Source organism: Nostoc sp. UHCC 0870 (assembly GCF_022063185.1).
Lineage (GTDB): Bacteria > Cyanobacteriota > Cyanobacteriia > Cyanobacteriales > Nostocaceae > Trichormus.
Map to the genome: position 1 here is coordinate 663,872 of NZ_CP091913.1, position 115,343 is coordinate 779,214.

General features: G+C 40.9%; 89 protein-coding genes and 2 pseudogenes (2 of these 91 running past the window's edge). 47 read left to right on the plus strand and 44 right to left on the minus strand.

The features are described 5' to 3' along the window. On the plus strand, positions 1-229 hold the end of the coding sequence (locus tag L6494_RS02895; protein ID WP_237991364.1) for a pentapeptide repeat-containing protein. The gene continues 518 nt to the left of window position 1, outside the view; only the last 229 of its 747 coding nucleotides appear in the window; its start codon lies off the left edge, out of view; its stop codon occupies positions 227-229. A 188-nt stretch (positions 230-417) separates the two neighbouring features. Further along, on the plus strand, positions 418-1,869 hold the full coding sequence (locus L6494_RS02900; RefSeq protein WP_237991365.1) for a pentapeptide repeat-containing protein: 1,452 nt from the start codon (positions 418-420) through the stop codon (positions 1,867-1,869). Here the strand turns inward: L6494_RS02900 and L6494_RS02905 are convergent. The 4 genes from L6494_RS02905 to L6494_RS02920 all read right to left on the minus strand — a co-directional run bounded on the left by L6494_RS02905 (position 1,866) and on the right by L6494_RS02920 (position 6,665). Next, a complete protein-coding gene (locus L6494_RS02905) occupies positions 1,866-2,315 on the minus strand; it encodes a hypothetical protein (protein WP_237991366.1) in 450 nt (149 codons plus the stop codon). The two genes, L6494_RS02900 and L6494_RS02905, sit on opposite strands and share 4 nt — an antisense overlap. A 532-nt stretch (positions 2,316-2,847) precedes the next feature. Continuing rightward, positions 2,848-4,416: a metallophosphoesterase family protein gene (locus L6494_RS02910; protein WP_237991367.1), complete on the minus strand. Its 1,569-nt coding sequence runs from the start codon at positions 4,414-4,416 to the stop codon at positions 2,848-2,850. A gap of 155 nt (positions 4,417-4,571) precedes the next feature. After that, complete coding sequence (locus L6494_RS02915; protein ID WP_237991368.1) at positions 4,572-4,778, minus strand: hypothetical protein; 207 nt, start codon at positions 4,776-4,778, stop codon at positions 4,572-4,574. Positions 4,779-4,844: 66 nt separating this feature from the next. Then, positions 4,845-6,665 (minus strand): ABC transporter ATP-binding protein, encoded by a 1,821-nt coding sequence (locus tag L6494_RS02920; protein ID WP_237991369.1) that lies wholly within the window; start codon positions 6,663-6,665, stop codon positions 4,845-4,847. A gap of 253 nt (positions 6,666-6,918) precedes the next feature. On the opposite strand from L6494_RS02920, the gene L6494_RS02925 reads away from it, so the two are divergent. The 3 genes from L6494_RS02925 to L6494_RS02935 all read left to right on the plus strand — a co-directional run bounded on the left by L6494_RS02925 (position 6,919) and on the right by L6494_RS02935 (position 10,812). Then, a complete protein-coding gene (locus L6494_RS02925; RefSeq protein WP_237991370.1) occupies positions 6,919-8,184 on the plus strand; it encodes an FAD-binding oxidoreductase in 1,266 nt (421 codons plus the stop codon). Between the two features lie 47 nt (positions 8,185-8,231). Further along, entirely contained in the window at positions 8,232-9,587 is a 1,356-nt protein-coding gene (locus L6494_RS02930) for a (Fe-S)-binding protein (RefSeq protein ID WP_237991371.1), read from the plus strand. 370 nt (positions 9,588-9,957) lie between these two features. Beyond that, a complete protein-coding gene (locus L6494_RS02935) occupies positions 9,958-10,812 on the plus strand; it encodes a hypothetical protein (protein ID WP_237991372.1) in 855 nt (284 codons plus the stop codon). 217 nt (positions 10,813-11,029) lie between these two features. On the opposite strand, the gene L6494_RS02940 is transcribed toward L6494_RS02935, so the two are convergent. Beyond that, positions 11,030-11,494 carry a hypothetical protein gene (locus L6494_RS02940; protein WP_237991373.1) on the minus strand — a complete coding sequence of 155 codons (465 nt, stop codon included), beginning with the start codon at positions 11,492-11,494 and terminating at the stop codon, positions 11,030-11,032. A gap of 154 nt (positions 11,495-11,648) precedes the next feature. Then, complete coding sequence (locus L6494_RS02945; protein WP_237991374.1) at positions 11,649-13,016, minus strand: cytochrome P450; 1,368 nt, start codon at positions 13,014-13,016, stop codon at positions 11,649-11,651. Positions 13,017-13,167: 151 nt separating this feature from the next. On the opposite strand from L6494_RS02945, the gene L6494_RS02950 reads away from it, so the two are divergent. After that, positions 13,168-14,478: a cation:proton antiporter gene (locus L6494_RS02950; RefSeq protein ID WP_237991375.1), complete on the plus strand. Its 1,311-nt coding sequence runs from the start codon at positions 13,168-13,170 to the stop codon at positions 14,476-14,478. 89 nt (positions 14,479-14,567) lie between these two features. Here L6494_RS02950 and L6494_RS02955 read toward each other — a convergent pair whose 3' ends face one another. Next, a complete protein-coding gene (locus tag L6494_RS02955; protein ID WP_237991376.1) occupies positions 14,568-15,971 on the minus strand; it encodes a collagen-like protein in 1,404 nt (467 codons plus the stop codon). A gap of 87 nt (positions 15,972-16,058) precedes the next feature. After that, the gene (gene acsF, locus L6494_RS02960; RefSeq protein WP_237991377.1) at positions 16,059-17,135 is read right to left on the minus strand and encodes a magnesium-protoporphyrin IX monomethyl ester (oxidative) cyclase; all 1,077 of its coding nucleotides are present in this window, start codon (positions 17,133-17,135) and stop codon (positions 16,059-16,061) included. Between the two features lie 399 nt (positions 17,136-17,534). On the opposite strand from acsF, the gene L6494_RS02965 reads away from it, so the two are divergent. Next, positions 17,535-18,032: a TM2 domain-containing protein gene (locus tag L6494_RS02965; protein ID WP_237991378.1), complete on the plus strand. Its 498-nt coding sequence runs from the start codon at positions 17,535-17,537 to the stop codon at positions 18,030-18,032. Here L6494_RS02965 and L6494_RS02970 read toward each other — a convergent pair. Both L6494_RS02970 and L6494_RS02975 read right to left on the minus strand, forming a co-directional pair. Next, a complete protein-coding gene (locus tag L6494_RS02970; protein WP_237991379.1) occupies positions 18,029-18,595 on the minus strand; it encodes a DUF2996 domain-containing protein in 567 nt (188 codons plus the stop codon). The genes L6494_RS02965 and L6494_RS02970 overlap by 4 nt on opposite strands. A 157-nt stretch (positions 18,596-18,752) precedes the next feature. Further along, positions 18,753-19,370 carry a TetR/AcrR family transcriptional regulator gene (locus tag L6494_RS02975; RefSeq protein ID WP_237991380.1) on the minus strand — a complete coding sequence of 206 codons (618 nt, stop codon included), beginning with the start codon at positions 19,368-19,370 and terminating at the stop codon, positions 18,753-18,755. 307 nt (positions 19,371-19,677) lie between these two features. Between L6494_RS02975 and L6494_RS02980 the strand changes: the two genes are divergently transcribed. The 3 genes from L6494_RS02980 (at position 19,678) to L6494_RS02990 (ending at position 23,012) form a co-directional block, all read left to right on the plus strand. Beyond that, positions 19,678-20,874, plus strand: a complete 1,197-nt coding sequence (locus tag L6494_RS02980) for an ABC exporter membrane fusion protein (RefSeq protein ID WP_237991381.1) — start codon at positions 19,678-19,680, stop codon at positions 20,872-20,874. Between the two features lie 210 nt (positions 20,875-21,084). Continuing rightward, a complete protein-coding gene (devC, locus tag L6494_RS02985) occupies positions 21,085-22,251 on the plus strand; it encodes an ABC transporter permease DevC (protein WP_237995768.1) in 1,167 nt (388 codons plus the stop codon). A gap of 65 nt (positions 22,252-22,316) precedes the next feature. After that, on the plus strand, positions 22,317-23,012 hold the full coding sequence (locus tag L6494_RS02990) for a DevA family ABC transporter ATP-binding protein (protein WP_237991382.1): 696 nt from the start codon (positions 22,317-22,319) through the stop codon (positions 23,010-23,012). Between the two features lie 137 nt (positions 23,013-23,149). On the opposite strand, the gene L6494_RS02995 is transcribed toward L6494_RS02990, so the two are convergent. Both L6494_RS02995 and L6494_RS03000 read right to left on the minus strand, forming a co-directional pair. After that, positions 23,150-23,341, minus strand: coding sequence for a hypothetical protein (locus L6494_RS02995; RefSeq protein WP_237991383.1), 192 nt, complete (start codon positions 23,339-23,341; stop codon positions 23,150-23,152). A 199-nt stretch (positions 23,342-23,540) separates the two neighbouring features. Continuing rightward, positions 23,541-24,245: a response regulator transcription factor gene (locus tag L6494_RS03000; RefSeq protein WP_237991384.1), complete on the minus strand. Its 705-nt coding sequence runs from the start codon at positions 24,243-24,245 to the stop codon at positions 23,541-23,543. 566 nt (positions 24,246-24,811) lie between these two features. Between L6494_RS03000 and L6494_RS03005 the strand changes: the two genes are divergently transcribed. Both L6494_RS03005 and L6494_RS03010 read left to right on the plus strand, forming a co-directional pair. Continuing rightward, complete coding sequence (locus tag L6494_RS03005) at positions 24,812-27,148, plus strand: NACHT domain-containing protein (protein WP_237991385.1); 2,337 nt, start codon at positions 24,812-24,814, stop codon at positions 27,146-27,148. Positions 27,149-27,274: 126 nt separating this feature from the next. Then, positions 27,275-27,730: a rhodanese-like domain-containing protein gene (locus tag L6494_RS03010; RefSeq protein ID WP_237991386.1), complete on the plus strand. Its 456-nt coding sequence runs from the start codon at positions 27,275-27,277 to the stop codon at positions 27,728-27,730. Positions 27,731-27,922: 192 nt separating this feature from the next. Here L6494_RS03010 and L6494_RS03015 read toward each other — a convergent pair whose 3' ends face one another. The 3 genes from L6494_RS03015 to L6494_RS03025 all read right to left on the minus strand — a co-directional run bounded on the left by L6494_RS03015 (position 27,923) and on the right by L6494_RS03025 (position 30,227). Then, entirely contained in the window at positions 27,923-28,552 is a 630-nt protein-coding gene (locus L6494_RS03015) for a ribonuclease H-like domain-containing protein (RefSeq protein WP_237991387.1), read from the minus strand. 65 nt (positions 28,553-28,617) lie between these two features. Further along, positions 28,618-29,163, minus strand: a complete 546-nt coding sequence (locus L6494_RS03020; protein ID WP_237991388.1) for a CAP domain-containing protein — start codon at positions 29,161-29,163, stop codon at positions 28,618-28,620. A gap of 356 nt (positions 29,164-29,519) precedes the next feature. Next, on the minus strand, positions 29,520-30,227 hold the full coding sequence (locus tag L6494_RS03025; RefSeq protein WP_237991389.1) for a CAP domain-containing protein: 708 nt from the start codon (positions 30,225-30,227) through the stop codon (positions 29,520-29,522). Positions 30,228-30,973: 746 nt separating this feature from the next. On the opposite strand from L6494_RS03025, the gene L6494_RS03030 reads away from it, so the two are divergent. Beyond that, positions 30,974-31,447 (plus strand): hypothetical protein, encoded by a 474-nt coding sequence (locus L6494_RS03030; RefSeq protein ID WP_237991390.1) that lies wholly within the window; start codon positions 30,974-30,976, stop codon positions 31,445-31,447. A 112-nt stretch (positions 31,448-31,559) separates the two neighbouring features. Here L6494_RS03030 and trpB read toward each other — a convergent pair whose 3' ends face one another. Beyond that, positions 31,560-32,801 carry a tryptophan synthase subunit beta gene (trpB, locus tag L6494_RS03035; protein WP_237991391.1) on the minus strand — a complete coding sequence of 414 codons (1,242 nt, stop codon included), beginning with the start codon at positions 32,799-32,801 and terminating at the stop codon, positions 31,560-31,562. A 165-nt stretch (positions 32,802-32,966) separates the two neighbouring features. On the opposite strand from trpB, the gene L6494_RS03040 reads away from it, so the two are divergent. Then, positions 32,967-33,314: a translation initiation factor gene (locus L6494_RS03040; protein WP_237991392.1), complete on the plus strand. Its 348-nt coding sequence runs from the start codon at positions 32,967-32,969 to the stop codon at positions 33,312-33,314. A gap of 97 nt (positions 33,315-33,411) precedes the next feature. Continuing rightward, on the plus strand, positions 33,412-33,570 hold the full coding sequence (locus tag L6494_RS03045; RefSeq protein WP_237991393.1) for a YqaE/Pmp3 family membrane protein: 159 nt from the start codon (positions 33,412-33,414) through the stop codon (positions 33,568-33,570). 294 nt (positions 33,571-33,864) lie between these two features. On the opposite strand, the gene L6494_RS03050 is transcribed toward L6494_RS03045, so the two are convergent. Next, complete coding sequence (locus L6494_RS03050; protein ID WP_237991394.1) at positions 33,865-34,650, minus strand: fasciclin domain-containing protein; 786 nt, start codon at positions 34,648-34,650, stop codon at positions 33,865-33,867. 457 nt (positions 34,651-35,107) lie between these two features. Between L6494_RS03050 and L6494_RS03055 the strand changes: the two genes are divergently transcribed. The 3 genes from L6494_RS03055 to L6494_RS03065 all read left to right on the plus strand — a co-directional run bounded on the left by L6494_RS03055 (position 35,108) and on the right by L6494_RS03065 (position 39,254). Continuing rightward, complete coding sequence (locus L6494_RS03055; protein ID WP_237991395.1) at positions 35,108-35,899, plus strand: glutathione S-transferase family protein; 792 nt, start codon at positions 35,108-35,110, stop codon at positions 35,897-35,899. A 71-nt stretch (positions 35,900-35,970) separates the two neighbouring features. Next, positions 35,971-37,710, plus strand: a complete 1,740-nt coding sequence (locus tag L6494_RS03060; protein WP_237991396.1) for a helicase HerA domain-containing protein — start codon at positions 35,971-35,973, stop codon at positions 37,708-37,710. Between the two features lie 560 nt (positions 37,711-38,270). Continuing rightward, on the plus strand, positions 38,271-39,254 hold the full coding sequence (locus L6494_RS03065) for an RNA polymerase sigma factor, RpoD/SigA family (protein WP_237991397.1): 984 nt from the start codon (positions 38,271-38,273) through the stop codon (positions 39,252-39,254). Between the two features lie 73 nt (positions 39,255-39,327). Here the strand turns inward: L6494_RS03065 and L6494_RS03070 are convergent, their stop codons facing one another. Next, positions 39,328-39,990: a GIN domain-containing protein gene (locus L6494_RS03070; RefSeq protein ID WP_237991398.1), complete on the minus strand. Its 663-nt coding sequence runs from the start codon at positions 39,988-39,990 to the stop codon at positions 39,328-39,330. A 461-nt stretch (positions 39,991-40,451) separates the two neighbouring features. After that, positions 40,452-40,988 carry a cytochrome b6-f complex iron-sulfur subunit gene (petC, locus tag L6494_RS03075; protein ID WP_237991399.1) on the minus strand — a complete coding sequence of 179 codons (537 nt, stop codon included), beginning with the start codon at positions 40,986-40,988 and terminating at the stop codon, positions 40,452-40,454. A 339-nt stretch (positions 40,989-41,327) separates the two neighbouring features. Between petC and L6494_RS03080 the strand changes: the two genes are divergently transcribed. Continuing rightward, positions 41,328-41,549, plus strand: a complete 222-nt coding sequence (locus L6494_RS03080) for a DUF4079 domain-containing protein (RefSeq protein ID WP_237991400.1) — start codon at positions 41,328-41,330, stop codon at positions 41,547-41,549. 74 nt (positions 41,550-41,623) lie between these two features. On the opposite strand, the gene L6494_RS03085 is transcribed toward L6494_RS03080, so the two are convergent. Next, complete coding sequence (locus L6494_RS03085; RefSeq protein ID WP_237991401.1) at positions 41,624-42,700, minus strand: RNA-guided endonuclease InsQ/TnpB family protein; 1,077 nt, start codon at positions 42,698-42,700, stop codon at positions 41,624-41,626. A 38-nt stretch (positions 42,701-42,738) separates the two neighbouring features. Between L6494_RS03085 and L6494_RS03090 the strand changes: the two genes are divergently transcribed. The 3 genes and pseudogenes from L6494_RS03090 (at position 42,739) to L6494_RS03095 (ending at position 44,391) form a co-directional block, all read left to right on the plus strand. Then, a complete protein-coding gene (locus L6494_RS03090) occupies positions 42,739-43,080 on the plus strand; it encodes a DUF4079 domain-containing protein (protein ID WP_237995770.1) in 342 nt (113 codons plus the stop codon). A 12-nt stretch (positions 43,081-43,092) separates the two neighbouring features. Then, positions 43,093-43,223: pseudogene (locus tag L6494_RS31110) on the plus strand (RNA-guided endonuclease TnpB family protein); the annotation flags it as partial. 427 nt (positions 43,224-43,650) lie between these two features. After that, complete coding sequence (locus tag L6494_RS03095; RefSeq protein WP_237991402.1) at positions 43,651-44,391, plus strand: hypothetical protein; 741 nt, start codon at positions 43,651-43,653, stop codon at positions 44,389-44,391. A gap of 32 nt (positions 44,392-44,423) precedes the next feature. Here the strand turns inward: L6494_RS03095 and cobO are convergent, their stop codons facing one another. Then, the gene (cobO, locus tag L6494_RS03100; protein ID WP_237995772.1) at positions 44,424-45,101 is read right to left on the minus strand and encodes a cob(I)yrinic acid a,c-diamide adenosyltransferase; all 678 of its coding nucleotides are present in this window, start codon (positions 45,099-45,101) and stop codon (positions 44,424-44,426) included. A gap of 356 nt (positions 45,102-45,457) precedes the next feature. Between cobO and L6494_RS03105 the strand changes: the two genes are divergently transcribed. After that, entirely contained in the window at positions 45,458-45,853 is a 396-nt protein-coding gene (locus L6494_RS03105; protein ID WP_237991403.1) for a DUF6508 domain-containing protein, read from the plus strand. Between the two features lie 67 nt (positions 45,854-45,920). Here the strand turns inward: L6494_RS03105 and L6494_RS03110 are convergent, their stop codons facing one another. Beyond that, complete coding sequence (locus tag L6494_RS03110) at positions 45,921-48,182, minus strand: FdhF/YdeP family oxidoreductase (RefSeq protein WP_237991404.1); 2,262 nt, start codon at positions 48,180-48,182, stop codon at positions 45,921-45,923. Positions 48,183-48,412: 230 nt separating this feature from the next. Between L6494_RS03110 and L6494_RS03115 the strand changes: the two genes are divergently transcribed. The 7 genes from L6494_RS03115 to L6494_RS03145 all read left to right on the plus strand — a co-directional run bounded on the left by L6494_RS03115 (position 48,413) and on the right by L6494_RS03145 (position 61,419). Continuing rightward, the gene (locus tag L6494_RS03115; RefSeq protein ID WP_237991405.1) at positions 48,413-49,081 is read left to right on the plus strand and encodes a sigma-70 family RNA polymerase sigma factor; all 669 of its coding nucleotides are present in this window, start codon (positions 48,413-48,415) and stop codon (positions 49,079-49,081) included. Positions 49,082-49,122: 41 nt separating this feature from the next. After that, a complete protein-coding gene (locus L6494_RS03120; RefSeq protein ID WP_237991406.1) occupies positions 49,123-50,052 on the plus strand; it encodes a DUF1822 family protein in 930 nt (309 codons plus the stop codon). Positions 50,053-50,137: 85 nt separating this feature from the next. Continuing rightward, positions 50,138-53,608, plus strand: a complete 3,471-nt coding sequence (locus L6494_RS03125) for a serine protease (RefSeq protein ID WP_237991407.1) — start codon at positions 50,138-50,140, stop codon at positions 53,606-53,608. Positions 53,609-53,692: 84 nt separating this feature from the next. Continuing rightward, positions 53,693-54,496, plus strand: coding sequence for an Rpn family recombination-promoting nuclease/putative transposase (locus tag L6494_RS03130; RefSeq protein WP_237991408.1), 804 nt, complete (start codon positions 53,693-53,695; stop codon positions 54,494-54,496). A 525-nt stretch (positions 54,497-55,021) separates the two neighbouring features. Further along, complete coding sequence (locus L6494_RS03135) at positions 55,022-55,450, plus strand: hypothetical protein (protein ID WP_237991409.1); 429 nt, start codon at positions 55,022-55,024, stop codon at positions 55,448-55,450. Positions 55,451-55,814: 364 nt separating this feature from the next. Then, a complete protein-coding gene (locus tag L6494_RS03140) occupies positions 55,815-60,374 on the plus strand; it encodes an nSTAND1 domain-containing NTPase (protein ID WP_237991410.1) in 4,560 nt (1,519 codons plus the stop codon). A 208-nt stretch (positions 60,375-60,582) separates the two neighbouring features. Further along, positions 60,583-61,419 carry a tetratricopeptide repeat protein gene (locus tag L6494_RS03145; RefSeq protein ID WP_237991411.1) on the plus strand — a complete coding sequence of 279 codons (837 nt, stop codon included), beginning with the start codon at positions 60,583-60,585 and terminating at the stop codon, positions 61,417-61,419. Between the two features lie 65 nt (positions 61,420-61,484). Here L6494_RS03145 and L6494_RS03150 read toward each other — a convergent pair whose 3' ends face one another. The 4 genes from L6494_RS03150 to L6494_RS03165 form a co-directional block, all read right to left on the minus strand. Then, the gene (locus L6494_RS03150) at positions 61,485-64,409 is read right to left on the minus strand and encodes a tetratricopeptide repeat protein (RefSeq protein WP_237991412.1); all 2,925 of its coding nucleotides are present in this window, start codon (positions 64,407-64,409) and stop codon (positions 61,485-61,487) included. Between the two features lie 355 nt (positions 64,410-64,764). Further along, positions 64,765-65,355, minus strand: coding sequence for a COP23 domain-containing protein (locus L6494_RS03155; RefSeq protein WP_237991413.1), 591 nt, complete (start codon positions 65,353-65,355; stop codon positions 64,765-64,767). A gap of 75 nt (positions 65,356-65,430) precedes the next feature. Continuing rightward, complete coding sequence (locus L6494_RS03160) at positions 65,431-66,555, minus strand: S1C family serine protease (RefSeq protein ID WP_237991414.1); 1,125 nt, start codon at positions 66,553-66,555, stop codon at positions 65,431-65,433. A 305-nt stretch (positions 66,556-66,860) separates the two neighbouring features. Next, positions 66,861-67,328: a hypothetical protein gene (locus L6494_RS03165; protein WP_237991415.1), complete on the minus strand. Its 468-nt coding sequence runs from the start codon at positions 67,326-67,328 to the stop codon at positions 66,861-66,863. Positions 67,329-67,488: 160 nt separating this feature from the next. Here L6494_RS03165 and L6494_RS03170 point away from each other — a divergent pair, with 160 nt between their 5' ends. Beyond that, complete coding sequence (locus L6494_RS03170; protein WP_237991416.1) at positions 67,489-68,640, plus strand: homospermidine biosynthesis protein; 1,152 nt, start codon at positions 67,489-67,491, stop codon at positions 68,638-68,640. A gap of 76 nt (positions 68,641-68,716) precedes the next feature. On the opposite strand, the gene sppA is transcribed toward L6494_RS03170, so the two are convergent. Then, positions 68,717-70,552 (minus strand): signal peptide peptidase SppA, encoded by a 1,836-nt coding sequence (gene sppA / locus L6494_RS03175; RefSeq protein WP_237991417.1) that lies wholly within the window; start codon positions 70,550-70,552, stop codon positions 68,717-68,719. A 252-nt stretch (positions 70,553-70,804) separates the two neighbouring features. On the opposite strand from sppA, the gene L6494_RS03180 reads away from it, so the two are divergent. The 3 genes from L6494_RS03180 to L6494_RS03190 all read left to right on the plus strand — a co-directional run bounded on the left by L6494_RS03180 (position 70,805) and on the right by L6494_RS03190 (position 73,701). Continuing rightward, complete coding sequence (locus L6494_RS03180) at positions 70,805-71,443, plus strand: hypothetical protein (protein WP_237991418.1); 639 nt, start codon at positions 70,805-70,807, stop codon at positions 71,441-71,443. A gap of 127 nt (positions 71,444-71,570) precedes the next feature. Further along, positions 71,571-72,011 (plus strand): YidH family protein, encoded by a 441-nt coding sequence (locus L6494_RS03185; protein ID WP_237991419.1) that lies wholly within the window; start codon positions 71,571-71,573, stop codon positions 72,009-72,011. Positions 72,012-72,150: 139 nt separating this feature from the next. Then, entirely contained in the window at positions 72,151-73,701 is a 1,551-nt protein-coding gene (locus L6494_RS03190) for a calcium-binding protein (protein ID WP_237991420.1), read from the plus strand. A 61-nt stretch (positions 73,702-73,762) separates the two neighbouring features. Here L6494_RS03190 and L6494_RS03195 read toward each other — a convergent pair whose 3' ends face one another. Continuing rightward, positions 73,763-74,287, minus strand: coding sequence for a DUF937 domain-containing protein (locus L6494_RS03195; protein ID WP_237995774.1), 525 nt, complete (start codon positions 74,285-74,287; stop codon positions 73,763-73,765). A 371-nt stretch (positions 74,288-74,658) separates the two neighbouring features. On the opposite strand from L6494_RS03195, the gene L6494_RS03200 reads away from it, so the two are divergent. The 3 genes from L6494_RS03200 to L6494_RS03210 are packed head-to-tail and all read left to right on the plus strand — an operon-like array spanning position 74,659 to position 78,183. After that, a complete protein-coding gene (locus L6494_RS03200; protein ID WP_237995775.1) occupies positions 74,659-76,206 on the plus strand; it encodes a YcjF family protein in 1,548 nt (515 codons plus the stop codon). A 2-nt stretch (positions 76,207-76,208) separates the two neighbouring features. Then, complete coding sequence (locus tag L6494_RS03205) at positions 76,209-76,436, plus strand: hypothetical protein (RefSeq protein WP_237991421.1); 228 nt, start codon at positions 76,209-76,211, stop codon at positions 76,434-76,436. Between the two features lie 7 nt (positions 76,437-76,443). After that, positions 76,444-78,183, plus strand: a complete 1,740-nt coding sequence (locus tag L6494_RS03210) for a serine/threonine-protein kinase (protein ID WP_237991422.1) — start codon at positions 76,444-76,446, stop codon at positions 78,181-78,183. Positions 78,184-78,252: 69 nt separating this feature from the next. Here L6494_RS03210 and L6494_RS03215 read toward each other — a convergent pair whose 3' ends face one another. Together L6494_RS03215 and L6494_RS03220 are read right to left on the minus strand one after the other, a co-directional pair. After that, on the minus strand, positions 78,253-78,894 hold the full coding sequence (locus L6494_RS03215) for a hypothetical protein (RefSeq protein WP_237991423.1): 642 nt from the start codon (positions 78,892-78,894) through the stop codon (positions 78,253-78,255). Positions 78,895-79,282: 388 nt separating this feature from the next. After that, positions 79,283-79,897, minus strand: coding sequence for a cytochrome c oxidase subunit 3 (locus tag L6494_RS03220; protein WP_237995777.1), 615 nt, complete (start codon positions 79,895-79,897; stop codon positions 79,283-79,285). A 156-nt stretch (positions 79,898-80,053) separates the two neighbouring features. Here L6494_RS03220 and L6494_RS03225 point away from each other — a divergent pair, with 156 nt between their 5' ends. Then, the gene (locus L6494_RS03225) at positions 80,054-80,407 is read left to right on the plus strand and encodes a four helix bundle protein (protein WP_237991424.1); all 354 of its coding nucleotides are present in this window, start codon (positions 80,054-80,056) and stop codon (positions 80,405-80,407) included. Between the two features lie 123 nt (positions 80,408-80,530). On the opposite strand, the gene ctaD is transcribed toward L6494_RS03225, so the two are convergent. The 11 genes from ctaD to L6494_RS03280 all read right to left on the minus strand — a co-directional run bounded on the left by ctaD (position 80,531) and on the right by L6494_RS03280 (position 94,160). Further along, on the minus strand, positions 80,531-82,198 hold the full coding sequence (ctaD, locus tag L6494_RS03230) for a cytochrome c oxidase subunit I (protein ID WP_237991425.1): 1,668 nt from the start codon (positions 82,196-82,198) through the stop codon (positions 80,531-80,533). A gap of 14 nt (positions 82,199-82,212) precedes the next feature. Beyond that, positions 82,213-83,139, minus strand: coding sequence for a cytochrome c oxidase subunit II (locus L6494_RS03235; protein ID WP_237991426.1), 927 nt, complete (start codon positions 83,137-83,139; stop codon positions 82,213-82,215). Positions 83,140-83,226: 87 nt separating this feature from the next. Further along, positions 83,227-83,832, minus strand: coding sequence for a DUF2231 domain-containing protein (locus L6494_RS03240; RefSeq protein WP_237991427.1), 606 nt, complete (start codon positions 83,830-83,832; stop codon positions 83,227-83,229). Beyond that, positions 83,829-84,329: a DUF2231 domain-containing protein gene (locus tag L6494_RS03245; RefSeq protein WP_237991428.1), complete on the minus strand. Its 501-nt coding sequence runs from the start codon at positions 84,327-84,329 to the stop codon at positions 83,829-83,831. The genes L6494_RS03240 and L6494_RS03245 overlap by 4 nt, the downstream gene beginning before the upstream one ends. A gap of 1,145 nt (positions 84,330-85,474) precedes the next feature. Then, entirely contained in the window at positions 85,475-88,087 is a 2,613-nt protein-coding gene (locus L6494_RS30945) for a formylglycine-generating enzyme family protein (RefSeq protein ID WP_330911064.1), read from the minus strand. Positions 88,088-88,095: 8 nt separating this feature from the next. Then, positions 88,096-89,124: an AAA family ATPase gene (locus L6494_RS03255; protein ID WP_237991429.1), complete on the minus strand. Its 1,029-nt coding sequence runs from the start codon at positions 89,122-89,124 to the stop codon at positions 88,096-88,098. Beyond that, the gene (locus tag L6494_RS03260) at positions 89,121-90,566 is read right to left on the minus strand and encodes a VMAP-C domain-containing protein (protein ID WP_237991430.1); all 1,446 of its coding nucleotides are present in this window, start codon (positions 90,564-90,566) and stop codon (positions 89,121-89,123) included. The genes L6494_RS03255 and L6494_RS03260 overlap by 4 nt, the downstream gene beginning before the upstream one ends. A 3-nt stretch (positions 90,567-90,569) precedes the next feature. Beyond that, positions 90,570-92,483 (minus strand): alpha/beta hydrolase, encoded by a 1,914-nt coding sequence (locus tag L6494_RS03265; RefSeq protein ID WP_237991431.1) that lies wholly within the window; start codon positions 92,481-92,483, stop codon positions 90,570-90,572. Between the two features lie 622 nt (positions 92,484-93,105). After that, complete coding sequence (locus tag L6494_RS03270; RefSeq protein ID WP_237991432.1) at positions 93,106-93,303, minus strand: hypothetical protein; 198 nt, start codon at positions 93,301-93,303, stop codon at positions 93,106-93,108. A 93-nt stretch (positions 93,304-93,396) separates the two neighbouring features. After that, positions 93,397-93,627 carry a hypothetical protein gene (locus L6494_RS03275; RefSeq protein ID WP_237991433.1) on the minus strand — a complete coding sequence of 77 codons (231 nt, stop codon included), beginning with the start codon at positions 93,625-93,627 and terminating at the stop codon, positions 93,397-93,399. Between the two features lie 317 nt (positions 93,628-93,944). Further along, positions 93,945-94,160 carry a toll/interleukin-1 receptor domain-containing protein gene (locus L6494_RS03280; protein WP_237991434.1) on the minus strand — a complete coding sequence of 72 codons (216 nt, stop codon included), beginning with the start codon at positions 94,158-94,160 and terminating at the stop codon, positions 93,945-93,947. A 552-nt stretch (positions 94,161-94,712) separates the two neighbouring features. On the opposite strand from L6494_RS03280, the gene L6494_RS03285 reads away from it, so the two are divergent. Further along, positions 94,713-96,914, plus strand: coding sequence for an HAD-IIB family hydrolase (locus tag L6494_RS03285; RefSeq protein ID WP_237991435.1), 2,202 nt, complete (start codon positions 94,713-94,715; stop codon positions 96,912-96,914). A gap of 434 nt (positions 96,915-97,348) precedes the next feature. After that, positions 97,349-98,851, plus strand: coding sequence for a ShlB/FhaC/HecB family hemolysin secretion/activation protein (locus L6494_RS03290; protein WP_237991436.1), 1,503 nt, complete (start codon positions 97,349-97,351; stop codon positions 98,849-98,851). 100 nt (positions 98,852-98,951) lie between these two features. Here L6494_RS03290 and L6494_RS03295 read toward each other — a convergent pair whose 3' ends face one another. Further along, a complete protein-coding gene (locus L6494_RS03295) occupies positions 98,952-99,875 on the minus strand; it encodes a transposase (protein ID WP_237988802.1) in 924 nt (307 codons plus the stop codon). 68 nt (positions 99,876-99,943) lie between these two features. On the opposite strand from L6494_RS03295, the pseudogene L6494_RS03300 reads away from it, so the two are divergent. After that, positions 99,944-100,297: pseudogene (locus tag L6494_RS03300) on the plus strand (BamA/TamA family outer membrane protein); the annotation flags it as partial. A gap of 68 nt (positions 100,298-100,365) precedes the next feature. Here the strand turns inward: L6494_RS03300 and L6494_RS03305 are convergent. Next, a complete protein-coding gene (locus tag L6494_RS03305; protein ID WP_237991437.1) occupies positions 100,366-106,446 on the minus strand; it encodes a translocation/assembly module TamB domain-containing protein in 6,081 nt (2,026 codons plus the stop codon). A 286-nt stretch (positions 106,447-106,732) separates the two neighbouring features. On the opposite strand from L6494_RS03305, the gene L6494_RS03310 reads away from it, so the two are divergent. Further along, positions 106,733-107,161 (plus strand): DUF3110 domain-containing protein, encoded by a 429-nt coding sequence (locus L6494_RS03310; RefSeq protein WP_237991438.1) that lies wholly within the window; start codon positions 106,733-106,735, stop codon positions 107,159-107,161. A 255-nt stretch (positions 107,162-107,416) separates the two neighbouring features. Then, positions 107,417-108,343: an N-acetylmuramic acid 6-phosphate etherase gene (gene murQ / locus L6494_RS03315; protein WP_237991439.1), complete on the plus strand. Its 927-nt coding sequence runs from the start codon at positions 107,417-107,419 to the stop codon at positions 108,341-108,343. Between the two features lie 804 nt (positions 108,344-109,147). Here murQ and purH read toward each other — a convergent pair. Next, the gene (gene purH, locus L6494_RS03320; protein WP_237991440.1) at positions 109,148-110,686 is read right to left on the minus strand and encodes a bifunctional phosphoribosylaminoimidazolecarboxamide formyltransferase/IMP cyclohydrolase; all 1,539 of its coding nucleotides are present in this window, start codon (positions 110,684-110,686) and stop codon (positions 109,148-109,150) included. A gap of 284 nt (positions 110,687-110,970) precedes the next feature. Here purH and L6494_RS03325 point away from each other — a divergent pair, with 284 nt between their 5' ends. The 4 genes from L6494_RS03325 to coaBC form a co-directional block, all read left to right on the plus strand. Then, positions 110,971-113,241, plus strand: coding sequence for an EAL domain-containing protein (locus L6494_RS03325; RefSeq protein ID WP_237991441.1), 2,271 nt, complete (start codon positions 110,971-110,973; stop codon positions 113,239-113,241). 88 nt (positions 113,242-113,329) lie between these two features. Further along, positions 113,330-113,941, plus strand: a complete 612-nt coding sequence (locus L6494_RS03330; RefSeq protein WP_237991442.1) for an alpha/beta hydrolase — start codon at positions 113,330-113,332, stop codon at positions 113,939-113,941. Between the two features lie 155 nt (positions 113,942-114,096). Beyond that, positions 114,097-114,309, plus strand: coding sequence for a protein IsiD (isiD, locus tag L6494_RS03335; protein WP_190706429.1), 213 nt, complete (start codon positions 114,097-114,099; stop codon positions 114,307-114,309). Between the two features lie 197 nt (positions 114,310-114,506). After that, on the plus strand, positions 114,507-115,343 hold the 5' portion of the coding sequence (gene coaBC / locus L6494_RS03340; protein WP_237991443.1) for a bifunctional phosphopantothenoylcysteine decarboxylase/phosphopantothenate--cysteine ligase CoaBC. 390 nt of this gene lie beyond the right edge of the window; only the first 837 of its 1,227 coding nucleotides appear in the window; its start codon is at positions 114,507-114,509; its stop codon lies beyond the right edge, outside the window.

Consider the following 115,343-nt stretch of genomic DNA (forward strand, 5'->3'; position numbering starts at 1 on the left):
AAATCTGTCTGGGGCAATTCTCAGTGCGGCTAATCTTTGTGGCGCAAACCTTTCTGGTGCTAATCTGTCTGGGGCAATTCTCAGTGCGGCTAACTTAAGCCAAGCTAATCTCACAGGTGCTAATTTATATCAGGCAAATCTTTATTTAGCGAACTTGCACCAAGCCAGTCTTGATGATGCCATATTGAATGGGGCTAATCTCCGACAAGCCAAATTTCTGGAAAAATAAAATTTCTTTATTTAGTTAAGTAAACGCAATTTATTTGGCAAATAATATAAAATATTCATAACTGGCGATTTTTCCGTAATCACCGCATCAGTAAATTCTTGTGTTAAAATGGTAAAACTACCTAAATAGTATATTAGTTTCTAAAAACTATAAAGTAATAATTCTGTGTTGTGAGGAATATTACTAATATGTCTGCTAATCAGACAGACAAACTGTGGCGTTGGTTGATTGCCATAACAGTTACATTTGCCTGCTGTGTAACTCTCATTGTATTAGTGTTTTCAACTCCTGAAGGATTGTCAATTGAGCAACAATTGCAATACAGAAATCAGGGATTAACTACTACTGCGATCGCCTTTTTGGGATTAGGGGTGGTAATTAACGCTTATTATACAGCTAAACGTGTAGATGCCATCCATAAAAGTGCGATCGCTAGTGAAAAAAATCTAGAAATTAATCTGCAAAATGCCAAACTATCCCAAGATAGATTAATTTCAGAACGCTTGATGGCAGCCATTGCCCAGTTAGGGCATGATAAAATTGAAACTCGCACCAGTTCCATTTACGTTTTAGAGAGAATTGCCCAGGATTTTCCCCAAGAACATTGGACAATCATGGAAATTCTCACAGCTTTTGTGCGGGAGAATGCTTATCTTCGGGACGCAGATAATAGAGAGGAAGATTCACCCCCATACCTGAGCCAATACAAAAACAATGAGCGTCGGATACAACCAGAAGAATCCCCAAAAATTCGCCGAGATATTCAAGCAGCCTTGACTGTGATTGGTAGGCGTAATTCCCAGCAAGACGATGAAAGTAAAAAACTAGACTTACGGTATACTGATCTTAGACGAGCCGATTTGTTGGGGACTGATTTACAACGGGCAGATTTGCGGGGGTCGGACTTACGAGGGGCTGATTTACGTAGTTGTCACCTCAGTGAAGCCAACCTAGAGAACATTAAATTGGCTGGTTGTGTTCTTTATGAAGCCAACTTGTCAAAAGCCAATCTCCAAGGCGCAAATCTCCAAGGCGCAAACCTGAATCGGGCTGATTTATATGGTGCAAATCTGCGGGGGGCTAACCTTGTGGGGGCGAGTTTGCGTGCGGCTAACTTACAGGGGGCTAATCTTTATAAAGCCAACTTACAACAAGCAACTTTGAAAGTGGCTAACCTCACTGGGGCGAAACTATTTCTGGCTAACCTGCAAGGGGCTAAGTTGGGTAAAGCCAACTTGTATCTTTGTGGATTAATTGGGGCGAACCTGAATGGGGCGAACCTGAATGGTGCTAACCTGTGTGGGGCTAACTTGAATGCGGCAAAATTAGAAAACACAGAAATTTTATTTGCTGACTTCACAGAAGCTAGTTTGACGGAAACAGATTTACGTAAAGCCAACCTGATGGGCGCAAATCTGCAAAGAGCAAATCTTTATCAAACTAACTTAACTTATGCCAACTTAGTGGGAGCGAACTTAGCTGATGCTGATTTCTATGATGTGAAGCTAGAAGGAGCAATTTTGACAGGAGCTAAAAATCTAGCATCTCAACAGATTTGTATGGCAATTGGCGATCGCACAACAAAGTTACCAGATAACATGGAAGTACCAATACACTGGCGACAGTCTAAGTCTAGTTAAAACGAAGCACTGTGTTCTTCATCCCAACACTTGTTATTACGCCAATTTCTCCCAGTGTCTTCACAGTCAATTTTACTTTTAATCCAAGGGATTGAAGTAGGGTAAGTAGATTTGTTGACAGGGCTAACAGGAAATAACAAAGATTTACCAACAAGAATGCTAGCCGTCAAAATAGCTGCCGAAAAAGTTGTATAAATGAAAATTGTAGTCAAAGTTTCCCCGTAAATTTCACGAGAAATATAAGGTTCAAAGTCGTAATTAGTACCGCTCCGCGAACACCTTTTGTGGGTGATACTTTCTTTACTCTCTTCGTTCTTTGGTTCTTCTGGTAGCGTCTCTGTCTCAGAGGAAAGCTCTAGCTCATCTGGTTGATTGTTCTCTTCTATGCCTTTGCTCTCCTGCTCCTCTGCTTGTTCAGTGTTATCCGGTTGCCAGCTATCTTTCATATTGTTTCTCACATTTTCAATAGGGATAGGTAACAGTATAAAATGCGAATAAATCGAGTAATAGGTGCTGTTTTAAAGTATTTTTATGAAAAGTATTGAGATTTTTTGTAAATTTATAACTATATATATATAATTAATAAACAAACAGGAATTATTAGTTACATTTTATAGACAAACTCACCTCAAAATCCTTAACCCAATAACTTTGTTTCAAACAATAATATTAAGAATTGTTGCTAATTTTGGCATTATTAAGTACAATTAACTATTTTGAGAGAAAACCATTATTTAACTATAAATAAGTTTAGTATTACTACTAAATAAAATTCTTATTTTTTTTGTGAAGAAAAGATAAAACCTCAATAATTTTAACACTAGGGACTTTACGTAGATTAAATGAAATAAATATCACCAATCTAGTAGGCGATCGCCTTTGTAATTTCTAGTAGACTATTAGTAGCACAGTCAGTTAGATTAGTGCTGATTTAACCCTTCTTCTAAATAATTGTGCTGCTATCTTGAGAGTTGAATGTTAAATCACAAACTTTTCTAACTCACGCTGAAACCACTCGCCCCCAACCCGTTCTGCTACCAAAGGTCTGATAATAAATTTAGGTAGATTCCCCTCTTGGACATCAACCCGCACGCAGGAGTATGATAGCCGCTTTTCTAACCCCTGGCCATGACGACCAACATAAAGTAATGAGTCGGCAACTTTCCGTAGGGTACTACCAGAAGTATCATGAAAAATTTCCATCAACTCATTCCCCTCTCGACGCTGACGACGGGGACGATGACCGCTACCACCAGAAATAAGACAGTTGAGGTGAGAATCAGCGTGTCCAGTGTCTACGGTGCGGAGATATTCTAAACAATGGGCGTGTCCGTTGAAAATTAAATCTACTAGGGGACGGTCTTGGACTAAAGTACCGAGAGTTTTTGCCACTTGATTAAACACCTCGCGTAGACGGTGACGCACCGCCAAGGTTTGGGCTTGATGCCATTTGCTGGCTTCGGTGACATAGGGGGGATGGTGGAAAAAGATAATTCTTCCCCGCACTTCGGAATTGTGCCAAGACTCGATTAGTCGGCTGCGTAACCAGTCTAATTGTTCCCAGTCGGTGGGAGGGTTATCGTGAGAGGCGAGTTGTTTTTCAATGTCGATTTTGATTTCGTTGATTTGGTCTAACTTCGCGCTGAAGTCATCCAGTTGTTCTGCGTCGGCGGGGTTATCTGGGTTGAGTTTGTCGCATTGTACTAAGATTAATTCTTCTTCTCTATCTATTTCTTGGCGACGCTGTTGTAATTCCCGGCGGTATACATCTCCGGCTTTGGTGCTAGGGAGGGGAGAGGGTGTATTAAAGGTATTGGAATCAAGGGCGAAAAAATCTATCCCACCGTAACGGAAACTGTAATAACGGTTGGGGACACGGGTAAACTCTCCCGGTACATAACGCAGACAGCGACCTGTGTCAGTTTTTGCGGTGTAGTGATTGTCTAAATGACGGTGTAATTCTTCTGGGGATGCGGTGGCGAGATAATCAAGGAAGGCTTTAGCATAGGCATCACCTTGATTAGAACCATGCCAACCAATCTCAAAATCTTTGTAACGCAGCATTCGCCGTAGTCGTAAGGTGCTACCTGTGATTAAGCGGTACAAAAAAGGGACATCGTAGTAATCATGATTGCCTAGCACTGGTAAAAAGGGTAGATTAAATATCATGCGATCGCAAGCAATATTTTGGGGTTGCTCACCACCCACCAAAAATTCCCGGTATGGTTCGATAAAATTCGCTGGGTAATATTCATGAGAACCGACCACATAAATCACATCGCCGGTATGTAAGACAAAACTGCATTCATCTTTGTGTTGAAGCATGAGTTCGGCGACTAATCTTTGGGGATGATTTCCGTAATGGGGTTTTGTACCGCTATCACCCATGACTAAAAAAGAAAATTCCGGGTTGTCGTCCCGGTTATCGTCTATCACCATGCTGGTTTGGTCAATTCCCCGTTGCTTAATGCTGGGATGTTCCCATCGCACTCGTTCTTTCATTTTTTGAATTTTGACGGGAATTGACGGTTCGGAAATCAATTTCATTGGTGATTATCTCCCAAGGTAGGGGTGTAGAGGTTTAAGGGTGTCGCGGTGTAGGGTGAGAACTTTTGACTGTTAACTGTTCCCTTTCTGGATTAATTCTGTTAAATAAATATAATTACTGTAGCGATCGCAAACGCTCCAGCGTTGATCAATGTTCATATTGTTTTTGTTAGGCTTTGAGGTTTAATGTTTAGGCTTTGAGGTTTAATGTTTAGGCTTTGAGGTTCAACATTCAGGCTTTGAGGTTCAACATTCAGGCTTTGAGGTTCAACATTTAGGCTTTGAGGTTCAACATTTAGGCTTTGAAGTTCAACATTTAGGCTTTGAGGTTCAACGTTCAGGCTTTGAGGTTCAAAAATCACAAATTTTTTCAACTACTTGACTTAAATATCGTTTATTCACCCCTTAACTTGCCCAATTTCTTCACTCTACTGATAACCAGCTGCCTGTAATAAAAATAATTTGGCATATAGTCCTTCACGGGCTAATAATTCTTCATGAGTTCCTTGTTCTCTTACTTCCCCATTTTCAATTACTAGGATTTTGTCTGCCATCCTGACTGTTGAAAAGCGGTGAGATATCAAAAATACCATTTGATTTTGGGTAAGGGTGCGAAAATGATTGAATATCTCATACTCGGCTTGGGCATCTATGGCTGAGGTGGGTTCGTCTAGAACTAAAATGTCTGCTTGAGTCCGCATGAATGCACGGGCTAGGGCGATTTTCTGCCATTGTCCGCCTGATAATTCTTGTCCGCTTTTGAACCATTTTCCTAGTTGGGTTTGGAATTGTTGGGGTAAGCGTTCGATAAAACTATGGGCGTTGCCTTTTTGGGCGGCTATTTGCCAACGGGTTGTATCATCAAGGCTGTCTACATCCCCGACACCAATATTTTCGCCGACGGTGAACTGATAACGGACAAAGTTCTGGAATATTACGCCGATGCGTTGACGCAGTGCGTCTACATTCCATGATTGCAAATCTACGCCATCTAATAAAATTCTGCCGGAGTCTGGGGTATAGAGTCGGGTGAGGAGTTTAATTAGGGTGGTCTTTCCAGAACCGTTTTCACCGACAATTGCTAATTTTTCGCCTGGTTTTAAATGTAGGGAAATGTTTCTTAAGGCGGGTTGAGAACTTCCTGGATAGGTGAAAGTGACGTTTTCAAAGCGGATACCGTCTTGGGTATCAATACCTTTAGTGATTTTACCCCAGGGTTGAGTGACTTTTTCTTCTAAGAAATCGTAAAGGTTGGAGAGATAGAGGTTATCTTCATACATACCACCAATGGAAGTCAGAGCATTAGCAAAGGTAGATTGTCCTTGGCGAAAGACTGTGAGATACATAGTCATATCACCTAAAGAAATTCTTCCGACTACTGCTTCTATGACAATCCAAGCGTAGGCGATGTAAAAGGCTACGGTACTAACTAAACCTAGAAGGTATCCCCACATTCCCCGACGGATGGTTAAATTGCGGTCTTCGTTGTAGAGTTGCCGAAATACGTTGCGGTAACGCCCTAAAAGCATATCTCCTAGTTGGTAGAGTTTGACTTCGGTGGCAAAGTCTTCTCTAGCTAAAAGATTTTCTATATAATGCTGTTGGCGAGTTTCTGGCGCACGCCAACTAAATAGACGGAAAGCTTCCCCAGCAAAGCGAGTTTCGGCTATGAAAGCTGGCATTGCTGCGACAATTAAGACAATTACTGCCCAAATCGAGAATTTGACTAACAAAAAGCCGAAGGTGATGAGAGAAAGGGCATTTTGGACTAAGCCAAAGGTACGGTTAACTAAAGAGAGGGGACGTACTGATGCTTCTCGTCGGGCGTTGGTTAATTTGTCGTAAAATTCTGAGTTTTCAAAGTGAGTCAAATCTAAAGTCAGGGCTTTTTTGAGGATTAACACATTGACTCGCTGACCGAGTAACACCCGCAATAGTGACTGACAGATGATTAGTCCCCGTTGAGAACCTGCCAACAAAGCTACTGCGATCGCCTCTAAGCCGACATACAATAAAGGTGCATAAATATTCCCTTCTGCATTCCCTTGAGATGCCAAAACTACGCCATCTACAATTAGTTTACCGAGATAGGCGATCGCAGCAGGAAACAGACCAGCACATAAAGTTAAACTAGCTAGAATAATTGTCAAAGTCTGGCTAGTAGTCCACACCAAATTTATCGCCCGTCCGCTATAACGGAAAACAGCCAGTGATTGACGCAGGGGGTGACGTTGCTTTTTACTCTTCATTATTCTTTTTATAGCGCGAGAGTAAGCAATCCTGCTGGGAATTAAGCCAATTCGTAATTCGTAATTCGTAATTCGTAATTACGAGTCTTGATGCGTAAAGCCCCCGGATTTATCCAGGGGGTAATTAATTTTGAATACTTCGACAAGCTCAGTACAAGTTTTGAATTTTGAATTTGGAGCGCAGCGACGCGTCCGTTGTCGATTTTGTGTCATCATCACAGAAAATGAGATGTAGGGAATTGTAAATAAACTGATGACAGCCATTGCTTCTACTCTTGCATCTATCGTTGGCGTAGAAAATACCGTTGACCCACAAGACAATCTTAATATCCCACATATCGCTGGCGGCAAATCCCCCAGTTGTATTGTCTATCCCCAAACCCCAGCACAGTTAGCTTCAGTTATCGCCACAGCTGACCGTAATAACTGGCGTATCCTACCTTGTGGTAGTGGGAGTAAACTCAATTGGGGTGGTTTAGCTGAAAATATTGATGTTGTCGTTAGTACGGAACGTCTTAACCAACTGATTGAACACGCCGTGGGTGATTTGACTGTCACCGTGGAAGCTGGGATGAAGTTTTCCCACCTCCAAAAGATTTTGGCAGATACGCGGCAATTTCTCGCCCTTGACCCTTCAAATCCAGAGTTAGCAACCATTGGCGGGATTGTGGCTACTGCTGATACAAATTCTCTGCGCCAACGTTATGGTAGTGTCCGCGACCAGCTTTTAGGTATGACATTTATCCGCGCTGATGGAGAAATCGCTAAAGCTGGCGGACGGGTAGTTAAGAATGTGGCTGGCTATGATTTGATGAAGTTGTTTACTGGATCATACGGTACATTGGGAATTATTAGCCAAGTAACTTTTCGCGTGTATCCCCTACAAGAAGCATCGGGAACGGTGGTGTTGACTGGTGATGCTGGGGCTATTTCTCAAGCTGCTAATACTTTACGCGGTTCGGCTTTGACACCAACTCAAGCAGATTTGTTATCTATGCAATTAGTTTCTAGCTTGGGTTTGGGCGCAGGAATGGGATTAATTGCCCGTTTTCAAAGTTTAGATGAGAGTGTGAAGGAACAGTCCCATCGCGTTTTAGAACTAGGGCAAACGTTAGGATTAGAAGGGGCAGTTTTTTCTGGTGCAGATGAAGACAGTCTATGGGAGAGATTGTCAAAACAAATACATCATCCTGCCACAGATGCGGCAATTACCTGCAAAATAGGAATATTACCGACTGCGGCTGTGGAGATGTTGACTGGAGTGGAAATTGGACTGGTTCATCTCAGTAGTGGTTTGGGTGTAGTGCAAGTTAAGGATCAAAATCAGGTTTTAAAAGTGCGATCGCTTTGTCAATCTTACAATGGCTTTTTAACAGTGATTCAAGCACCTGTGGCGGTGAAATCACAAATAGATGTGTGGGGATACACGGGTAATGCTTTGCCGTTGATGCGCGGCATTAAGGAACAGTTTGATAGGAAAAATATTTTAAGTCCTGGTCGGTTTGTTGGTGGGATTTAAGAAATTAACCACGGAGTCACAGAGACACAGAGAGGGGAAGGATAAATATGCAAGTTTCAGAGAATTCTACTAATAATATTGCTAGTTTGAAGAATTTAAACGGGTTTGATGAGAATCATCCACCTGACCCGAAGTTAATAGATAGTTGTGTGCATTGTGGATTTTGTCTGGCGACTTGTCCTAGTTATCGGGTGATTGGGAAGGAGATGGATTCCCCTAGGGGACGTATCTATTTAATGGATGCAATTAATGAGGGGGAAATTGCTTTAAATACGGCTACTGTTGAACATTTTGATTCTTGTTTAGGGTGTCTGGCTTGTGTGTCTACTTGTCCTTCTGGTGTGCAGTATGACAAGTTAATTTCTGCTACTCGTCACCAAGTGGAACGCAATTATTCCCGCAGTTTCTCTGATAAGTTAGTTCGTCAACTGATATTTTCTTTATTTCCTAACCCGGATATTCTACGCATTTTTCTAATTCCCCTGTTTATTTATCAAAAGTTGGGTTTTCCTAAGCTTGTGCGTGCTACGGGGTTACTTAAAAAGATATCCCCCCGGTTGGCAGCAATGGAGGCAATTTTACCAGAAATTACGGTCAAATCTTTTCAAGATAATTTACCTACTGTTATTCCTGCACAGGGAAAGAAACGCTATCGAGTCGGGGTGATTTTGGGATGTGTCCAACGCTTATTTTTCTCTCCTGTGAATGAAGCAACGGTGAGAGTTTTAACGGCGAATGGCTGTGAAGTTGTGATTCCTCAATCTCAAGGTTGTTGTGCTGCACTACCCGAACACCAAGGACAAACGGAACAGGCGCAAGCCTTAGCTAGACAAATGATTGATAGCTTTGCTGATACTGGTGTAGATTATGTCATCATCAATGCTGCTGGTTGTGGTCATACTTTAAAAGAATACGGTCATATCTTAGAAAATGACCCAGAATATCGGCAGAAAGCCCAAGATTTTGCCGCTAAAGTTAAAGATGCTCAAGAGTTTTTAGCAACTGTTGGCTTAACAACAAAACTTTCACCATTGACAGATAAACCGTTGAATTTGGTCTATCAGGATGCTTGTCATTTATTGCATGGACAGAAGATTAGTGTACAACCACGGCAGTTATTAAAACAAATTCCAGGGGTGAGTTTAAAAGAACCCTTAGATGCAGCTTTGTGCTGTGGAAGTGCTGGGGTTTATAATATGCTGCAACCCGAAATTGCGGAAGAATTGGGTAAGCAAAAGGTGCAGAATTTATTAAATACTGGTGCTGAGTTAATCGCTTCTGCTAATCCTGGTTGTTCATTACAAATTACCAAGCATTTACAGTCTCAAGAACAGGACATTTCTGTGATGCACCCAATGGAATTATTGGATTGTTCTATTCGAGGTGTAAAGTTGAAAATATAGCGATTTTCAACTATTAGGTAGAAATAATAACTCCGCTTTTGTAATGAAAGTGGAGTTATTATTTTTGTCTCAAATTTGAATTTAATAATAGCACAGAAGTTGAAAATGTTTTATATCATATTCCAAAAGTATAAGATATAATCTCAAATTTTTATCTTACATTTACTTCCTGAGACAGACGGTAAAAATATCGAGAATTTATATATTTAATGCGGCAAGTCTTAATGATTCTGCTTAACACCAAAGACATAAAAAATGAAGCCGTAAGCAAGCTATATTACCTGAGCAAAAAGAGGGTAACTTTAGAACCTTTATTAGACAGCGATTTTTGTCTCAGAAATTGATTTGGGCAAAATAGAAGGAGAAAAAAATGGTCATTACTCATAAAGATCAAAAAACCAGTTGGAATAAACGCATCAATTTAACAGCAATTGCATTAACAGCCTTAGTTGTAGCGGGTTGTCAAATTGATCAACCGCAAGTTACTGCTCCTGATACAACGACAGAAACACCAGGGGTTTCTACGCCTGTAGGAGCTCCAGATGTGACTCAAAGAACAGAAGACCTGATTGGTAAACTGGTGACTGTCAGAAGCCAAGATATTAATAGACTAAATGACAACGTATTTACAATTACTGACAGAGAAGCTTTCAGTGGAGAAAGAATTGTAGTTGTTAATGATACTGGCAAGCCTGTTGATTTACCTGCACCTCAAGATACAAGACTACAAGTTACAGGTACTGTTGCTAATTTTGATCCTAATGCTATTAAACAACAATATGGTGTAGATTTAGGTCAAGATGCTTTTCAAGAGTATGTCGGGAAACCAGCAATAATAGCTAAATCAATTGCTTTAGCACCAACACCAGGAGCAATCAATCAAAATCCTCAAACCTACTACAACAAAGTGATTTCCGTACCTGGGAATGTTTCGAGAATCTACGGACCTAATGCTTTTGTGGTGGAAGATAAAGAAGTTTTGGGAACTAATCCATTATTAGTTATAGTTACCAATCAATTGAAAGATAAAGCACCTATTAAAGAAGGTGAAAAGATTGTCACTACTGGTACACTACGTCCATTTGTTGTGAGTGAAATTGAGAAAGAATACAGTCCTGTTTGGGATACAAATTTGCGCGGACAACTAGAGAAAGAATATAGCCAAAGACCTGTGCTAATTGCTGAAGGTATATATCCCTCAGCCTTACCACAAAACGCTCGTTAGTTTTTATTTGGCTAGCTAAGTGATAGCCTTTCTCGGTTGAGTGAGGTAGAAGAACCCCACCCCCCCTCCCCGCCAGCGAGGAGGGGGCTATGATATATATTAGACCTCTTGCAAAAGTCATAATCGTAGCGTTTTTCTTTGCGTCTTTGCGCCTTTGCGCGAAACAAAAAAATATTTATGCAAGAGGTATATTATGTGAAGTGGTCGCCCTCCTCAACTAACTACCGGGGAATAAGTCGGGAGTATCTAGAATCTTGAGTTGGATTAATGCCAAAATCACTAGAGTATAAACAGTGGAAGAAGCCAAACCCATTAATAGCTCTTTTTTTAGGTTGCGTTCTTGGGGTTGATTTTGGAATACATCCACTACTCCCACCTGCATTAAGAGAATACCTACCACATTAGAAAGCCAATATCCTGCGATCGCACAGGGTATGAGCAAATCTTTATTTAGTAAACTACATATATACCCAAAGCCATAGGCTATTGGCAAATTGAAAAATAAGTCATTCCACCATGATAGAGGTGATAACATATACCCGAAAGCTAAGAAAAAGCCACCTCTGATTTTTTTTAAAACCCTGGCAAATTTAGTTTCTTCAGCCTTTTGACCTGCTAATTCCTCTGATAAATTTGTTGTATCTATATTTAATTTATTATCTAAGTTATCTGTGCTTGCCATTGCTGATATTTATATTCTGGTAGTTACTCAAAAGTACGAATAGCGATCGCAATCAATTATCCCATGCGATCGCCCTTCCAAAATATCCCTATTAAACTCTCCTCTGCGTCTGCGTAAGCTTCCTAAATCTTATTAACCACACCCAAAAGCTGAACTAAACCTCAACAGCAGACCTTTCCACCCTTTCTCTTTCTCCAGTTGCAATTAACCACTTACCACCAGAAGGTGCTAAAGTTACCCCTCGACGAATAGGTTTAACTGGATAATTCGCCACTAATTTTAAATCGATTTGAGATAATACTGTCGCCAACACTAACTTCATTTCAAACAGCGCAAAAGCCATACCCAAACAACGGCGATTACTCCCGCCAAAAGGTAGATATTCATACAGTGAATATTGCTTTTCTAAAAACCTTTCTGGCTGGAATTGTTCAGGTTGAGGATATAAATCTGGACGACGATGAATTAAATAAATACACCCAACTAACATTGTTCCCGGCTCAAATTGATGACCCATAATTTCTATAGGTGACTTGACAATGCGCGGGATAGTAATCATCCCAATGGGGTAAATGCGGAGTGTTTCTTGACATACAGCCGTCAAATAAGGAAGGCGAGTAATTTCATTCAAATCTGCATGATGAAAACTATCTAACTCAGCTAAAAGTTTTTCCCGCACTGGCGGTAGATGATGAATCCAGTATAATGCCCATGTTAAAGCTGAGGCTGTAGTTTCATGACCGGCGACGAGTAGAGTCATTAATTCATCACGTAACTCTGCATCAGTCATCGCTTCCCCATTTTCATCACGAGCTGACATCATTAAAGAGAGGATATCGCTACGGGATGAATCTGGATGATCTCTGCGTTCTTGAATCTCTGCGAAAAGTAGTCGGTCAATTTCTTTTCGTTGACGCAGGAAATTCCCCCAAGGACTCCAGCGACCTAAATCTATCTGCAATGCGGGAAAAAACGATAAAGAAGAACGCAAGGAAGAAGATGTTAACTCCAAGATAGAAAACAAGCCTTTTTGCAACTGTGTATAACGTTCGCCTTCATGTAGACCAAACACCGCTTGCAAAATTACCCGCAGCGTAATTTCCTGCATAGAATCACGTACAGAAAAAGGTGTATCAATTTGCCAATTACTGATTACATCTTTTGTGATGTTAGTAATAATATCACCGTAAGCTTTCATGCGATCGCCATGAAAAGGCGGCGTTAATAATTTTCTCTGGCGTTGATGCGTTTCACCCGATAGTAGTAATAAAGAATTATCGCCTAATAGTGGTTGTAAAAGTTGTGCTGTACCTCTAGAGTCTAACTTCTCTAAATGAGTGGTAAAAATCTCCTGAACTGCTTGGGGATGGCTGAGAAATACTATTGGCTGTTTTTTAGTTAGCCAGAGAGTAAAAAAATCACCATGAGCTTTGGTAGATGCTTCCATTAGCTGCAATGGTTTAGAAATCCACTGCAATAGCTGCATAAATTTTGGCATTTTGGGACTATCTGGAAGTTGCATGACCAATTTTCCTCTTTGCACTATTCATCCTAGGCTAGCAAAAGGAGGAAAAACTGGAAAATTTTCATAAAATCTATCTATAGATATTTTATACAAACAGGCGATCGCCACTAAACTGTCAGAGCCATGTTATTTTTTTATACATATTTATATGGTAGATATTTATATTCTTGACCTACTGATTATTGGTCTACTGTTACTAGTAGTAACACTAGGTTCAGGTTGGATTACACGCTTACCACTTTCTTTTGCACTTATATATCTATTGGTAGGTATGTTTTTAGGTTCTGAAGGCTTAGAAATGATCCAATTGAGAGAAAATAATGTATTTAATGCCAAAGTCCTGGAAAGATTAACAGAATTTGTCGTAATTATTTCTGTATTTAGCTGTGGCTTAAAAATCATTCATCCTATGCGCTTGCGAGTGTGGAATATTACAGCGCGGCTGATTGGGTTTTTAATGCCATTTTCTATCTTGGGACTGGCGATTGTTGGCAGATTATTTTTAGGAATGAATTGGGGAGAAGGGATTTTATTAGGAGCAATTCTTGCACCCACTGACCCGGTATTGGCTTCAGAAGTACAACTAACAGATACTAATGATAAAGATGAGCTACGCTTTGGTTTAACCTCTGAAGGAGGATTGAATGATGCTTTGGCTTTTCCCTTTGTTTATTTTGGAATTTATGCCATTCAAGATAATAATTGGCATAACTGGTTAAAAGACTGGTTAATAATTGATTTAATTTGGGCGATCGCAGCAGCTATTGTGATGGGTTTTTTAGTAGCTAAAGTCATAGTGTTAGTTGATGAAAAAATTCAAAAAAAGCGTGTTGTTGATGAATCAATGGAAGATTTTATTGCTATTAGTGCAATCTTAATAACCTATTCTTTAACAGAAACTATCAATGGCTATGGATTTTTAGCTGTCTTTGTGGCTGGCTTGATTATCCAAGACAGTTACAGAGATCCTCACAAGCCAATGGCACAATTAGAATTTATTGAACGACTCGAAAAATTATTGGAAGTAGGGACAATTTTATTATTGGGGTCAATATTATTATGGCAACCAATGCTTAATTATGCTTCTCAATCTGTAATAGTCATAGTCTTCTTATTCTTAGTTATTCGACCTGTAGGAGCTTGGCTTAGTACAATTGGTCAACGTCCTCTACATTCCCACCGCCGTAGTTTTCACCCTGCAACTCGGTTGCTATTTGGTTGGTTTGGTATTCGTGGTGTAGGCTCTTTATATTATCTAGCCTATGCGTTTAGTCATGGGCTAAAAGGAGAAGTTAGTGAACAAATTTCTTGGATAACTTACACCACTATTGTAGCTTCCGTAGTTGTACATGGCATTTCTGCTACGCCCTTAATGAATTGGTATGAACATCAAGTAGCCACAAAAATATCAGTTCCTCACATTACTGTGAATGAATTAGAAGATAATTCTGAAAATTAGATATTCCCCCTTCCCTTGTAGGGAAGGGGGTTAGGGGGTTAAGTTTACCGTTAGCTTTTCTACATAACCTGAAAAGTCAAATCAATGATTTATTTTTCAATTTTTATCGGCTTACGGATAGCACCTTGCCAATTAATTGTTTGCTTGACAGAACGTTCTCCCAAGGAACGAGTTGCGACAACTTCAATATCAACGTTGACACCAGGACGTAAATTTTCTCTGCCGATTTTCAATTTACCTAAAGCTAGGATAAAACGGTTGTAATCACGGGTGATAAGTTCGGCGGGAATGTCCCCTTCGTATTGAGTTTGATAATCTAAGAACCCAGAAATGTTATCCTTTACCCGAAATTTGACACGAAATTGAGTCTCAATCACATCAGACTTAGCGGCTAAATCAACTATTTTTAAATTTAGGTTTTCACCTGCATCAGCAAATTCTGATACTGCTAACCTGGCGACATCTTTTTTCAAAATGGCATGATTAATTGTAAACTTTGTTAAGTCAGCCTCGCTACTACTGCTACCCTCAACCCAAACATCTTCAGGAAAATTTACTTCTACTTGCTTACTATCATTTAAACTGACTTTCACCGCTTGATTACCAAAGCTAGTAATAGGTTGTCTTTCTCGCCAAACCAATTCAAAAGCGGTTTCTAAACGTTGCTCAAATTCTCGATACTCATCAGCAATTATAGAACCAGGAGCTAGTAGAGATGCTGCACCCTGGCGGAGATTCCACTTGTGTTTTGAGAGATTTAGCTGTTTACTTGCTAGTTCTGATATTGGTAGGGTAATACTGGGTGTTTCTTCTGGCAAGTTTTGCTGACTATTAACAATACTCAAAATTCCTAGATTTCCCCGTTTGCCATCGCTAGCATCATTACCATCTCGCCCGTCCCTGCCGTTATAACACCTATAGCGTTTCTTTGTACATTTATAATCAGGGCTACCAGGAGTTCCTGTACAGGTTTCTATCTCCCAACTGCGCCGCCGACACCGACAACCAGCTACGCCACGTCCACCCCGTCCCCCACGTCCACTGTCACCAGGGTTTGCACGCACGAAGATTTTTTGTAAATCTGCCAAATTTGTATAATAAACGGTGATATTACCGCCGTTTCCGCCGTTTCCTCCTCTTCCACCATTCCCACCATTCCCACCATGAGGTGCTGTAATATCTCGGTTGGAATTGCGTTCTGGTTGACGACAGCTAGACCGATAACCGTGTTCTCCATCTTCCCCATCTTCCCCAGGTGCGCCTGATAGGTCAAGATTGATGGGTGAACCATTAATTACAACAGTTTTACTTTCACCATCACGGCCATTTCTACCCTGTTGTCCATGAGTACCGTTGTTACCATTTCTGCCATAATCTTCGTATCGCTCATCAGCTACGGCGGGGCAGAAAACTGAGCCGGAAGCAGGTAACAAGCTGGTAAATAGGCAGAATGTTAATAGTAGCGGTAGCTTACGCCTCAAACCTTTGTACATTGGGGGAAATCTCAGGAATGTTACGTAGAAGAACCCCGACTTCTTGAAGAAGTCGGGGTTCTGGTTTTGTCGCTAAACTTTGATGAATTAACGAGCTGCGCCTTGAGCGGAAACTGCGTCAATGGGTTTCATCAAGTACAGTTTTAGTAACTGCCAACCACTAGAAACTAATAGTGGTAGCTTCTGGAAGAATTGCAGGAATTTAGGAGTGTTAGAGTTAGCGATCGCACTCAATTTTTCGCTATTCTCAACACATATATCCAAGCGTTTGTAAAATTCTGGGCTATCTACATCCAGAGTTACCGGGAAGACTCTACCTGCGGTTTCGTTGGTCTGCTTAATGACATAGATGTCATATTCCCGTGCATCTAAACCAAGGGTGGCGTAGAAGTCTTTACGTTGAATATCGTTGAGATACATTGTTGCAAACACAGACAACAGGAAGAAGCGACTCCACAGTTTCGCCTTCCAGTCGTTCAGCATTTGGGGCTGAGATTTCATGATCGCATCAAAGAAGTCTCCATGACGGTTTTCATCCTGACACCAGTTTTCAAAGAACCGGAAAATCGGATAAATTCTGTCTTCAGGATGTGCTTCTAAGTGGCGATAAATGGTGATATAACGCCAGTAACCAATCTTTTCTGAAAGATAGGTAGCGTAGAAGATAAATTTTGGTTTAAAGAAGGTGTAATTGCGGCTCTTTGTTAAAAACCCTAAGTCTAGAGACAGGTTAAAGTCAGACATTGCTTTGTTCAAAAAGCCTGCATGACGCGCTTCATCCCGTGACATCAGGTTAAAACACTCTGCTAAAACAGGGCTTTTATCCTTCAAACGGCGACCGAGTTCTTTGTAGAGCAAAAAGCCTGAAAATTCTGCCGTACAAGACCGTTCGAGAAATTCCACGAACAAGCGGCGAGTATCCCCGTCAATGTGATCCCAGGATTGTTCAAACTCGGCATTCCGAACGAAGTGATGGCGGTTATAGTCTACACGGAATTCTTCCAGTATGGCTAGTAACTCATCTTCGTTGACGGAGATGTCCATCCGCGCCATCTCATCAAAATCGGTTGTGTAAAACCGGGGTGTTAATAGAGTTTCTTTTGCCGGGACTTTAATCCCCGGACGGATTTCTTCAAAGCCTGGCTTTTTTAGGGAATCTACCATGTCCAAATTGCTCTTTTGTCTTGATTATCTTTGATTACACCCAACAAAAGCAAATTTTATGCTCTCATCAGGCATAGTAGCCGACAATAATTAATTTGTATAAATTTCAGTCTACCAAGGTGAAGCGGGAAACTGCTAGGGAAAACGTTAAGAGTTGCAACAATTGTTGATGAGAAACTGGGAATTGGGGACTGGGAAGGAGTAGGGAGTAGGGGGTAAGAGAGACAAGGGAGCGTAGACAAACAGAAGCTTTACCCAATGCTTATTTGCTGTGGTTGTTACTACAATTGAGTTAGTGAATGGCTTAATCACTAATAGTTGACCATGCTGTTGTGAAACAAAACAGTATGGAAATGCCATCTAAAAATACAAGCGTGAATCCAAGGGGTTGACCACAACATGACTGTTGAAAATAATCAGCATAAAGACCGTGTGCTTGTGTCTTATATTTTGAGTGCGGCGTGGTTTTTTGGTCTAGGAGGGCTGCATCGCCTATACAATGGCAAGATTGGCACGGGTTTGTTGTGGTTAGTTACTGGAGGAGTCTTTGGGATTGGGCAGTTTGTGGATTTGTTTCTGCTGCCTGGGATGATTGATGAATACGAACAGCAACTGCGCCTCAAAGCTGGTGTGTCTCCTTTGGGTGTACCCTTAAACCAACCTGTAACTACTTCTCAAGTTCAACGGCTGACTGAAAGTCAACTAATGGTGAAACTCATTGAAGTGGCAGAATCTAGAGGTGGGAGTGTGACTGTAACTCAAGGTGTGAAAGCTACAGGGGCTAGTTTTGCGGAAGTGGAAGCGGCGTTGACACAGATGTTTAAGTCGGGTTACGTGAAAATAGATAACGACCCCATTTCTGGGGCTGTCACCTACTATTTCCACGAACTTACCTAATTTCTACCTAGCCACTTTTGACCGTTTAACCGATACACTAAACGAGTTACCAACAGTTCCAGGGTAGTTTTACGCTCATCGATTAAGAATGATTCCAGGGTGCTGGGCTTTTTGCCCTCATGGCAAGAAAAGCCTTTTTTTCCTTGGATATTTTCATCGGGGAAGTACACGTTAAACTTACGCTGACCGTTTTGCCAACTACCAATAACTTGCCAGCATTCTTCGGCTGATTGAAAGCCAGCAATGGGGAGCTTTTGTTTGGCAAAAGATAATTGTATATCTTCTACTCCTTCTGCTGCGATCGCCTTTTGCAATGCCGGTAAGTAATCTTGCTCCATAAACTCGACAAAAGGCTTGTCTTCTACGGCTGGGGCTTTTTCTTTCTTGGCGGCGGCGGGTTTAGCGGCGGCGGGTTTTTCTGCCTGGGTGGCAGCGTTGGGGTTAGTTTTCGGATTCGCTGCTGTGGGGTCTGGCGCGTTAGCAGTAGGAATATTTGTCGCTACTGGTTCGCTAGTGCTGGGAGCTACATCTCCCGCTTGATTTTGATTGGTTTCGTCTGCCATTACTCAGGTCAATCCTTTATCTAGCTTTTTGAGCGTCGCTCACCTTGAAGTAGTAAGTTATCTTCATTTTGGCATAGTGGACTAATTCGTAATTCGTAATTCGTAATTCGTAATTGCAATGTCAGTAGGCTTAGTTATTACTTAATTTTCTCAAATCTTATTCGGCGCAATTGATAATTAAATGAGTTAAGGCATCAATCAGGCGATCGCTTTCCATTGGCATAATATCTTTACCGTGCATAATCTCTTGGGTAATGACAAAATGCACCAATGAGCCAATCAAAATCCTCGCAGTAGCTTCTGGGTCTGGGATTTTCAGTTCTGGACGAGATGCTAGGTATTTACTAATTGTTTCTATCGCTGGTTTGGCAATGCTACCAATAAACACCTGTGCTAACTCTGGAAACCGCGCTGACTCCCCCATCAACAGACGCTCAAATGATTGGTATTCTGGGTCATTTACCATCTGATTTAAGGCGGTTTTGGCTAACCCCCGCAGCACTATATAAGGTTCTCCCTGCAAAGGTTGTGTTCCCAAAATCAACTGAAACCTTTTTCTAGCTAATTTCTCGATTAAAGCTCTAAAAAGTCCTTCCTTATCTTGAAAGTGACTATAAACCGTAGCTTTGGAAACTCCCGCCGCCTCTGCTACTTTATCCATACTCGTAGCAGCATAACCATTAGCTAAAAATTGCTGCATCGCTCCTTGCAGAATCTTCTCGACTTTTTCGGTAGAATTTGAGCGTTCAGCATCCCCAGTTTTTGGACGTGCCATGTTTAAATAATTCCTTTTGGTGGCGATAGCGTAGCAACTTTTAAAGAAGAACGCTTGACTAAACTGGTCAGTTTAGTATAATCACATTATAAGACTACACTGTTTAGTTTTGTATATCTCAGGTGACAGGTGACAGGTTACGAAGTGGGGATTTATATTTTTACTCATTACTCACTACTCATTACTCACTACTCACTACTCACTACTCACTACTCATTACTCAGCACTCAGCACTCAGCACTCACTACTCTTCATAAAAATTCGATTTGAGACAGCAAATTGGGAATTGCTACAAAGGTATGCGATTGTGCAAAATTCAAAGCTAGACCGTTCAATTTCTCCTCAATCGATTTTACGTCCAGCCATTTTTTTAGCAATTTTTGTATCTTTTGCGGTTATAGGAATCAGTGTTTATACAACATTAAAAATAAGGGAAGCATCTAATCAAAAGGTACAAGCATCAACCACATTATTACCAGAGCTAAAAACAGTAACCGCTTTAGGACGAATTGAACCCAAGGGGAAAGTTATTCAACTCTCTGCGACTACATCTAGTGAAGGAAGTCGGGTAGAGCAAGTTTTAGTAAAAGAGGGGGACAGGGTAAAAGCCGGACAGGTAATTGCAATTTTAGATAGCCGGGATAAGTTAGAGGCTGCATTAAAAGAAACCCAGGAACAGGTAAAAGTCGCGCAAGCTAACCTCAACCGCACTAAAGCGGGAGCGAAAAGGGGAGAAGTTGCTGCTCAACAAGCTATCATAGTTCGTCTGCGAGCAGAAGCTAAAGGGGACATAGCTACTCAGACCGCTACGGTAGCGCGATTACAAGCCGAAGTACAAAACGCCCAAATAGAAAATCAACGTTATCAAACACTGTATCAGCAAGGGGCAATTTCTGCTTCCCAGAGTGATAGCCAGCGATTGCAGCTAGAAACAGCCCAGAAAAACTTGCAAGAAGCCCAAGCACAGTTACAGCGTCTGCAAATTAGCGGTCAGCAAAAACTTCAAGAAGCCAAAGCTACTTTAGAGCAAATTACCGAGGTGCGGGGTGTAGATGTAGCAGCCGCCCAAGCTGAAGTTAATCGTGCTTTAGCAGCAGTGAATCAAGCCCAAGTTAATCTTACCCAAGCTTACGTGCGATCGCCCCAAGATGGACAAGTATTTGAAATTCATACCCATCCTGGGGAATTAGTCTCTAATGAAGGTATTGCTGATATTGGCCAGACTAACCAAATGTATGTCATCGCCGAAGTCTACGAAAGCGACATCAGCAAAGTCAAACCAGGCCAGCAAGTGCGAGTCATCGGTGATTATCTACCCATAGAAATGCAGGGAATAGTTGAACGCAAGGGCTTACAGATACGGCGGCAAAACGTAGTTAATACAGACCCTACCAGCAATATTGACAACCGAGTTGTAGAAGTCCAAATCCGCCTCAATTCTGCCTCTAGTCAAAAAGCTGCCGATTTAACGAATATGCAAGTTAAAGCAGTAATTGAATTGTAAGGAGAGGGTAGAAGTTCTGAGGGACAAGCTAGACAAGGTAGAGTTTTTTACCCAGTCCCCAGTCCCCAATCCCCAGCGATGCACTGAGCTTGTCGTTCGCGGAGCGTCTCGCAGAGAAGTGTCCCCAGTCCCCAATCCCCAATCTCTAGTTATTTAATTTTGAATTTTGAATTTTGAATTGATTTGTCCCCAATCCCCAGTCCCAAAATGATGTTTCAACAATTGCGACGGCGGACACCTTTAGGTTGGCTGCAATTAAGTCATGAAAAAAGTCGGCTGTTAGTAGCATTGTCAGGTATTGCCTTTGCGGATTTACTGATGTTTATGCAGTTGGGATTTCAAGCGGCGTTGTATGACAGTAACACTCAACTACATCGCAGTTTGCAAGCCGATATTATTGTCATCGGTTCACAAACCCGTAACCTACAACGCATCTCTACTTTTTCTCGACGGCGACTATATCAAGCAATGGATGTAACAGGGGTAAAATCAGCCGAAGCTATGTATGTGAGTAACATGGTGTGGAAAAATCCCCAAACCCGCCGCGATACGGAGATTTTAGTTATTGGTATTAATCCTAATAGGCCTGCTGTTAATTTCCCTGAAGTTAACGCCAAACTCTCAGAAATTAAGTTACCAGATACAGTTTTATTTGACCGTGCAGCTAGAGGAGATTATCAAGAAACCATTGCCCAATTAGAACAGGGTCAAACCGTCAAGACAGAATTAGAACGGCGTACAATTGCCATTACTGGTTTATTTAAATTAGGAGCTTCCTTTGGGGCTGATAGTACCCTAATTACCAGTGATCAGAATTTCTTGCGCTTCTTTCCTCGTCAACAGGCTTCTAGTGTCAGTTTGGGTTTGATTCAGTTAGAGCCAGGGGTGAATATTCAGCAAGTACAAGCCGCATTACAAGCACGTCTTTCACAAGATGTCAAGGTACTGACCCATCAGGAATTTATTGAATTTGAAAATAATTTTTGGCGTACCAATTCCCCCATAGGATTCATTTTTAGCATTGGGGTATCAATGGGCTTTGTAGTGGGTGTGATTATTGTCTATCAAGTCTTATCTACAGATGTTAATACGCACCTGAGAGAATACGCCACCTTCAAAGCTATAGGATATCGCCATTACTACTTGCTAGGTGTGATATTTGAAGAAGCGGTGATTCTAGCGTTATTAGGCTTTATCCCAGGGGTGGCGGTATCTTTAGGACTTTACCAATTAACCCGTACTGCTACGAACTTACCCATCTACATGACCCTAATCCGGGCATTGCAGGTATTGATACTAACTATTATTATGTGTGCAATTTCCGGTGCGATCGCTACACGTAAACTCCAAGCCGCCGACCCCGCAGATATGTTTTAGACAAGGAAGCCTAAAGAAGTACAAAGATTCTTCTTTTTTGAATTTTGAATTTTGAATTTTTGATTATGTTCACCGTCATTTCCATTCGGAATCTCGACCACTCCTTTGGTCATAGTTCACTCCGTAAGCAAGTTTTATTAAATATCAACTTAGAAATTAACCAAGGTGAAATTGTAATTTTGACCGGGCCTTCTGGTTCTGGTAAAACTACATTACTGAACTTAGTTGGTGGATTGCGTTCTGTCCAGTCTGGGAGTTTACGAGTATTAGGTAGAGAACTCTGTGGTGCAGATGCGGAAAAATTAGTCCAGGCGCGACGGAATAACGGCTATATATTTCAATCTCATAACTTACACGGTAGTTTAACAGCACTCCAAAACGTCAAAATTGGTTTAGAGTTACACCAGCACATTGAACTAGAAGACATACAAACTCGCGCAGTGCAGATTTTAGAGCAAGTAGGGTTAGGAAGTCGTCTACATTATTATCCCAGTCAACTGTCTGGAGGTCAAAAACAACGAGTGGCGATCGCTCGTGCTTTAGTCAGCCATCCCCAAATTGTCTTAGCAGATGAACCCACAGCCGCCTTAGATAGTCAATCTGGTAGAGATGTAGTTAACCTCATGCAAAAACTCGCCAAAGAACAAGGCTGTACAATCTTGATGGTGACTCATGACAACCGCATTCTTGATATTGCCGATCGCACTGTACACATGGAAGACGGTAAATTAGTCAATGGAACTCTAGCCAAAACCAGCTAATAGCCCATATTTTTCTTGTTGAAAATTCCCTCTCAATTCCCCACGTCTTCACATACTCGTCGTAGTTTTGTCATATTCCCGCCATAACTCTCTGGCATACTTAGTAATGTATTTGGTTACAAAATGCTTTTTTTGGGTTACAAGGTAGGTTCTTCCTGCCTTTTTTTATTTTCCGATTCTTCTGGTAATAATTGTAACTCTAGCAACTCTGAACACCTCTTTACCCGCCAAGGATACTCATTGAAGAAATCTTCTTCGGCTGTAGCGTAATAATTAGAAACCTGTTCAGCATTGATTCTATGCTTATTTGAGGCTTTGGTAGACACCATATTCCCTGAGATTTTTGGTATTAGTACCCAAAACTAACACCGATATATATACGTGAGCCTCAATATAATTACTTATGAACAACTTGAGTATTCATTTACAAATCTATTGCAACTATCAAAACCAAGAATGTGAACGAAGTGCAGCAATCAGCTTGATACTATCAACACTAGCAGTATGTCTGGATATCACAATTGTCTTTTATTCAGGGATTTCAAACTTGTAACCGTAGCCGCGAACAGTTTTGATAAACTCAGGGATACTCGTATCAGTTTCTAACTTTTTGCGTAGCTGACCGATGTGTACATCAACTACCCGTCCATCTCCCACATAGTCACAACCCCAGATTTTCTGGATGAGTTGGGGACGACTCCAAGCTTGACCGGGATGACTTGCTAAAAAATGTAGGATATTAAACTCTAACGCTGTTAAATTTAGAGGTTTTTCATTCAGGGTGACTTCCCTTCCATCTGGGTTAATTGCTAGCTGGTTGAAAGTTAGACGCTGAGATGGAGATTGTTTAATAGAGCGGATGCGCCTTAAAAGAGCTTGGACTCTGAGTTCTATTTCAGCTAGACTAAACGGTTTAGTTATAAAATCATCAGCACCAGCAGCCATGATTTTAATTTTATCCGTTTCTTCTGTCCTCCCAGTCAGAATCATCACTAAGACATTATTTCGACTCTGCATTTCTTGACAGAGATTGTAGCCACTGGTATCTGGGAGATTCCAGTCGAGAATAACTAAAGCTGGATCAAATTGATCAAATAACGCCAGAGCCGTTTTACCATCAGCCGCCGACTCAATTTGATATTTGCGACTTAAAAAGCGATATATAAGGTTACGAACACCAAAGTCGTCGTCTACAACAAGAATTTTAGGATTTGAAGCGGTCAGCATCACCATAATGTTCCAGCCTAATGTTGATTTGGCAATTAATTAATTTTGCTGTCTGTAAAGCTCCTGAATGAGAAGCTACCCTGGAGGTGTTTGATGCTCCACTTGCTTCTCATGAGGGGGTGTTTATTCCCGCCTACTTCTGCAATTACGTAGAGTTACAAGCAGTTGTCGCTATACATTGCCTCTGTACTACTGAGCTACACTTAATTTTCCATTAAATTTCTGAAAAGTTCAGCTATCGTATTGCATACCAAATGTATGAGTTTCGTATAAGTTTAGTATGTTTTTATTCTTGGGTGCTATAATCGTGAATCTTCACAGTTAAGAGAAATTTTGACTTTTAGTGTGTTCCTAAGTGTGTTTCTCTACCGATTAATCATTCTCTAACTGCTGGTGAGTGGCTGAAAAATTACAGCCATGAAAAAATCACCTACGCAATCTACCTAACATACCTTACTCCTAACTACCCGATGAAGAATCTTTCTCCGGGTATATACGAGTTATGGTCAAGATGGCATCTACGTATAAAAACTTACATTTTTTAGCATTTAATCATAAATGTAGCTGGGAGTATGACAAGCCGAGGACTGAAAGCTTCACCAGAAGGGATTAAAGCTGCAAAAACAGCTTTAACTGATAAAACCTTGAGTCAGCAAAAATTAGCAACCGCTTTAGGGATCACACGCCAACCAGTTTCCAAGTTTTTCGCGGGTGAACCAGTTTCTCGCAGTTGTTTTGTCCAAATTTGCCGACAGTTGGGACTGTCTTGGGAACAGGTGGCTAGTTTACATGAGGATTGGGTATCTAAAGGCACTCCGCAACTACAGCCTAATAGTTTTAACCTCAATACTTTGGTGCAGGAATTGCGGCAAAAATGCCAAGACAAAATTCAAGACCAGTGCAATACTGTACAAATGTTAGATATTGCACGGGCAATACCATTAGATCAAATTTACACTCCTGTCAGTGTTTTGGAAGAGATCCCCAGCCAGCAGTGGCGTGAGATTTCTGACTTGTTGCAATACTCACCTTTAGAGCCTAATTTTCACCAACTGGAACAAAGCAACCATCACAAAGCATTACCAGGGTTAGAAGCCGGATTGCGGTACTCCAAGTTGATGGTATTAGGTAAATCTGGGTCGGGTAAAACAACATTTTTACAGCATTTGGCGATCGCCTGCAATCAAGCTAAATTTCAACCTCACCATGTCCCAGTATTTGTGAAGTTAAAGGAATTTGCGGAAGATGCAAACTATGAACAGCAATTCAATCTGGAAAAGTACATTAGCGAAGGGTTTTACTCCTGTGGAATTGATGAGGAAGCCACTTTAAACGTACTAACTAAAGGGAGGGTACTGATTTTACTGGATGGACTAGATGAAGTACCCCTAGACTATACAGATGATGTGATCAGAGAAATTCGCAAATTTAGCCAGATTTATTACAAGAATCAGTTTATTATTAGCTGTCGAATTGCTGCTCACAAATATAGATTTCCCGGATTTACTGAAGTAGAATTAGCTGATTTTCACGACCAACAAATAGAAGCTTTTATCAAAAACTGGTTTGTTGCAGTGGCTAATCAGTCTATGAGTAAGGCGGAGTCCACCAGTAATTTATTTCTCCAGCACCTAAACTTGCCAGAAAATCAGCGCATCCGAGAATTAGCAAGAGTACCCCTATTCTTACATCTCATCTGTTTATTATTTCAAGTTAAAGGACAATTTCCATCTAATCCAGCCAAATTGTATGAGCAAGTCTTGAATATCTTATTGGCTCGGTGGGATGAAATAAGAGGTATTAAACGAGATAGTTTTTACGCTAATTTGAGCTTGAATTCTAAAAAAAAGCTACTTGCTAAAATTGCTGCTATTACCTTTATCAAAGGCGATTATTTTTTTGAACAGGAAAAACTTCAGCAGTTGATAGCTGAAAATTTACCCATCGTAGCCAATCTTGCTCTAGAGAAATCGCAAATGGATTTAGATAGGCAATCAGTGCTACAAGGTCTATTATTTCAAGATGGTTTATTACTGGAGAGAGCCAGAGGAATATACTCCTTTTCTAATTTAGGATTATTAGAGTACCTAACGGCGAAAAATCTTGTTGAAAATTACCAAAATACAGATTGGGAATCATTAATAACCCATATCCCTGAAGCGTGTTGGTATAATGTTTTTCTGCTAACTATGGGTATGTTATCAAGTATTGATGAAACTATCAAGTTAATGAAAAATCAGGTTGATACACTTATAGTAAATGACCGTAAAATAAAAGAATACCTCATATGGTTAAACCAAAAAACTAATTCTGTGTATAAAGATAATAAAAATAAAGCTGCTGCTGTTCGCGCCTTTTATTTTATTTATGGTTACGGGTTTGAACTGACTGCAAGTTACAGCATAGAAGGGGATGTTATAGGAAATTTAGCTTTTAACCCAGAACTAGCATTAGATGATTTGCTGTTTAGCATTCTCAATTGTTTATATGAGTTAAAATTGGCTTGGAAAGATAATCTCGACATCATTTATGCTTTTAACCATGCTCGTATTTTGAGCCTTACTTTTGATGAAGCTATTGAATTAGTTTGGGACTTTGAATTTAAAGAAGAACTACAAAAACTCAAAAAACAATTACCTTGTACAGAAAGCAACTCAGAAAAATTCTATGCTTGGTGGCAGAATAACAGTATAATTTGGGAACAAGAAATAAGACGAAGTTTTATTAAATATCGTAATATCGGTTATGATTGGGAGTTAGATAATCGAGAAATAAAATTATTACAAGCATATTTCAATGCTAATAAATTAATTATTGATTGTCTTGAAAGAAATGTGAATATTAACCAGGAATTAAAACAGCAGATTGAGGATAACTTATTTTTAGCGATCGCTGACACTAAAACCTAACAAAAATCTGCTGTGTTGCTAAATCTACTTCTTTAATTCGCCATTATTCATACCATAGCAAGAGAAATTAACTCAAGAGAATTAGTTAAATTGCAGATAATGCAGTAAGCAAGTAATAGTTAAGTTATGAATAGCAATGTACTAGGCGGTGTTATTCCCCCACAGCCACCTATAAAAGCACAATCTGACGTTCATGCAGTGAAGTCCCGTCTAGAATGGGGTGAACCAGCTTTCACAATCTTAGATGTACGCGATCGCTCTATCTATAATCAAGGTCATATCATGGGTGCGATGCCCATGCCAATAGATCAATTGGTAGATCGCGCCGTACCAGCTTTAGATAAAAGCCGTGATATTTATATCTACGGTAGAACAGAAGAAGAAACCGCCGAAGCTGCAAGAATGCTTCGTTCTGCTGGGTTTACTCATGTCTCAGAACTTAAAGGTGGTCTAGCTGCATGGAAGGCTATTGGCGGCCCCACAGAAGGCATTATCGAATCACAAACCCCCGCAGGTGCAGATGATTATAATGTCGTTGATCGCATGAAAAATTATGTGGAGACACAACAAAAGGACGTGTAGAAATTAATTCGTAATTCGTAATTCGTAATTCGTAATTCGTAATTAATGAAACGAATTACGAATTACTATAGCGTTTCCTAATCAAATTAGATATATGATAGCCCCCTCCTCGCTAGCGGGGAGGGGGTTGGGGGTGGGGTTCTTATATCTCACTCAACCGAGAAACGCTATATTTAAATTTTGATTGCTTCTTTAATGCTCAAATAAATCTTTGAATTGTAATAAGTCCAAAGAAACGATTGTGGGGAGAACTTGAAAACATTGTTGAGCGAGTTCCCAACGTTCTTCTCGTTTGAGCATGGCGGTTAACTTTTGTTGTACGCCAATCAAATAGCGGACATCATTGGCGGCGTAATTCAGTTGAGCATCAGACAAATTACTGGCGTTACCCCAATCGGAACTTTGAGAACTTTTATCGAGTTCCACACCTTCCAACTCTTGCACCACATCCTTGAGTCCATGACGATTGGTGTAAGTGCGAGCTAACTTACTAGCAATCTTGGTGCAGAAAATTGGCTGGACATGAATATCCAAATAATAACGTAAGGTCGCAACATCGAAACGCGCAAAGTGAAATAGTTTCAGGACATTTGTAGCTTCTAGCAGCGTCTTTAAATTGGGAGCTGCTGTTTGTCCTTTAGCGATGCGAATAGCTGTGACTTGGCCTTGTTGGTTACACAGCTGAATTAGACACAAGCGATCGCGCTGCGGTAATAATCCCATAGTTTCGGTATCAACAGCCAGCACTTCAGACTGTAAATATTGGGACACAGCCTCATCACTCAAATCGCGATCGCTCACTTGAAAGTCTTGTAATGTCATGAATTAATTAATAATATATGCAGTCAGACATACATTATTATTGTGCAAAAACACCACAATGCCATCTAGCGAGTACGCAGAAAAATTTGTGTGAGATAAACTTCACCTTTCTGATTAGCCGCGACACCAATTCCTGTAAGATTATAATTACCTCGGATATTCTTTAAATGTCCAGGACTTTCTAACCAACCAATCACCGCTTGATTAGCCGGATCACTATATCCCCGGTTGAAAGCGAGATTTTCCGCAGCACTATTGTAACGAAGGGGAATAGCATAAACTCGCTCCTCAAATCCGTTATGACTAAATGGTGCTTTTCCTCTAGCCATGTTTCGACTGTGAATTCTGGCTTGGCGAGTGATGTTTTCATTGAGAGTCAGCTTTGGCAACCTCCTAGCTACTCGATATCGATTAACTTGTTCAAACACTGATTTTTCTAAAGCAGTAGTTTGAAACGCCGTAGAGCTAGCAACCTGAGTAGAAACAATCGACAACGGTTGATCCTCATTAGGTGCTTGTGTAGACGTATGGCCTGCTATGGGAGGAACAAGCAACCCTCCCGCAAGGACAAGCGTACTTAAAGCGATGCCAAAAGCAGTTTGTCGGGACATGCGAAATTACTTTGTGTACATACTATAAGACCTATACTCTAACTTCTCATCCTGGGAATATAGAACAGGATACTTTTGGAGATTCATAGAGAAGTAGGGGTGTAGGGGAGCAGGGGGAGCAGGGGGAGCAGGGGAGCAGAGGATATAAGAAATAATCTTTTGGCTTTTGAGTTGATTAGTCCCCAATCCCCAATCCCCAGTTATTTAATTTTGAATTTTGTTAGCGCAGCGTAAAGCCTTCTCTTCGAGAGGCTTCGCCAACGGCATAGCTTCGCTTAGAGCGAGTCATGCCTACGGCACGCCAAGGGCGAACGAGCGTCATTTTGAATTTTGAATTGATTTGTCCCCAATCCTTTTTAAGCACGCATGAAAATTTGCGTCAGATAAACTACGCCTTGGCCGTTAACTGCAACACCAATACCAGTCACATTCGTATTGCTTTTGATGTTAGCAAGGTGTCCTGAGCTTTTTAGCCAACTTTGCACAGCACTCGTAGCTGGGTCTCTGTCTTGGTTGTAAGCAACATTTTCATTAGCTGATTTGTAAGCAACACCACTTGCTTTAAATCGCTGTTCAGCACCCTGATGGCTAAATGGAACTTGACCACTAGCCATATTTTGGCTATGACCTCTAGCTTGCTCATCAATAGCAGAATTACGTGTGAGTGCTGGTAGATTTAGGGAAGCTCTGTATTGGTTGATTTGGTCGAAAACTGACTGTTCTATAGAAGCAGCATTAGAGTTAGATTGTCCACCGGAAGAGGCGGGATTTGACTGTTCACCGGAAGAGGCGGGATTTGATTGTTCACCGGAAGAGGCGGGGTTTGATTGTCCACCGGAAGAGCCGGGATTTGATTGTCCAGGACTATATCGTCTTTGGGGAAAAGATTTTACAGGACGACGATTGTATTGTCCTGGAAAATATTGTGCTAGATCGTACTTGATGGTTGAAGACTTTGGCTGAACAGATTGATTTACAGATTGAGTTTGTAAAGAAACAGCACTCGCTCCACTGGCGAGAACGAAACTTCCTAGAGCAAGACTATAAATTGTTGTCCGAAGCATTTTTCAAGCCATGTAGTTGTTGCAACCATCTAACCAGACCGTTATAAATTGAACAACCTCCCTCTGTGGTCATATCTCTTTGGTTATAGTTACCTAACTACGATTATTCTCTGATAACTTTTAAATACATAGTTTTTCATAAATGGGTAGCGATCGCTAATATTCATACTTTCCCAATATGAATTTACTCTGATATTAGTGATTCTCAATCAAGCTCAAATAAATAGGTTTACAAATGCCAAATTTGGATTATTAGCTAATACTAAATATTTCTATATATTAAAATAATAATTCTTAAAAATGGACTTGTTACCTTCTGGGCAAAGAAAGTAGCTCATCAAACTAATTTTAAACCCTAAATAAGCCCTAAATCAGGTAATAAAATTTAATTTCTCTCATTAAAGATTCATAGATTTAATAATTCGGTCTATATTAGTATAGTTTTAGGCGTTATATAGCAAACAATTAAATTATGAATAGATAAATTTGTTAGCCTTTTTAGCCATGATTATTTATTAGCCAAAAAATAATCAACTGCATAAAATGTGAATTTAGGTGCGACTAGAAACAATATTATTTCTCTGTGAGAAGTTATTAAAAAATATTAATAATCATGCGATAAGGCAGAATTCAAGTTGTATTAACCTCTGGATGAAGTTGAAAAAATTCTGACTTCATCCAGAACCTAAATTCTCATGTGATTTTTTGCCACTAATCAACAACACTAATTTGGAGAAGAGCCAGATATGACTTTTAAACGAACTATAGCAATGGGAGTGTTAATCGTAGGAATTGGATTTTCTGGGATGAAGCCAGTAAATGCTAATTCTCCAATAACTCCACAGCCTTCGTCATTTACCATTGCTCAACTCACAGAAGCAAATTCTCCTCTTTATGGAACATGGAAACTTACCTACAGTGTTGATGGCATTGTTTATGAAAGTATTCTGAGGATGGACGGCTATTTAGGAGCGATGAGAACCCGATATTTTCATCCCCTACGACGTAGAACTGTAGCCGTTGATCAAACAATGCAACTGAAATCTTCATCCAAAGGATTAGTGTTATTAGGATACAATCCCGTTGTTGCCGGGACAAGGAATCGAGCCGAGTATAACGCCGATAATTTTTTGTTTCAAATCAGCCCCAATGGTTCATTGCTGGTTTTTACGTGTGATGATGCCTTGCAATGTTCGGCGGTAGATATAGAAGCGATTTAATAGGGGTGTAGGGGTGTAGGGGTGTAGGGGTGTAGGGGTGTAGGGGTGTAGGGGTGTAGGGAAAAATTTCTTTTCCAGTCCCCAGTCCCCAGTCCCCAGTCCCAATCCCTATTTATGCAGGATTAAGAAACTTAGCTACAGTTTGTACATCCTTGTCACCGCGTCCAGAGCAGTTAATGATAATTCGGGGATTACCGCTTAGTTGGGGACACAGAGTTTCTAAATAGGCGATCGCATGGGATGTTTCCAAGGCTGGTATAATTCCTTCCAGCTTAGATAATCTTTGGAATGCTTCTAAAGCCTCTGCATCAGTCACACTGTAGTATTCCGCGCGACCAAGATCCTTCAAATAGCTGTGTTCTGGGCCAACACCAGGATAATCTAAACCCGCACTAATTGAGTGCGCCTCTGTCACCTGTCCATCTTCATCTTGTAACAGGTAACTCATCGCTCCATGCAACACACCAACTCTTCCTTTTGTCAAGGTAGCAGCGTGTTTTTCTGTATTGACACCTTCTCCAGCCGCTTCTACCCCTATCAACCTTACAGATGACTCATGTACAAACTCGTGGAATAGTCCCATTGCATTAGACCCACCACCCACACAAGCCATGAGAATATCTGGTAAACCGCCCCACTTTTCTACAGCTTGAGCGCGAGTTTCTTCACCGATGATGGCATGGAAATCACGTACCATCATGGGGTATGGATGGGGGCCAGCTACTGAACCTAGAATGTAATGCGTTGTTTCCACATTCGTCACCCAATCCCGGATAGCCTCAGAGGTAGCATCCTTGAGAGTACCTGTACCAGCAGCCACTGGGCGAACTTCTGCCCCCATCAACCGCATTCTAAATACATTTAAAGATTGGCGTTCCATATCGTGAACGCCCATGTAAATCACACATGACAAACCAAACCGAGCGCAAACTGTGGCAGTAGCAACACCATGTTGTCCTGCACCTGTTTCAGCAATAATGCGTTGCTTACCCATACGCTTTGCCAGTAATACCTGACCAAGAGCATTATTAATTTTGTGTGCGCCTGTATGATTTAAGTCTTCACGTTTTAAGTAAATTTGCGCCCCTGTGCCATCTGGACGGGCATAATGAGCAGTTAGACGTTCCGCAAAATATAACGGTGTGGCTCGTCCTACATAGTCTTTGAGCAGTTGTTGTAGTTCTGCTTGAAAACCGGAATCATGGCGGTATTGCTGATAAGCTACTTCTAATTCAGCTAAAGCAGGCATTAAGGTTTCCGGGACGTACTTTCCGCCAAAGCGTCCAAAACGTCCTTGTGTATCGGGAACTAGAGTTGTAGAGGGAGAACTTGGAGATAGGGGAGTGGTAGTCACGGAAATTATGTTGATGATGGGACAGCCTAATTATTATAAGTAAAGTCTGAATCAGAGAGAATATACTCACGCCGCAGGCATGGCTCTGATTTGTGATGTTAGTCTAGAATTTGATTCCTAGTACAGCTTGGCATTGCCTCTAAAGTCTTTCTCCATTGAAATTTTATGTCTTCTTCCAATTCCAACTCTGCCGACAAGCATTATACCTACCGCGAATTTGGTAATGACAACCCCGCCGCCACTGAAAGAGCAACTCCAGAATTACCGCCAAAACAACAAAATCTGAGAGTGCAAGCTACCCGTTCTGGACGTAAGGGTAAAACGGTTACAGTAATTACTGGTTTTCAAACCAAACCAGAAACCTTGGCTGATTTAGTAAAAACCTTAAAAACTCAGTGCGGCACGGGTGGCACAGTTAAAGATAATGAAATAGAACTGCAAGGCGACCATAAACAGAAAATTTTGGAAATTTTGATTAAGCTAGGCTATAAAGCTAAAATTAGCGGTGGCTAGTGCAGCTACGCGGAAGTCAAAAGTTAAAATTCAGGAATCAGAGCCAATTCTAGAGTAGTTATATCAAGAGCAGCAGTAATCTCACAAGGAGGTTGACATGGATTTAGTGCGGATTTTATGCGCGATTTTCTTCCCACCTCTGGGAGTTTTTTTACAAGTAGGGATAGGTAAAGACTTCTGGATTAATATTCTGTTGACATTCTTGGGTTATTTTCCGGGAATTATTCATGCGGTGTGGGTGATTGCAAAGAAATAATTCAAGGTTTGTAGTAAGGGCTTTACCTGCATTTCTCACAAACAGTAGGGGCGGGTTCACAGATATGCTCGAATCATTCACGAATATTTCGCTTAACCCGCCCCTACGGACTCTGGACTGAGGTTGCAATAATTGGTGAGAAATCCGGGTTTAGCCCTTGTTCTGGAAGAATTTAAGAAGGACTAAAGTCCTTACTACAAACTAGATAAAAGCCTCATTCAAAATAAAACTTGAATGAGGCTTTTACCATTTAAAGCTCGATTTTAGGCTAGCTATTCTAGCTTTGACATCAGCCTACAAATCGGGAGGTAAAATTACTTCGTCAATGGCATGGATTACACCATTGCTCGCTTTAATATCTGCCTGGCTCACTTTGGCATCATTGACAGTAACACCAGTTTTAGGATCAACTTTTACATTGATCGGACCGCCTTCAACACTTTTAACTTGGCCTGATTTTAAATCAGTTGATAAAACACTACCGGCAACAACATGATAAGTCAATACCTTGACTAATACTTCTTTGTTCTCCGGTTTCAGTAATTCTTCTAAAGCGTCTTGTGGTAATTTCGCAAACGCAGCATCAGTAGGTGCAAACACTGTAAAGTTATCTTTGCCTTGTAGAACGTCACTGAGTCCTGCGGCTTTGATAGCTTTGGCTAACACTGTAAAAGAAGGAGAAGACTCCGCTAATGCTAACAAGGTTTTGCCCTGAGTTTCAGTTGTTCCTGCGGCTGGTTTCTCAGGTGCGGTGGGTGTTGTTGCTGGGGGTGGTGCTACTTCAGTTGGTGTGGTGCGACTACCACGATTATAGGGAGGTTCGTTAAAGATGCTAGGTCTAGGATTGACCTTACCACTCCCTGGGGTTTGTGCTATCTGTTTTTTGTCGTTACCCTTGGTGAGTTCTATAACATTACCAGGGGTCGATAGACTCCGATTATAGTGAGCTTCTTGGAAAATACTAGGATTGGGATTTAAAACCTCTTTCGCACCTGATGGTAAGCTGATCAGGAGACTAACACCTGCTAGACTTACTACACTAGCAAAATTAGTTAGCAGTGTGCTGTAGTTGAGCTTCATAAATTTTGTTTGTTCTAATTTTACAGCGTTTACATTAAAGACTTATAACATCTTACTAGTAACAAAATCTAACCACGGCAGCAAGATTTTTGGGTAAAAATATGATTTCTCAGCTTTTAATCTAGCTTTAAAGCAGGTTAAGACTAATTGCCAGAATTTTTGAATTAGTCAATGACTCAGTTAAATTCAATACTAAACGGCTAAGATTTACTGTTGATGGCACATTATAGCAAATTTAATTCATGTTTGCTATTTTACGGAATAGCTGTAGAAATTGCTATGGTCATTGATAGGAAAAATTAGTTTTACTGAGATACCAAGAACTATAAAAAATGCCAAATAAACAATTTTTTGAGCAAATAAATTAGGTAATAATTAACTATTTACTCAGGAAATTTACTAGAACTGAAGATACAATTAGAAAGTTCATGAAATCATTAGTTACAGGGTATATAATATGTTGGAATTATACCAGTGGGAACTCTCGCAATACTCGGAAAAAGTGCGGCTGATTCTAGACTATAAAGGTTTGGAATACCGCAAAATTGAGGTGACACCTGGGATTGGACAGGTAGAGTTATTTCGGTTGACTGGGCAAAAGCAACTACCAGTATTAAAAGATGGTAGTAGATATATTGCAGATTCTACCGAAATAGCTAAGTATTTAGACTTAGAATATCCAGATCGTCCTCTGATACCACAAGACCCCAAACGCCGGGGTTTAACTTTATTAATGGAAGAATGGGCTGATGAGTCAATCGGTATCAAGGGCAGAAAAGCACTATTTTCGGCTATCAGTCAAGACCAGAATTTTCGTAAGTCTTTATTACCAACCTCCACACCGGATATCCTCAAAACTTTAGTAGAAGGTGTGCCGGGTGATTTTATGACAGTGTTGGGCTTTGGTGTAGGATATACCCCAGAGGTGATCAAATCTGCGATCGCAGATTTAAAACAAGACCTAGAAGCAGTCACCCTATTGTTAGCTGATAGTCCCTACCTAACTGGAGATGAACCCACCTTAGCTGATTTAGCAGTCGCAGGTTTATCTATACTATTAAAGTTCCCTGAAGGAGCTTACCTAGATTTACCAGTCAGTATTCGAGGTAAAGGTGTACCATCTATAGCAGACAACCCTGATTATGCAGCGTTTTTTGCTTGGCGCGATCGCATCTACACCCAATTCCGCAAACCATTAATCGGCGTTCCTCCCACTGGTTCTGCGCCAACTTCTATTCAGATTGATTAATTAGGGAATAGGTGACAGGTTACAGGTGACAGGGGGGGACGAATGGCTATTAACTCATAACCCAATTCCTAATGACTAATGAAAATTTGCCACAACCATTAGGTTCAGTAATCCAAGGTTCTTTGACTGGGGGTTTAGAAGTGCGATTACACCCCGATATTTCCGTTGAGGATATGCGGGTAGGTAAATTTCTAGTCGTCCAGGGGATGCGATCGCGCTTTTTTTGTATGCTGACAGATGTAGCATTGGGTGTAGCTAACGCCCGCATCATCGCTAGCCCCCCCGGTTGGGAAGACACGTTTTTACGAGACGTGTTAGCTGGTAGTGGAACATATGGGACGATTAACCTCTCACCCATGTTAATGTTCACCCCTGAATCTAATGAGTCTTTTTCCACCACAGATGGTAAATCAGTCAACCCCTTTGTCCCATCCTCTACTAATTTGGCTTCCTTCCAACCCCAAACTAGTACCACGATGGAATTACTCCCCGTGAAAACTATCCCTAGCCACTTTAGCCAAGTTTATGAAGCTAGCGTGGAAGATTTTCGGCGGGTATTTGGTTGGGAAGATGACCCCCAAAGGCGGAACTTTTCCATTGGGAAACCTCTAGATATGGATGTCCCGGTGTGTATCGATTTAAACCGCTTCGTGGAACGTAGTAATGGGGTGTTTGGCAAATCGGGTACAGGTAAATCTTTTCTCACCCGCTTACTCTTAGCCGGTGTTATCCGCAAAAATGCCGCAGTCAGCTTGATTTTTGATATGCACTCTGAATATGGCTGGGAAGCCGTAGCAGAGGGTAAAAACGTTAACACTGTGAAGGGACTCAAGCAGCTTTTTCCTGGTAGAGTCGAAGTCTACACCCTTGATCCTGAATCTAGCAAGCGTCGCGGGGTGCGAGATTCCCAAGAACTTTATCTGAGTTATGAACAAATCGAAGTCGAAGATGTAAAATTATGTAGTCGAGATTTAGGCTTATCGGACGCAGCTTTAGATAATGCCAACATCTTATATAGTGAGTTCGGCAAATCTTGGATTGTCCAACTGCTGAACATGACTAATGAAGACATTGAGATGTTCTGTGATGAGAAGCGGGGACACAAAGGCTCAATTATGGCCTTGCAGCGCAAATTATTGCGTTTAGATGGACTTAAATATATGCGGGCAGTTTGTCCCCAGAATTATATTAGTAAAATCTTACAATCCTTAGAGGCTGGGAAAAATGTAGTAGTAGAATTTGGTTCTCAGTCGAATATGCTTTCTTATATGTTGGTGACTAACATGATCACCAGACGGATTCATGAGCATTACGTCAAAAAGGCTGATAAATTCCTACAAAGCAAAAATCCCTGCGATCGCCCCACACCATTAATGATTACCATAGAAGAAGCTCACCGCTTCCTTGACCCAGCGATCGTTCAAAGTACCATCTTCGGCACAATCGCCCGTGAACTGCGAAAATATTTCGTAACACTTCTAGTAGTTGATCAAAGACCCTCTGGGATAGATAATGAAGTCATGTCCCAAATCGGCACTCGCATCACCGCTTTGCTCAACGATGAGAAAGACATCGACGCAATCTTTACAGGTGTTTCTGGTGCTGGTGGTTTAAGGTCTGTGTTAGCAAAATTAGACTCCAAGCAACAAGCCTTAATCTTAGGTCACGCCGTCCCTATGCCTGTGGTAGTAAGAACCCGTCCCTATGATGCCACCTTTTACACCGAAATTGGCGATACCGCTTGGGAAGAAAAACCAGACGAAGAGGTATTTGCAGCTGCTGAACTAGCTAAAGCTGATTTAGGGTTCTGAAAATAAATTGGGAATAGTCAACAGTTCCCACAGAGAACCTATTAACTACAATCCCCAATAAATAATTCCTAAATTTTACTGTTCGTAACTTCCCTCCATAATCTTGACCCACCCAGTTCGGTTATCTCCCTACTTCCATGCAACAGGAGAAGAGGTTTCCACGTCACTATAGATATAGTTAGCCGGGTGAAGGAAGTAAATTTTTTTAAAAAACAAACCATTTTGGATTATAATATATATCCATCTTCAGGCTACTTTACTATCTGCCTGATTTGCTCTACTATGAGATAAGTAGAACTCATACTGACTTCGGATTGAACAGTTGCCACTAGCAACTAAAAGAAAGAATTCTTGAAAACAACCCAGATTGCTTGTCAGAGATTCAAAAATGTAGGGAAGCTAGGGGAACATATCTCAAGGACGCGCCTTCTGAAAAATGGACATACGCAATTGTGGAAGTTTTGGTAGCGCGTCATGTTCTGTCATATTTGACTAATTTCCACTGTCAGATTTAGTTACTCAAGATTGATTGTGTTTAGGGAGTAGAGGATAACGCACCAATGCCTACTGTTAACACCCAAAATGAAGACCTGAACGCCAAATTCACGGCTGATATGGTGCGAACCTATCTGCGAGAAATTGGTAGAGTTCCCCTGCTCACCCGTGAGCAAGAGATTGTTTACGGGAAGCAGGTGCAGCAAATGATGACACTTCTAGACGCTAAGGAAGCCTTAGCGAAGGAGTTAGAACGCGAACCCAGTTTACCAGAGTGGGCTGATCATGTTCACCAATCAGAAACAGAGGTGAAACAAACCGTAGCTCAAGGTAAACGCGCCAAGCAAAAGATGATTGAAGCGAACCTGCGTTTAGTAGTAGCGATCGCCAAAAAATACCAGAAACGGAACATGGAGTTTCTGGATCTAATCCAAGAGGGAACTTTAGGATTAGAGCGAGGAGTAGAGAAATTTGACCCAATGCGGGGCTATAAATTCTCCACCTACGCTTACTGGTGGATTCGCCAAGCAATTACCCGTGCGATCGCTCAACAAGGTCGGACAATTCGCCTACCTATCCATATTACCGAGAAACTGAACAAAATTAAAAAAGTACAACGCGAACTAGCACAGACTTTGGGGCGATCGCCAACTCCGGCGGAAATTGCCAAAGAACTAGAACTAGAACCTGCTCAGATTCGGGAATATCTGAACATGGCGCGTCAACCAGTTTCTTTAGATGTGCGAGTGGGTGACAACCAGGATACAGAACTGCAAGAAATGCTCGAAGATGACGGCCCGTCACCAGAGTATTACACTACCCAAGAGTTCTTACGCCAAGACTTGAACACCTTGTTAGCTGAACTCACACCCCAACAGCGAGAAGTCGTAGCACTCCGCTTTGGTTTAGAGGATGGTAACGAACTGTCTCTAGCAAAAGTTGGCGAACGATTAAACCTCAGTCGTGAACGCGTCCGTCAACTAGAGCATCAAGCCTTAGCTCATCTGCGTCGCCGTCGAGCTAATGTCAAAGAATACGTTGCTAGCTAAATGTAGAGTCGTAGCCGTGCTACGACTCTACAAGGTGATGAGCCTCCTGAACCCCATTGGTGAGAAATATTAGCTACCGTTTTTTGACCGACCCCAGACCTCGACCAGATTCCCGGACTTGAGGAGAGCCAATATACTCTATTGAACCCACGCCGGATACAGTCGCATCTAACTGCTGACTGACATTAACCACCACACTCCCTACGCCCATGTGGCGAACCGTAGCTTGCTTAGTCTTGAGTCCTTCACCCTGAAAGCTACCGACTCCAGAAATATCTAGATCCAGCACATCAACACTACCTGCAATCGCTATGCTACCCACTCCATCAAGTGAAACTGACAACCGTTTACCTTGAATACCCTTGACTTCAATACTACCAACACCATCTATATTCAAGCTCTCTAGGCTCTTCACCTCCACAACGAACTCAATGGGCTGAGAGGGGTTCATATTCACATCTTTTGCGATCGTGAGATACAAAATGTTGTCAGCTACACGACTCTCTAGGAGAGGTAGAATGTTGTTGTCGGCGGTAATCGTGAGAGACTCTTTTCCCGTCTGCTGTATCGTGACTTTACCTACAGATTTACTATAAATGGATGAGAATCGACCTACTTCCCTAGATTCGGTCTTAATTATTCCAGAGCCTCTAAGCCCACCCAAACTGAGAGAGCAACCTGTTAACAGGCTCAAAGCTGTTAAACACGCAACCAAACCGTATAGCTTCGATCTCATGGTTTTGCCTGCTATATAAATCCTTATTCGTTCACTTTTCATCTAAAAGATTTCTGGAAAGCTTCTGGCTTAACACGAGGCGATTCTTGTATTTCATATAAGCAAAGTAACTAGCAATAATTATCAGAAATGCTGGAGCTGCAAGCCTTAACAATTCAAAATTCAAAATTCAAAATTCAAAATTAAAGACAGTTGGAGTTAGGGATTTAAACCCCAACTCAACTGATACTACGTGTAGACGTAGGGGTCTTAAACCCTTGAATTTACGATAAATTATTGCAAGATTCCTAACACCAGGATTGCTCTCCCGGAAGATTGTGCAGTGACTCTCGAATATTGGCTTTGATGAACCGATAGCCTACATTGCCGTTGAGTCTCTGCCGTCCTTCATTAAAAATTAGGGTGGGGCTGACTGTAACCGTATGTTCTTTAACTAATTCAAAATCCTGATCACTTCATTCTTAGACCCACCAGGGCTTCTTTCCAGTGCGAGGATCAGTATCCGTCCACGGCGAGATTAAAATGCTGTTGTTAATCACCACAACCTGGACAATCTTAAGCGGTAGAGGAGCTGGTCCACGCACCACCGTACCATCTGGGGCATAGCGAGAACCATGACAGGGACATTGAAACTGCTGATCCAAAGGATTCCAGGGGAAGGTACAACCTAGGTGAGTGCAGTTATCGACAAGCCCGATATGATCTAGGGTGTGATCTTCGTTAACAATCAGGTAGGTGGGTTCTCCTGCTAGACCTGCAACCAAGGCACGAGTTCCCGGCTGTTCGGCTAGGATTTGCGCTGCTGGGATTTGATTACCCAGAATATCCTTAGCCAAAATAGCACCTCCCGCTCCCGTTTTTTCTGCTGGAGCAATGAAGAATTTGCCAGCAGGATAGAGTGCAGCACCAGCAGTGACCGCAACAGTTGCTCCTGTCAGAAAGTTAAGTAGCTGCCGCCGTGATAGGGATGGACTTTCAATTGGAAGACTAGTGTCCATGATAGATTTCCTTAAAATTTGATGACTAAAGTTGACCTTATAACTGTAATCTCCAATATTGAATGGGCTACAAAACCCTTAAAAAATTCTTGAATGGGCTGCAAAACCCTTAGAAAACCCTTGGTCTAATTATGTAGGAAGTGACTCTCAAGGGATTGCATTTTTTCTTATCTTCTTTTTCATTATAACTCTTAAATAACTAGTATTTTTTAATATCAAGACTTATATTTTTCTTGTACATTTCATACAGTTTTTCCAGTATTCAAACATGATTTCAAACAACAGTATGCCATACTTTTTTGTGACTAATTCTTCATAGCTAATTTAGAAATATCTATTATGATTTCGGAAAGTTTAGCAGTTCTCAAGCCTTATCTCAGCTTTTTTCACCCTGTTACTATGTGGATCTTGCTGGTCGTTGCGCTCTATGCCATGTACCTGGGTGTGCAAGTCCGACGAATGAGGCTGGCAGACGGAGATATCAAGAAAGAACTGGTCAAAGGTAGATTCGCCATCCGCCATCACCAAATTGGCTGCTATATAAATCCTAGACAAGTCTAGACATTTATTTCTTACTTCACTGGGAGCATGGGAGCGGTTATCCCACCCTTCGGGAAGCAAGCTACAGTAAGCTTTCAAGGTTTAGCCAACCTCGATAAATTGATTGCAGCGTTTAAATCCCTGTCCATTGAATGACCACAACTACCACAGTTGTAGGTTCTTTCTTTGAGTGGCATATCTTGAATATGTCCACAATTGGAACAGGTTTTACTCGATGGATACCAACGATCTGCAATAATTATTTCACAACCAAACTTTTTAGCTTTATATTCCAACTGACGCTTGAACTCATGGAAACCGCAATCAGCAATGACTTGGGACAATTTATGGTTAGATAACATCCCCGAAACTTTTAAATCTTCTACTACTATTTTTGCGTGGTTTTTGCATAAGAAAGTAGTGATTTGATGGAGCGTATCTTTTCGGAGATTAGCTACCCTAGAATGATGTTTAGCGAGTTGAATTTTAGCTTTATATCGGTTGTTAGACCCTTTGCTTTTTCTGGCAAACCTTCTAGATAATCTTCTCAGTTTTTCTAGATTAGTTTTGTAATGTTTGGGATTAGCAAACACAACACCTGTAGAGAGTGTTGCCAGTTCCTTGACACCTAAATCAACGCCAACAACATCGTGTTGCTTAACGGTTGGTTCATGTTTCTGCTCGTAAGCGAAGGCAATAAACCAACTATCAGCAGTGCGTGATATTGTGATTGATTTACAAGTAGTGTGAGGTAAAATCTCGTAAGTTCTTACCCATCCAATCGTAGGCAGTTTTATTGATTTACCACCAACAGGAATAGGTTTACCGCCAGCATCAATAGTAAAAGAATCATGATGCCCTTTCTTTTTAAAGTTAGGATATCCACCTTTTCCACTAAAGAATCTAGAGAAAGAATCACCAAGATTATCAAAGGCGTATTGAGTTATTTTCTGACAAATACCAGTTTCTTTAATCCAGGTGAATTCTGGTTTAACGTGGTTGTTAAAGAACTTTTTTAGGAGATATTTGTTAGGCTTTAATCCATCTTTATAAAGGTTGTTCCAAGTAGCTAAACCCCAATTATAAGTAAACCTCGCAATACCAGCGTGTTTACTCATGATGATTTTTTGGTTTTGACTTAGTTTGAGCTTTGTTTTGATGGATAAAAGCATTGCTCGACCTCAACACTGTATTGCTTTCTTGTCTAAGCTTGTCATATCTTGTAGAGGTTTGTCTATTTATTTGTCAACTAAGTTATTGCTCTATCCTCCTGGCACTGATGGTAATAGGTGCGATTGGGGGAATCATTGTTACCTACCTCAATAATGGCAAGATTGTGATTGGCCCTCATCTTTTTGCTGGCTTAGGGATGGTGGGGTTAATTTCTACTTCTGCGGCGTTAGTTCCCTTTATGCAGAAGCATGACTGGGTTCGCAGCATCCACGTTTCGCTGAACCTTATTCTGTTGGGATTGTTTGGCTGGCAAGCTGTGACAGGGGTGCAAATTGTGCAAAAGATTTTGAGCCAGATGATGAAGAATGGTGCGGCATAAGTAGTATTTATTATTTTGAGATCAGGACTCAGTACGGTAGGGATACGGTCACTTACGCTACAGGAGATTTGCCCTCTTGGGCGATTGGCCGGGGCCTGTCGTCTAACGGCGAGTCTGTGAATGTAGAATCCCCACGCCTTTAGGCTGGGGAGTGTCAACAAATAAAAACTCAAGTCTGTAGGATAGTCAAAAAAAAATTGCGCCTTTTCCGAAATTGAATTATTTGCGGTTGTAGATATATACGTACTTAACAAAGCGAGATGTTATTGAGGCGAAACGTCAATTTTTTTAACTGCTAAATATAGCAGCAAGATGTCAAAACCTTTTCAGTGTAGGGATTGTGCGATTGCATCCCCCAATAGAATGAGCCTCGTGGGGGAAGCATTAATGTCTTCATCAGTGATAAGGTAAGACTATCATCGAAAATTCGATAAAAACATCATTTTTTAGCTGTTTGTAATTCTCAGAAATTTTAATCAAACCTTTGACCGAAACTTAAATGATAGAGACTTGGGTATGGTTTAAGTGAATCGCTGAGGAAGTCGTTAAGTTTGTAACAGGAGAAGTCGGGTGCTTAACAACATATCTAACTTTTTTTCTTTGCGCCAATTGACAATCCCCGCCATTGGTCTAATTTTCACCCTTGGTGTGGTGGGTGAAAAAACTCTACTCAATAATCAGATTAAACAATCGCCTTACTCTACACAAGGGATTGCCGCTACTCTCCCCAAATTGACGCAGCAAAAACAAGATAGTTCCTCGACTCCTCTGTTAGTGCAACTAAGACAAGTTCGTGACCAAAGAAGTCAACTCAACACCGCAGCTAAAGATACGCAAAGCATTACCAATCTTCAGTCACAGCAACCTAGACTAGCTTCCTCTGTCAGTTTAGAAAAGAATATTAATACTCAAAAAGCTGCCAAAAACTCAGGACTCAACCAAAAAGTCAACATACCTACAAAAGATGGGATTTATCTGTATGGTCAATCAGCACAACCAAACCAGATAGGACAAGGTTATGTTGTATTTCAAAAACGGCAAGGTAGATTAGTTGGTGCATTATATATGCCTAGGTCTGAGTTTAGCTGTTTCCAAGGCACACTCAACCAATCTGGAGAGTTGGCAATGACTGTTACGACTACACCAGATGCAGGTATTTCACCAGATGTAGCTACAACTAGTAGAATACCTACATTTTCCAGCGATGAGCCAATGACTTATGCCCACTCTGTAGCCTTGCAAGACTATCACCAGATTAACGCTATTAGTGGGAACGATCGCCGCATTCTCCAAATGTGTACTCAACGTTAACTGTCACCTGTCACCTGTCCCCTGTCACCTAACTAAAACTCAATCCCTGGTTGCGCCTTGACGTTTTGATCACGGAAAGGATGCTTAACCAGGGTCATCTCTGTAACTAGGTCAGCACGGTCAATGATAGCGGCGGGTGCGCCTCTACCAGTGAGGATGACGTGTTTATTGGGTGGCTTTTCTGCTAGACCAGCTAACACTTCATCAACTTGTAAATATCCCATTTTAAGCGCAATATTAATTTCATCTAATAGCACCACCTGAAAATCAGGGTTGCGGATAAATTCTAGTGATTTTTCCCAAGCTGCGCTGGCTTTTTCCAAATCGCGATCGCGGTCTTGGGTTTCCCAGGTGAAGCCTTCCCCCATTGCGTGAAATTCTATTTGGTCTGCCCAAAGGCTGAACACCTTTTTTTCTGAAGGTTCCCACGAACCTTTGATGTATTGGACAATGGCTACTTTGTAACCATGACCAAGCGATCGCAACACCATACCCAAGGCGGCGGTTGTTTTCCCTTTACCGTTACCAGTATTGACAATAATTAACCCTTTTTCTGGCACAGCTGATGCTATGCGTCGTTCTTGTACTTCTTTACGACGCTGCATTTTTTCGCGGTACTGTTCATCAGTCAGATTGGCTGACATTATTTCATCAATTAAACGCTCAATTTCCTTATCTGATTCTAATGCTTCTGGTGTATCACTTGTCATCAAAGTCATCGGAGGATACAGAAAATAGATGTTACAACTAAAAAAAACAAGAAAAATTCGTACTGAAATTAATCAGCATCTGGGGTGGATTTAGCAGAGAATCAAGAAAATTTTGTCAAAACAGGCGGATATTTCTACTAAATCTGCTCCTGTAGGAGATGTTGCGTGCATGATTTAGTGTGAGGCTGTATAAAAATATATGTGGTGAATCTGTCTATAGCGGTTATCGTTTTAGTGAGGTACAAGAACCCCAACCTCCTCCCCGCACGCAAAGAGGGGGCTATGATATACCTCATGTGATTAAGAAACGCTCTAATTGTCTGCTAATTTTTGCAATTGAGTTTTGAGTCTTGAGTATGTCTAATCAGATTACGCTAGAGAATATTGATAATATACTTACCTTTGTAACATTATTTTCTAATCAAGACTGCCAGCTATATGACATACAAACAGAACCTCTAACGTTAGACCCCTACAACTATTCTAAAGAATTTCATCGATTCATCACAGCACTTTACACAGAAAAATTTGTCATATCTTTTGATTGGACAAATTGGCAGCATGAAGCGAATCTTTTTATAACTACTCCCGAATTATTAAATGTAGCCGATATTTCTACAATACAGAAATTATTTACTAGCCACGTTCGTAAAGAACGTTTTTGTAGTGGACATCTAGCACAACTAATAGATAATGGTCATTTTTTGACAATATTGCAGCGACTACAAGTCATCTATAAGGATTTAATTTGAGAAAATCCTGACAAATCCAGTCACAGAAATATATAGAGTAAATAGAAATTGTTCAAGGTAAACTTTTCTATAAATAGGGTATAGAAGAAGCCATAATACAAACCGGAACTCTTTTATAAGCAGGTGTGCCACTTTGCGGATCAATTTTGGCTTTAAATAACACATTAGCTTCAGGATAAAACATAAAAGCTACACCCTCAAGAATCGCCCCGCAAATAATTTCAATATTGTCTAATTCTCCCCTATCTCCTTTGACTATGACTCGCTGATGTTCTTGAAATCCGGCTTTTCTGACATCCAGAGGATTCATTAAAATACAGTGACGATGGGACATTCCTCGATATTTATCTTCACTGCGATAAACTACTGTATTATGTTGACCATAACTGCGTCCTGTGCCTAAAATTACTACAATCCCTGGCTGATTTTCTGCCACACCAAACTCTGATTTAGTGGGTACTGATAATTGTGGTAAAGGAGTGACAAACATCTGCGCTTTACCATCAGATGTGGGAAATTTTGGTTCATCCAAAATCCGCCCTTCAATCATAAATTCTTCTTTCGTCTGGTCAATTGTGCTAATTTTTTGATAGTCAGGAATAGTTTTAGCAATTAATTCTCTCACATAAACTGTATCTTGCAGTTTACGCCAATTTATCGGGCTTTCATCATGTAAACGATGAGCAATTTCTGTAATTAATTCTACTTCGGAAATCAAGTCAGCATTGGGTGATTGCAAATGACTTTTACCTGCATTATTTAACCGCACAAAGTTATTACCAGATTCAGTTGTTGTTTTGTGAGGGTTTTCAAAGCGATTAAATACAGGTAATATTAAAGTATGCTGTTTTCCTAATCCGTGAAAATGTCCTAGGTTCGGTTTAGTTGCTACATAAAATATAGTGTTTATTTGTGACAATGCTTGTTTTGCTTGGTGTAAATCGGGGTTAGCTGCATACAAATTTCCCCCTAAACAAAATAATGTATCTATTCTACCTAATTCTGCTGCTGTTATTAAGTCACGGGTATGATAACCAGGAGTTTCATTTAAGGGCTTTCCTAATAGTTGAGATAGGGCTTGTTTGATTTCTTCTCGCAAGTTGACAGTGACACCCATTGAACCAAATCCTTGGACATTAGAATGTCCTCGAATTGGCATTGTCCCAGCACCAATTTTACCAGCATTGCCTGTAATTAAGGCTGTATTAGCAATACTAAAAATATTGTCTACACCATTAGCGTGTTGAGTTATACCCATAGCCCAGGCAAAAACTACCCGCGCTGATGTACCAATCATATAAGCTGCTGCGGTGATTTCTTCTTGGGATAAACCACAGGTATTAGTGATACTATCCCAGGATATATTATTAGCGTAATTTACAACTTCTTGCCAATTTTGTGTATAGGATTTAAGATAGTCTGTCTTGATCAAATTCTGGGCAATTAGAGATTTTTGCAGTCCTACAAATAATGCGGTATCACTACCAGGAATTGGTTGTAAGTATAAAGAAGATATATCTGAACCGCCTGTGAGTAAAGATTTGATAGGAAATGCGGGAGATGCAAATTTAACTAAACCGATTTCAATTTGAGGATTAATAATAATTACTTTACCGCCTCTTTCCCGCAATTTGATTAATTCGTTCATCAGTCGCGGATGATTTGCAGGTGCGTTAGAACCAATTAAAACAATACAATCACTATGTTTTAAGCTCTCTAGGCTTACCATTGATGTACCTGAGCCGAAAACCTTCTTTAACCCCACTGTTGAGGGTGCGTGACACAAATCTGAACAGTCTGCTAGATTATTACTACCTAGCGATCGCATGAATAATTGTAGTAAATAAGCCGCTTCATTAGATGAACGTCCCGAACTATAACTAGCAATTCGTGCCGGTGGTAAATTAAAAGCCTGTGTAGCGATGTGGTAAACTTCTTCCCAGGTTATACGTTGATAATGGGATGAACCTGATCTGAGAATGACAGGATAACTTAATCTACCCAAGCGATCGCACCCTTGAGAATCCAGTTTTTGTAATTCACTGATACTATGTACTTGGAAAAAATCTCGTTTAATCCCTGGTTGCAATTCCGCAGCGATCGCCTCTACACTTTTAGCACAGCGTTGTAAATATTCTCCCGCTTCATTAACAAACCCCCCTTTTTGTCCACCCGTACCCCACGCGCAAGATAAACACGCACTTTTATGATTGAGAGTTTGCCATAATTTTAATCCCTGCGGTGAGAGAGTTTGCTCTACCCAATACTGAATTACAGGTAAACCACCCCCAGCAGGGGAGCTAGACTTGCTTTCGGGTAAATTATCCATAGTTAGCTAAATCTCAACTCGCTTAACTAACTATTATTATTGCTAAAAATTATTTGGCTTCGCAGGATGTTGCAGAACAGAAATATAAACCGGGTGCGGCTTTTTAGAAAAGACAGTATCCTGAAGCTCATCACGTAAAGTTTTGTAATCATGCACGCATTTTGCGTAAAATCCTCTGCTAAGAGAAGATACCAGAATAGATATTCTCTACTGGAGTTATGGAGTGTGAGATGACGAATGATTTCCCACAAAAAGACGACACTCTCAACCAAGAACTACAAAAGCTAGTTAATGAAGCCAAGCAATATCCTGCTGACAGTCAAAACCCCACTGACAGAGCAAAACGACGCATAGCTTTAAATAAGCTGATCAATGCTATTAAATATTCTGGGAAATTGAGTAAGCAAACTAAGTGGTTAGAATCACCCCAATATGAAGATTATTATCATGAAGCATTACAACTCACATTCATAGAAATTTGTCAAAAAATAGAAAAATATGATCCACAATATTCTGTAATGCAGTGGGTAAATATAATCTTCTCCCGACGAATGTCGGATGTGAGACAAAAAGACCAAAAAAGAGGAATGACTTGGCTTCCCAAACAGCAAGAAATTGACTCTTTAGATACATTAAACCAAGAAGTACCCGTAGAGAGTGAGATATCTAACGAAGAACAACTAAAAGAAATTATTGAAAATGACCCAGAGAATTTTTTAAGTAGCCAGTATGTTAAGGAAAATCCCCAAGCTAATTTAAAAGTTATTTTGCTATTGATTATAGAAGGTAAACAATGGAAAGAAATTTCTGAAGAATTAGGCGTACCAATTTCAACAGCTTCTGATTTTTATCGCCGCCGAATGCGTAATATTGTCACCTATCTAAAGAAGTATATATAGAAACTGAATTAATTATCTTAGAAAACTTTGGAGATTGTCTAATGAAAAGTATCACCGATCAATTAACATTTAGCGTAACTTTAACTAACAAAGCTCGTACTATTGCTGAAGAATATAGCAAAGGAATTTCTAACCCTCTTAAAAAGCAACAAATTTATCTCAATACTTTAGCTGTGTATGCTGTAGATTACTATCTCCAGTGTATGGGATTTGCCACTGATTTAGAGGGGAGTGATAGCCGCGATCGCCTGACAATTCAACTGATGAATGTAGCTGATTTAAACATAAAAAACATCGGTAAATTAGAATGTCGTCCAGTATTAACAAACACCGAAATATGTGAAATTCCGCCCGAAGTTTGGTCAGACAGAGTTGGTTATATAGCAGTACAATTCAATTCCGACTTCCAAGAAGCAACCATTTTAGGTTTTACACCTCAAGCCGCAGCAGAAATTCCTCTACATCAGTTGCAATCCTTAGATGATTTCTTAATTTATTTGAGCGAACTAGAAATAGCTAACTCCTCCCAAATAGAAAAATCACCAACTATGGTGAAAATTGGGCAATGGTTAGATGGATTTGTTGATGCAGGTTGGCAAACTATTGAGCATCTATTAAATCCCCAACAATTGGGATTAGCTTTTAAAAGTACCGTGACGATGACACGAGGGCAAAAAATCGACTTGGGGATGAATCTTGACAAAATCTCTGTAGCTTTAGTAGTCAAAATTTCTGAGCCAAAAGCAGGAGAAATTGACATCTTAACCCAAGTATATCCTATTGGAAATAATGTTTTACCTGAAGGAGTGGAGTTAAGCATTAAAGATGAATCAGGAGAAGATGTTTTATCAGTCACATCAAGAAATGAAGATAATTGGATTCAATTAGAGTTTAGTGCTGAAGTAGGAGAAAAATTCCAAATCATAATCACTCATAAAGAATTTCAACAAACAAGAATATTTGAAATTTAATAACTCTTGACTCTACTCTCCGCGCCTCCGCGCCTCTGCGTGAAATCCATAAACTTCTGTTCACAACACCAATAGTCTAGTTTCTATGAATAAAACCATAACCCTGATTGCTTCCCTACTCTTATTCCCTTCCCACACCTTTGCTGTTCAAACATTCCCTGATAAAGTTTCCCAAACAAAAGTAGAAACTTCCACTTGTCAAATCACACCAGAAAACCCAGAAACCGGAGAGTATTCCGAAAAACAACTGCAAACCCTCGCCGAGAACATTACAGTCAGAGTAATTGGTGACAATAACGGAGGTTCAGGAATATTACTCGCTAAAAAAGGCAATACCTATTTAGTAATGACCAACTCCCATGTAATTAGAGGAATGAACAGCCTTAACCTCCAAACATCTGACGGTAAAACTTATCCTGCACAAATTCTTCCCAAAACTAACTTTGATAAATTTGATTTAGCTTTAATTCAATTCGAGTCAAACCAAAACTATTGTTTACCCGAACAGGAAAAAATTGCTACATCAGTTCCCAACCCAGAGACACCAGTCATGGCGGTGGGATATTCCTCAGAAAAAAGACAGCTAGTATTTCGCACAGGTAAAGTACAACAAATTGCCCAACGACCGCTTAAAGAAGGATATCAAATTGGTTACACCAGCGATATTGAACAGGGAATGAGTGGCGGTGTAATTCTCAACTCGCGTGGAGAACTAATTGGGATAAATGGTAGAAGTGCTTATCCCATTTTTAACACAGGTTATGTATATCCTGATGATTCTAGACCGACAGAAGCAGAAATCCAGGAAATGCGAAAAGTAAGTTGGGGAATACCAATCTCAACTTTTTTAGCGCAGGTTAATACAGAGATATTAACAGCTTATTCTTTACCTTTACCACAATCACAACCTGATGTACCTACAACCCAATTAACCGGATGGTTAAGAGACTTAGAACAAAAAGCCAAACAAATCACCGTTAGAATTGATAGTAGTAGTAACGCTAATGGTTCGGGAATAATCATTGCTAAAAATGGGGATACTTATACAGTATTAACAGCAGCGCACGTTGTTTGTGAAAGAGAAGATGCTACTCAGCCATGTGGAAACTATAACTATCAAATACTTGCGCCAGATGGTAAACAATATGCTATAGATAAAAGCACGATTAAAACAGAAGAAGGTGTAGATTTAGGGGTTGTTAAATTTACTGCTAGTAACCAGAATTATCAAGTTGCGACTTTAGCAAATTATAATCCTAATGATTACGATTATATGTTAACTGCTGGCTATCCCAAATTAGGGAATAATTCACCTTGGCGGTTGACAATGGGGCAGATTTTTGAAAAAGAACAAGGATTACTACAATCTAGACAATCAGATTTTCAAACTGATAGTTCTAGCCAATTACAAACAGCGAGTTCTTTAACCGGAGGATATGAGTTAGTTTACAGCAGCATCACCTATGGTGGCATGAGTGGCGGGCCAGTATTAGATTTTATGGGAAGAGTGATTGGGATTCATGGACGTGCAGAAGGGGAACAAGCCATTGATGAGAAAACAGGAGATAGGGGTACTAGTGATGGAAGAGTACAACTAGGCTATAGTTTAGGTATTCCAACCAGTACCTTTTTAGGGTTAGCAACAAGATTGGGAGTGCAAGCGCAAAAAGTAGAAACTAATGCTGCACCGCAATTAAAAGCCGAACAAATTAAGTCTATTCAAGCAGCGACATTATCAACAGATATCGACAAAGGAAATGCTACAGCTAGCCAATGGATAGAAAGAGGAAATCAACTGTGGCGATTGCGTCGTTATGAAGAAGCAGTCACAGCATTTGATGAAGCCATCAAGCTAAAACCAGCATTTGTTTATTTAGCTTATTATGGCAAGGGTTTAGCTTTGGGGTGGAGTGGAAAAGATCCAGAAGCAATAGCTGCATTAGAGTCAGCAACCAAACTCAAACCGGACTTTGTAGCTGCTTGGCAAAAACTAAGTTCATTTTATCGTATATTCCAGCAGCCAGAAAAGGGGTTAGTAGCAATAGAAAAAGCAATTCAACTCCAGCCAAACAACCCAAACTTGTACAATGAGAAAAAGCAATTATTAGAGAATTTAAAACGATATGCAGAAGCAGAAGCAGCAATAAATAAAGCAATTGAACTCAATCCCCGTGCTGCGTTTTACAGTAATCGTGGTAATATTTACAAAGAGCAGAAGCAATGGGAATTAGCACTCGCTGATTACACCAAAGCCATTGCGATTAATCCTCAACATGCTTCTGCTTACTACAATCGGGGTATTCTTTACGAAGAGCAGAAGAAATGGGATTTAGCACTCGCTGATTTCACCAAAGCTATTACAATTAATCCTCAGTCTGCTAATGCTTACTACAATCGGGGTGTTCTTTACAAAGAGCAGAAGAAATGGGATTTAGCACTCGCTGATTACACCAAAGCCATTACAATTAATCCTCAGTTTGCTCTTGCTTACTACAATCGGGGTAATCTTTACAAAGAGCAGAAGAAATGGGATTTAGCACTCGCTGATTACACCAAAGCCATTACAATTAATCCTCAGTTTGCTGATGCTTACTACAATCGGGGTATTCTTTACAAAGAGCAGAAGAAATGGGATTTAGCACTCGCTGATTACACCAAAGCCATTACAATTAATCCTCAGTTTGCTCTTGCTTACTACAATCGGGGTAATCTTTACAAAGAGCAGAAGAAATGGGATTTAGCACTCGCTGATTACACCAAAGCCATTACAATTAATCCTCATTCTGCTAGTGCTTACAACAATCGGGGTATTCTTTACGAAGAGCAGAAAAAATGGAATTTAGCACTCGCTGATTTCACCAAAGCTATTACAATTAATCCTCAGTTTGCTGGTGCTTACTACAATCGGGGTATTCTTTACAAAGAGCAGAAGAAATGGGATTTAGCACTTGTTGATTATACCAAAGCCATTGCGATTAATCCTCAGTTAGCTGAAGCTTACATCAATCGGGGTATTCTTTACAAAGAGCAGAAGAAATGGGATTTAGCACTCGCTGATTACACCAAAGCAATTAATATAAATCCTCATTCTGCTAGTGCTTACAACAATCGTGGTAATCTTTACAATGAGCAGAAGAAATGGGATTTAGCACTCGCTGATTACACCAAAGCAATTAATATAAATCCTCATTCTGCTAGTGCTTACAACAATCGTGGTAATCTTTACAATGAGCAGAAGAAATGGGATTTAGCACTCGCTGATTACACCAAAGCAATTAATATAAATCCTCATTCTGCTAGTGCTTACAACAATCGGGGTATTCTTTACAAAGAGCAGAAGAAATGGGATTTAGCACTCGCTGATTACACCAAAGCAATTAATATAAATCCTCAGTTAGCTCAAGCTTATTTAGGTCTATCATTCGTTTACTCTGAAAAAGGTGATAAACAGAAAGCTATTCAAAATTTACAGCAAGCAGCCCAACTTTTCCAAGCTCAAGGAAATACTACTAGTTATAATACAGTGATGAATTTCTTAAAAAAATTGCAACAATAAATATAATAATCTATTTAATTAATTACTCCTCGCTTATAAAACAGCCATATTAGACATAAAACATAGCTGATATAATAACTGTCTATGTTTGATAACGTCTGTCGCTTTTTAGCAGAGTCATTTTCCGCCGATTTCGCCACCTGGTTACTCGGTGAATCTGTTGCACTCACTCAACTCAGTCCATCAGAATTATCCCTCGAACCGATTCGAGCGGATGCTTTAATTCTGTTACAGTCAGATGAATTTGTCCTGCATATCGAATTCCAAACCGAACCAAAAGCCGACATTCCTTTTCGGATGACGGATTATCGGTTAAGGGTGTATCGCAAATTTCCCAAAAAGCGGATGCGTCAGATTGTGATTTATCTCCAACCCACCACATCCGAATTAGTGCAGCAAACAGCCTTTGTGTTAGAAAATACCCGTCATGAATTTGGAGTGATTCGTCTTTGGGAGCAACCCAGTGACATATTTTTAAACACTCCGGGTTTGTTACCGTTCGCAACCCTGAGCCAAACTGAGGATAAAACACGCACATTACAGCAGGTTGCAGAAGCTATTGAGCAAATAAACGACACCCGAATCCAAAATAATATTGCTGCGTCAACGGCAATCTTAGCTGGGCTAGTATTAAACAAGAAACTGATCAAAAGGTTATTACGGAGTGATGCTATGCGCGAGTCTGTAATTTATCAGGATATTCAGCAGGAAAAAGCTTTGGCGATTGTGACGCGACTACTTCGCCGTAAAGTTGGAACTGTTCCACCTGCACAGCTATTGAAAATCCAAGCTTTGGAATCAACGCAGTTAGATGATTTAGCAGAGGCTTTACTTGATTTTTCGAGTTTAGCAGATTTAGAAGCTTGGTTAGTGCAACATCAAGGTTAAGATTATTTTCAGTTTTGCTTCTGGGAGTGTAACCCAACAGGGAAAATTCTGGGTTTGGTTGGGTTTCACTCAGTTAGCGATCGCCCACCTTGAAAAATCTGTTCAGCAGTCAAGTTTTGGCGCAGTGTATCTATCCCGCCTCGGAATCAATTCCGAGTCTCATAGCGCAAGTCCTCTCAATAGGACTCAAAGAGAAATTCCATTTAGTCCACTTGAGTGGACTTTAGCTATTAGCCTAGAACTTAAGTTCTAGGCGGTATCAGGGTTCAGCATGAAAATGTTGGACTTGTGTGTATACTGTAGCCTTGTAGGAGAGAGGTCAAAACTGGGCTACACCGGAGAACCGCTATATGTTAATGCAAGCGGTTCAGTGTCTTCCACGTTGTCAAAACTCACGCAAAAACTAAACTTTTGTAACTAAATTTCCCTCCTGCGTAAAAACACAGTGCAGGTGCAGAAAAACAAATAGAAGCAATCAACAAGGTTGCATCACCCATAAAAATGATGTTTACAAGGGTTAAAATCATGTTGAAAAGAGTTGTTGCGTCTTTGGCTACATCCGTTGGTCTGTTAAGCCTGAATGTTAACGCTGCATTAGCAAAACCAGCCGTTGATTTTACATACCACAAAAGCTTTTATCCATCAAGTTGTAATATTACGATTAATCGTGAACTATTTAGCTGTAACTATGGAGTTATAGGTGCTTTCAATAATGGAACTGGTAATCTGAAACTATGCACTACAACCTATTGCTTGATTCTCATCCTGAATCGTACTCAATTGCAAAATATCGCAAATGGTAATGCTTTTTATATTAATCAAATTGCTTTGCAACAAGGAAATAGAATTACTAATGAATGGAATATGTCTATGAAATGTGCTATTAACGCAGATGCTCTGGGATGTCTGGGTAATTTAAGAAATGGGAGTAGAGTAGCAATTTATGCGGAGTAGGATATTAGGGGACAGGGGACAGGGGACAGGTGACAGGTGACAGTATTTCTGTATGGTGGGTATTGCTGGAAGTTTATTCAACAAAACGTAGGGGTTTAAATCCCAGGCTTCTATCAAGCCGCAAGTGTTGTGGCGGGGTCTAAATCCCCGTTACAACAGGTAATTGCGTTAGCGGAGCGGGGCGTTAGCCCATTGCGTTAGCGGAGCGGGACGTTAGTCCATTGCGAATTGCGAATTGCGAATTGCGAATTGGTTTTATACTTATTAATAATGGTGCAAGTCATCAGTTAAAACTTTGCATAAATATGGACAAGTAACCCGAATTGATAATATAAATTTTTGCTGGGGTAGGAGTGGTAAAAGCATGAATAAGTTAGTCGTCCTCACGTTGGATGGTGACTTCCCTGAGGGGTTTCGCGTTAGTCTAGAAATTGGTGAAGATGGTTCTTACCCTGATGTTGAGCTAAATGACAACGCATTAAAATTACCGTCTCTTCCTACCCTACCTCATATCTATCAAGAGTGGTCTAATAGTTATCGTAGTCTGGATGGATACCGGATTAAACCAAAAAAAAACCAGATTACTAATGTTAAGTTTCAAGCTTTAAAACAAGAATGTCACGCGCAAACGGATATTCTTAAACAAAAATTTATTACTTGGTTACAAGCAGAATCGTTTCGCACGATTAAAGAAGTCTGCTTAACACATTTAAATATTACTGACGAAGTGCGCGTAATTATTCGCACGAATGAAACTCAACAGCGAAAATTACCTTGGCATTTATGGGATTTATTTGAGTCTTACCTTCATGCAGAGGTGGCTTTTAGTTCTTTGTCATCCCAAAGATTTCAAAAAAGCCTACGCCTAAATACTCGCATTTTAATTATCTTGGGTAATAGTGAGGGGATTAATGTTAAAGAAGATGAAAAACTACTCAAAAAATATTGCCAAGCAGCCGAAATAGTTGTTTTAGCTGAACCAACACCCGCAGAACTTAACCAATATCTCTGGGATGACACAGGCTGGGATATGATATTTTTCTCTGGTCATAGTCGCACAGAATCGGCAAAGGGGAGAATTTTTCTTAACCGCACTGATAGTTTAACGATGGATGAGTTGCGGTATGGACTGCAAACCGCCGTCACCAAAGGGTTACAGTTGGCTTTTTTTAATTCTTGTGATGGTTTAGGAATTGCGGCTGAGTTAGAAAGTCTGCATATTCCGCAAATCATTGTGATGCGCGAACCAGTACCAGATAAGGTAGCAAATCAGTTTCTCAAGTATTTTTTAGAAGAGTTTACTAAGGGAAAATCTTTTTATAAGTCTGTTAATATTGCGCGCAAAAAATTACAGGGTTTAGAAACAGAATATCCTTGTGCGAGTTGGTTGCCTGTAATTGTCCAAAATTTGTTATCAACACCTCCTACGTGGCAGAGTATGGGGACTGTAGCTAAATGTCCCTATCGTGGGTTAGCGGCTTTTCAAGAAGCAGATGCAGCCTATTTTTATGGACGAGAAACGGTGACTCAGCAGTTAGTAACTGCGGTGAAGCAAAAAAATTTAGTAGCCGTTGTTGGGGCTTCGGGGAGTGGGAAGTCTTCTGTGGTGTTTGCGGGGTTAGTTCCGCAACTGAAGCGAGATAAAAGTCATCATTGGCAGATTGTGTCTTTTCGTCCTGGGAATAATCCGTTAGAATCTTTAGCGATCGCACTTTCTCAGGAAATAGGAAATAGAGAAAGGCTACAAGAGTTAGAATTGGAGGTGGAGTTGAGAAATAGCGATGTCTGCGACGGGCTACGCCTACGCACCTTACAAAACTTCTTAGAGTCTAGCATTATAGCCTCACCCAAATCTCATATAGTTTTAATAGCTGACCAATTTGAAGAACTCTACACTCTTTGTCAGGATGCTGAGGAACGCAGAATCTTTTTAGATCATCTCTTAAATGCGGTGAAGACTGTTCCTAACTTTACCTTAGTCATCACTTTGCGAGCCGATTTTTTTGGGGAAGCTTTATCTTACCGTCCTTTGAGCGATGCCTTGCAAGATGCCCAATTAAATTTAGGAGCGATGAATGCCGTAGAATTAGAAAGTGCGATCGCTCAACCTGCCCATAGTCTGAATGTACAATTAGAACCAGGATTAACCCAACGCCTCATTGATGCGGTGTTAGAGTCTCCCAGTCACTTACCCTTACTCGAATTTACCTTAACTCAGTTGTGGCAACAGCAACAACAAGGATGGCTAACCCATCAAGCATACACAGACATTGGGGGCATAGAAACCGCCCTAGCCAGCCATGCGAATTTAATCTACACCCAACTGAGTACAGCAGACAAGGAAAAGGTGCAACAGATATTTATTCAGCTAGTGCAACCAGGAGAACACAACGCAGATGTCCGTCGTTTAGCGACTCGTGAGGAAATTGGAGAAGCAAATTGGCATTTAGTCGCACAGTTAGCAGATGCGCGGTTAGTTGTAACCAACCGTAACGAATTGACTAAAATTGAAACAGTAGAAATTATTCATGAAACATTAATCAAACACTGGCGCACATTCAAACAATGGATGATTAATCATGGAGAGTTCCGCCGTTGGCAAGAACAATTAAGGGTAAACATCCGACAATGGAAAAATAGTCGTCAAGATGATGGGGGTTTATTGCGGGGAAAACCTCTATTTGATGCCGAAATATGGTTAATGCAACGCCCGACAGAAATTAGTAATTATGAACAAGATTTTATTAATTTAAGTTTAGCACTGCGGCAAAGAGAAGAACAAAAAGAACTTAATGCTAAAAGAACAAAAATTATCGGCTTGACTGGAGGAATAATAGTAACTTCAATATTCGCTTGCTTCGCCTTATTTCAATGGCAACAAGCCGATTTTCAACGTCAACAAGCACAAATTAACGAGTTAAAATCCCTAAGTCTTGCAGGGAAATCTCTAATTAACTCAGGAGATGAAATAGCAGGATTAATACCCATATTAAAAAGTTTGACAAGTTTAAAAACATTAACTAATTTAGATAACAGCACCAACATAGATATATTAGGTAATAATCTCGAAGTTATCAATCAAATCCGCGAATACAACCGCTTAACAGGACATCCAGACGAAGTTGCCAGTCTTAACTTCAGTTCTAACGGTCAGATATTAGCATCAGCCAGCCGAAACCAAATTAAGCTATGGGGACGCAAGGGAAATTTACTGCAAACCCTGACAGTAAATAATAATGATATTTTTAGTGTAATTATGAGCCACGATAATCAATATTTAATAGCGGCTAGTTTTGACAATAAAATTACTGTTTGGCGATATAATCCTGCAATCAATTTATTTGTAGAGAAACCTATTTTAAATTTTATCGAAAAAGATGGATTATTGGCAGTTAGCATTAGCCCTGATGGTAAAACTCTAGCAACTGCTACAAAAACAGGTCAAGTCAAATTCTGGACAATTGATGGTAAACTTTTAAAAACTATTTCTGCCCATAGTCAAAAAATCTGGCATTTAAGTTTTAGTGCAGATGGTCAAAAATTGGCAACTGCCAGTGCTGATAATACTGTAAAACTTTGGAACACAGAAGGCAAGTTATTAACAACTTTACAAGGTCATAGTGATGAAGTTTTCAGTGTTAATTTTAGTCCCAATAGTCAACTTATAGTTACTGGCAGCAAAGATAAAAATGTGAAGTTATGGGATTTAACAGGTAAGCTATTACATACATTTACTGCTCATAACGATGAAGTTTTAGATGTCCGTTTTAGTCCAGATAGTGAATTAATCGCCTCTGCAAGTGCTGATGATACAGTCAGAGTTTGGAGTATTAAACAACAAAAAGAACTCTACAAATTTTCAGGACATGGTGGTAAAGCATCAGAGGTGAGTTTTAGTCCTGATGGTCAAATCTTAGCAAGTGCAAGTGCAGATAAGACAGTCAAACTTTGGCGTTTGCAGGGTATTTTACCAACTTTTACTGGTAATTATGTGAGTATCAGTCCAGATGGGGAAACTATTGCAGTTAGTAATGAAGAAGGTATTATCACCCTGCGACGACGGGATGGGACATTACTACAAAGTTTTAAAGCACACACCACAGAAATTATCAAAGTAATTTTTCACCCCAAAAGTAAAAATCTAGTCAGTATCGGTAAGGATAATCAAATTAAACTTTGGGATTTATCAGGAAACTTATTAAAAAGTTGGCAAGGACACGATCTTAGTCATCAGAATACATTGGACTTTGCACCTATTCAAGATATTAGCTTTAGTCCTGATGGTAATCAGATTGTCACGATTAGCAGAATTGACAACAAAGTAAAATTTTGGAATCTCGAAGGTAATTTATTAAAAACTTGGCAGAATGATAATCAGTTTTTAACCAGCATTAACTTTAGTCCAGATGGTAAAACTTTAGCAACATCTGGGGATAAAACAGTAAAGCTGTGGAATTTGTCGGGGGATTTATTAAAAACTTTATCAGGACATGAAGATAATATAGCCACCGTAAATTTTAGTCCTGATGGAAGAATAATTGCGACGGCGGCGGCTGATAAAACTGTGAAGATTTGGCATAGTCAAACTGGTGAAATGCTACGCAGTTTATCGCATAATGATAGTGTATCTAGTATTGCTTTTAGTCATAACAGCAAAGTTATAGTTACAGCCAGTGGGGACAAAATTAGGTTTTGGAATTTGGATGGAGAATTACTGTATACTCTTGCAGGACATAAAGGGGAAGTTTTTCAAGTTAATTTGAGTTTAGATGGGAACTTTCTGGCTTCTGTACACATCGGGAATCATGTGATTTTATGGAATTTAGATATTCATGATTTACAACAACTTAGTTGTGATTGGTTGCAAGACTACTTGACGACAAATCAAGATTTAAATGTTGATGAACACCATATTTGTAATTGAGCATTATAAAATCATATTTGCACTAGTAAGTAGAACGGTGTAAATAATTAAAGGTTTGTAGTGAGGACTTTAGTCCTCTAATAAGGACTGAAGTCCTTACTACGAACTAGATGCCAAGCTTTTTACATTCCTTCACATAGTTTGGTTTTTTCAAGTCGTTCTACTTAATCACCAAAACTCAGAATTTCGATAATTACGAATTAATATCATGTTCTGTCTCAAAATACCCGTTACTTGTCTCAGCCTGATAATTGCTACCTTTACTACCTATAGCGTAGTAATTTCCCAAGTTGAAGCATCCCCCATCCCTACCCAACAACAGACAGCTACCAACTGGCTGTTAGAAGGTCAAAGCAAAATTAAGCAACAAGATTATTCAGGGGCGTTATCAGATTTCACACAAGCTATTGCAATTGACCCCCAAAATGCCGAAGCCTATTATCACCGAGGTTTAGTTTATCTTCAATACACTCAAGAAAGATACTTCCATCCAGATGGCAGTATAGCAGGATGTGAAAGAGTTGATGGTTTAAGAATTTCTTGCCCTGTTGAACTGATAGATAAGGTTGCAGAATATAGAGATTTAGGTATTGCCGATTTTAGTCAAGCAATTCTACTGAATCCCCGATATGCAGCAGCTTATCATCAGAGGGGTTTAATTGAAGAGGAGACAGAAAAAAAGTTAGTAGATTTTCAAGTTGCAAAAGAACTGTATCAGCAACAAAGTTTAGAGTTGTTAAAAACCGATAAGTTTGCAGAAACTCTAACTATATGGGAGACTATTGATGAATTAGACAACAAAACTCAATCACTCAGTAGATTGCAAGTATTACAAGCATCGCAAGACCTGAAAAATCCTATAAATTCTTCTACTGTTTCCCCTGAATTGTGCGAACAATTAGAACAGCAAGGGCGTATGGCTTTGAGAAATGGCGATGTGAATAAAGCACTTCAAAGATATAAGAGGTTGGTTAGCAAGTGTCAAGATGCGAAATATCAAAGGATACGAAAAGTTATTGAAGCACTGGAAAAAAATCGTAATTAAGTCACACACTATATATTTATAATCTTATAGGTCTTGAGCCGATTAGTATCAGCATCAATCACCAATTATTTGATTTTCAATTGTTTTAATAAGTTCATAACTACTTCATACCTAGCAGTATCTCCTTGAGTTTGAAAAAGTCGGGCTGCTTGCTGTAAATCTTGAACTGCTTTCTGTTTATTATCCTTTTCAAGATAAACTAATCCTCGACGTGCGTAAGCATGAGCTAACTCAGGATTAATGGCAATGGCTTTATCATAATCGGCGATAGCCAAATCCATTTTTTTTAGGTCATAGTAAAGAAGACCCCGATTGTAATAAGCAGCAGCTAACTCAGGATTAATGGCAATAGCTTTATCATAATCAGTGATAGCCAAATCCATTTTTTTTAGGTCATAGTAAAGAAGACCCCGATTGATGTAAGCAAGAGCTAACTCAGGATTAATGGCAATAGTTTTATCATAATCAGCGATAGCCAAATCCCATTTTTTCAGTTCATAGTAAAGAATACCCCGATTGATGTAAGCAACAGCCAACTCAGGATTAATGGCAATGGCTTTATCATAATCAGCGATAGCCAAATCCCATTTTTTCAGTTCTTGGTAAAGAATACCCCGATTGATGTAAGCAACAGCCAACTCAGGATTAATGGCAATGGCTTTATCATAATCAGCGATAGCCAAATCCCATTTTTTCAGTTCTTTGTAAAGAATACCCCGATTGTAGTAAGCATCAGCTAACTCAGGATTAATGGCAATGGCTTTATCATAATTAGCGATAGCCAAATCCCATTTTTTCAGTTCTTGGTAAAGAATACCCCGATTGATGTAAGCAAGAGCTAACTCAGGATTAATGGCAATGGCTTTATCATAATCAGCGATAGCCAAATCCCATTTTTTCAGTTCATAGTAAAGAATACCCCGATTCAAAAAAAACGCAGCGCGGGGATTGAGTTGAATTGCTTTTTCTATTGCTACTTCTGCTGCTTTATAGCGTTTTAAATCCTTTAATAGTAGGTACTTTTCGTTATACAGGTTTGGGTTGTCTGGCTTGAGTTGAATTGCTTTTTCTATTGCTACTAACGCCTGCTCAAATTGATTTAATGTCCTATTAATTACACTGAGACTTTCCCAAGCAGCCTTAAAATCTGGTTTGAGTTCGGTTGCTGACTTCAATGCAGCTATAGCTTCTTGAGATTTTCCATCCCAATCTAACGCCAACCCCTTGCCATAATAAGCTAAATAAACAAATGATGGTTTTTGCTCAATCGCTTTATCAAAAGCTGCGACCGCTTCTGGATAACGTCGTAATCGCCACAATTGATTTCCTCTTTCTATCCATTGACTGGCTGTAGTATTTCCCGTGGATATATCTGTTGATAATATTGCTGATTGAATAGATTTGATTTGTTGATTATTTAGCCGGGTTGCAATGGTAGTTTCTACTTTTTGTGCTTGCACTCCTAATCTTGTTGCTAACCCTAAAAAGGTACTGGTAGGAATACCTAAACTATAGCCTAGTTGTACTTGACCTCTACTGCTACCACTATCTCCTGTTTTTTCATCAAAAGCTTGTTCCCCTTCTGCGCGTCCATGAATCCCAATCACTCGTCCCAGAGAATCTAATACTGGCCCGCCACTCATCCCCTCAAAGGTGATGCTGGTGTAAACTAACTCATATCCTCCAGTTAAGGAACTTGCTGTTTGTAATCCACTTACATTTTCACTTTTAAAATCTGATTGACGAATCGTTACTAATCCCTGTTCTTTTTCAAAAATTGTCCCCATTGTTAACCGCCAAGGCGAACTATTTCCTAGTTGGGGATACCCAGCAGTGAAAATATAATCATTATCATTGGGATTGTAATTTGCTAAAGTTGCAACTTGATAATTCTCTTGACTAGCAGTGAATTTGACAACTGCCAAATCTACACCTATTTCTACTTTAATTGTGTTGTTGTCTACTTGATATGTCTTACCATCTACTGCAACTATTTCATAATTGCAGTTATTACATATCTTATTAGCATCATCGGGTGCAGAAAAGACATGGGCTGATGTCAAAACTGTATAAGTATTGCCATCTTTAGCAATGATAACTCCTGAACCGTTACCACCGCTTTTATTCTGAATTTTAACTGTAAATTGTTTAGCTTTTTGTTCTAATTCTCCCAACCATCCTGTGAGTTGCGGTTGTGGTAGGCTATCCCGCACATTTGGTAAAGGGAGAGAGTAAGCTGTTAATGTTGCTTGGTCTACCCTCGCCAGGAAAGTGGAAACTGGTATTCCCCAACTGACTGTTCGCATTTGTTGAATTTCTGCTTCTGTAGGTTTTGTCCCATCTGCATAGGTATAGCCTGTGTTAAATAGGGGGTAAGCACTTTTACCATTGATACCTATGAGTTCTCCGCGACTGTTGATAATTGCACCACCACTCATTCCTTGTTCGATGTCGCTGGTGTAACCAATTTGGTAGCCTTCTTTGAGTGGTCTATCTGGTATTTGTTCTACTGTTCCCGTGCGATAGACTATTTCTCTTTTTTCGCTAGAATATCCGGCGGCGGTTACTGGTGTTTGCTTGTAGGGGATGAAGTCGGCGATTTTTCTCAGGCAATAATTTTGACTTGTTTGAAATTCTAACAGGGCTAGGTCGAGGTTTTCTAAGTTGCGGTTGGGAATGAGTTTTGCTGTGTGGTTTTTTTTGTCTGTGGTTTGTAGTTGAATATTATTCACACCTCTAATTACATGGGCGTTGGTGACGACTAAGTAAGTATTACCTTGTTTGGCGATTAGTGTTCCTGAACCGCCGTTGCTGTCCCCGATAATTCTGACTGTGTTTTGGCTGGCTAGGGTTTGCAGTTGTTGTGGGGAGTATTCGCCGGTTTCTGGTAGGGCGGGTTCTATTTCGCAGGTTTGGGGTGAGTTTTCTTTTGCTGCGACGGGGATGGGTAAAAGGGTTAAGCAGGCGATAAGAATAATTGCTTTTTTCATGGAAAATGGTTAAATAATTCGTAATTCGTAATTCGTAATGGACTTCGTCCCGCTCCGCTAACGTAATTCGTAGTTAAATGTAGGGTGTGTTACGGCATTTTCAGGATTTGAGTATGAGCGACAGTATAAATTGCCGTAACGCACCATGATCATGCGGTGCGTTATACACACAAGTCGAATTACCCCCCTTAATCCCCCCTTGGAAAGGGGGGAAACCGGAAAATCTAGTTCCCTCCCCTTTCCAAGGGGAGGGTTAGGGTGGGGTAAACAGAGGACTGGTAGTGATTCGATAACTTGTGTGTACACCGTAAATTGCGTTAGCGGAGCGGGGTGGGAGCATCGTTGCGAATTGGTTTTATTTCTGGGTATTGGCTGATGATTCCACATTAATAATCGGTGATTGAGTTAAGAAGGCTTGTACAGGAATATATATCTGATTACCTGAATTTTGCAGCAGTGGGTCTGATGCTTTACCTTCTGCAATATCCATAAGTCTGCCGATTACTCCCTTTGGGTCAAGACCTGATTTGAGGGTAAATAGTTGATTATGTTGATTACAAGCTTCTCCTAGACTAGTAACTCCACAAATAATTGGATAGCCATTGTGTGTGCCGGATGTGATGTAATTTAAACGATTTTGGGAGTAAAATTCTTGGAATTTTTGAGTTACGTGTTCACAGCGTTTTTCTGGATTCCAGCCACTGAAATATTCCGATTTCCACCCTATGAAATATACATGATTTCTTCTTTCAGGAATCCAAGCAGCCGTGGTTGGTATTCTTTCGCCACTTGCTTGGTCAAATTTTTTTGTACATACAAAGGTTACTTGAGAAGGCTGTGATTTAGCAGCAGTTGATTGACTGAAACTAGGAGAGGTATAGGCGAAGCTAGTAATTGTTGTACAAGCAGCCAGGACTAAGTTAATAAAAAATTTTGGGTTTGTCATAGGTCTAGTTATGTAAATTGAGCTAAAGTTGAGTGATGAATTTCAGCGAAACCTGATAAAAAATTGGTGGTTGATTTAAGGTTTAGTATTCGCTTGTAAGATGTAATTACCTGTTTCTCCTGGATCTAGAGAACTGGCAAATATTAAATAAACCCCATCTTCTGGCAATGTAGTGACAATCTGTGAGTTCAGATCACCAGGGCCTTTGTCAATACCTTGGGCTACTTCTTTGTGTTTACCATCACTGGTGATTTGGTACAGAATTAACACTGGGTTGAACATTTGACTGTTCATTTCAATGACTACCTGTTGACCAGTCCGACCCTGAAATTGGTATAAGTTGACAAAACTGCCATTGTCTCTAATTAGGCGGTTTTTGCCTAAATTACCGTTAATCACTCGACCATTGAGTGAAATGGTCGTAGGGTTTGGTTTTTCCTTTGGTTTAAATATGGTGGGTATGCTAGAAACATCTTTTCTTCTAGCTGCGGCGATGAAAGAATGGACTTGTGAAACAGAGATAGCAAAGTTCATTCCTGTATTCAATTCCCCAATCCCTGCTCTATTCACTCCCACTACTTGGCCTTGGGTATTCAGTAGGGGTCCGCCAGAGTTACCACCCATGATCCTTGCATCGTGTTCAATCTCGCCATCTGCTGAGTTGATGCGGGTGATGTTACCTTGAGTAAAAGAATTTTTAAAGTCTGTATGTAGGGGAGTTCCCAAAGCAAAAATGCGATCGCCTACTGAAGCAGCACCAACTTTAGCCAAAGGTAGTGTAGTCAAGTTCTTTTGATTATGAATTTTGAGAATGGCTAAATCTAGTCCGTCTCTACCAAAACCCAGCACATCAGCCGCTACTTTTCGTCCATCAGCGAAAACCACAGTTACGACGCTAGGAAAATCATGGGGATTATAGTTTTCTTGTTGACTCGGTGATGGTTTAATCACATGGGCGTTGGTGATAATTAACCCATCTTGACTAACAACAAAACCACTACCATGACCTCTCTTCGTCTGAACTGTGACTGTAGCAGGACTGGCTTTTTGATAAACTTGGCGCGAAATTCCTTCCTCGGCTGTTTGCGCTACGGCTGTATTGTCATTATTCGGTAGTATCTGTTCTATACTAGTGCTGCTAATCACAGTCAATGTAGTACAAATCGCTAAAGTGCCAAATTGTAAGAGTCGGTTTTTCATTGCTGGGCAAAATATGAATGTATAATCGCGGACAAATAAAATCTTAAGGAAAGGAAAATTTTCAGCACCCACCATCAGTTTAAAGTTTTTGTAACCGTAAAAAATTTAAAGATTCGGTTAGTTTTGCTAAAATTTCCAAATATTTCACCACAAGCTTTAGCCGGCGATCGCTCCAATTTAAAAAAGGTTAGCGATCGCTTGCTTCTATTAATATTTCGGTTTTAACTTGTAGTTTTTACGCAGAAAAATATTTTAGCTGCAAAAGTTTATACTTGGTAGACAGCAGTAGACTTTGTAACTGAATACTATTGACTTAGAGTTTTGATAAAGCCTACAGTTAACAGATGCTGCCCTAAATTAGCGTTAAAGTTCTTGAGTTGCCAATTCCAATACCTTGGATTCGCTTCGACTCTAACAACTGCAACATAAGGTTTGTTCTCTTCCCAAGGGTGTTGCCAATCCATTCTCATATATGCGATAAAAGCACCTTCGTTAGCAAAGTATGTGCATTCTTCGACTCTTGTCCGTAGACCCATCGGTAATAAGAAATACAAGTTTTTCTCTTGAGTTACAATTTTGGTTGCATAGCTGCTAGCGGTATTATGTACTTGATAAGGACAGGTTTGGGTAGAAAGTGCAGGTTTATGAGTAGCTGCAATCATACTCACAACTAATGTCGGTATGACAAACATTGTTTGGAGTAAGGATTGGCAACGGGGCATTTTTTGGGTAGAGTTCTTGGCGGAATAATTTTTCTTAGAGAAAGTAAGCATCAACCTAACCTCTTGTATTTCAATCAAGCTTCTTCTGTAAGTAGTTCGTGGCTAGATGGAAAGAATTACGCAACCCGCCGAAATTTTTGCCCCTTTTTTCCCAAGTCTGAAACGCCAGTTATCATTAAATTCGGCGTGTTTACTATTCGGGAGTCTCAAAATGGCAAAACATTTGGGTAAAAAAATTGCCCCCATACCGATGTCAGCTGATATTAGTGTGGTGGATTTAATTGATAATTACTTCACCGCCTACAACTCGGCGCGGTTGCGGGAAGCCTGCCAAATCATGAGTCGTGATGTACTTAAAGATGGTGTCACCGTGGGAGTTAGCCTTTCCGGTGCGATGACACCAGCCGGTTTTGGGGTATCTGCACTAGCACCTCTAATTCGGAATGGCTTCATTGACTGGATGATTAGCACGGGTGCAAATCTTTACCATGATATGCACTATGGCTTGGGTTTTGAGTTGTTTGCCGGCAATCCCTTTTTAGATGATGTGAAATTGCGTGAAGAAGGCACAATCAGAATTTATGACATTATTTTTGGCTATGATGTCTTGCTAGAAACCGACGCATTCATCCGTAAAATCCTACAAGCTGAACCGTTCCAAAAGCGCATGGGAACGGCTGAGTTTCATTATTTGCTAGGTAAATATGTGCGGGAAGTAGAGAAGCAATTGGGAGTTCAGCATTCCTGCTTACTAGCTACAGCCTATGAATGCGGCGTACCTATATATACATCTTCCCCTGGTGATAGTTCCATTGGGATGAACGTAGCGGCGTTGGCGTTGGAAGGTTCGCAGTTGATATTAGATCCAGCCATTGATGTTAACGAAACAGCTGCGATCGCCTACAATGCCAGAGAAGGAGACGGTAAAAGTGCGGCTGTTATTCTTGGTGGTGGTAGTCCTAAAAACTTTTTGCTACAAACCCAACCGCAGATTCACGAGGTCTTGGGATTGGAAGAACGGGGACATGACTTCTTTGTCCAGTTTACTGATGCGCGTCCTGATACTGGTGGTTTATCGGGTGCAACACCTGCGGAGGCGGTTAGTTGGGGTAAGATTGACCCAGACGAATTACCCAGCACTATTGTTTGTTATACAGATAGCACAATTGCCCTACCTTTGCTTACAGCTTATGTCCTCAACCAGTGCCAACCCCGTCCCCTGAAGCGGTTGTATGATCAGCTACCCACATTATTCGATAAACTCCGCACCGATTATTTAGCAGCCAAAGACCAACCAGCAGAAAAAGTTGCTCCTGATGCAGAGGTAGCAACTTATCCCTGTGGGACACCTATTCGGAAATAGTGAACAGTGAGGCTTTAGCCCTTAAGGGAGGACTAAAGTCCCCACTACAAACCTTTAATTATTTACGCCCACTTACTTACTCAATTTTTAAATTAAAAGGCAAACGAGCGTAAATACCTTGGGGGTCGTTCATATTTTGCATAATTGCTAGTTCCTGTTGGATCTTTTGGAATTCAGCCGTGAGGAGATTACTTGGCTTCATGTATGATTTCTGCACACCTAAAACGGTACTGGCTTCTTCAATTGCTCGCCCAAAAAAACGTTCCCCCAATGTGCCTTCTTTCGGATATTCTTGTAACTGCCAATCTTTGCCGAGTTTGGCTTGTTTGGCGGCGTATGTCAGGGCTGCATTTAAACCACCAATTTCATCAACCAAACCAATTTGTTTAGCTGCTACACCAGACCAAACTCTACCTTGAGCTATCTCTGCTACTTTTTGTGATGGGAGTTTGCGACCTTGGGCAACTTTATTGAGAAATAGATTATAAATACGGTCAACACTGCGTTGATACAGTGCTAATTCTTGGGGTGATTTGGGACGCGAAAAGGTTTGACTATCAGCATAACGAGCGGTTTTTACAGAATCCCAGGTAATACCATTGTCATTGGCTAGCTTTTGACCATTTAGTAACACCCCAAATACACCTATTGAACCTGTAATAGTATTGGGTTCAGCAAAAATGCGGTTGGAATCGCTGGCTATCCAGTAACCACCGGAGGCGGCGACATCTCCCATAGAGACGACAACGGGTTTGACTTGGCGCGTTAATCTGACTTCTCGTTGCATCACTTCGGAGGCTGTAGCACTACCACCAGGACTATTAATTCTTAAAACAACAGCCTTGACATTTTTATCTTGGCGGACTTTGTTCAAGATAGTAGCAAAGCGATCGCCTCCTATTTGTCCACTTTCACCTTTACCATCGACAATCTCACCCTCAGCATACACTACAGCAATTTTATTCTTAGCTTGGCGTTCTACAGGTAAAGTCTTGTTAGGTACTGCTGCATAATCAATTAAATTGATTTGGCGGAAGGTCTTATCATCTTTATCACTATTAGTTAATTTCTTTAAATCAGCCACGACCTCATCACTGTATGCTACTTGATCTACTAAACCGTTAGTTTTAGCTGTAGTGGCTTCTAATGATGCTTGAGTATCTGCGATCGCTTGTAACTTTTGTGGGGTAATTTTCCGGCTTTTACCTACTGTCGTGCGCCATTCTCCCCAAATATCATCTAATAACTTCTGGGTTTGTTCACGGTTTTCTGGGCTAAGTTTATTTAGTAACAAGGGTTCAACTGCGCCTTTGAATTTCCCCACGCGGACAATCTGCACCCCAATCCCATATTTTTGTAATGCACCCGCTAGAAATAATGGTTGGCTACTCAAACCATTAATTTCCATTGCACCAAAGGGGTTCAAGACGACAGTATCAGCGACCGAACTGAGATAATATTCCTTTTCTCCCCAGTCCACACCATAGGCGACAACCTTCTTCCCAGCCGCACGGAATTCTTCTAAGGCTTTGCGAATTTCTTTCAGGGAAGCAAAACCTAAGTTACTCGTTCCTGTGCTGCGTGTTGCATCTAGATAAATACCGACAATCCGCGAATCACCCTTAGCTTTTTCGATGGTGTCGAGAACACTACGGAGTGTCATTCGTTCATCCCTGATACCAGACAAAGTATTTTGTAGCAACTCACCAGAACTAGGTTTTCTATCGGTGATGTTCGTTGATAAGTCAAAAACCACCATTGACTTATCTTTAACTACAGGCCCTGGATCTTTGGAACTAGCAATAGCAACCAATAACAAGAAAAATCCAACTGTACTTACACCAGAGAAAATAATTAGTCCTAGTACAGTTCCTAATAAACTAGCAAAAGTTTGTTTTAAAAAGTTATTCATTAGTAAAGTTATTCATTAGTTTTTAGTTAATACTCATTAGTGTATTTTTCTCCCCCTGATCCCCTGATCCCCTGATCCCCTGATCCCCTGTCACCTGTCACCTGTCCCCTGTCCCCTGTCCCCTCCGTGTCTCTGTGGTTTAAAATCATTCATCTAACCACATAGAGAAGATGTTAACACTTGTTAAAAACGGCAACAAAATAGAGCAATTGGGTGATCCAATTCTATCAGATGCAAATAGGAGCAAAAAATATGCAATTTAAAAATATTATTAACACATCTATCTTTGGTATAGCATTGGTCGGTAGTGCGATCGCTTCTGTACAGCTATTCATCCCACAGCAACCAGCTTTCGCCAGAGACTCATTAGGGGAATGTATACAAGACCTCAGAGACTATGGTGTTTCTGCACGAGAGGCGGCGAACATTTGTAGAAACCAACGGGATAGAGATGATAGAGATGATAGAGATGATAGAGATGATAGGGATAACAACAGAGACAGAAGAGGTAGAAACCGGTATATAGAATTACGTGCTAGGTCTGGACGCACCCCCGAAGGACGCTGGCGTTATTCTGCTGCTGGTGTGCAGCATGATGCTATGCGAAGAGCCGGCTGTCAACATATTTCTGGGAATGATTGGCGTTGTGCTACACCTAAAATCCGAGTGCTAATCCGAGACCAACAGGGACAGTATAGAAACCGAAACCAGAGGGTGCAGTATATAGAATTACGCGCTAGGTCTGGACGCACCTCAGAAGGACGTTGGCGTTATTCTGCTGCTGGCGTACCTCATGATGCTATGCGAAGAGCCGGCTGTCAACATATTTCTGGAGATGATTGGCGTTGTGCTACACCTAGAATCCGAGTCCAAATCACAAATAGATATTAAATTAAGTAGGTTAAAATCCCCGACTTCTTCGAGAAGTCGGGGATTTGGTTAGGATCGCTCTATGTGTGACAACTAAGTTACCAAATTTTGCGAACACCTACGGTGGGGCGCAGCCCATCGCCATCCAATGAGTAAAACCCCAAAAATTGACCGTCAAAGAGAACATCAAGCCAACGAGCGGACTTTTTTAGCTTGGTTACGTACTTCTATAGCTTTAATTGGCTTTGGGTTTGCGATCGCTCGTTTTGGGCTATTTTTACGTCAACTTAATGTTGTCATAACACAAAAGGAAACATCCGTAAACCCCTGGTTTAATTCAGAAAACTTGGGGATTATGTTAGTCGTTTTCGGTATTGTCACCATCGCTTTGGCTGCATGGCGTTACAATCAGGTGTTTTGGCAAATTGAACGCAGTGACTATCAACCGAACCGTTGGGCAGTTTGGATTATGACTGGAGTAGTCATGACTTTAGGATTACTGAGTATTCCTTTGCTCCTATTGCGGAATCATGTTTCACCACGTCCATCATCTCCCCTTCAGCGTCAGTCTCGCAATTTTGACAGTTGAAGAATTTTTTCGCGGGATACAGCCTGTTTTTGAGTTTAATAAATGAAATGTATCAATCCCTTAACCTACTCATGATATTTATATAAGAGTGTAAATATATTTACACTTTGTAACTCTATGTAAGGGGAGAGATATTGACATGAAAACTCAAATCGACCAATTGCAAACCTATATTCCTTCAACTGTATCCTCTCAGGAGTTACTTCTCATTGATAACGTCGTTGTCGGTACTCCGTTCAAAGATGTTCTCCTGGGGACTCCCTTGAATGATCTGATACTTGCCCTGGCAGGAGATGACCATATTATTGGCAGTTTTGGCAATGATATCTTAATTGGGGGCGCGGGAATTGATACAGTTGACTATAGCGAACTAGGTCAGGCAGTTACCTTAGAAGCGACTGGGATTCTTAAAAAAGGCAAAGCTGGCACAGATAGACTATTTGAGATAGAGACTATTATTGGAGCGAAGGGAAAAGCCAATACTATCGATGCTTCCACCAGCACAGGTACAACAACATCCATTAGCGTTAATCTGGCAGCTAACAGTCTAGTCGTCAATGGTGTTCCAGGCATTGGGACGCTGAATTTTACCGTTCAGAACTTTGTCAACGTCATCGGTACTGCACAAAATGACACTATCGTTGGTGATAGTAACAATAACCTATTGATTGGTGGTCAAGGCAACGATGAAATCTTTGGGCTTAACGGTGATGATGTAGTGCAGGGTGGAGATGGTGATGATGTCATTGGTGGAGGACACAAAGGTAATATCTTCACCTCCAGACGTAGTGATGGCAACGATACTTTATACGGTGGTAGCGGTAACGACATCTTAATCGGAGGAACTGGTAACGATCTCCTAGATGGCGGTACTGGTTTTGATACGGCTAACTACAGTAATTTGGGTGTTGCTATTACCTTACAAACGTCTGGTATTGTCAACAAAGGTATAGCAGGTACAGATCAGATCCTCAATATAGAAAGCATCATTGGTGCAAAAAGACAAGCCAATAAAATAGATGGTTCTACCGGCACAAGTACAACAACTTCATTCAACGTTAATCTGTCAACTAACAGTCTGATAGTCAACGGTGTTCCAGGGTTGGGTACGCTGAACTTTAACGTTCAAAACTTTGTTAATGTCACCGGTACTTCACAAGATGACAACATCGTTGGTAATAACCAAAGTAACTTATTGATTGGTGGTAGAGGGAATGACCAAATTTCTGGTCTTGGTGGTAAAGACACCATCATTGGCGTTGATGCTACAAATCGCCAACCAGGTATCAACGAAGTAGATATCCTCACCGGAGGTGCAGACCCAGATAAGTTTGTGCTAGGAGATCAGCTAAATCCTTACTATGTAGGAGGTGGAGGCTTTTTAGGTCTGAATGACTTCGCCTTCATCACAGATTTCCAGACTGGTCAGGATCAAATCCAACTGAAAAAGTTAGGAAATTATATCTTCGGACGCAACTATATTGCGATCGCTAATCAATTACTATTAGAGACTAGCAAAAACTCTGATGATTCTCTGCTAGTCGCCACTGTGGATGAGATTGTCAAAGCTAACGGTGTGTACGATGCTTCTAGTCGGAGTAATCTAGAATCTTCCTCAATATTTTCTAGTTTTGATATCGTCTCAATTTTTGCCACTAGCTATAGCCTCAGTGATATTCACTTTGTCTAAAAAACTGTTGGTGTAATAGAACAGGCAATCTGCAACTACACCAACTAATTCTGCTATCCACCTATCTACTCATATACCGACTAGCCATTTGGATAGCATCAGCAATATCAACATCGCCGTCTCCATCTGCATCCAAAAAGTTATTCAGTATAGGATTACCGGCAGTTTGAGGATTTTGGGCATTAGTACCAGATTTCAACAAATTCAGCACTAAAGGCACAACCACAGGTAGCAATTGTTGAATAGTGCTAGCATCTAAACCAGTACGCTGGGCTGTTACTCCTGCTACTTGCTGTTGTGTGTTTGGAGAAAATAGCGAATTGACGGCTTGGGGATCAAAAGAAGTCCCCGCATACTGATTTACTAAAGCTTGGGCTGATTCATTGCCCTCTGTGGCTTGCTTTTGTTGCAACGCACCACGTACATAATTACCCACAACACCCACAACAGATTGGATAGTTGCAGGATCTGTGCCAGTTGTATTACTCAAATCCTGTACAGTTTTGACAATAGTTTCTATTTGACCCATATTACCTTGTAAATTAGGGTTGCTCACAGCACCGAGAATTTGATCAAACAGTCCCATCGGTTGATTTCTCCTGATTGTTTTATTGGCAAAGGCAAGAGGAGACACAAACAAGTCATATCCAAGTTTGGATAATTTAGTTATGCTTCCAACAGTCATTAATCCCCTCCTCGTTCACGGGGAGGGGAGACAAAGCGTAGCTATGGCGGGGTGGGGTTCTTCTGGTTTCATCAGCAATCAAGCGGACATGATATCAAAAGTTGAATGTCCCCAATCTCCATTCTCTAAAAATCCTGCCTGCAAAACTAGGAACTTAAGGATGAGAAATAGGGGGAGTGATCGCAAATCCTAGCTCTAAGTAAGACAATGACTAATACTGAAACTATTAAGATTATAAACATCTGGGTAATGAATATTGAACCATGCCACCCATACCTTTGTCGCGCCTAGTTACATTAATTGTTGGTTTAATCGTCATTCTGGGACTCGCCCTGTGGCTGATTGATTCCCTATCTCGCCTGTATTGGCAATTATCCTATTCCCCATTGTTGGGCAATTTGCTGCTGTTGCTGCTAATTCTCCTTGTTGGTGGTTTAGTTGCAGCCTTTGTCTATTACGTCTTAGTATTGCAGGCTGGTGAACAGCGTTCCCGCCGTAGCCGGAAACGGGTGACACCAGCACAGATTCCCGTTGTCAAATCTGACGCGGCTTCTTCTACCCTGCAAGCTGTACGCCAACAGGTAGCCCAAATTCAAGATGAAGTCACACGCCAAGCTTTACTAAGTCGGACAAAAGAAATTGAATCTAACTTAGCTAGGGGTGAGATTCAAGTTGTGGTATTTGGGACGGGGAGTGCAGGCAAAACTTCCCTGGTAAATGCGATTATGGGGCGGATGGTAGGCAAAGTAGACGCGCCAATGGGGACAACTACCGTCGGGGAAACCTACTGTTTACGGTTGAAAGGATTAGAACGCAAAATCTTAATTACCGATACACCGGGAATTTTAGAGGCTGGGGTGGCGGGAACGGAACGAGAACAATTAGCTAGGGCGTTGGCGACAGAGGCAGATTTACTATTATTTGTGGTGGATAATGACTTACGCCGTTCAGAATATGAACCGTTGAAGGGTTTAGCAGAAATTGGTAAGCGATCGCTTTTAGTTCTCAATAAAACCGACCTGTACACCGATGAAGATAAGGAGTCGATTTTAGCACGACTGCGGCAACGGGTGCGGGGATTTATTGCTACAAATGATGTCGTAGCGATCGCAGCTCATCCCCAATCGGCTCAACTAGAAACCGGGGAAACCTTCCAACCCGAATCAGATATTGTCCCCTTACTGCGCCGCATGGCAGCAATTTTAAGGGCTGAGGGTGAAGATTTGATAGCAGATAATATTCTTTTACAATCTCTGCGGTTAGGAGAAGAAGCCCGTAAACTCATCGATGCCCAACGCCGCCGCCAAGCTGATAAAATTGTTGATCGTTTTCAGTGGATTGGGGCTGGCGTAGTATCAGTTACGCCTCTGCCTGTAGTAGATTTACTAGCAACAGCCGCCGTCAATGCCCAAATGGTCGTAGAGATTGGCAGAATCTATGGTTGTGAATTGAACATGGAACGGGGAAGAGAGTTAGCCCTGTCATTAGCCAAGACTATTGCTAGTTTGGGTATAGTTAAAGGAGCAATTCAACTACTAACTACGGCTTTGCAGTTAAATGTAGCTACATTTGTAATTGGGAGAGCCATTCAAGGGGTGACAGCTGCATATTTAACCAGGATTGCCGGTAAAAGTTTTATTGAATATTTCCGCCATGATCAAGACTGGGGTGATGGCGGTATGACAGAAGTTGTACAGCGACAGTTCCAAATGAATCGCCGGGATGAATTTATTAAAGCATTTGTGCAGGAGGCGATCGCCAAAGTCGTCAAACCACTCACACAAAAGTCGGAAGTTGTGGACGAAGAAATAGAAAGATAGTCATGAGTCATTACTTTTTCTCTTTCTGTCCCCAGTCCCCACTCCTGCTATTACGCTGGAACTTAATTGTGATGTTGTGCAACTTATTATTAACGGAGCTAATTTTTCAAGTAAAAATACTTAACAATTTTGCTGCTAATTATGAAACCAATCTCCTACTGATTTATCTAGAAGTCATTCCGGAAACAGTAGGTAAGTCAGAGAAAATTAATATAGGACTAACTCAGTAACCAGCTCATGAGCCACCACATGATCGGTAAACTACTACAAGCACGCTACCAAATTATCCAAAGCTTGGGTGCAGGGGTATTCGGACAAACTTACCTAGCGGTAGATATCAACTACCCACACACACCTCAATGTGTAGTGAAACAACTTAAGGTTAACAATTTACACCCCAGCTACCTCGACACCATCAGATTACGTTTTCTGACGGAAACCTCAACCCTCCAGCGTCTAGGAACTAACGCCCAAATTCCCGAATTTATCGCTTGTTTTGAGGAAAATGAGCGGTTCTATTTGGTACAAGAATATATTTCAGGTCATTCCTTGACTGCGGAACTCCCCATTAGTCAACAGTGGGGGTGTTTGTGGAGTGAAGAAGAAGTCATGGCATTTTTAGAAGATGCTTTAGGAATTTTAGAATTTGTTCACTCCCAAGGTGTCATCCATTGCGATATTAAACCAGAAAATATTATTAGACGTGCTGTTAACGGCAAGTTAGTCCTGATTGACTTTGGCTCGATCCAATCAATCAATTTTGGCATGGATGGCGACTTATCGATTTATCAAGCTCCAACTACTTCCTTGGGTTACATCCCGCCTGAGCAATTTATTGGTCAAACTCAGCCCAATAGTGATATATATGCTTTGGGGATGATTGCAATTCAGGCTTTAACTGGCTTAGAACCACTGCAATTAAAAGTAGATCCTCAAACTAATGAGATGATTTGGCGTTCTTCTGATACACCAGTTAGTGATTATCTAGCAGCTATCCTCAGCCAGATGATCCGCTACAATTACCAAGAACGTTTCGAGTCGGCGGCTGACGTGTTGCGTGTCTTGAGACAAATGGTGTGGGAAAGTACACTCGCACAGTGTCCGCCAACATCAGAGAGTGAACAGACGCAAGCAGAACCAACTTCCACATCATCACCATTACTCACAGGAATTAAAGTCGGACTGGCGGTAAATTCTTTATTGATGGGAGTCGGAACTTATTCTTTATTACATAGTGCGCCGACACCTACAGAAACAGATATTTTATATAAAGCCACAAAACAATATCAAGCTGGGGATTTACAAGAAGCGATCACACTTGCTAAATCGATTCCATCTTATAGTAATGTTTATCCAGATGCTCAAGCCACTATCGAAACCTGGCAACAGCAATGGCGAGTAGCTGCACAACAATATTCTCTAGCTGAACAGGCTTTGGCTGAGGGTAAATGGTCGGATGTGATCAAAGTAGCTAACGAAGTTCCTGATATTTTATATTGGCAAGTCAAAGTTAATGAATTAACACAACGAGCCAAAGGGAATATTGAAGCAGAAACACAAAAATTATTAGCTAAAGCCTACGCCAAAGCTGAAGCCAGAGATTTTTCCACAGCATTAGAATATCTGCGCCAAATTCCCAAAGAAAGCACAGCTGGAGCTTTGGTACAAAAAAAATTAGTCGAATACAATCAAAAACGCCAAGTTAGAGCCGCCTACTTTTTACATCAAGCTCGTAAACAAGCATCTCTTGGTAACTTTGATCACGCTGTAAATTTTCTCCGCAAAATTCCCAAAGATACCCCTGTATATGCTCAAGCTCAAGTCAAGCTGAATGAATACAGCCAAAAGCTACGTCCTCAAAACCAAAGCCAAAACTTAGCCTACAGCGTGCTTTCCTCAACTCGAAACACCCCACCAGTGATGAGAGTGGAAAATGTACAGCCTGACAATTACTTACAGGAAGTTAATATTAACTAGAAGAGTGCTGAGTTGTGAGTGCTGAGTGCTGAGTGCTGAGTTAAAAAATTACTCATTACTCATTACTCATTACTCATTACTCAGCACTGATATTAACCCTTGTTTGTAAGCTTTTCTAAGAGCGATCGCTTCTGCTACGATTTGTTGGGCAGTTAATCCTTCCTCATCCATCATTGCTTGTAAGGTTGTACCAGTTTGCTCTAATTCTTCGTGAATTGGCGGAATTTGGCAATATCTCCCACCATTCTTTAACCGCCGCCAAATACTGAGTTTTTCAGCTTTTTTAGCTCTAGGAGTGCGCTGTTTTTTCATCAGCGATCGCACAGTCTCTTGGTTAATTACACTTAAATCCAGCAGTCTATCTAGCACTGATTGATACTGCTTACTTCTTTCTGCTAATTGATAGATAGTTCTTGGCTCAACTTGAGCAAAATCTTGCGGTTCAAACTTCCCAAAAGCGGCGGCAATCTTGAGATACTTCTTCTCTTCACCTTCCCAACCCTGATCAAAAAGTAACTTTCTATACTCCCTTAGAGATAAATGATGTTTTTGCTCTGCCAACCAAAAAGCATGATGCAAAATCGCCTTGGTGACATCAGTAAGAGCTTGAAAAGAAAAATTTTCAGTCGCATCAGGCTGTTCTGGAGTGTATTGCTCAAACTTGTGTGACTTAACTGGGGTTGCAGTTACACCTTGCCTTGATGTCATCATAGTCATGATCTCACAGTAGGGTTTTTCTTATAGACAAGACAACTTTGATTGGTAGATGTGATTCTCCACCAACTAGATGTCATCGCCAAGAATAAAAATCTCTTTAGTACAATTGTACTGTAGATTCTCAGAAAAAACCTAAACCCAGCTAAATTTTGTGCCAATCAATAAACCCCTTGTCTATCAAGAGGTTTAGATAATTTAAAATACCAAGCAAATAACCCTGATTAAACCTCTGTGTTACTTTGCGTGAACCTCCGCGCTACTTTGCGTTTAAAAACACAAAAAATATTTTCCCAGTGCAAAATTATCTCAAAATAACTGGCTAATAGCCACATTCCTAGCTATTAGCCACATAATTGATATTCTGCTAGAAGATTAGTTAGTTCTACTGCCAAACGTAGAGCATAACAAACAAAACAATCCAAATAACATCGACAAAGTGCCAGAACAAAGAAGTGGCATTTACACCGAAGTGACCTGTATCGTAATTGCCAGGAATAAACGATCGCACCAAAACCATCACCTGTAATAAAATACCAGTGAAAACGTGCAAACCGTGGAAACCTGTTAACAGGTAGAACATTCCGCCAAATGTGCCAGAAGTAAAACCAAATTCTAGGTTGCTCCATTCAATGGCCTGTCCTACCAAAAAGTAGCCACCCATCAGGATTGTTGCGGACAAAAAGATGCGGAATAACCGTAAATCGTGGCGTTTGAGGGCAACTTCTGCCAAATAAATCACAAAACTACTAGCAACCAACACTACAGTATTAATTGTTGGCTCTTTAACTTCTAACCCAGAAATTCCAGGTGGTAGCCAGTTAGGATTTGAGAGTTTATAGACAATATAACCAGCAAAAAAGCTTAAGAAAATTACACTTTCAGAAAGTAAGAAGACAATAAAACCAAACATTTTATTTCCTTCTTCATCGTGGCCGTGTTCGCCACCTGCGTGATGCAACGGTTGTTGCAATTCATCTGGGAATAAAGAACTGTCCATAGGGATGTGTAGGGGTGTAGGGGTGTGGGGGTGTAGGGGTGTAGGGGTGTGGGGATTGGTTTTTATATCCCCATATCCTCCTACCTCTACACCTCTTTTCAATTTCATGGGACTTGAGATAAAACAAGTCAACACTGATTAATGAAAGAGCTATCAATGCAGTCATATCGTGATTTGAAGGTTTGGCAAGAAGCAATGAATCTTGCCGAAGCTTGTTACAAAACAACACAAGCCTTTCCTAAAGTAGAAACTTACGGAATGATTTCACAAATTCGACGAGCTGCGGCATCAGTTGCAGCGAATATTGCAGAAGGTTATGGGCGAAGAACACGAGGTGAATATATGCAATTTTTGTACATCGCCCAAGGTTCTTTAAAAGAGCTAGAAACACATTTATTATTGTCTATTCGTGTTGAACTAGCTCCATCACACCTGATTACTCCTGTGTTCAATCAATGTGAATCGGTCAGTAGACTTTTATTACTTCTGATTCGTTCATTGGAGAAATAGGGGTGTAGGGGTTTAAGGGTGTAGGGGTGTAAGGGTGTAAGGGTGTAGGGGTGTAGGGGTGTAGGGGTGTAAGGGTGTAAGGGAGAAATTTGTACTCATTCTTTCCCCTATACCCCCATACCCCTATACCCCTATACCCCTTTCTTCCGTTAACGGCTCAGATTTACCGTATCCGTAGGGTTCAGAAATAACTACGGGAATCTCTTCAAAGTTTTCTACTGGTGGGGGTGAAGATACCAACCACTCCAAACCAATAGCGCGCCAAGGATTATCAGGTGCTTTCTCACCTTGCATCCAAGAAACCAGCATATTGAAGATGAAGGGCAATGTAGACATCCCTAGTAAGAATGCACCTAAGCTAGCAACAATATTCCAGCCTTGATATTCTGGTGCGTAGGAAGCAACTCGGCGTAACATCCCTTGCAATCCTAGGGGGTGCATGGGGAAGAAGTTGAGGTTAGTACCGATAAATGCCAACCAAAAATGGATTTTACCCCAACCTTCGTTGTACATCCGTCCAGTCATTTTGGGAAACCAGTGATAGATGGCTGCATACATCCCCATCGTCACTGTCCCGTAGAGGACATAGTGGAAGTGTCCAACAATAAAGTAGGTGTTGTTAACGTGAATATCAACGGGTACTGAGGAAAGCATAATCCCGACGATACCCGCGAAGACGAACATAATTAAACCACCCAAAGCAAATAACATGGGTGTACTCAGGCGGATTTTTCCACCCCAGATAGTTGCTACCCAAGCAAATACTTTAATCCCTGTGGGTACAGACACCAACATAGTAGTCATCATGAACACCATCCGCATCCAAGCGGGTGTACTACTGGCGTACATATGGTGTACCCAAACAATGGCACTGACTACAGCAATCAGCATTGAGGAAATCGCCACTACTTTGTAGCCAAATAGAGGCTTACGGGAGTAGACCGGGAAAATTTCTGAGAATACACCGAAAATGGGCAGAATAATCACATAAACGGCAGGGTGGGAGTAGAACCAGAAGTAATGCTGGAACATCACCGGATTACCACCATTGCTGGGGTTAAAAAAGCCAGTCCCAACAGTGATGTCAAGTAACAGCATGACTGCACCGGCTGTTAAGGCAGGTAAGCCAAACAATTGAATAATCTGTGCGCTAAATACTGCCCAAACAAACAGAGGCATCCGAAAGAAGCCCATCCCTGGCGCACGCATTTTGACGATGGTAGTGACAAAATTGACTGCCCCCATAATGGAGGAGACACCAGAGATAGCAACGGCCAATAGCCAAACTACTTGCCCATTAAATAAGCGACCTGTGGGATTTTGAATACTCACAGGGGGATAAGCCCACCAACCAGATTGGGCTGGGCCACCGGGAACAAAAAAGCTCGCCATTAAGAGAATCCCGACGACAGGGACCATCCAAAAGGCGGCAGCGTTGAGGCGAGGGAAAGCCATATCCCGCGCCCCAATCATTAGGGGTACTAAGTAGTTAGCTAAACCAACTAAGGAGGGGAATGTCCACAAGAACAGCATCACAGTGCCGTGCATGGTGAACATCCCGTTATAGACTGTGCGGTCAACCAAGTCTGATTCGGGGGTAACTAGTTCTCCCCGCAGAATCATGGCAAAAATACCGCCGACGAGAAAGAAAATGAAGGAAGTAACGAGGTATTGAATACCTATAACTTTATGGTCAGTGCTAAAGCTGAAATATTCCTTCCAGCCGCCGCCAGAACCGTGGTGCGGCTTCTCCAGAGGGAGATCAAGCCTTTTAATAGGGATATTTGTCATCGCTGAAATTCCTTTTATCCTGGATAATTAACCAAAGGTGCGGGGGCTGGTACAACGGTTTCCCAACCTGTTTTGACTGACTGACTAGCTGTTTGAGCGTATTCAGCAGCAGCTTGGTTGTAGGCTGGCATGGGTTTATGTGAGGCGGCTTTGGTTAACCATTTTTGATAATCTTCTGGAGATTCCACAACCACGTTCGCTTCCATCGTGGCGAAGTATGTACCGCTATATTGGGAATCGGTCAGACGATATTGACCTTCGCGGGTGGGGGTAAATTCAAAGTTGATGGTCTGGTTGGGAACGATGTCTTGTTTGAGGCGGAATGCAGGGATGTAGAAGCCGTGGAGTACATCTTGGGAATGTAGAGCCAAATGCACACGGCGATCGCTTGGTAAATGCAACTCGGTACTGGTAACATCGTTTTCAGGATAGTGGAAGACCCACGCCCATTGCTTTGCCAGAACATCAATGTTTTCGCTGGGTTCGGCTAAAGCTGTATTATCTTCCTCGCCAGTAGCCGCATAGGCCGAGTTCATGGCAATGGGGTTGTGTAGGTGTACCAAGGCTGTAGAACCTTGAATCCCCATTTGCTCATAAATTTGGTAGCTATAGCCGGCAATCCAAAACACCAAGAAAATCGGGATAGCTGTCCAAACTACTTCTAGAGTGACATTACCCTCAATGTGGGGGCCATCACTCAAGTCATCTTTAGCCGCCCGATGGAACAGCAAAGAGTAAACAAGAACAGCAGTTACTCCTAGGAAGATGAACGCGCCCAGAGTCACCAAGAAGCTAAATAAATCATCAATCAAGTGAGATTCAGCCGCCGCTTGGGGGGGCAACCAGGAATAGGCTAGTTTACCTATCCAGAGACTGATAGTAGAAATTGCGATCGCTCCTACTACCAATATCAAAATATTGAGAAATTGGCTGAGTTTCATAGTCCAATAGTCATTACGAATTGGGAATTAGTAAAAAATTCTCCCTTGTCTTCTTCCCTGTCACCTGTCACCTGTCCCCTGTCACCTTCACTTAAGTACGGTGTTGAGATTTTCGCCCAAGCGCAGCAAGTTATCAGCAGTGTTGTGTACGCCAAATTCAGCAGCTAATTGCGCTCCTAAAGTGCCGTGGAGATACATAATAAACATGATGAATACCCCTGCGGCCAAATAGCTCCATTGCACTTGTTGCTCTGATTCCACAGACCAGACATAACGCTGCCACGCTCTCCACAGGGTCATAACGGCAATTAAACCTAAAAGAAATACACCACCTACCCCATGCCAAAGCATCGTTTGCATGGCTTGTAATCCCCAGGTACTTTTGAGGTCACTGGATGGTGTGGCTAGGAACATTTCGTAAAAACCTGCGGCCACTGTGAAAAAGGTGATGACGGTTGAACCCACCATGTTGTACCAACCAACATCAAAGAAGTTTTCCCGTTCAACAGTTAGCCCCAAAAATTTGAATACCCATTGTTGGGAGGGGAAGAGAACGCCAACGATATCGAAGGTAATACCAATGATGAATAAGCCCAAAGTCAAATGGACTAGGTTGGGATGAATCGGAATGGTGTAAGGTAATCCGTTAGCTCCTAATTGGACATTTAATTGGTCAATTAGTTCTGAGTTCATGGCAGCATTCCATCCTTGACAGCTTCAACAACTGGGACTGTGTGCAGCCCATAGACCCAAACGAGTTCATCTCCGAGATAGACTTGCATACCCACAATTAAGACTAAAATTAAGCCTGCTCCCAAGTAGTGGACAGGGATTCTTTGGGGGTCACGCGTCCTAAGAACATAACGCCAAGCTGTCATCGCGGCGAGAATACCCGACAATGACCAACCAATTAGTGTATGCAGGTTCAGTACAGACTTAACCACTTCATAGGGTTTTGCCAAGCCAGCTTCAAACTGACCGAAAATAATGGCAACAAAAATGGCAATGGTAGCAACAAACAAATTCCACCAACCCACTTCATAAAAGCGACTTTTACCTGTAAAAAACCCAATGGCATCACAAGCAAAAGCAAACAAAACCATCGCAATTACAAAGTGAACAACAATAGGATGGAGCGTGTCCGGGTAGGGTAAATTGTGGTCATTCAAAGATGTAAGATAATCAAGCATTCTACTCTCCTAGGCATATTGCCTCACCTCAGTTCAATCTCAATAATTGACATTCACTCACATCAAGATCGGCATTCATCCATGACCAAGACTTTTTGATGAGATAGTCGTAGCGAAATCTGGTCAGATGATGATTAGCCAGTGTGTTGTCAAATTATGTGAGGCTATTATTTATAGTCAGGGATTGAGTTTAATTCATTTGTTCATACTGATAAGCTACTACAGCGATTTTTAATTTACCTAACAAAATTGCTGTCGTTTGTTGATTTGGTGAGACCTATTTATTAGCTTAAGGATTTTTTCAATACTTGTCAAAAGTTATTCAAAGTTTTTTTAAATTTCTTTGATTAGCAAAAACAAGTCCTTTATAATGTATCTTTCCTTGCCATTTAGTATATTGCATATACAAAATATTTAAATGTGCGATCGCAACATTCGTTAATTATTATTTTGTGATTACAATTACAATTGTTATTTAGTAAAGATAATCAGCTAGAAATAATTAGTAATTCAAATAGTAACGTAAATTTCTATTTATAAAATTCAGTTCTGATTATAGAAAATAATTTTTATCTAATTAATAAAAAAGTAGGAATAAAAGTATTAACCTACTAGTACAACACGGCGGAAATAAACAGACCATTCCAAATCAATGAAACGCTTAAGTAGAACGATTTGAAAAAAACAAACTATGTTAAGTAATGCAAAAAGACTAGGATTGATTTCGTAGTAAGGACTTTAGTCCTTTTTTGTTGGCGTAGCCTCTCGTAGAGAACGCAGAGAGAACTAAAGTTCTCACTACAAACCTTTAATTACTTACCCTGTTCTACTTACACTGTATTCATTTTGAATTTTGAATTCCGCCTTGCGGTACTAGAGGAATCCGATTTGTTTTATAGCGTTTCCTAATCACGTGAGATATATCATAGCCCCCTCCTCGCTTGCGGGGAGGGGGTTGGGGGTGGGGTTCTTCTATCTCACTAAAGCGAGAACCGCTATATATACTTCCAATTCTCTTGACAAAAGCCACCATTTCTTAGATACTATTAATAGTCGTGCAAATATAAAAAAATATCGACCGCCTTCTGCGGGGGGTTAAGGGAAAAAGAAAAAGCGCAGAGGATAAAGGGGAAAAGTGTAAAGAATTAAGTCCTCGCGGCGTAAATCGCAACCCGAAAACCAATGTTGATATCCCTGCTGCCCGGACCATAGTACTCACGAGACGCAGAACGGCAATACCTCGGAAGACTGAGCCAAGAACCACCGCGCAGCAGCCTACGGGATTGATTGTCATTCTCATTATCTATGCTTATCCATGCACTACCATTTGTAGGCGCGGCTTCATAATTTTCATGCCAATGGTCAGCGCAGCATTCATATACATTTCCGTGCATACCGTATAACCCAAAAGCATTAGTCAATTTAAATCTGCCTACTGGGGTTGTTTGTTCTACAGATTTACCTTTAAGAGCATCACCATAGGGAACTCCATCATAGTAATAATTTCCTAAATCCGGTGAGATAGTCTCGCCAAAGTGGAAAGCAGTTGTCGTGCCTGCTCTACAAGCGTACTCCCATTCTGCTTCGCTAGGCAGTCGGTAGTTTTTTTGTGTATGTTTTAATAGTCTATCACAAAACTCTACCGCTTCATACCAAGAAATTTGTTCTACTGGTAAATCATCACCTTTAAATTGCGAGGGGTCAGGCTGGAGTTTGCGGTTTACTTGTTCTAAAGTAGCCACAGCCCGCCATTGAGCTTGAGTAATGGGGTACTTACCCATAAAGAAGGGGGGGACTATGACTTCATGTTGGGGGCTTTCGCTATCGTAACGTTGAGCTTCCTCTGGCGGTGAACCCATCATAAATTTACCACCGGGAATTGCAACCATTTCTAGGGTGATGTTGTTCCCCAGATTTTCGCTAAAATATTGGGCTGTTTTGGTTTCTGACTTGATGATTTCACCGCGACGGTTGACTGTAACAGTTGTAAATTGCTGGGTTTGTAAATTTGATATTCCTATATAGCTCTGAGTAATTTTTTGCTCAATTCGCTGACTCATCTCAGCATATTTCCCCCCTAATAACTGTAGAGTTTGAGCGGTAATTTGAGCAAATGGCAAATAATCTGAGTCAATTTGTACATCAGTATCAAATAAAATTGCATCAAAATTTCTCTTTGATTGCTTTAATTGCAACTCTCGATTGATAAACTCAGATAGACAGAGAATTACATTAATAGTCTGGCTTTTGCGGGTGATTTTGATCAGTTCTTCTCTGACACCAGGATAAAACTCATACTTTACCTCTTGTTTTAGTTTCAGACCTAACCCCCCAACCCCCTTCCCTAGTAGGGAAGGGGGAAAAGTTAAAGCCTCTCTCCTTGTAGGGGAGAGGTTTGGAGAGGGGTTTTCCAGATCCCGTGAAAAGTCAGCTACATTTGTAGGCGATAGGTTTGGGGAGGGGTCTAGTATTGGTTGGAGTAAACCTCCCATGAAAACTTCGGCTAGATGAACTGCACTAGAGTCTGGTAAGAGGGTTTGCTGAATGAGTCGAATTACAGGTAAGCTAACGGGAGCAGCAGCCATCATCCTTGCTAGTTGACGAGATAATGGGTATGCAGCAGCTTGAAAACGACTCACCCTAGCTTCAGCAGAAAGTTTGTTGTCTTCCTTAGCATTCTGACTAACTTGAGAGTTAATGTTTTCAATTTCTTCGGGGAGAAAAACTAACCCTGGTGTCCTACTTCCTCCTACCCCTGCTAAAACTTTTGCCCAATTTTTCATCGGGAAAGCTTCTAAGGTGACAATGGGTAAAGTCAAAGCTTGGGGGGAATTAAATTTTTTGTCTGGAGGTTGGCGGGTTTTTAATAATCGAGTATTGGGAACGCCGGGAGTTTGGGAATATAATTGCACTTCCATTCCCCACGCTAAAGCTGTGCGCGACCATAGGCGTTCGGGTAATAATTGCAGCAGTGAGACTGGTTGAATTTTAGCCCAATTTCTCAAGATTTTTAGTAAAGAACCATTGTGCCAAATTGGTGATACACAGTCACTAACTAACCAAATTAAACGCCTACCACTGGGGTCATTGAGTTCTTTAAAACTGGCTTGACGGTGTTGTAGATAAAGTTCTATCTCGCCTGCATCACCCATTTTTAAATACCATAGGGTGACATGACGAAATGCACCATGTCTTTCTAAAAGTTGTTGAAATTCTATTAATATTTGTCGCCACAGGGGAAGCCTTGGTGTTTCTTCAATGACTAAGGCGACTTCTAGCCAGCGAGTCAGGACAGGCTGAACCACCGGTAGCCAGAAATCTTCTTCAGCAATGCTGGTAACGGTGGCTTCTTCATTTAAAACCGTTTCAGTGAGGGAAGGGACTTGTCGCATGAATGGACGGAGCGATCGCCCTAATGCTAAAGTATTTCTTAATGCTAGGGGATCAGTAATTTTAATTGGTAATCCCGTTGATGTAGGTTCAGATGCAGCAGCTTGATGAGGGGGAGTATCTACATAAGCAGGAGCAGTATTTGTGACTGTTTCCACCTGTTCAGAAACATTACCCGGTTGAGAATTTAGAGTCGGTGATGAGGTGGTTTGAGAATTATCTGGAGTAGTAACAGGCGCGACTTCCGCAGTATCAATTAATGGATTTATTTGCACCATTAACCAGATAATATCTGCTAACTCTTGCGCCGTTAGGTCAATTTCTGTTTCTTGTGATTTAGGTGGTTCTTTTTCTGACGGCGCAGACATATATCCTCTCAAATTAAATTAGATAAATCCTGTAATAATTTCTCTATAAACTTATCTTTATTATCTTTATCCATCTCTGGGAATTTTTTTCTAGTAACGAGGTAGATGACATTTAATAGCTGGTCAGTTGCTAATTGCTTTTTGTTTCCTTGTAATTTTAGATATTTTTCGATAATCGGCTGGGCTTTTGCTAAAATAGCTTTATCTGGATCATCCTTAAAGTGAGCCGCAACAATTTTTTTCAAGCGTTCATCATCCGGTTCTGGCATAGTTAAACGGATACAGCGACGTAAAAACGGTGGTGGAAAATCGCGCTCTCCATTACTAGTGAGAATGACAAAAGGGAAAGCTTTACAAGCAATTTTTCCTCCTGGAATATCGACTTCTTCATTTTCAGAAGTAAATACAGTGACGTTAGGTTGCTGTTTTTTAATCCGCGCTAATTCGGGAATATCAAATTGCCCTTCTTCAAAAATATGCAGCAGATTATTAGGTAAGTCAATATCACTTTTATCAATTTCATCTATGAGCAGAACTCTCGGTTTTTTATCTTGACTTTGATACAAAGCTGTGCCTACAGCCCCTAATCTTAGATATTTACCAATATCGTCTACTTGAGGAGAGTCTGTTTCGTCTGTTTTCTTATCTAAATTTGGTCGAGAATCCTGATTTTGGTTTCTGATACTCTGTAAGCGTCCTACTGCATCGTAACTGTAAAGACCCTCTGTTAAAGTGGAACGTGTGGTGATGTTCCAGCGTAAAACTTTGCCTAATTTTAATTGATGCGCTATGGCATAGGCAAGAGAAGTTTTTCCTGTACCCGGTTTACCTTCAACTAATAAAGGACGGCGCAAGTATAAAGCTGCATTCACCAATTCTACTTCTTCATCTCTAATTTGAAACGTTGCCCCCCGTTTTTCCTCTTCCGTTTTTTTTCCTGCGGTGGAACTGAAACTACGCCAACTCGGTGCTGGAGGTAAGCGTTTAATTCCGTCATGGGGTTCACGTTCTTTTTGAAATATTTTCCAATCGTTCATTGCAGTTGATAGTTAGTAGGAATTAGGCGGTTTGGATCGTCCCAAATCAGGGAAATATGCAATTGTGACTGACAGCGTTCTTGAAATATTTTCTCTGACAGTTGTAATAATTTATCCCGTAATAAACGATTGAGTTGTGTTTCACAATTACCTTCTGGTGGTTCACTTCTCAGCCAGAGAGCGATAGGTGTTCCAGAGCAATATAAAGCTGAAGCCATTTCTTCGTAACTTGATTGTAGAGGCGATATCAATTTTAATCCAACAATATTTTCATTTTGTAACTGACCCGTGAGAGTATTCAGATCATCTTTAAGATCACTGTTTAAAAATTGGTTTACAGGAACACCACATTTTTTAACACATTGCCATTTATCACCCCATTTACCTTGATATAATTTATATATGGGTTTGAGTCTGTCTGAAGAACGGATTCTGACTTGATGTGATGTTCCTACACAAATTTTATCTAAGGGTTCAAATTTCCATTGATCTACTTCCCAGCCAAACAAGGAAGAAGGCAGAAAAAACTCAATAATTAAATCTTTAATATCTTGTCCTTTTTTACGAGAAATTTCAGCAATGAAATCTTTAACTATTTCTTGAATATGTTCCTTTGTATAATATTCTTCCTCTGTATCTTGCATCTGTATTTTGGGTTGCTGATGCTTTAAAGGTATGAAGCTATCTGCAATATTCTCCTTTGCCAACCAACCAGAAATTTGAAATGAATTTGTGTAAGACTGGCTATTTTTAATTTCAATGATTAAATAATATTTCCCTAAAGATTTTTTATATTCCGCTTTGAAATTTGTCACAGATTTGTTAAAATCTAACATAGTAATAGATTGATCACTACGAATGTGTTTTCTGATGATTTTTTGTAAATTCTTGTTAAATTGAGTATATTTATTAATATGTTTATTTTCCAAATAGCCAGCTAACCGTGGCAGAAATTGTCGAATAATTTCTTCTTCGTTGAAATAGTCTGCTAAATCAGATAATGAATCTTGGTCTAAATTATATAATGACTCATCTAAATCAGGGTCTTTTTGCCATACAGCATCTTGATACACTTGTTTGACACATTGCCAAAATGCCTCATCTTGTTGAGAGAATATATTTCTTAAATCATTAATTAATTCACTATCTAAATTTTCTTCTTTCAACTTAAAAAGAGATGAATCTTTGGGATTTTCATCATTTAACTGCTTAACATATTTTTGATAAGCTGTAGAGTTGTTTTTTTCAATTTCTGACAAGAATAGAGATAATTCTTCTTTATGCTTCTCAAAATAGTCCAAAATGATATTATCTCTTGAACTTTTTGACTGTCCAGCAGTAAGCTCTTTACGGATAGGCTCAAATTCATCAAGAGATTTATCAAGTTCTGGATCGGTCAAAGCTTCGATTAATTTCCGTAGAAGTCCACGCTTGTACTGCATTAACTACTTACCTACTACCCAATAATCTTGCCCGTTTTGTTGCATTTGCTGTAATCCAAATCGTTGGTTAGGTGATTGATTATGATGGAGCAATGAGTACATATCTTGGAGCAAATCGCGGGCTTCGGCAAAATATCCATGACCTAGAAATGTTAAATCAATATTAGAAACCTCTATTGTATCTATGCCATCAACAACTGTAATGGGTGGAGAAAAACCAGCACGAGGATGATCATGAATAATACCTGATGTTGCTAAAGCTTTATCTTTAGATGAAATGTACAATGTTGTCCGTTCAGCGAGTTTTTGATAAGCTGCGGCTAATTGTTGAAATAGATCAGGATCAACATCAGGAGCAGCCAGAAATATTTGCCCAAACCGGATGTTACTGTCGGCTTGCACTTGGGTTAAAATTCGCTGCATGACTCTAATTAAGCCACGATTCCCCATACTATGAGCAATGATATGAATTTTTTCTGCGCCACTGTTTTGAGCCAAGTTGAGTAAGAACTCAGCAATATATATCTCGCTGGCTTCCATTGTGGCTGCATCTGCTATGTAGCTAGCTAGTCTTCCTCTTGACGGCCAGCTATAGAAAGCCATAATCCCCGGTACGTCTAGATCAAACCCAATCTGAGCGGCGCGCAAGGCTGCATCTTCAAAACTGACGTTAAAGCCGTGAATGTAGACTAAAGCAGAACGCTTATCTAAGGGATTTGCTTGTAAAGTCTGTTGGACTTGTTGTAAAAAAGCTTGTTCCTGAAGCAGTTTGAGACTATCTTCTTGTAGTTTCAGCCGATCATCCGTTGAGTTTAATAATCTATATAAGAAAGAAGAACCTGTAGAGCCGAATTTATGAGATTTTGGTACTGCTACTTTACAAGTACCATAATGAAGATTGCGATCGCGCTGTCTTGAAAATCCTTGAGATATATCCTGGGGGTTATTGGGTTTGCGGTTAGTCCCAAACCACAGGGGATATATGGTAGTTTCAGACTGTGGGGGAGGAGGGGAAAGAGGACCACGAGTTACTCTTGTTGTGATAACTTCTCGGTCAAGGATTGATGTATCACGAGTGATGAAATGGGGTACTACACTATCTGGCAAACTTCTGAGTTTAATTTCAGCAATACCAGAGTTAAAAGCAGTGTAATATTGCTGTCCATCGGCTAAACTTCTATAAAAACCTGCTGAAAATGCTACGGCAGATCGATCATCAATTTCTTTTTTCATCCCGACAACACAGCTAACTTTATCTGCTAGTGCATCGGCTTTTTCTAATGAAAAGCAAGCATTGAGTACCACACATTCTATTCGTCCATCAAGCACAACTAATAAATTTGCCAGTGCTTCTGGAGAAACTAGATGCTGTTCTCCTTGAGCGTTATTTAAAATAATTTCACCACTGGGGCTGCCGTGACTACTAAAGTGTACAATTAGCGGTTTATATTGACGTAAATATTTAGATAGTTCTTCTACATTAACGGCTATTTCGACTTTAACTATATAGTTTTTTTCTTGGTTTAGTTGTTTAAATTGCTCTCGAATTAGATTAGCTTCTTTCTCCAATTGTAGTAGTTGAGTACCGATGGGATTGGCGGCGAGAAATAAAATATCGCAGGTTTTTTCTTCTGGGATAATATCTTGCTTTGGCGGTTCTGGATTGGGGGTAATTTTTAACGCCGAAACGTGCTTTTCATAAGCTATAGGATTGCAATTTTTAATGGCTGTTAATAATACAGGAAATTCTTCTTGATGTTTTTCAAAATAATCAAGAATTATGTTGTCTCTCAAAGCTTGTGGCTGTCTATCTGTAAACTGCTTCCGCACAGCCGGAAATTCATCAAGTGCTTCTGTGAGTTCCGGCTCGGTTAGAGATTGGATTAATTTCCTAAGAATCCTGCGATCGTATTGCATTGGCTACCTACTCAGTGTAAATTTATCGCATCGTTTAAATAAGTTATCTGGGCGACTATAGCGGTTCTCGCTTTAGTGAGGTACAAGAAACCCACCCCCAACCCCCTAAGAGCAAGCAAGGAGGGGGCTATTATATGCCTTATATGATTAGGAAACGCTATATAAGTCGCGGTTATACAGACAAAACCCGACTGTGCGGGTTAGAATAATCGATTTTTTGTTAGTCTACGGTTAGGGGTGCAAGGCTTTACGCCTCTACTAGATATGAATTTTCACGTCATGTGGAAAAGCTAAGGGTAAACTAACCCCTAGTCCCGCAAGGCGTAAATAAGGGCAAGTTTATCAGACTTTTGTGTATATTGTCGCTCCTTTGGCGAACGCGTTAGCGTCTGTCTACGACACCCTACGCGAACGTAAGATAAGCAAGCTAGATCGAGGGTCTTTCCAGAACCCGTGAAAAGTCAGCTACTAGATAATTGACCCAATTTAAAATTTTTGTTCAGTAAATATACTATATTTAGATTAGCCCAAATTAAGTAAAAAATAAAGCTTTTCAGCAAAAATTACCATAATTCAATGTTAGGTCAGGTTAAGGTGCTGCACAAGTTATAGGATAAATTGTTCAGAATGTACCTCGAAATGCAGCATAGGCAAGGGTAATGATAATTGGGAGAATGATAGAAATAGTAATCATCAGTCCTGTTTTACCAAAACGAATTTCTTGCCCATCTGCTTTTAACAGAGCAATTACAGCTGCGGTTGCCATTAAAATCCAAATGCTGCCAAAGATGATAAAAATAGTGAATGCTGAGTCATTCATAGTATTTTCTTGACTATGATTTACCTCTTGATTCTAAGTCTAAGTTGCGACTTTACCTAGACTATTCCTCCCAGCATTGACATTAAACTGCCATCAGTTGTGTTTATCAGATGTTTTATCCTGCTTAACTTTTTTGATTAATTCCATGTAGATATTAATCTCATTCACTTCTACATCATGTTCAAGTCTAGTTACTTTCCATTTCTCCTTTCTTAAGTAAACTTCTTCTCCTACTCTGGGAAGAAATTGTAAATCATAGAACTTTTTGATAAAGTCTTTTTGGTTTTCTTCCCATAAGATTATTTTGGCTGATTCTTGGCTCATTAGTTATCCTTCTTTGTTAGTCAATGAAAGTCAGTAATTGGATGACATATATTCGGTAAGTTTATCTTACTAATTCAAGTCAATAGCGTAGTTAAAGCCACATTATTTCCTAATGCTTATTAAGGTTGTATTTTATTGATTCTCAATCAGGTAATAATACTCAAGTTTTTATACCAAAAATATCTTGTGCTTGCAGTTAAAAAAAAGGCTGACTACCAAAATATCGTAGCAGCCGCATATAGAGTATTTATTACTGCCAGAGACTTTCTTGACCTTGATAAAGAATAAGGCAAGACACGGACTGCTTTAAAAGTAAACTACACAAGCTTCTGCTCAATTTCGTCAAGCTGCTGATCTAATCTATTCTGTTCGTCAATCGCATTTGCCCATTCCCTACCCGCACTGATTTCTCTGACATGCCAAGCCTCAATCACTCCCTGAGGTTTCATCATGCTCAGATGAGTAGCTAATTCATCACGCAAGGCTTCATCTTTGTGAGAGTAAGAGAAAAATACTTTGACTGTATTAGACATAAATGCTGGTATAAAAGACTTTGAAATTATTGTATATGAATATACAGTTTAACTTTTTGAAATTAATAATCTGACAATAATAAATTGACCTTGAAGTATTAAATTTGGCACTGGAATAGGTTGCTAAATCAGCGTCTAAGCTATTATATCTGAGTATTTAGGACAACAAGACGCGATCGCAAGGCCTCTTACTGATACTATATAGATAAGAGTATCTTTTAATAAATCGGAGAATCAAAAAAGCTTATCACCCTAAATAATCAATTTATTTCAATGAAGTGTATTTGCTACTAACAGAGAATTCATAAGGGCGTAATTTTGTGATGGATTAGATGTTTGGCAAGGTATAGAATTGTTCTAATTTCATGGATATCTCATCTGTAATTTCCAGCATTCATGCAGTTAAAAAAGCCCAAACATAAGTTAAATTGGCGTGATCAAAGCAAACTATATGCAGACAAATAAACTAGGCTAAAATCCTCTGCCCTCTTGCCTGATCTATTTACGCCGACTTACTTAGCACTATATAAAGTCAACTAGAGAGGAAGACAAATGTCACATAACTCAGGGTTGTATATCATACTAGTCAGTGTTCACGGCTTAATTAGAGGACATAATCTAGAGTTAGGACGAGATGCTGACAACGGTGGACAAACAAAATATGTAGTCGAACTCGCCGCTACATTAGCTAAACACCCCGACGTAGAGAGAGTTGACCTAGTAACTCGGTTGGTGCAAGACCCCAAAGTGAGTTCTGACTATGCCCAACCTGTAGAAATTCTCTCCGATAAAGCCCAAATAATTCGCCTAGCCTGCGGCCCCCGGCGTTACCTCCGTAAAGAAGTCCTCTGGCCTTATTTAGATACCTTTGCAGATGAATTGCTCAGACACATTCGTAAAGTCGGCAAAATACCAAATGTAATTCATACACACTACGCTGATGCAGGCTATGTTGGTAGTCGAGTTGCAGGTTGGTTAGGTACACCCCTGGTGCATACAGGTCACTCCCTGGGACGGGTGAAACTGCAAAAATTACTAGAACAGGGAACTAAACCAGAAAGTATTGAAGAAAACTATCACATCAGTACCCGCATTGAAGCAGAGGAAATTACTCTCGGTGGTGCAGCTTTAGTCATCGCCAGTACCCATCAAGAAGTTGAAGAACAATACAGCGTTTATGACCGCTATCAACCACAAAGAATGGTGGTAATTCCTCCTGGTGTAACTTTAGAACGTTTCTACCCAGCAACAGATCATTGGCAAAATCCTCCGATTTACCAAAAATTACAACGATTTCTGCAAGACCCCTACAAGCCGATGATTACGGCGATTTCCCGTCCGGCTGTGCGTAAAAATGTAGCGACTCTGGTCAAAGCTTTTGGGGAAGATCCTGAACTGCGTAACTTAGCTAATTTGGTGATTGTGCTAGGAAATCGAGATGACATCACCACAATGGAATCAGGCCCCCGCCAAGTTTTGACGGAAATATTCCAATTAATCGATCGCTATGATCTTTATGGTCATGTCGCCTATCCTAAACATCATACTTCCGACGATGTACCCGACTTATATCGGCTGACCGCAAAAACACGCGGCGTTTTTATCAATCCAGCCCTCACTGAACCCTTTGGACTAACTCTGATTGAAGCTACAGCTTGTGGTTTGCCCATCATTGCCACCTCAGACGGCGGCCCACAAGATATTATCGCCGCTTGTGAAAATGGGCTACTGGTTGATCCCCTGAATATTAAAAACATCCAGGATGCACTAAGAAAAGCTTTGACCGATCCTCAACAATGGCAACGCTGGTCTAATAATGGCTTAGTTAATGTCCGTAAACATTTCTCTTGGCAGAGTCATGTTGAGCAGTATCTAGAAAAAGTGCGCCTATTCCCCCAACAAAAGGTACAATCTCTACTCAGTCCCCTTGTAGCATTTCCAGCTACTGAACATCCAGGCTGGAATATCCCTGATACTAACCGCTTACCAACCGCCGATCGCTTCCTGGTGACAGAAATCGATAATACACTCCTAGGTGATCAAGAAGCATTAGAAAAGTTGATTCAGCGCATCCGCAATGAAGGACAAACAACTGGTGTCTGCATTGCCACGGGTCGCAGTCTCGAAAGTACCTTGAATATGCTGGAAGAATGGCAGTTTCCCATGCCAGATTTGTTGATCACTTCCACTGGTAGCGAAATCTACTATGGTCCGCAGATTGTCACAGATACAAGTTGGCAGAAACACATTAGTTACAATTGGCAGCCAGAGGCAATTCGGGAAGCTATGAAAAATATACCTGGTGTAGAATTGCAATCAGCAGAAGCTCAAAGCAGGTTTAAAATCAGCTACTTTGTTGATCCCAGCATCTCGCCCAGCTACCGAGAAATTATCCGCCATTTGCGTCGTCAGCAACTCCCTGTTAAAGGGGTTTACAGTCATAGTATGTATCTTGATTTGTTGCCCATCCGCGCTTCTAAAGGCGATGCCCTACGTTATATTGCTTTAAAATGGGGCTTACCTGTAAAACGGTTCTTAGTTGCAGGGGCATCAGGCAATGATGAAACAATGTTAGCAGGTAATACTCTAGCGGTGGTGGTGGGTAATTACAGCAAAGAAATCCACAAATTACGCGGCTATGCTCAGATTTACTTTGCTCAAGGTCATTATGCCTGGGGCATTTTGGAAGCACTAGATCATTATGACTTTTTCGGCAATCTCTCCCAAACTCAGCCGGAAATGGTATTAGTCTGATCATCTCTGGGAAGATTGGTAATCGGTATAGCGGTTCTCGCTTTAGTGAGGTACAAGAACCCCACCCCCAACCCCCTCCCCGCACGCAAGGAGGGGGCTATGGTGTACCTCATGTGATTAGGAAAATTTAGGATCTTTGAGATGTTTCGCTTCGCTCAACATGACAAGCAAGCTACAAGCTCCCACTAATTGTTTTGAATTTTGAATTGGAGAGAAGCGACTTGACATCTGAGATTTAATGAAATTTTGCAGGATGCTGCTATATTAGATACCAAAAGTACAGTAAGATTCACATTTGAAGGCTTAGTAGTACAAGTATCTAATTGTTGGCAAACCACTCTAGTAGCATGATGTATCAATGCCCCCCAAGGTTTACAGTATCAGGGTTAACGCTGAGTATATTGGTATTAGTTGGCAGCATAGATTTTCGAGTGATGAAAGCTCAAGCTGTTGAAGATACACAACTGGCAAATAGTCCTCAAAGTTATCAGGAAAAGGATCTAGCCAGCAACTTAAAATATGGGTTATCGGGTATTGAACAAACAGCCATCACTACAAAAACCTCTTCCCTTCAGGTTGGGGACGAACTAATTTTGTCACAGCAATTCCCACCGCCGCAGGATGTCCAACCCCCTGCATCTCCTGCTTTACCATCCCCCCAGCCACTACAGCCTTTACCACCACCAGCCGAATTACTCCAGCCTACTAACCCGGATAACCAACCTCAGCAACCAATACCAGAGAATATTCCTCAAACCATAACTGTAGAAAGGTTTGAAGTTTTAGGTAGCACCGTATTCAGCCCAGAAGAATTAGCCAAGGTGACAGAGGAGTTTACCAACAAGCCAATTACTTTAGCGGAACTGTTTCAGGCGCGATCGCAAATTACCGAATTATACGTCAGTCGGGGTTACATTACTTCTGGTGCTTATATTCCACCCCAAACAATTAAATCTGGTGTGATTAAAATTCAGGTGGTGGAAGGGAGGTTAGAAGACATTCAGATTAGTGGGACACAAAAACTTAACCCTAATTATGTGCGTAGCCGTTTAGCGATCGCTACCTCTCCCCCTTTAAACCGAGAAAAGTTATTAGAAGCATTACAATTGCTGCGACTTAATCCCTTAATTGCCAACGTGTCGGCGGATTTGTCAGCCGGGGCGACTCCGGGGACGAGTTTACTCCAAGTTAACGTTAAGGAAGCGAGAAGCTTTAATACTCAATTAGCCCTAGATAATGGGCGATCGCCTAGTGTGGGTAGTTTTCGTCGTCGTATCCAAGTCAATGAAGCTAATTTACTGGGTATAGGGGATGGTCTAACTTTAGCCTATACTAATACCGATGGTAGTAATGCTTTTGATACTAGCTACACATTACCCCTCAATCCTCGCAACGGCACACTCAAGTTGAGTTTTGGGGCTTCAGCTAGCAATGTCATTGAAGAACCTTTTAATATTCTCGATATTGAATCCTCCTCTCGTTACTATGAGTTGACACTCCGCCAACCCTTAATGCAAACTCCCACCCAAGAATTCGCCTTGGGATTGACGGCTTCACGGCGTGAAAGTGAAGCTACTTATATAGATGGTGCAAGATTGCCTTTTCCCTCCTTGGGTGCTGATGACGCGGGACGCACGCGCATATCTGCGTTACGTTTTTTCCAAGAATGGATCACTCGCAATAATCGCCAAGTGATTGCTTTGCGATCGCAATTTAATCTCGGTATAGGTGCGTTTGATGCCACTGTGAATAATGACGCTCCCGATAGTCGGTTTTTCTCTTGGCAGGGACAAGCACAATGGGCGCGGCTATTAGCACCAGATAGTTTATTAATCGTGCGTGCTAATACGCAACTAGCATCGCGAACACTGTTACCTATAGAACAGACATCTCCGAAAACAGTCAAAGCCTTTGTTTGGCTAGGCTGTAGCCACTAAATGCAATCATCTTAAATTAGCTATTCTGTACGATGAAATAAGACTTTGAGATATTTGCTGTTGATAATTAGGCAAAAATATCTAGTTATATGCGATAATTTTAACCTGATGATATAGCTGATATTTCTAATGGTAATATTAGCCCTCGAATCCGTAACCTTACTAGCCCACAAATCGTCAAAATTACTTGCTTATATTTGCGGGTATTTAACCTAAATCTCTCTTGGACAACTCGAAAGATTTTGACTGACCGTATTCGATGTTCAACAAAGATTCGTTTAGATGAAAATATTTTGTTCTGTTCTTTCTGTTCAGTTGTTAGTTCTTGATTTCTTGGTTTCTTAATTGGAGTTGTAATTAAATCTTCTCCAAGATATGCCTTATCTCCTTTAAATCTTTGTTTGGCATCAAACTCTGAACGATATTCTCGGAACAAAGTTATATCGCTTTTTGGACCAGGTTCACCTGCCACAACATCAACGATATCACTAGCATCAGGTAAAATAATCATTTGAGTTTTAAATGTATGATTACTCTTCTTACCTGAAAAATATTTCTTTTGTTCATCATTGTCTCTAGGTCTTTCTCTGACTTGTTCATAGCTATCTACTATTAATTCATATTCTGTGAGCATTTCTTTTACTACTTCATAGTCAGAAGCGTTTTTTTTTACTTGTTCAAGCAAACTTGATGGCAGTAATTCTCGCAAGTTAGGCAACCAATAGTTAAACGTATCGTTGGCTGTAGACTCACTTACTTCAAACTGAATACCTAGAAGTTGAAAGGTTGTCAGATGTCGGAGATACACTAAAGTTAAAATGATTTGTTCAGAAATAGATAATTTTGGTTTCCGACCTCCTCCACCAGCAATAATTCTCACTTTCTTAGATTCCAGTAAAGCTTTTTTTTCATGATATAATCTTTCCCCATTTATGATTAATTGTTGTAACTGTTCATATTCCAGACCTATTAACCTTTGGGTTTGTTTAGGATTCTCTTCAATGTAATTCAGTATATTGCTCATGCTTCTGTGTCAAAATAACGCTTTAATGTTCTTTTATCACAGAATAATACTATTTTGGAGATGTCTAACAGTTTGGTGTGGGTGGACTAGATAGTGTGCGGGGCTATCGCCAAGATTTTCTCCTGGCAGATAATGGTGCTTTTGCTGGGGCAGAAGTGCAAATACCGATTTTGCGTCTATCTCAATCTAGAGGGGTGTTACAGGTCGTACCTTTTGCAGATTTTGGGGTGGCTTGGAATAATTCTCGTACTAATCCTGACCCTAATACTTTAGCATCGGTGGGTTTGGGGTTGCGGTGGTCACAGGGCGATCGTTTTACTGCGCGTCTTGACTGGGGTATTCCTCTCGTATCTGTTGACTCCCAGAATGGCACTTGGCAAGAAAATGGGCTATATTTTTCTCTGTTTTATAATCATTTTTAATGATTGCCTCGGTGGTTAGATACATTTTGAACCACAGAGGCACGGAGAACACAGAGAAGAAGCCCAGATTAAAACCGGGTTTGATACTCAACTACAGCGCGACTATCATCTTCTAGGTTAGTGGAAGCACGTACCCGGATTTGATCGTTAATGCGGTAATTAATCCCCCATTGGAAGGGGTCATTAGCTGTCAAAATCTTGATGCTAGAAATAGACAACTTAGTGGAAATATCAACGCCGGCTTCGGCTGCTAATTCGATAGATGAACTACTTTTACCTGCTTCTGGGTTATCAGAAATTACGGTGGGGAATATCCGCAGTTCACTTAAACCAAATGCAGTACCGATTTGGTTAAAGGCTGACTGAAAGTTATTAAATACTGCTGAACCTGCAATGTTAATAATACCGAGGGTACTGTCACCCCCTCCTTGGGGATTCACGAATCCACCCCCTAATAAAGCCACAATTTCGTTTTCACTGCGGGATGGACTGCTTGTTAAGTCTAGGGTTTCGTTGAGTCGGCTGGCCTGTCCTTTGACGTTGGCTTCTACTCGTACTGTCTCTAATGCAGCTAATCCTGTAGGATTGAGCCTATCACCGCTAAAGTTGCTGTTTTGGACTACATCTAGGACTTTGGCAAATAGCTGTACATCTAAATCAGGGTCGCGGGGTTGGTTGGCTCTAAAGGTGGCGGTGTGTTTATAACCACGAGCTAGTTTAAACTGGGTGGTGAATAAGTTTACGCCACCGTCTTTTAACTGGATTGTCCCTACGGGGATGGGGTCGGCAAAAGTACCATTAACTGTAAGGTTGCCTGTGGCTCGGAAGTTTAAAATTGGTTGACGGGTAATTTCTAAGTTTTTGCCTAATTCTAGTTTTAAATCATTAAACCGCGCGATCGCACCCGCCCCATTAATGTCCTGTTTATTTTGCTTGTTCAGTTTTGAGTATGATATGCCAACATTACTATTATTCTGCTCGGTGTCGGTAGACTCTGCTAACAATACCTGACCATCATATAAACTGATTTTACCGCCAATAGCTGGGGTTAGGGCTGAACCAGTAATCTGTAAGTTACCACTCGCCCCTCCTTGATAGAGTCCTTTCAGGTTTAAGGCTAATTGATCAAGGTTAACATTCAGAGGATTGGTAATCGCCAGTTCGTTGTTGAAAATCGGAATTTCCCCAGAGGCTTCTACTTTACCACGGCTAAATCTGCCTTGCAGACTTTCTACGAGGATGCGGTCAAAATCAAACTGCACTCTACCTGTAACACCAGTCAACTTTTCGGGTAAAGCCTGAGCTGAAACCGTGGCATCTTGGATAGTAGCAATTCCATTTAATATTGGCTTTTGTCTAGTTCCTCGCACTGTTAAGTCTATTTCGCCTTCACCTTGTTCAAAGGCGATTTGGTTAGTTAATAGGTTTAATAGTGCCAGTCCCTCATTTTGAACTTTGACATCTAAGCTGATTTGGTCATTGTCTGGTGCTACAGATGCAAATGGCAACTGATAAGGAATACTACCATTAATATTAACGGGTTGTGGCCCAGTTACTGATAAGGTACTACCAAAATTCAAGCGTCCATTAGCATAGCTAAAACTGGCGTTGGCTGATTCTATTGGTTTCTCGTTGAGTGTACCTTCGGTAATTTGCCATTCTCCCCTCGCTTGAGGGTTGGCAACACTACCCGCTAAGGCGGCTGTACCGCTAAGATTACCTGTAATGCCTACAGGTAGGTTAACAAAGTTATTCAATACCTGTATTGGGAAGTTACTGACTCGCAATTGACCAGATTGGTCTGCACCGCCAATGTTACCTGCAAAAGCTACCAGACTATTTTCTGATTCAATGCGTAAAGGGCGCACTTGCAAAATGCCATTTTCAAAGCTACCTTGAGCAATGATTTGGTCAGCACGATAGAAACGGTTTTCTTCTGTTTCTTTACCCCAAGTAAAGTTCTGTCCGTTTAAATTAAATTGTACTGATAAGCCTTGGGGGGTGGCAGTATCTAAGGCGACTTCTCCGTTAAAAGTTCCTGCTAAGTCTGCTAACTCAGGTATTGGCGAAGCATTACGCTGTTCTTCTTGTCCAGTTCTTAAAGCATCAATTTCATAAAAGCGTTTTATCTGGTCAAGTAACGGGCGATTTGGTAAACCTTGGGCGTAGGTAGTTAAGTCCTCGGCTGTGCCATAGTTAGCTGCTGAACCATTGTTTTGGAAATCTTGGAATTCAAAAATTTGGGCTACTGTGAGTACGTCTTGGATATTTCCTTGACTGACGTTGAGTTTACCTTGCACTCTTGGCCCTTTGGGGGTTTGGGCAAAATTACCAGCTAGGGCGTAGCGACTGTTACCTTTGATAAATTCACTACTAGTAATGCTGGCTGTACCATCACTGTAACGGAACTGAGTGGTGATACGATCGCCTTTAATCCGGCCGATTTCGGGATTAGCGATCGCTAAATTAGCTGTAGTCGCAAATGTGCTTTGATTAAATTGTACGTCTCCCGTTAATAATCCTGTAACTTTCCCCCCACCCAAACGCAGACTTGGCGGCGGTGACACATTCAAAATTTGTAAGGGGAAGCTGGCAACTTTTACACCCCAATTATCCCCCTTAACTTGACCTTGAGCGATCGCTTGTTGCCATTGTACAAGGAAGGATTCGGGGCGATTATTGGCATTGAGATTTAAAGCAATGCGATCATTATTTCCCCGCAAGTCTAAACTTAAACCTTTTCCTGACTGCACATTCCCAGTTAACAATGGTTCAAAGGCGATACCCTGCACTACTAAGTCTTTTAAGCCGATTTGCCCTGCTACATTGGGCAATGGTAACTTACCAGTCACGCGACCGTTAAAATCAACCCTTCCTGTCACCGCTACCTGATTGGGTAGAGTCACAGGTAACTGTTGCAGATTAAAATCTTGGGCTTGGACGTTGAGATTTAAAGCTGTAATTTCCGGGATACCTGGCCTTGTAGCATTCGCTGCTATATCGCCACTAATATTTAACCCAGGTGCATTTGCTTGCTGAATTGTCAACCTTTCCCCATTCCAAGCCAGGGCGGCTGTCAGGGGTCGTTCAATCCCCGGTAAACCTTGGGATAACTGCACCTGACCAGCCGCCTGCACATCAGCCAATCTCGCTGAACCCAAATTACCTGCTAATTGTAACTGTCCGCCAAACTGTCCCCGCAGTTGTTGATTAAACCGATTTAACTGCACACCAGCCGCAGCGATTGCCGTTTGATAGCGACCATTAGCTAGTTGAATGTTGGAGAATAGAACATTACCCCCTGCTACATTCAGTTGTGCTTGACCTGTAGCTTGGATAGTTTGGGGACTAAAGGCATCTAATCCCCCGGCTACATTCAATTGACCAGTTAAATTACCTTGAAATTGTGGTGGTACAGTTGCCAAGCGTTGCACGGGAACATTATTAGCTTGGACTTGTGCCTGATAACGACCGTTAGCGAGTTGGATATTCGCGGCAGTAATTGTACCATTGCCGACATTAATTCTTCCTTGTCCATTACCTTGGATGGTTTTGAGACTGAAGGAATCCACTGCCCCAGCAACATTTAATTGCCCAGTTAAATCGCCTTGTAGGGGTACTTTTGCCAAGCGTTGTAGGGGGACATTATTGGCTTGGAGTTGGGTTTGATAACGACCGTTAGCGAGTTGGATATTCGCGGCGGTAATTGTGCCATTACCAACATTGATTCTTCCTTGTCCACTGGCTTGGATGGTTTGGGGACTGAAAGATTCGACTGAACCAGCAACATCTAATTGACCAGTTAAATTACCCTGAATTGGTACAGCCGCCAAACGTTGTAGGGGGACATTATTGGCTTGGAGTTGGGTTTGATAACGACCGTTAGCGAGTTGGATATTCGCGGCGGTAATTGTGCCATTACCAACATTGATTCTTCCTTGTCCACTGGCTTGGATGGTTTGGGGACTGAAAGATTCGACTGAACCGGCAACATCTAATTGACCAGTTAAATTACCTTGAATTGGTACAGTAGCCAAACGTTGTACAGGAACATTATTAGCTTGGAGTTGGGTTTGATAACGACCGTTAGCGAGTTGAATGTTCGACGCTGTAATTGTCCCGCCGTCAACCCGTAGCTGTGCTTCCCCATTACCTTGGAGAGTTTTCAGACTAAAATTTTCTCTGTTACCGGCGATTTGGAATGTCCCATCTAAGGGATTAGCTAAAGCTGGCGGAGAATTTTTAAGGATGCGTCCCAGGCGGACATTGTTAGCAACTAAACCGGCGGTGAAATTTTGGTCTTTTAATTGGATATTCGCGATCGCAATTCTACCACCACCAATTTGCACTCCCGCCCCATCAGAACGAATAGTAGTAATTTGGAAAGGTTCAGCCGTCCCAGCCAGAATAAAACGACCGTTTAATTCTACCCCTGCCAAAGAGACATTTTGCAGTTGATTTTGGTCAACAAAGGGTTGTAATTTCACACCCGCAGCTTGAGCCACCGCTTGCCAACGTTCATTAGCGAAAGTACCATAACCCTGCACCGTCCCACCAGCTACCCGCGCCACCACATTACGGAAGTTATAGTTACGATTTACACCCACAATCACTTCACCAGTTGTAGGATAAATTGCCCCTGGTGCAGCAAACTTAACTAAGGTTTGGGCATCGGTAGGCGTACCTGTAACCCTAGCTGTAGCGGACACAGTGCCAATTTTAAAGGCAATATCAGGATTATAGAGTTTAGCGATCGCATCCCCAGGAACTTGCTTGGCTACAAAATTTAAATTTAATTGGGGATTTTCTCCTAGTTGGATGATACCGCCACCGTTAATTTCACCACCTACCGTAGTTTCGCCTTGAATATCTTCCAGCTTAACTAAGGCATCCTTAGCATTAAATTCAAACTTACTACTAACGCGCTTAAAATTAATTTTATCAATGCGTGCAGTTTTAACGGTGGTGACAGTACCTAAAAGAATAGGGTTAGTAATATCCCCTACCACCTGCAATTTCCCTTGTAATTGTCCAGCTACGGGTACAGGCAGTTTTAACTTGAGTGTTTCTTGAGCATTAGCTACACTTACCCCATTAATACGTCCAGCTAACTTGTAGCCTTTATTACTGTCGATAATTCCTGCGGCGATTAGAGGAATCTTGCCATAATTGGCGGTCATATTCTCCAGTTTAATTTCCGTTCCCTGGAAATAGATACTACCTTGGCTATTAATGAATGCTTGTGGTGTCCGAGGAATTTGCAGCGTTACCCCGTCTAATTCAGCACTACCATACAATAAAGGCTTCTGCTCTGGTGCTAGTTGGATTTGCAAATCGCCATCAACTCGACCCGTTTGTAAATCTACTGGTAATTTTACAATATCGGTAACATTTGTAGCTAATAATTTTTCTCCTTGCAGTTGCAAATTCGCGGCTAAAGTCTTAGGACGCACATCCCCCGCAATAGAGATTTTACCCCCAGTATCTGCCTGACCTTGGACTGTGAATTTAACCAGTTGATTGTTTTCAAGCAATTGAGCCGATGCCAAAACTTGAGAAAAAGCAATGGGAGATGAAGGATTATCTACCTTATCCCCTTCTCCCTCTATCCCCTCAACCTCTCTCTTCTGCGGTAAAAGTACCAAATTACCATTACGGAAGCGCAGTGTATTTAAGTCCGTTTTAATCGCTCCTGCTGCTCCCGGTGGTGCTAAGGTCGTAGTAATCCAACGTCCTTCACTATCCTGTTCAATATAAGCATCTGGGTTAACTAAAGTAACATCTAGTTTTAGCTGGCGATTAAAAATTAACAGCAATGGGTTAAAAGCTACTTCCACACCATCGACTTCCACCTTATCCGGGTCTGTTGGTGTGGCTGGGATAGCCGAAGCACCAAAACTAACTCCCGTGAGTGAAAATTGCGTGACTTTGCCCAGTTTTACCGGACGGTTGAGTGTACTAGTGAGACTTTTTTCTGCTAACGGCGTTAATTCTTTTTGCACAAAAATCCACAATCGCCAAGCACCGCCGATTAAACCCAGTAGTAAAATACTCCCTAGAGCTATACCACCACGCTTTAGAACCAGCAACCATAAACGCTTGCGGTCAATATTACGGGATTGATGATCATGATCGGAAGATTTACTCATTGGTTTCACTTCTTTTTTGCTGGATGTGGTAAGCACACTACTAGCACTATGGGCATATTACTATGCCAATACCAAGATACAAACCAATCTCAGGTTTTGACATGAGGATGAACTCGTAGTCATTTAGTCACTAGTCATTAGTTTTTCTCCTCTCTCTATACCCTTACACCCTTATACCCCTACACTTGGGAAAAATTTGAATTAAAGTGAAAATTAATGCTGTGACTTTCACAGATACACGGTCTAGAACTTTAATGAATAGATAGACATCAAAATATAGGGAAAGATGATTACGCCAATGCGGGTTTTTGTGTTGATTTTTAATGCTCACACGGAAAATGAGGGAATTCATACTGTGCGTGTGGGCGATCGCAATAAAATTTTAATGTTTGAGTCCCAAGACGATGCTATTCGCTTTGCGCTGATGTTGGAAGCTCAAGATTTCCACACGCCTACTGTGGAAGCAATGGACGCTGAGGAAATTAAGGAATTTTGCGAAAGTGCTGACTATGAATGGGAAATTATCCCAGAAAACAGCGATCTGATCATTCCTCCAGAAATCAACCTGGAAGAAACCGACTGGCAACCTGATGGGCAATATGATGACACTAGCGACGACAGTTTGGAATTTGACGACGTACCACCCGCAGAAGAAACAGAATTTTCTGCAACTGAACTAGAAAAGATTCGTCGCAAGTTGGAAGGATTGTTGTAACTGAGTGGGGAGTGCTGAGTGCTGAGTGCTGAGTGCTGAGTGGGGAGTGGGGAGTGGGGAGTTTTGAGGTATGAGAGTACCAAATAAAATCCCCGTTATAAAACCTCATTGCGAATTACGAATTGCGAATTGCGAATTGCGAATTGCGAATTGCGAATTGCCTTAACGCCCCGTTACGCTAACATTACTCAGTAGTCAGTTTCAGTCAATAGCAATTGGCGCATGATTTGGAAATAGAGATACAGGCTAGCATCAATGACAAATTTGCAGGAACGTGGGCATTTATTGACTGAACAAGTCAATCCTTTGAGTCTGAACTTAGACCAACTCAGTTGTTTAGAGTTGGTGGAGTTATTTAATAGTGAAGACCATAAGGCGGTGGCGGCGGTGGCGGCGGCTAAGGTGGAGATAGCTAAGGCGATTGAGGAGACAGCAGCACGGTTGCGCCAGGGTGGACGCTTGTTTTATGTGGGTGCGGGGACAAGTGGACGGTTGGGGGTGTTAGATGCGGCTGAGTGTCCCCCCACTTTTTGTACACCCCCGGAGTTAGTACAGGGGATTATTGCCGGTGGTGCTGGGGCTTTAGTACGTAGTTCTGAGGATTTAGAAGACCGGGCTGAAGATGGTGATGCCGCGATCGCTCAACGCCATATTACTCTCTTAGATGTAGTGGTGGGAATTACTGCCGGTGGGACGACTCCTTTTGTCCACGGTGCGCTGAATGCTGCGCGTCAACGGGGTGCTTTGACAATTTTTATGGCCTGTGTACCAGCAGAACAGGTTGGTTTTGAGGCTGATATTAATATTCGGTTGTTAACAGGGCCGGAGGTGTTAGCAGGTTCTACCCGTCTCAAAGCTGGTACAGTCACCAAACTAACTTTAAATATTTTGTCTACTGGGGTGATGGTCAAACTAGGCAAAGTTTACGGCAATCGCATGGTAGATGTAGCAGTCACAAATCAAAAATTACGCGATCGCGCTTTACGCATTTTACAAGACCTCACAGGCTTAAGTCGGGAAGCGGCTGGTTATTTATTAGAACATAGCGGTAAATGGGTAAAACTGGCGTTATTAATGCACTGGACTGGTTTAAGCAAAGAAGATGGCGATCGCTTATTATCAAAACACCAAGGTAATCTTAGAGATGCTGTTGCCGGCTATAAAGATACTCAACAATCTTGAATATTCTCTAGAAGAATCCGCACATAACATTTCCGAATCACATTAGGTATATCATAGCCCCCCTGACCAAAGAAAAAAGGATACAAGCCCCTAAATTTATTTATGGAGAAGAAAAAAGTGAAACAGCATTAATTCAAGCCCCCGGATTTATCCGTGGGGTATTTAATTTTGAATTTTGTTAGCGCAGCGTTAGCGAGTCCGCGAGCGTCATTTTGAATTTTGAATTGGAGCGTTCGCGTAGCGTCTCGTAGAGAAGCGACTTGACTTTTCACGTTATGTGGAAAAGTTCATACGAAACCTAACCCCCTTCCCTACTAGAACTATCCCCTTAAACAAGGGGGAACTAGAATCAAAGTCCCCCTTTTTAAGGGGATTTAGAGGGGTATCAAGCCACATTTTGCACCCAGCACAAAGATGTGTGTACACCGTAGCCTTTTAGGGGAGAGGTTTGGAGAGGGGTTTTCCAGATCCCGTGAAAAGTCAGGTTTTTGTTCTTGATGCGATCGCCATCACACAAACATCGTATAGAAATTAATTACAAGTCTTATAGCTCAAGTCTTTTCAAGAAGACTAAGAAATATTTTAGTTCAAATAAATATTAAAAAGTGCCTGGACGTGTTACCGTGTTTCCACTCCAAGCACTCTTAATTTTCAACTTGCTCCTCACACTCCTAGAGAGTAACACTGCTTTGAAATAAAAGCTAGTGTTATCGGTGACACTTTGTAAACTGGACAGGTGACAGGGGACAGGTGACAGGTGACAGGGGAGTTAAATCAGTGAACAGTCAACAGTGATCACTGCCACTAGTGTAAAAAGTGACGTGTACCAGTCAGCACCATGACCAAACCCAGTTCGTTAGCGGCTTTGATGGAATCTTGGTCACGTAAGCTTCCCCCTGGTTGCACAATGGCGGTGATACCGGCGGCGGCGGCGGTTCTGACGGAATCATCGAAGGGGAAAAATCCGTCACTGGCGAGAGTTGCACCTTGGGCTTTGTCTCCAGCTTGTTCTAGGGCGATTTTAGTTGAACCAACGCGGTTCATTTGCCCAGCACCGACACCTAGAGTAGTGCGATCGCTTGTGAGTACAATGGCATTAGATTTAACGTGTTTGCAAACCTTCCAAGCAAACAGCATTTCGGCTAACTCGTCGGGTGTGGGTTGGCGTTCTGTGACAACTTGCCATTTACTAGAATCTGCAATGATATCATCGGCAGCTTGGACTAAGAAACCACCTGCAATTTGTTTGACTAGAGTTTTAGCCCCACTGCTCAAATCTGCTAAAGTCAAAATCCGCACATTAGATTTTTTAGACAGAATTTTTTGAGCTTCTGCATCACAATCAGGTGCAACTACACATTCTAAAAATGTCTTTGTTAATTCGCTGGCTGTGGCTGCATCTATGGGACGGTTGAGGGCGACAATCCCACCAAATGCAGAGATAGAATCAGCATTGAAAGCCTTTTGATAGGCTTCGACAATGGTGTTTCCTAACGCTGTACCGCAGGGATTGGTATGTTTGATGATGGTAGCGGCTGGTGTATCTGGAAATTCAGTAATAATGCGCCGGGCGGCTTCTAAGTCTACCAAGTTATTGTAACTGAGTTCTTTACCTTGCAATTTCGTAGCCGCAGCCCATCCGGTGGGAGTAGAGCCGGTTTGATACCAAGCAGCAGTTTGATGGGGGTTTTCACCGTAACGCAGAGATTGTAATTGTGTCCCGCTTAGGGTGTGCTGTTGGGGAAGGGATTCTGGAGATTGTTGAGAGAGGTAAGATGCGATCGCTTGATCATAACTACCAGTATGCAAAAATCCTTTTAAAGCCGCCTTTTGGCGAAACTCTAGGGATGCTTCGCCGTTATTTTGCCGCAATTCCTGTAAATATTCGTCATACTGCCCTGGATCACATAATACTGTGAGATGAGCAAAGTTTTTTGATGATGCCCGTAACATCGCCGGGCCGCCAATATCAATATTTTCCACAGCTTCTGCTAATGTTACCCCTGGTTTAGCGATCGTCGCTTCAAAGGGATAAAGATTCACTACCACCAAATCAATCGGGCGAATTTGGTTATTTTCCAAGTCTGTGACATCACTAGCCACATCCCGCCGCGCCAAAATCCCGCCATGAATGCGGGGGTGTAGTGTTTTGACTCGTCCACCTAAAATTTCTGGTGAACCTGTGTAATCAGAAACCTTGGTAACTGGTATTCCCGCATCTTTGAGGGCTTTCGCTGTTCCCCCACTGCTGATTAAGTCAAATGCAAATTCTTCCACCAAACTACGGGCTAGATCAATTAAACCAGTTTTGTTAGATACACTCAGCAGTGCTAGACGCGCCATGTCTCAATTCCTTAGATGCGAAAGACCCCAATTCTTACATAACCCTGGGTTCACTTCAAGACCATGTGGGATGGTTAGCATTTATTTAATTGAAATTAGCATGGCTAATATAGCGGTTCTCGCTTTAGTGAGGTACAAGAACCCCACCCCCAACCCCCTAAGAGCAAGCAATGAGGGGGCTATGATATACCTCATGTGATTAGGAAACGCTATAACTAGTATAAGTACAGATGTTAATTTTATCATAATCATACATGATTTTTTATATACTGAGGTAACAGAAAATGAATACTAATGGAACTACCTACGCTGTTTTAATAGGTATTAATAGTTATAATGATTCTCGCAATTTACCAAATCTTGAGTATGCTGAAAAAGATTGCCAAGATTTATATGAGGTTATAACTAATCCAGAAACTGGCATTTTTTGCCCAGAAAATGTAACTTTATTGCTAGGAGAAAATGCGAATACAAATAATGTATGGGAATTACTTTTTAGGGAAATTGTAACAAAACCAAATAATAATGATACTGTTTTAGTCTATTTTTCGGGGCATGGATTTATTCTGGGGGAACAAAATCAAAAAGCTTATTTGGGAACTTATGATGTAGATATTGTAAACCTACTTACAAAAAATAGAAGGGCAGGATTAAGAATGGATGATCTATATGAAGATATCTTCTCTATTTCTCCTGCAAAATGCGTTCTTTTTATCTTGGATAGCTGCCATAGTGGAGCATTTGTCCCTTCTATTACAAAAGGAATAAATACTGAAATAAGCAAAATACAGACTGATGAAAAATTGGTAGATAAAGGATTATTTTCCCAAGAGAGTGGTAGAGTTGCCATAGTTTCATGCCCACCTGATCTTCCGTCATATGAAAGTAAAGAATTTGAAAATAGTATTTTTACGCACTATTTAATTCGGGGTTTAAAAGGAGGAGCAGTTGAAAAAGAAACTGGAGAGGTTACTGTTGATAGCTTATTAACTTATATACGAAATCATGCCCCTTCTAAACAACTACCAGGACGATATGGACAGGACTATGGACGAATTGTTATTGCTAAGTCTAGTCCTGGTTGGGAATACGAAAATACTCAAAAACAAACTATTATTAATGTTTCTGAAAATCAATTAAAATCTCAAATTAATTTTCAATTAAATCCTTTAAAAAATCCGTTTGAATCATATAAATTTTTTATTGACAGATTAATACAATTCTTAAAAGATGATTTTCCAGTTTCTAATATAGAAAGCAGGATTTTAGAAGCAGTTCGTTATACTTGTGAGGCTGATTTTGTAGCTGTAATTAGACAAACTAAAAATAATTGGATCGTTAGAGAGCAAAGTAGTTTTAAAGTAGAAGAATTATCTCAAGAAACTTATATTAAGAATATTATTGCACAAATTTCACCGATTATTTCTTTAAGAAAAAATATTTTCAACCCAGATTATCATGGCTCGTATCTTATTGATGAAGAAAGCGATTGTGCTAAAGTATTCATGTTTGTTCCTTTACCATCTAAATCAACAAAAGATTTAATGATAATTTGTGGATTATCTAAAAATTTATACTTTTTAGAAGAAGTATACGGACGAATTCTAGGATCTCTATACTCTGCAACTTACGAGTTAACTTATGTCCAAAATTCTTTGTTAGAAGCTGCTATCATTGATGATCTCAAAAAAACTTATGGATATGTTTCTCTAGAACTTTATTATCGTAGATTTCAATTATTTTGTGAGCGTCTTAATGAAATGATAATTCATTTCCAACCAATTCTATACTTAAGTCCAAAACGCCCATATATCTATAGTTGGGAAGCTTTAGCGCGCGATCCACAAATTAGCTCCGTTCCTAATGATCTGTTTAAAGCAGCAGAACTTTGGGGGCTTCAATTCATGCTTGAACTTGATATATATTTTATACGAACTGCTGTAGTTGCTTATCATAAAGCCTATATGAATAATCCAGGTAGACGAAGAAGTGAAGACATACAAGAATTATCCGTTAATGTATATCCACAATCATTGATGCACGAAGCATACTTTCAGGCTGTAAAGGAAATTATAGCTGATGAAGAACTTATCCAACCTGAAAAATTAATACTAGAAATTTCTGAAAAGTTGCCCCTTCCAGATAATTTAGAAGTTTTTCGGAAACAATTAGGCACTTACGTGCGTGATTTAAAGATTGGTTTTGCTATTGATGATTTTGGTGTCGGTCATGCTTCAGTAAGTCGTCTAATCGGGTTGAACCCTGCTCATGTTAAGATAGACCGGGATATACTTCAGCAAGTAACTATTAATCCCAACTCTATTGATATTATATGCCGATTTGTTCTTGACCTTGTTAGTGAAGGACGTTCTCATGCACCAAAAGTAGTTATTGAAGGATTCGATAGCACAAGTCCAGTAACTCTAGGAAAATTACATAAACTCGGAATTCGATATGTTCAAGGGTATATAGTGGGAAAAGCGGGAAATGAAATAGGTCGTCTTGATACACAACAACGTGACTACCTTAAAAATATTATTAGCAGTACAGATTAAACAATAGCAAACTATATATATTGATCTGAGATATTGTTAGGTATCCTGGTTATTGACGAGTTCTAAATTCAGGAGTAAGCCTCTGTCTTTGCAATACATTACCGTTCCCCCTGCTAATTCGCAAACGCCCACCGGCTTAGTTGTGACATTGCATGGTTGGGGAGCTAACGCTGAGGATGTGTCATCTTTAGTACCCCATATCAACTTACCTCATTATCAGTTTGTACTTCCTAATGCACCTTTTCCTTTTCCTCATTCTCATCTTGGTAGAGCATGGTATGACTTGAGTGTAGAGAATATGTATCAAGGATTAGCAGAAAGTCGGCAAATATTGACAGATTTTTTGCTGTCTTTAGAGGCTAGTACAGGCGTACCTTTATCCCAGACTGTTTTGAGTGGATTTTCTCAAGGGGGAGCAATGACGTTAGATGTCGGCTCTAAATTACCCTTAGCCGGCTTAGTTGTGATGAGTGGGTATTTACATCCTGATGCGATCGCCACAAATCATAATTTACCACCAATTTTAATTATGCACGGCAGGCGTGATGAGGTTGTACCATTACAGGCGGCTGTCAAGGCTAGGGAAACTGTCGCATCTGTGGGGGTTGTAGCCGAATATCATGAATTTGACACAGGACATGAAATTAATTTACAAATGCTAGATTTGGCACGGAATTTCATTCTGAAGACAATAGTTTAGTCACAGTTACAAATCTTTGACAAAATATGGTATAAATCCTGAAAAATTTTAGAAAATCCATGCCATCTAGTGAGTAATATAGATTGGGTGGCACTATATTCGTGCTACTTGACCCGTGCTGGGTGCGAATGCTGCATAAGGGAGGGGCGAGCATTATGACAACTCTGAGCATTTCTAAGAAAGAAATCGCTGCTATGACCGCCGCAGAGGTGGAGGAATTGGCTAATCGTCTAGAAATGGATAATTACAGCAATGCTTTTGAGGGTTTGAATGACTGGCATCTACTGCGAGCGATCGCGTTTCAGCGTCCTGAATTAGTAGAACCTTACATCCATCTCTTAGATTTAGAACCCTACGATGAGGCATAAGTGTTTGAGTTATGTCTAATCTACAGCAATTCTCAATTGTTGGCAATCCATATTTGATAGAGAAAATTCACAATTAGACTAGTACAGCACGAGACAAAAACTCAAACCTGTATTCCCATAAATACATAGTACCGCCGCAGATTGTGATCCTCACTTTCTGCGGCTTCATATTAAATTATCACTCCTAACTTTTTGCTATGGCTAATCCTCATCCCCAAACCGAAAACCGCCAACCTAGGGTGCTGATTGGTGTAGGTGGTGGTATTGCTGCTTACAAAGTTTGTGAGGTGGTTTCGACGTTGTTTAAAGCAGGGGTAGAAGTCCGAGTTATCCTCACAGGTTCAGCACAGGAATTTATTACACCTCTAACTTTATCTACTCTTTCCCGCCACCAAGCCTATACAGATGATGATTTCTGGCAACCAACTCACTCTCGTCCGTTGCATATTGAGTTGGGGGAGTGGGCAGATTTATTAGTTATTGCTCCTCTGACGGCTAATACATTGGCTAAGTTAACTTACGGTATGGCAGATAATTTACTGACTAATACTGTTTTAGCTTCCACTTGTCCCGTATTGTTAGCACCGGCGATGAATACTGATATGTGGGAACAGTTAACGGTGCAGCGTAATTGGCAGCAGTTATTAGGAGATAGCAGATATCACGGCATGAGTACAGCATCGGGTTTATTGGCGTGCGATCGCGTCGGTGCTGGTAGAATGGCAGAACCTACCGCCATTGTGACTTATATTCATTCGCTGCTACATACCAAAGGCCAGCGTGATTTAGTCGGGAAGCAAGTTTTAATTAGTGCTGGCGGTACACGAGAATATCTTGATCCGGTGCGGTTTATTGGTAATCCTTCAACGGGTAAAATGGGACTAGCTTTAGCACAAGCCGCCCTGCACCGAGGGGCAAAGGTGACTTTAGTTCATGGCGTAGCTAGTTGGGATGTACCCTTGGGAGTGCAAGCAATTCCTGTAATTACTGCTGAAGAAATGCAGCAGGTGATGCTGGAATATTTACCTCAGGCA

Bases quoted from the DNA above. Each gene is read 5' to 3' on its own strand.
- L6494_RS02900 (WP_237991365.1), top strand. From the start codon at position 418: ATGTCTGCTAATCAGACAGACAAACTGTGGCGTTGGTTGATTGCCATA.
- L6494_RS02905 (WP_237991366.1), bottom strand. From the start codon at position 2,315: ATGAAAGATAGCTGGCAACCGGATAACACTGAACAAGCAGAGGAGCAG.
- L6494_RS02910 (WP_237991367.1), bottom strand. From the start codon at position 4,416: ATGAAATTGATTTCCGAACCGTCAATTCCCGTCAAAATTCAAAAAATG.
- L6494_RS02920 (WP_237991369.1), bottom strand. From the start codon at position 6,665: ATGAAGAGTAAAAAGCAACGTCACCCCCTGCGTCAATCACTGGCTGTT.
- L6494_RS02925 (WP_237991370.1), top strand. From the start codon at position 6,919: ATGACAGCCATTGCTTCTACTCTTGCATCTATCGTTGGCGTAGAAAAT.
- L6494_RS02930 (WP_237991371.1), top strand. From the start codon at position 8,232: ATGCAAGTTTCAGAGAATTCTACTAATAATATTGCTAGTTTGAAGAAT.
- L6494_RS02935 (WP_237991372.1), top strand. From the start codon at position 9,958: ATGGTCATTACTCATAAAGATCAAAAAACCAGTTGGAATAAACGCATC.
- L6494_RS02940 (WP_237991373.1), bottom strand. From the start codon at position 11,494: ATGGCAAGCACAGATAACTTAGATAATAAATTAAATATAGATACAACA.
- L6494_RS02945 (WP_237991374.1), bottom strand. From the start codon at position 13,016: ATGCAACTTCCAGATAGTCCCAAAATGCCAAAATTTATGCAGCTATTG.
- L6494_RS02950 (WP_237991375.1), top strand. From the start codon at position 13,168: ATGGTAGATATTTATATTCTTGACCTACTGATTATTGGTCTACTGTTA.
- L6494_RS02955 (WP_237991376.1), bottom strand. From the start codon at position 15,971: ATGTACAAAGGTTTGAGGCGTAAGCTACCGCTACTATTAACATTCTGC.
- acsF (WP_237991377.1), bottom strand. From the start codon at position 17,135: ATGGTAGATTCCCTAAAAAAGCCAGGCTTTGAAGAAATCCGTCCGGGG.
- L6494_RS02965 (WP_237991378.1), top strand. From the start codon at position 17,535: ATGACTGTTGAAAATAATCAGCATAAAGACCGTGTGCTTGTGTCTTAT.
- L6494_RS02970 (WP_237991379.1), bottom strand. From the start codon at position 18,595: ATGGCAGACGAAACCAATCAAAATCAAGCGGGAGATGTAGCTCCCAGC.
- L6494_RS02975 (WP_237991380.1), bottom strand. From the start codon at position 19,370: ATGGCACGTCCAAAAACTGGGGATGCTGAACGCTCAAATTCTACCGAA.
- devC (WP_237995768.1), top strand. From the start codon at position 21,085: ATGTTTCAACAATTGCGACGGCGGACACCTTTAGGTTGGCTGCAATTA.
- L6494_RS02990 (WP_237991382.1), top strand. From the start codon at position 22,317: ATGTTCACCGTCATTTCCATTCGGAATCTCGACCACTCCTTTGGTCAT.
- L6494_RS02995 (WP_237991383.1), bottom strand. From the start codon at position 23,341: ATGGTGTCTACCAAAGCCTCAAATAAGCATAGAATCAATGCTGAACAG.
- L6494_RS03000 (WP_237991384.1), bottom strand. From the start codon at position 24,245: ATGGTGATGCTGACCGCTTCAAATCCTAAAATTCTTGTTGTAGACGAC.
- L6494_RS03005 (WP_237991385.1), top strand. From the start codon at position 24,812: ATGACAAGCCGAGGACTGAAAGCTTCACCAGAAGGGATTAAAGCTGCA.
- L6494_RS03010 (WP_237991386.1), top strand. From the start codon at position 27,275: ATGAATAGCAATGTACTAGGCGGTGTTATTCCCCCACAGCCACCTATA.
- L6494_RS03015 (WP_237991387.1), bottom strand. From the start codon at position 28,552: ATGACATTACAAGACTTTCAAGTGAGCGATCGCGATTTGAGTGATGAG.
- L6494_RS03020 (WP_237991388.1), bottom strand. From the start codon at position 29,163: ATGTCCCGACAAACTGCTTTTGGCATCGCTTTAAGTACGCTTGTCCTT.
- L6494_RS03025 (WP_237991389.1), bottom strand. From the start codon at position 30,227: ATGCTTCGGACAACAATTTATAGTCTTGCTCTAGGAAGTTTCGTTCTC.
- L6494_RS03030 (WP_237991390.1), top strand. From the start codon at position 30,974: ATGACTTTTAAACGAACTATAGCAATGGGAGTGTTAATCGTAGGAATT.
- L6494_RS03040 (WP_237991392.1), top strand. From the start codon at position 32,967: ATGTCTTCTTCCAATTCCAACTCTGCCGACAAGCATTATACCTACCGC.
- L6494_RS03045 (WP_237991393.1), top strand. From the start codon at position 33,412: ATGGATTTAGTGCGGATTTTATGCGCGATTTTCTTCCCACCTCTGGGA.
- L6494_RS03050 (WP_237991394.1), bottom strand. From the start codon at position 34,650: ATGAAGCTCAACTACAGCACACTGCTAACTAATTTTGCTAGTGTAGTA.
- L6494_RS03055 (WP_237991395.1), top strand. From the start codon at position 35,108: ATGTTGGAATTATACCAGTGGGAACTCTCGCAATACTCGGAAAAAGTG.
- L6494_RS03060 (WP_237991396.1), top strand. From the start codon at position 35,971: ATGACTAATGAAAATTTGCCACAACCATTAGGTTCAGTAATCCAAGGT.
- L6494_RS03065 (WP_237991397.1), top strand. From the start codon at position 38,271: ATGCCTACTGTTAACACCCAAAATGAAGACCTGAACGCCAAATTCACG.
- L6494_RS03070 (WP_237991398.1), bottom strand. From the start codon at position 39,990: ATGAGATCGAAGCTATACGGTTTGGTTGCGTGTTTAACAGCTTTGAGC.
- petC (WP_237991399.1), bottom strand. From the start codon at position 40,988: ATGGACACTAGTCTTCCAATTGAAAGTCCATCCCTATCACGGCGGCAG.
- L6494_RS03080 (WP_237991400.1), top strand. From the start codon at position 41,328: ATGATTTCGGAAAGTTTAGCAGTTCTCAAGCCTTATCTCAGCTTTTTT.
- L6494_RS03085 (WP_237991401.1), bottom strand. From the start codon at position 42,700: ATGCTTTTATCCATCAAAACAAAGCTCAAACTAAGTCAAAACCAAAAA.
- cobO (WP_237995772.1), bottom strand. From the start codon at position 45,101: ATGACAAGTGATACACCAGAAGCATTAGAATCAGATAAGGAAATTGAG.
- L6494_RS03105 (WP_237991403.1), top strand. From the start codon at position 45,458: ATGTCTAATCAGATTACGCTAGAGAATATTGATAATATACTTACCTTT.
- L6494_RS03110 (WP_237991404.1), bottom strand. From the start codon at position 48,182: ATGGATAATTTACCCGAAAGCAAGTCTAGCTCCCCTGCTGGGGGTGGT.
- L6494_RS03115 (WP_237991405.1), top strand. From the start codon at position 48,413: ATGACGAATGATTTCCCACAAAAAGACGACACTCTCAACCAAGAACTA.
- L6494_RS03120 (WP_237991406.1), top strand. From the start codon at position 49,123: ATGAAAAGTATCACCGATCAATTAACATTTAGCGTAACTTTAACTAAC.
- L6494_RS03125 (WP_237991407.1), top strand. From the start codon at position 50,138: ATGAATAAAACCATAACCCTGATTGCTTCCCTACTCTTATTCCCTTCC.
- L6494_RS03130 (WP_237991408.1), top strand. From the start codon at position 53,693: ATGTTTGATAACGTCTGTCGCTTTTTAGCAGAGTCATTTTCCGCCGAT.
- L6494_RS03135 (WP_237991409.1), top strand. From the start codon at position 55,022: ATGTTGAAAAGAGTTGTTGCGTCTTTGGCTACATCCGTTGGTCTGTTA.
- L6494_RS03140 (WP_237991410.1), top strand. From the start codon at position 55,815: ATGAATAAGTTAGTCGTCCTCACGTTGGATGGTGACTTCCCTGAGGGG.
- L6494_RS03145 (WP_237991411.1), top strand. From the start codon at position 60,583: ATGTTCTGTCTCAAAATACCCGTTACTTGTCTCAGCCTGATAATTGCT.
- L6494_RS03150 (WP_237991412.1), bottom strand. From the start codon at position 64,409: ATGAAAAAAGCAATTATTCTTATCGCCTGCTTAACCCTTTTACCCATC.
- L6494_RS03155 (WP_237991413.1), bottom strand. From the start codon at position 65,355: ATGACAAACCCAAAATTTTTTATTAACTTAGTCCTGGCTGCTTGTACA.
- L6494_RS03160 (WP_237991414.1), bottom strand. From the start codon at position 66,555: ATGAAAAACCGACTCTTACAATTTGGCACTTTAGCGATTTGTACTACA.
- L6494_RS03165 (WP_237991415.1), bottom strand. From the start codon at position 67,328: ATGCTTACTTTCTCTAAGAAAAATTATTCCGCCAAGAACTCTACCCAA.
- L6494_RS03170 (WP_237991416.1), top strand. From the start codon at position 67,489: ATGGCAAAACATTTGGGTAAAAAAATTGCCCCCATACCGATGTCAGCT.
- sppA (WP_237991417.1), bottom strand. From the start codon at position 70,552: ATGAATAACTTTTTAAAACAAACTTTTGCTAGTTTATTAGGAACTGTA.
- L6494_RS03180 (WP_237991418.1), top strand. From the start codon at position 70,805: ATGCAATTTAAAAATATTATTAACACATCTATCTTTGGTATAGCATTG.
- L6494_RS03185 (WP_237991419.1), top strand. From the start codon at position 71,571: ATGAGTAAAACCCCAAAAATTGACCGTCAAAGAGAACATCAAGCCAAC.
- L6494_RS03190 (WP_237991420.1), top strand. From the start codon at position 72,151: ATGAAAACTCAAATCGACCAATTGCAAACCTATATTCCTTCAACTGTA.
- L6494_RS03195 (WP_237995774.1), bottom strand. From the start codon at position 74,287: ATGGGACTGTTTGATCAAATTCTCGGTGCTGTGAGCAACCCTAATTTA.
- L6494_RS03205 (WP_237991421.1), top strand. From the start codon at position 76,209: ATGAGTCATTACTTTTTCTCTTTCTGTCCCCAGTCCCCACTCCTGCTA.
- L6494_RS03210 (WP_237991422.1), top strand. From the start codon at position 76,444: ATGAGCCACCACATGATCGGTAAACTACTACAAGCACGCTACCAAATT.
- L6494_RS03215 (WP_237991423.1), bottom strand. From the start codon at position 78,894: ATGATGACATCAAGGCAAGGTGTAACTGCAACCCCAGTTAAGTCACAC.
- L6494_RS03220 (WP_237995777.1), bottom strand. From the start codon at position 79,897: ATGGACAGTTCTTTATTCCCAGATGAATTGCAACAACCGTTGCATCAC.
- L6494_RS03225 (WP_237991424.1), top strand. From the start codon at position 80,054: ATGCAGTCATATCGTGATTTGAAGGTTTGGCAAGAAGCAATGAATCTT.
- ctaD (WP_237991425.1), bottom strand. From the start codon at position 82,198: ATGACAAATATCCCTATTAAAAGGCTTGATCTCCCTCTGGAGAAGCCG.
- L6494_RS03235 (WP_237991426.1), bottom strand. From the start codon at position 83,139: ATGAAACTCAGCCAATTTCTCAATATTTTGATATTGGTAGTAGGAGCG.
- L6494_RS03240 (WP_237991427.1), bottom strand. From the start codon at position 83,832: ATGAACTCAGAACTAATTGACCAATTAAATGTCCAATTAGGAGCTAAC.
- L6494_RS03245 (WP_237991428.1), bottom strand. From the start codon at position 84,329: ATGCTTGATTATCTTACATCTTTGAATGACCACAATTTACCCTACCCG.
- L6494_RS30945 (WP_330911064.1), bottom strand. From the start codon at position 88,087: ATGTCTGCGCCGTCAGAAAAAGAACCACCTAAATCACAAGAAACAGAA.
- L6494_RS03255 (WP_237991429.1), bottom strand. From the start codon at position 89,124: ATGAACGATTGGAAAATATTTCAAAAAGAACGTGAACCCCATGACGGA.
- L6494_RS03260 (WP_237991430.1), bottom strand. From the start codon at position 90,566: ATGCAGTACAAGCGTGGACTTCTACGGAAATTAATCGAAGCTTTGACC.
- L6494_RS03265 (WP_237991431.1), bottom strand. From the start codon at position 92,483: ATGCAATACGATCGCAGGATTCTTAGGAAATTAATCCAATCTCTAACC.
- L6494_RS03270 (WP_237991432.1), bottom strand. From the start codon at position 93,303: ATGAATGACTCAGCATTCACTATTTTTATCATCTTTGGCAGCATTTGG.
- L6494_RS03275 (WP_237991433.1), bottom strand. From the start codon at position 93,627: ATGAGCCAAGAATCAGCCAAAATAATCTTATGGGAAGAAAACCAAAAA.
- L6494_RS03280 (WP_237991434.1), bottom strand. From the start codon at position 94,160: ATGTCTAATACAGTCAAAGTATTTTTCTCTTACTCTCACAAAGATGAA.
- L6494_RS03285 (WP_237991435.1), top strand. From the start codon at position 94,713: ATGTCACATAACTCAGGGTTGTATATCATACTAGTCAGTGTTCACGGC.
- L6494_RS03290 (WP_237991436.1), top strand. From the start codon at position 97,349: ATGAAAGCTCAAGCTGTTGAAGATACACAACTGGCAAATAGTCCTCAA.
- L6494_RS03295 (WP_237988802.1), bottom strand. From the start codon at position 99,875: ATGAGCAATATACTGAATTACATTGAAGAGAATCCTAAACAAACCCAA.
- L6494_RS03305 (WP_237991437.1), bottom strand. From the start codon at position 106,446: ATGAGTAAATCTTCCGATCATGATCATCAATCCCGTAATATTGACCGC.
- L6494_RS03310 (WP_237991438.1), top strand. From the start codon at position 106,733: ATGATTACGCCAATGCGGGTTTTTGTGTTGATTTTTAATGCTCACACG.
- murQ (WP_237991439.1), top strand. From the start codon at position 107,417: ATGACAAATTTGCAGGAACGTGGGCATTTATTGACTGAACAAGTCAAT.
- purH (WP_237991440.1), bottom strand. From the start codon at position 110,686: ATGGCGCGTCTAGCACTGCTGAGTGTATCTAACAAAACTGGTTTAATT.
- L6494_RS03325 (WP_237991441.1), top strand. From the start codon at position 110,971: ATGAATACTAATGGAACTACCTACGCTGTTTTAATAGGTATTAATAGT.
- isiD (WP_190706429.1), top strand. From the start codon at position 114,097: ATGACAACTCTGAGCATTTCTAAGAAAGAAATCGCTGCTATGACCGCC.